General features: G+C 63.5%; 102 protein-coding genes and 2 pseudogenes (1 of these 104 only partly in view). 65 read left to right on the forward strand and 39 right to left on the reverse strand.

Annotation, left to right across the window (positions count from 1 at the left end; genetic code table 11):
* Positions 1–433: 433 nt before the first annotated feature.
* Both F0185_RS08960 and F0185_RS08965 read right to left on the reverse strand, forming a co-directional pair.
* A complete protein-coding gene (locus tag F0185_RS08960) occupies positions 434–2104 on the reverse strand; it encodes a hypothetical protein (RefSeq protein WP_167223592.1) in 1671 nt (556 codons plus the stop codon).
* Between the two features lie 243 nt (positions 2105–2347).
* Positions 2348–2692, reverse strand: coding sequence for an energy transducer TonB (locus F0185_RS08965; RefSeq protein ID WP_167223593.1), 345 nt, complete (start codon positions 2690–2692; stop codon positions 2348–2350).
* 130 nt (positions 2693–2822) lie between these two features.
* Here F0185_RS08965 and F0185_RS08970 point away from each other — a divergent pair, with 130 nt between their 5' ends.
* Together F0185_RS08970 and F0185_RS08975 are read left to right on the forward strand one after the other, a co-directional pair.
* Positions 2823–3674, forward strand: coding sequence for an MOSC domain-containing protein (locus F0185_RS08970; protein ID WP_167223595.1), 852 nt, complete (start codon positions 2823–2825; stop codon positions 3672–3674).
* Positions 3675–3788: 114 nt separating this feature from the next.
* On the forward strand, positions 3789–4919 hold the full coding sequence (locus tag F0185_RS08975) for a GGDEF domain-containing protein (RefSeq protein ID WP_167223597.1): 1131 nt from the start codon (positions 3789–3791) through the stop codon (positions 4917–4919).
* Between the two features lie 69 nt (positions 4920–4988).
* Here the strand turns inward: F0185_RS08975 and F0185_RS08980 are convergent, their stop codons facing one another.
* Positions 4989–6971: a monovalent cation:proton antiporter family protein gene (locus tag F0185_RS08980; RefSeq protein WP_167223599.1), complete on the reverse strand. Its 1983-nt coding sequence runs from the start codon at positions 6969–6971 to the stop codon at positions 4989–4991.
* Between the two features lie 106 nt (positions 6972–7077).
* On the opposite strand from F0185_RS08980, the gene F0185_RS08985 reads away from it, so the two are divergent.
* From F0185_RS08985 to F0185_RS09010, 6 genes are read left to right on the forward strand one after another with little or no spacing between them, the layout of a single operon-like run.
* Positions 7078–8100 carry a KpsF/GutQ family sugar-phosphate isomerase gene (locus F0185_RS08985; RefSeq protein ID WP_167223601.1) on the forward strand — a complete coding sequence of 341 codons (1023 nt, stop codon included), beginning with the start codon at positions 7078–7080 and terminating at the stop codon, positions 8098–8100.
* Between the two features lies 1 nt (position 8101).
* Positions 8102–8644, forward strand: a complete 543-nt coding sequence (locus F0185_RS08990) for a KdsC family phosphatase (RefSeq protein WP_167223603.1) — start codon at positions 8102–8104, stop codon at positions 8642–8644.
* Positions 8645–8665: 21 nt separating this feature from the next.
* Positions 8666–9289 carry an LPS export ABC transporter periplasmic protein LptC gene (gene lptC / locus F0185_RS08995; RefSeq protein WP_167223605.1) on the forward strand — a complete coding sequence of 208 codons (624 nt, stop codon included), beginning with the start codon at positions 8666–8668 and terminating at the stop codon, positions 9287–9289.
* Positions 9286–9915: a lipopolysaccharide transport periplasmic protein LptA gene (gene lptA, locus F0185_RS09000; RefSeq protein WP_167223607.1), complete on the forward strand. Its 630-nt coding sequence runs from the start codon at positions 9286–9288 to the stop codon at positions 9913–9915. Before lptC ends, lptA begins: the two co-directional genes overlap by 4 nt.
* Positions 9912–10670 (forward strand): LPS export ABC transporter ATP-binding protein, encoded by a 759-nt coding sequence (gene lptB, locus F0185_RS09005; protein WP_166889974.1) that lies wholly within the window; start codon positions 9912–9914, stop codon positions 10668–10670. Before lptA ends, lptB begins: the two co-directional genes overlap by 4 nt.
* A gap of 2 nt (positions 10671–10672) precedes the next feature.
* Entirely contained in the window at positions 10673–12145 is a 1473-nt protein-coding gene (locus tag F0185_RS09010) for an RNA polymerase factor sigma-54 (protein WP_167223609.1), read from the forward strand.
* A gap of 25 nt (positions 12146–12170) precedes the next feature.
* On the opposite strand, the gene F0185_RS09015 is transcribed toward F0185_RS09010, so the two are convergent.
* From F0185_RS09015 to F0185_RS09025, 3 genes are all read right to left on the reverse strand, one after another.
* Positions 12171–13490 (reverse strand): tetratricopeptide repeat protein, encoded by a 1320-nt coding sequence (locus tag F0185_RS09015; RefSeq protein ID WP_167223611.1) that lies wholly within the window; start codon positions 13488–13490, stop codon positions 12171–12173.
* A 167-nt stretch (positions 13491–13657) separates the two neighbouring features.
* Positions 13658–15007: a hypothetical protein gene (locus tag F0185_RS09020; RefSeq protein ID WP_167223613.1), complete on the reverse strand. Its 1350-nt coding sequence runs from the start codon at positions 15005–15007 to the stop codon at positions 13658–13660.
* A gap of 172 nt (positions 15008–15179) precedes the next feature.
* On the reverse strand, positions 15180–16517 hold the full coding sequence (locus tag F0185_RS09025; protein ID WP_167223615.1) for a hypothetical protein: 1338 nt from the start codon (positions 16515–16517) through the stop codon (positions 15180–15182).
* 386 nt (positions 16518–16903) lie between these two features.
* On the opposite strand from F0185_RS09025, the gene hpf reads away from it, so the two are divergent.
* The 6 genes from hpf (at position 16904) to F0185_RS09055 (ending at position 22964) form a co-directional block, all read left to right on the forward strand.
* A complete protein-coding gene (gene hpf, locus F0185_RS09030; protein WP_167223617.1) occupies positions 16904–17281 on the forward strand; it encodes a ribosome hibernation-promoting factor, HPF/YfiA family in 378 nt (125 codons plus the stop codon).
* Positions 17282–17379: 98 nt separating this feature from the next.
* Positions 17380–18465, forward strand: coding sequence for an enoyl-CoA hydratase/isomerase family protein (locus F0185_RS09035; protein WP_167223619.1), 1086 nt, complete (start codon positions 17380–17382; stop codon positions 18463–18465).
* A gap of 15 nt (positions 18466–18480) precedes the next feature.
* Entirely contained in the window at positions 18481–18798 is a 318-nt protein-coding gene (locus F0185_RS09040) for a hypothetical protein (protein ID WP_167223622.1), read from the forward strand.
* A 72-nt stretch (positions 18799–18870) separates the two neighbouring features.
* Positions 18871–19248 (forward strand): BlaI/MecI/CopY family transcriptional regulator, encoded by a 378-nt coding sequence (locus tag F0185_RS09045; RefSeq protein ID WP_167223624.1) that lies wholly within the window; start codon positions 18871–18873, stop codon positions 19246–19248.
* Between the two features lie 2 nt (positions 19249–19250).
* Complete coding sequence (locus F0185_RS09050; RefSeq protein ID WP_167223625.1) at positions 19251–20783, forward strand: M23/M56 family metallopeptidase; 1533 nt, start codon at positions 19251–19253, stop codon at positions 20781–20783.
* A gap of 87 nt (positions 20784–20870) precedes the next feature.
* Complete coding sequence (locus F0185_RS09055) at positions 20871–22964, forward strand: TonB-dependent receptor plug domain-containing protein (RefSeq protein ID WP_167223627.1); 2094 nt, start codon at positions 20871–20873, stop codon at positions 22962–22964.
* Positions 22965–22986: 22 nt separating this feature from the next.
* Here the strand turns inward: F0185_RS09055 and rapZ are convergent, their stop codons facing one another.
* From rapZ to ilvA, 5 genes are all read right to left on the reverse strand, one after another.
* Positions 22987–23850, reverse strand: a complete 864-nt coding sequence (gene rapZ, locus F0185_RS09060) for an RNase adapter RapZ (RefSeq protein WP_166870927.1) — start codon at positions 23848–23850, stop codon at positions 22987–22989.
* A gap of 214 nt (positions 23851–24064) precedes the next feature.
* A complete protein-coding gene (gene hprK / locus F0185_RS09065) occupies positions 24065–25000 on the reverse strand; it encodes an HPr(Ser) kinase/phosphatase (protein ID WP_166870929.1) in 936 nt (311 codons plus the stop codon).
* A 51-nt stretch (positions 25001–25051) separates the two neighbouring features.
* Positions 25052–25534, reverse strand: coding sequence for a PTS sugar transporter subunit IIA (locus F0185_RS09070; protein WP_099873918.1), 483 nt, complete (start codon positions 25532–25534; stop codon positions 25052–25054).
* Between the two features lie 438 nt (positions 25535–25972).
* Positions 25973–26803 carry an NADPH-dependent 7-cyano-7-deazaguanine reductase QueF gene (queF, locus tag F0185_RS09075; protein ID WP_166890013.1) on the reverse strand — a complete coding sequence of 277 codons (831 nt, stop codon included), beginning with the start codon at positions 26801–26803 and terminating at the stop codon, positions 25973–25975.
* Positions 26804–26941: 138 nt separating this feature from the next.
* On the reverse strand, positions 26942–28477 hold the full coding sequence (gene ilvA / locus F0185_RS09080; protein WP_167223629.1) for a threonine ammonia-lyase, biosynthetic: 1536 nt from the start codon (positions 28475–28477) through the stop codon (positions 26942–26944).
* A 193-nt stretch (positions 28478–28670) separates the two neighbouring features.
* Between ilvA and F0185_RS09085 the strand changes: the two genes are divergently transcribed.
* Positions 28671–29183 (forward strand): YqaA family protein, encoded by a 513-nt coding sequence (locus F0185_RS09085; protein WP_167223631.1) that lies wholly within the window; start codon positions 28671–28673, stop codon positions 29181–29183.
* A gap of 3 nt (positions 29184–29186) precedes the next feature.
* Here F0185_RS09085 and F0185_RS09090 read toward each other — a convergent pair whose 3' ends face one another.
* On the reverse strand, positions 29187–31316 hold the full coding sequence (locus F0185_RS09090; protein ID WP_167223633.1) for a TonB-dependent receptor plug domain-containing protein: 2130 nt from the start codon (positions 31314–31316) through the stop codon (positions 29187–29189).
* Between the two features lie 86 nt (positions 31317–31402).
* Here F0185_RS09090 and F0185_RS09095 point away from each other — a divergent pair, with 86 nt between their 5' ends.
* The 8 genes and pseudogenes from F0185_RS09095 to F0185_RS09130 all read left to right on the forward strand — a co-directional run.
* Positions 31403–32593, forward strand: a complete 1191-nt coding sequence (locus F0185_RS09095; RefSeq protein ID WP_229476846.1) for a sensor histidine kinase — start codon at positions 31403–31405, stop codon at positions 32591–32593.
* Complete coding sequence (locus tag F0185_RS09100; RefSeq protein ID WP_167223635.1) at positions 32590–33354, forward strand: LytR/AlgR family response regulator transcription factor; 765 nt, start codon at positions 32590–32592, stop codon at positions 33352–33354. Before F0185_RS09095 ends, F0185_RS09100 begins: the two co-directional genes overlap by 4 nt.
* A gap of 231 nt (positions 33355–33585) precedes the next feature.
* The gene (locus F0185_RS09105; protein WP_167223637.1) at positions 33586–37614 is read left to right on the forward strand and encodes a DUF3683 domain-containing protein; all 4029 of its coding nucleotides are present in this window, start codon (positions 33586–33588) and stop codon (positions 37612–37614) included.
* Positions 37611–38033, forward strand: coding sequence for an HIT family protein (locus tag F0185_RS09110; protein ID WP_167223639.1), 423 nt, complete (start codon positions 37611–37613; stop codon positions 38031–38033). Before F0185_RS09105 ends, F0185_RS09110 begins: the two co-directional genes overlap by 4 nt.
* Positions 38030–38446 (forward strand): gamma-butyrobetaine hydroxylase family protein, encoded by a 417-nt coding sequence (locus F0185_RS09115; protein WP_167223641.1) that lies wholly within the window; start codon positions 38030–38032, stop codon positions 38444–38446. The genes F0185_RS09110 and F0185_RS09115 overlap by 4 nt, the downstream gene beginning before the upstream one ends.
* Positions 38447–38570: 124 nt before the next feature.
* Positions 38571–39608: a hypothetical protein gene (locus F0185_RS09120; protein ID WP_167223642.1), complete on the forward strand. Its 1038-nt coding sequence runs from the start codon at positions 38571–38573 to the stop codon at positions 39606–39608.
* Positions 39601–40920: a hypothetical protein gene (locus tag F0185_RS09125; RefSeq protein WP_167223644.1), complete on the forward strand. Its 1320-nt coding sequence runs from the start codon at positions 39601–39603 to the stop codon at positions 40918–40920. The genes F0185_RS09120 and F0185_RS09125 overlap by 8 nt, the downstream gene beginning before the upstream one ends.
* Before the next feature lie 134 nt (positions 40921–41054).
* Positions 41055–41246: pseudogene (locus F0185_RS09130) on the forward strand (hypothetical protein); the annotation flags it as partial.
* On the opposite strand, the gene F0185_RS09135 reads toward F0185_RS09130, so the two are convergent.
* The 3 genes from F0185_RS09135 to F0185_RS09145 form a co-directional block, all read right to left on the reverse strand.
* The gene (locus F0185_RS09135; protein WP_167223646.1) at positions 41243–42313 is read right to left on the reverse strand and encodes a tetratricopeptide repeat protein; all 1071 of its coding nucleotides are present in this window, start codon (positions 42311–42313) and stop codon (positions 41243–41245) included. The pseudogene F0185_RS09130 and the gene F0185_RS09135 overlap by 4 nt on opposite strands.
* The gene (locus F0185_RS09140; RefSeq protein WP_167223648.1) at positions 42313–43377 is read right to left on the reverse strand and encodes a hypothetical protein; all 1065 of its coding nucleotides are present in this window, start codon (positions 43375–43377) and stop codon (positions 42313–42315) included. Before F0185_RS09140 ends, F0185_RS09135 begins: the two co-directional genes overlap by 1 nt.
* Positions 43378–43460: 83 nt before the next feature.
* Positions 43461–44222 carry a DeoR/GlpR family DNA-binding transcription regulator gene (locus F0185_RS09145; RefSeq protein ID WP_167223650.1) on the reverse strand — a complete coding sequence of 254 codons (762 nt, stop codon included), beginning with the start codon at positions 44220–44222 and terminating at the stop codon, positions 43461–43463.
* Positions 44223–44366: 144 nt separating this feature from the next.
* Here F0185_RS09145 and glpD point away from each other — a divergent pair, with 144 nt between their 5' ends.
* The 13 genes from glpD to F0185_RS09210 all read left to right on the forward strand — a co-directional run bounded on the left by glpD (position 44367) and on the right by F0185_RS09210 (position 57882).
* The gene (gene glpD / locus F0185_RS09150) at positions 44367–45893 is read left to right on the forward strand and encodes a glycerol-3-phosphate dehydrogenase (protein ID WP_167223652.1); all 1527 of its coding nucleotides are present in this window, start codon (positions 44367–44369) and stop codon (positions 45891–45893) included.
* A gap of 51 nt (positions 45894–45944) precedes the next feature.
* A complete protein-coding gene (locus F0185_RS09155; protein ID WP_167223654.1) occupies positions 45945–47045 on the forward strand; it encodes an ABC transporter ATP-binding protein in 1101 nt (366 codons plus the stop codon).
* The gene (locus F0185_RS09160; protein WP_167223656.1) at positions 47046–48140 is read left to right on the forward strand and encodes an ABC transporter ATP-binding protein; all 1095 of its coding nucleotides are present in this window, start codon (positions 47046–47048) and stop codon (positions 48138–48140) included.
* Between the two features lies 1 nt (position 48141).
* Positions 48142–49011: a carbohydrate ABC transporter permease gene (locus F0185_RS09165; protein ID WP_166890059.1), complete on the forward strand. Its 870-nt coding sequence runs from the start codon at positions 48142–48144 to the stop codon at positions 49009–49011.
* Positions 49008–49808: a carbohydrate ABC transporter permease gene (locus F0185_RS09170; RefSeq protein ID WP_166890062.1), complete on the forward strand. Its 801-nt coding sequence runs from the start codon at positions 49008–49010 to the stop codon at positions 49806–49808. The genes F0185_RS09165 and F0185_RS09170 overlap by 4 nt, the downstream gene beginning before the upstream one ends.
* Positions 49809–49818: 10 nt before the next feature.
* Positions 49819–50094, forward strand: a complete 276-nt coding sequence (locus tag F0185_RS09175; protein WP_370663997.1) for a DUF2160 domain-containing protein — start codon at positions 49819–49821, stop codon at positions 50092–50094.
* 62 nt (positions 50095–50156) lie between these two features.
* Positions 50157–51881, forward strand: coding sequence for an ABC transporter substrate-binding protein (locus tag F0185_RS09180; protein WP_166890068.1), 1725 nt, complete (start codon positions 50157–50159; stop codon positions 51879–51881).
* Positions 51882–52020: 139 nt separating this feature from the next.
* The gene (gene glpK / locus F0185_RS09185; protein WP_167223658.1) at positions 52021–53505 is read left to right on the forward strand and encodes a glycerol kinase GlpK; all 1485 of its coding nucleotides are present in this window, start codon (positions 52021–52023) and stop codon (positions 53503–53505) included.
* Positions 53506–53571: 66 nt separating this feature from the next.
* Positions 53572–54306, forward strand: a complete 735-nt coding sequence (gene ubiE / locus F0185_RS09190) for a bifunctional demethylmenaquinone methyltransferase/2-methoxy-6-polyprenyl-1,4-benzoquinol methylase UbiE (protein WP_167223660.1) — start codon at positions 53572–53574, stop codon at positions 54304–54306.
* 10 nt (positions 54307–54316) lie between these two features.
* Positions 54317–54925 (forward strand): Tim44 domain-containing protein, encoded by a 609-nt coding sequence (locus F0185_RS09195; RefSeq protein ID WP_167223662.1) that lies wholly within the window; start codon positions 54317–54319, stop codon positions 54923–54925.
* Positions 54926–55029: 104 nt separating this feature from the next.
* Positions 55030–55704 carry a ubiquinone biosynthesis accessory factor UbiJ gene (locus F0185_RS09200; protein ID WP_167223664.1) on the forward strand — a complete coding sequence of 225 codons (675 nt, stop codon included), beginning with the start codon at positions 55030–55032 and terminating at the stop codon, positions 55702–55704.
* Positions 55704–57272 carry a ubiquinone biosynthesis regulatory protein kinase UbiB gene (gene ubiB, locus F0185_RS09205; RefSeq protein ID WP_167223666.1) on the forward strand — a complete coding sequence of 523 codons (1569 nt, stop codon included), beginning with the start codon at positions 55704–55706 and terminating at the stop codon, positions 57270–57272. The genes F0185_RS09200 and ubiB overlap by 1 nt, the downstream gene beginning before the upstream one ends.
* 13 nt (positions 57273–57285) lie before the next feature.
* Positions 57286–57882, forward strand: a complete 597-nt coding sequence (locus F0185_RS09210; protein ID WP_167223668.1) for a methyltransferase domain-containing protein — start codon at positions 57286–57288, stop codon at positions 57880–57882.
* 62 nt (positions 57883–57944) lie between these two features.
* Here the strand turns inward: F0185_RS09210 and F0185_RS09215 are convergent, their stop codons facing one another.
* On the reverse strand, positions 57945–58928 hold the full coding sequence (locus tag F0185_RS09215) for a peptidylprolyl isomerase (RefSeq protein WP_167223669.1): 984 nt from the start codon (positions 58926–58928) through the stop codon (positions 57945–57947).
* Between the two features lie 142 nt (positions 58929–59070).
* Here F0185_RS09215 and F0185_RS09220 point away from each other — a divergent pair, with 142 nt between their 5' ends.
* From F0185_RS09220 to nudB, 4 genes are all read left to right on the forward strand, one after another.
* Complete coding sequence (locus F0185_RS09220; protein ID WP_167223671.1) at positions 59071–59421, forward strand: FmdB family zinc ribbon protein; 351 nt, start codon at positions 59071–59073, stop codon at positions 59419–59421.
* Between the two features lie 41 nt (positions 59422–59462).
* Complete coding sequence (locus F0185_RS09225; RefSeq protein WP_166890091.1) at positions 59463–60098, forward strand: DUF502 domain-containing protein; 636 nt, start codon at positions 59463–59465, stop codon at positions 60096–60098.
* A 30-nt stretch (positions 60099–60128) separates the two neighbouring features.
* Positions 60129–61925 carry an aspartate--tRNA ligase gene (aspS, locus tag F0185_RS09230; protein WP_187362485.1) on the forward strand — a complete coding sequence of 599 codons (1797 nt, stop codon included), beginning with the start codon at positions 60129–60131 and terminating at the stop codon, positions 61923–61925.
* A gap of 67 nt (positions 61926–61992) precedes the next feature.
* Entirely contained in the window at positions 61993–62454 is a 462-nt protein-coding gene (nudB, locus tag F0185_RS09235) for a dihydroneopterin triphosphate diphosphatase (RefSeq protein ID WP_167223675.1), read from the forward strand.
* A gap of 25 nt (positions 62455–62479) precedes the next feature.
* Here the strand turns inward: nudB and F0185_RS09240 are convergent, their stop codons facing one another.
* Positions 62480–64471: a calcium-binding protein gene (locus tag F0185_RS09240; protein WP_167223677.1), complete on the reverse strand. Its 1992-nt coding sequence runs from the start codon at positions 64469–64471 to the stop codon at positions 62480–62482.
* Between the two features lie 254 nt (positions 64472–64725).
* A complete protein-coding gene (locus tag F0185_RS34755) occupies positions 64726–67830 on the reverse strand; it encodes a calcium-binding protein (RefSeq protein WP_167223679.1) in 3105 nt (1034 codons plus the stop codon).
* Between the two features lie 264 nt (positions 67831–68094).
* On the opposite strand from F0185_RS34755, the gene epsC reads away from it, so the two are divergent.
* Positions 68095–69018 carry a serine O-acetyltransferase EpsC gene (epsC, locus tag F0185_RS09250; RefSeq protein ID WP_167223681.1) on the forward strand — a complete coding sequence of 308 codons (924 nt, stop codon included), beginning with the start codon at positions 68095–68097 and terminating at the stop codon, positions 69016–69018.
* A gap of 20 nt (positions 69019–69038) precedes the next feature.
* Here the strand turns inward: epsC and F0185_RS09255 are convergent, their stop codons facing one another.
* From F0185_RS09255 to F0185_RS09290, 8 genes are read right to left on the reverse strand one after another with little or no spacing between them, the layout of a single operon-like run.
* Entirely contained in the window at positions 69039–69773 is a 735-nt protein-coding gene (locus F0185_RS09255; RefSeq protein WP_167223683.1) for an ABC transporter ATP-binding protein, read from the reverse strand.
* The gene (locus F0185_RS09260) at positions 69770–70579 is read right to left on the reverse strand and encodes an ABC transporter permease (RefSeq protein WP_167223685.1); all 810 of its coding nucleotides are present in this window, start codon (positions 70577–70579) and stop codon (positions 69770–69772) included. The genes F0185_RS09255 and F0185_RS09260 overlap by 4 nt, the downstream gene beginning before the upstream one ends.
* Before the next feature lie 3 nt (positions 70580–70582).
* Positions 70583–71551, reverse strand: coding sequence for an aliphatic sulfonate ABC transporter substrate-binding protein (locus F0185_RS09265; RefSeq protein ID WP_167223687.1), 969 nt, complete (start codon positions 71549–71551; stop codon positions 70583–70585).
* Positions 71552–71568: 17 nt separating this feature from the next.
* Positions 71569–72960: an LLM class flavin-dependent oxidoreductase gene (locus F0185_RS09270; protein WP_167223689.1), complete on the reverse strand. Its 1392-nt coding sequence runs from the start codon at positions 72958–72960 to the stop codon at positions 71569–71571.
* 4 nt (positions 72961–72964) lie between these two features.
* Entirely contained in the window at positions 72965–73792 is an 828-nt protein-coding gene (locus F0185_RS09275) for a MetQ/NlpA family ABC transporter substrate-binding protein (RefSeq protein ID WP_167223691.1), read from the reverse strand.
* 26 nt (positions 73793–73818) lie between these two features.
* Positions 73819–74481 (reverse strand): methionine ABC transporter permease, encoded by a 663-nt coding sequence (locus F0185_RS09280; protein ID WP_167223693.1) that lies wholly within the window; start codon positions 74479–74481, stop codon positions 73819–73821.
* Entirely contained in the window at positions 74474–75289 is an 816-nt protein-coding gene (locus tag F0185_RS09285; protein ID WP_167223695.1) for a methionine ABC transporter ATP-binding protein, read from the reverse strand. The genes F0185_RS09280 and F0185_RS09285 overlap by 8 nt, the downstream gene beginning before the upstream one ends.
* A 4-nt stretch (positions 75290–75293) precedes the next feature.
* Positions 75294–76505: an acyl-CoA dehydrogenase family protein gene (locus F0185_RS09290; RefSeq protein WP_167223697.1), complete on the reverse strand. Its 1212-nt coding sequence runs from the start codon at positions 76503–76505 to the stop codon at positions 75294–75296.
* 209 nt (positions 76506–76714) lie between these two features.
* Here F0185_RS09290 and ssuE point away from each other — a divergent pair, with 209 nt between their 5' ends.
* From ssuE to F0185_RS09315, 5 genes are read left to right on the forward strand one after another with little or no spacing between them, the layout of a single operon-like run.
* Positions 76715–77293, forward strand: coding sequence for an NADPH-dependent FMN reductase (gene ssuE / locus F0185_RS09295; RefSeq protein WP_167223699.1), 579 nt, complete (start codon positions 76715–76717; stop codon positions 77291–77293).
* Positions 77294–77316: 23 nt separating this feature from the next.
* Positions 77317–78288, forward strand: a complete 972-nt coding sequence (locus F0185_RS09300; protein ID WP_167223701.1) for a sulfonate ABC transporter substrate-binding protein — start codon at positions 77317–77319, stop codon at positions 78286–78288.
* Positions 78289–78310: 22 nt separating this feature from the next.
* Entirely contained in the window at positions 78311–79453 is a 1143-nt protein-coding gene (gene ssuD, locus F0185_RS09305) for an FMNH2-dependent alkanesulfonate monooxygenase (RefSeq protein WP_187362486.1), read from the forward strand.
* 2 nt (positions 79454–79455) lie between these two features.
* On the forward strand, positions 79456–80262 hold the full coding sequence (gene ssuC, locus F0185_RS09310) for an aliphatic sulfonate ABC transporter permease SsuC (RefSeq protein WP_167223705.1): 807 nt from the start codon (positions 79456–79458) through the stop codon (positions 80260–80262).
* Between the two features lie 30 nt (positions 80263–80292).
* Positions 80293–81051: an ATP-binding cassette domain-containing protein gene (locus tag F0185_RS09315; RefSeq protein ID WP_167223707.1), complete on the forward strand. Its 759-nt coding sequence runs from the start codon at positions 80293–80295 to the stop codon at positions 81049–81051.
* 26 nt (positions 81052–81077) lie between these two features.
* Here the strand turns inward: F0185_RS09315 and F0185_RS09320 are convergent, their stop codons facing one another.
* The 3 genes from F0185_RS09320 to F0185_RS09330 all read right to left on the reverse strand — a co-directional run bounded on the left by F0185_RS09320 (position 81078) and on the right by F0185_RS09330 (position 82739).
* Positions 81078–81602, reverse strand: coding sequence for a hypothetical protein (locus tag F0185_RS09320; protein WP_167223709.1), 525 nt, complete (start codon positions 81600–81602; stop codon positions 81078–81080).
* Positions 81603–81702: 100 nt separating this feature from the next.
* Positions 81703–82275 carry a hypothetical protein gene (locus tag F0185_RS09325; RefSeq protein WP_167223711.1) on the reverse strand — a complete coding sequence of 191 codons (573 nt, stop codon included), beginning with the start codon at positions 82273–82275 and terminating at the stop codon, positions 81703–81705.
* 185 nt (positions 82276–82460) lie between these two features.
* Positions 82461–82739, reverse strand: coding sequence for a DUF2798 domain-containing protein (locus tag F0185_RS09330; protein ID WP_229476848.1), 279 nt, complete (start codon positions 82737–82739; stop codon positions 82461–82463).
* Positions 82740–82796: 57 nt separating this feature from the next.
* Here F0185_RS09330 and F0185_RS09335 point away from each other — a divergent pair, with 57 nt between their 5' ends.
* The 15 genes and pseudogenes from F0185_RS09335 to F0185_RS35315 all read left to right on the forward strand — a co-directional run.
* Positions 82797–83684, forward strand: coding sequence for a LysR family transcriptional regulator (locus F0185_RS09335; protein ID WP_229476850.1), 888 nt, complete (start codon positions 82797–82799; stop codon positions 83682–83684).
* Positions 83685–83752: 68 nt separating this feature from the next.
* Positions 83753–84565 carry an endonuclease/exonuclease/phosphatase family protein gene (locus tag F0185_RS09340; RefSeq protein WP_167223713.1) on the forward strand — a complete coding sequence of 271 codons (813 nt, stop codon included), beginning with the start codon at positions 83753–83755 and terminating at the stop codon, positions 84563–84565.
* 25 nt (positions 84566–84590) lie between these two features.
* A complete protein-coding gene (gene clsB, locus F0185_RS09345) occupies positions 84591–85751 on the forward strand; it encodes a cardiolipin synthase ClsB (RefSeq protein ID WP_167223715.1) in 1161 nt (386 codons plus the stop codon).
* The gene (locus F0185_RS09350) at positions 85751–86125 is read left to right on the forward strand and encodes an RNA-binding S4 domain-containing protein (protein WP_167223717.1); all 375 of its coding nucleotides are present in this window, start codon (positions 85751–85753) and stop codon (positions 86123–86125) included. Before clsB ends, F0185_RS09350 begins: the two co-directional genes overlap by 1 nt.
* Before the next feature lie 258 nt (positions 86126–86383).
* The gene (locus tag F0185_RS09355) at positions 86384–88534 is read left to right on the forward strand and encodes a tellurite resistance TerB family protein (protein WP_167223719.1); all 2151 of its coding nucleotides are present in this window, start codon (positions 86384–86386) and stop codon (positions 88532–88534) included.
* On the forward strand, positions 88531–89832 hold the full coding sequence (locus tag F0185_RS09360) for an ATP-binding protein (RefSeq protein ID WP_167223721.1): 1302 nt from the start codon (positions 88531–88533) through the stop codon (positions 89830–89832). The genes F0185_RS09355 and F0185_RS09360 overlap by 4 nt, the downstream gene beginning before the upstream one ends.
* Positions 89833–89835: 3 nt before the next feature.
* Positions 89836–92040, forward strand: a complete 2205-nt coding sequence (locus F0185_RS09365; protein ID WP_167223723.1) for a DEAD/DEAH box helicase — start codon at positions 89836–89838, stop codon at positions 92038–92040.
* Positions 92041–92239: 199 nt separating this feature from the next.
* A complete protein-coding gene (locus F0185_RS09370; RefSeq protein WP_167223725.1) occupies positions 92240–92848 on the forward strand; it encodes a TetR/AcrR family transcriptional regulator in 609 nt (202 codons plus the stop codon).
* Between the two features lie 228 nt (positions 92849–93076).
* Positions 93077–94867, forward strand: a complete 1791-nt coding sequence (locus tag F0185_RS09375) for an acyl-CoA dehydrogenase C-terminal domain-containing protein (protein WP_167223727.1) — start codon at positions 93077–93079, stop codon at positions 94865–94867.
* Between the two features lie 176 nt (positions 94868–95043).
* Entirely contained in the window at positions 95044–97440 is a 2397-nt protein-coding gene (locus tag F0185_RS09380) for a 3-hydroxyacyl-CoA dehydrogenase/enoyl-CoA hydratase family protein (RefSeq protein ID WP_167223729.1), read from the forward strand.
* Between the two features lie 61 nt (positions 97441–97501).
* Positions 97502–97948, forward strand: coding sequence for a PaaI family thioesterase (locus tag F0185_RS09385; RefSeq protein WP_167223731.1), 447 nt, complete (start codon positions 97502–97504; stop codon positions 97946–97948).
* Positions 97949–97993: 45 nt separating this feature from the next.
* Positions 97994–99190, forward strand: a complete 1197-nt coding sequence (locus F0185_RS09390) for an acetyl-CoA C-acyltransferase (protein WP_166890148.1) — start codon at positions 97994–97996, stop codon at positions 99188–99190.
* Between the two features lie 97 nt (positions 99191–99287).
* Positions 99288–100067, forward strand: coding sequence for an enoyl-CoA hydratase (locus tag F0185_RS09395; protein WP_167223733.1), 780 nt, complete (start codon positions 99288–99290; stop codon positions 100065–100067).
* 292 nt (positions 100068–100359) lie between these two features.
* Positions 100360–100665: a hypothetical protein gene (locus F0185_RS09400; protein ID WP_167223735.1), complete on the forward strand. Its 306-nt coding sequence runs from the start codon at positions 100360–100362 to the stop codon at positions 100663–100665.
* Between the two features lie 112 nt (positions 100666–100777).
* Positions 100778–100874, forward strand: a pseudogene (locus tag F0185_RS35315) (enoyl-CoA hydratase); the annotation flags it as partial.
* An 18-nt stretch (positions 100875–100892) separates the two neighbouring features.
* Here the strand turns inward: F0185_RS35315 and F0185_RS09410 are convergent.
* Both F0185_RS09410 and F0185_RS09415 read right to left on the reverse strand, forming a co-directional pair.
* A complete protein-coding gene (locus F0185_RS09410) occupies positions 100893–101969 on the reverse strand; it encodes a hypothetical protein (protein WP_167223737.1) in 1077 nt (358 codons plus the stop codon).
* A 262-nt stretch (positions 101970–102231) separates the two neighbouring features.
* The gene (locus F0185_RS09415; RefSeq protein ID WP_167223739.1) at positions 102232–102606 is read right to left on the reverse strand and encodes a hypothetical protein; all 375 of its coding nucleotides are present in this window, start codon (positions 102604–102606) and stop codon (positions 102232–102234) included.
* A gap of 379 nt (positions 102607–102985) precedes the next feature.
* On the opposite strand from F0185_RS09415, the gene F0185_RS09420 reads away from it, so the two are divergent.
* Complete coding sequence (locus F0185_RS09420) at positions 102986–103990, forward strand: lipin/Ned1/Smp2 family protein (protein ID WP_167223741.1); 1005 nt, start codon at positions 102986–102988, stop codon at positions 103988–103990.
* 50 nt (positions 103991–104040) lie between these two features.
* On the opposite strand, the gene F0185_RS34280 is transcribed toward F0185_RS09420, so the two are convergent.
* Positions 104041–104808 (reverse strand): FxDxF family PEP-CTERM protein, encoded by a 768-nt coding sequence (locus tag F0185_RS34280; RefSeq protein ID WP_187362478.1) that lies wholly within the window; start codon positions 104806–104808, stop codon positions 104041–104043.
* Positions 104809–105165: 357 nt separating this feature from the next.
* Here F0185_RS34280 and F0185_RS09430 point away from each other — a divergent pair, with 357 nt between their 5' ends.
* Positions 105166–106146 (forward strand): lipin/Ned1/Smp2 family protein, encoded by a 981-nt coding sequence (locus F0185_RS09430; protein WP_223164480.1) that lies wholly within the window; start codon positions 105166–105168, stop codon positions 106144–106146.
* Positions 106147–106153: 7 nt separating this feature from the next.
* Here the strand turns inward: F0185_RS09430 and F0185_RS09435 are convergent, their stop codons facing one another.
* Together F0185_RS09435 and F0185_RS09440 are read right to left on the reverse strand one after the other, a co-directional pair.
* Positions 106154–106387, reverse strand: coding sequence for a hypothetical protein (locus F0185_RS09435; RefSeq protein ID WP_167223743.1), 234 nt, complete (start codon positions 106385–106387; stop codon positions 106154–106156).
* Entirely contained in the window at positions 106371–106553 is a 183-nt protein-coding gene (locus tag F0185_RS09440) for a hypothetical protein (RefSeq protein WP_167223745.1), read from the reverse strand. Before F0185_RS09440 ends, F0185_RS09435 begins: the two co-directional genes overlap by 17 nt.
* A 95-nt stretch (positions 106554–106648) precedes the next feature.
* Here F0185_RS09440 and F0185_RS09445 point away from each other — a divergent pair, with 95 nt between their 5' ends.
* Positions 106649–107047 carry a hypothetical protein gene (locus F0185_RS09445; protein WP_167223747.1) on the forward strand — a complete coding sequence of 133 codons (399 nt, stop codon included), beginning with the start codon at positions 106649–106651 and terminating at the stop codon, positions 107045–107047.
* 28 nt (positions 107048–107075) lie between these two features.
* On the opposite strand, the gene F0185_RS09450 is transcribed toward F0185_RS09445, so the two are convergent.
* The 5 genes from F0185_RS09450 to F0185_RS09470 form a co-directional block, all read right to left on the reverse strand.
* Positions 107076–107618, reverse strand: a complete 543-nt coding sequence (locus tag F0185_RS09450; protein ID WP_167223749.1) for a cytochrome b/b6 domain-containing protein — start codon at positions 107616–107618, stop codon at positions 107076–107078.
* Positions 107605–107877 (reverse strand): PepSY domain-containing protein, encoded by a 273-nt coding sequence (locus tag F0185_RS09455; RefSeq protein WP_166890189.1) that lies wholly within the window; start codon positions 107875–107877, stop codon positions 107605–107607. The genes F0185_RS09450 and F0185_RS09455 overlap by 14 nt, the downstream gene beginning before the upstream one ends.
* Before the next feature lie 38 nt (positions 107878–107915).
* Complete coding sequence (locus F0185_RS09460; protein WP_167223751.1) at positions 107916–108599, reverse strand: Fe2+-dependent dioxygenase; 684 nt, start codon at positions 108597–108599, stop codon at positions 107916–107918.
* Entirely contained in the window at positions 108593–109729 is a 1137-nt protein-coding gene (locus F0185_RS09465; RefSeq protein WP_229476852.1) for an alpha-hydroxy acid oxidase, read from the reverse strand. Before F0185_RS09465 ends, F0185_RS09460 begins: the two co-directional genes overlap by 7 nt.
* 112 nt (positions 109730–109841) lie before the next feature.
* The gene (locus tag F0185_RS09470; RefSeq protein ID WP_229476854.1) at positions 109842–112187 is read right to left on the reverse strand and encodes a TonB-dependent receptor; all 2346 of its coding nucleotides are present in this window, start codon (positions 112185–112187) and stop codon (positions 109842–109844) included.
* Between the two features lie 516 nt (positions 112188–112703).
* On the opposite strand from F0185_RS09470, the gene F0185_RS09475 reads away from it, so the two are divergent.
* Positions 112704–114906 carry the beginning of a DUF6861 domain-containing protein gene (locus tag F0185_RS09475; protein ID WP_167223753.1) on the forward strand. It continues 2258 nt past the right edge of the window, so 2203 of the gene's 4461 nt are visible here — the first part of the coding sequence; its start codon is at positions 112704–112706; the stop codon falls past the right edge of the window.

Here is a 114906-nt window from a genome sequence, read left to right on the forward strand (position 1 = left end):
CGGCTTGCGGCGGCGCCGGATCAGCGCGCCGATGCCGATCACGCCGCCCAGGGCGATCCCGGCAACCGAGGGGTCAGACCCCGGTTTTTCCGTTAGGGGTCTGACCCCGGTGTTAAGTCCCCGGTATTACACGCCCTGGTCAGCGCTGGCGCGCGGCTTGCGGCGGCGCCGGATCAGCGCGCCGATGCCGATCACGCCGCCCAGGGCGATCCCGGCAACCGAGGGGTCAGACCCCGGTTTTTCCGTTAGGGGTCTGACCCCGGTGTTAAGTCCCCGGTATCACACGCCCTGGTCAGCGCTGGCGCGCGGCTTGCGACGGCGCCGGATCAGCGCGCCGATGCCGATCACGCCGCCCAGGGCGATCCCGGCAACCGAGGGGTCAGACCCCGGTTTTTCCGTTAGGGGGTCTGACCCCGGTGTTAAGTCCCCGGTATCACACGCCCTGGTCAGCGCTGGCGCGCGGCTTGCGGCGGCGCCGGATCAGCGCGCCGATGCCGATCACGCCGCCCAGGGCGATCCCGGCAACCGGCAGCGGCACCGGGCTCGATGCCTTCGGCGGCGGCGTATTGGCGTCGCGCAGCGCGTCGGGAAACGGGCGCGCTCCGACCGGGACGATTTTCCAGTCGGCCTGGTTGGGCGGCGTGCGCTGCCTGTATTCGCTGAACGAAAACACCGGGTTCGATCCCATCACGCGGCTCGACGGTATTTGCGGAATGCGCACCAGCACCAGCGCCTCGATATCGCCCTGCAGCTGCTTTTCGTACGCCGTCAGCTTGCGCGCCTTGCCCTTGGTCGCGCCCACCAGTTGCAGCAGGTCGTTGCCGGCCGCCTCGAACGCCACCGCCGGATACAGGCGCACCTGTTCTTCGGTCAGGTAATCGTACATCTTGCGCCCGCTGGCCAGGCTCATGTCCTTGGCCGACAGGTAAGCGTACGCGCCCAGCGCCTTGAGGTTGCTGGTCGGTCCGCGCTGCGGCACGTTCCAGCCCAGCCCCTTGAACACGTCCAGGCTGATGCCGGCGCAGTTGGCCTTCGCATGCTGGTAGGTGAAGTCGTGGCGGTAGAACTGGTTGAACACGCGCTGCACGCCACCCTGGTAGGCGGCCGCCGTGCGCGCGTTGCTCAAGACCGCCACCAGCATGTACGAGGGCCGGTAATACTGCTGGCCGCTGTTGAGGTCCATCAGGTAGTTATCCATCGGGACCGGCGCGGCGATGATGCCTTTTTCGCTGACCGAATCGAGGTTGTAGAAGTTATTGACGATCCAGTCCGACCATTCGCCCTCGCGCCCGAGGTAGCCGGTGGCGACCGCGAAGTGGCCGCCGTAGGCTTCGTCGTCGTCGCCCTGGGCGCCGTTGAGCATCACGCCGATGACCGGCTTGTCCTGCCACTGGCGGGCCTGGCCGGGTTTGCGCTCCCACAGCAGGCGGGTCGAGAACGGGCTCGATGCGCCGCCGCCTTCCGCGCGCACGTAGGTGGCGAAGCTTTCGTCCTTGCCCAGCGGCTGCGCGCGCATCTTGGCCTGGTCGATCGCGAAGTCCTTGGGCCAGACGGTGCGCGCGACGAACGACGACTTGCCGTCCGCTTCGTTGTAGGTGCCGCGCATGCGCACTTCGCGCTGGGAGAAGAAGGCGGTGGTCTTGGGGTCCCAGTACGACAGGTTGCTGGCCAGTTTGGGCGCCAGCGCCAGGCTGGTTACGGCATCGTCGCTGCTGCGCACGTGGGCGCCGTCGGCCAGGATGTGGGCGTCATCGAGAATGTGCGGGGCGCCCAGCCACACCAGGCCGGGGAGCGCCAGCTGGTTGCTGGCGCCGTCCGGCGCCCACTCCTTGGTCCCGCGCACGATATCGCCGCCGCGCTTGAAGCTCGATACCGGCTGCGACGGCAGCGGCACCGCCAGTACTTCGTTCTGGAAATACCACAGGCCTTGCTTGACCGTGACGCAGTCCGGGCAGTTGCCATTGCTGAGCCGAAATTGCATGGCCGGCAGCAGCCCGAGTCGTTCTCCGGCGAGAGCGCTTTTCAGCCCTGCCGGTTCGGTTGCCTGTGTGCCTGCCGACATCAGCAGCACGCCGGCACCGAGTAAAGAACGGGTTTTCAACATAAGTTGTCCTTGAGCGTGAATGAGTAAAACCGCAAGCTTGCAAATCTACACGTGTTGCGTGACATCGCCATGTTCTAAACTGCTTCAGAGCAAGAAAAAGGATGAAAAAGACACATTTTCCGGCGTTTTGTTGTGATCACGGAAACAAGTAGGCAGCTTGTGTATCATTGTCGGCAACACAAGCATCCGCTCGGCGCCCGTTGCACGACGCCCGTTGCACGGCGCCTGTTGCACGACGCCCACTTAGTCGAGCGTCCAGACGTGTCGCATTTTGATAACACCCCGCACCGGCTTGGCGCCGAGGCGCGCCGGAAGGAAGCGGCAGCGAGACAGCGCGACGATGGTGGCCTCATCCCACAGGCGATGGCCGGCGCTTTGCTCGACGCGCGCCGTGAGCACGCGGCCATCGGGCCCGATGACAAACGCAATCCCGACCGGGTCGAGATCGTGGATCCAGACGCGCGTCGTGGGCCATTGCGGCGCCGGGCAGGAACCGGCGACCACCGACGCCGGGATGCGTTCATGGGGTGATCGGGCGTACACCGGCGCGGCCAGCAACAGGCACGCGAAAAGCAGGAGATGGCGCATGAATCGGGCTGGGTCGACAGGGATACGCTTGCGAGGCCGCTAATGTACACCATCCTTGCCCGAATGGCGCCATCGGGCAAAAACTGAGATAGACTTGGCTTTTCCCAACCTTCATGACTATGTAAACACGATGGCGATCCTGTCCGAACTGGTTCTGTACCCGATTAAGTCCTGCGCCGGCATCTCCGTGCGCGAAGCCACGCTGACGCGCTCCGGCCTGTCGGTCGATGCGGTGTACGACCGCGAATGGATGCTCATCGACGAGCACGGCCAGTTCCTCACGCAGCGCGAGCATCCGCGCATGGCGCTGATCGTGCCGCGCCTGTTGTCCGACACGCTCGAGCTGCGCGCGCCGGGCATGCTGCGCCTCGAAATTCCGCTCGGCCTGCCCGACCCCGACCACGAAGTCACGCGCGAAGTGACAGTCTGGGAAGACACCGTGCTGGCCTACGACTGCGACGAAACCACCGCCACCTGGTTTTCAAAAGCGATCGGCGTGCCGTGCCGGCTGGTGCGCTTCCACGCCACCGCCACCCGTTTTTCGAGCACCAAGTGGACCGGTGGATCGGCCGAGCCGACCCTGTTCTCGGACGGCTATCCGATCCTGGTGGTGGGCCAGGCCTCGCTCGACGACCTGAATCAGAAAATGCAGGCGGCCGGGCGCGATGCGCTGCCCATGAACCGCTTCCGCCCGAATATCGTCATCGAAGGCATCGAGGCCTTCGAAGAAGACTACGCCGACCATTTTGCGCTGGGCGAGGCGCGCCTGAAACCGGTCAAGCCCTGTTCGCGCTGCCCGATTCCAGCGGTCGACCAGGCCAGCGGCGAGCCCGGTCCCGATCCGCTCGACATCCTGCGCACCTACCGCAGCAAGCCGGCCATGGACGACAAAATCTGTTTTGGCATGAATGCGATCGTGACCGACGGCGATGGCGAGCGCCTGCAGGTGGGCCAGCCAGTGACCATGACACTGGCGTTCTGAGGCCGCGGGCAGTCCTCCAAATACGACACGGCGCAGTTTTTCGTTTTCAAGGCCGGCCGGATGGCGTAAGGTGGCACAATTGTCGAGGTCGACAGGAAAACAGGTGGGAACCGTATGCATGATCCCGGCGCCGCGGCGCGCGATGTGGAAGCCGAAAACGAGTCCTTGCGCGCGCGCCTGGACTATCTGGTGGAGCAGGCCGAGCGCAATCACGAGATCATGTGCCGGCACCAGGCGTTCGACCTCGAGATCGTCGGTTCCGACAGCTTCCAGGCGCTGATCGGCACCATCTTCCGCAGCCTGCCGGCGATTGCCGGTCTCGATATCGTCACACTGAGCCTGGTCGACGAAGATGCCGACATCCGCACCGTGATGGACAAGCTGGGTGTGGACTTCAACGATTTTCCGCACATGATCTTTGTGGACGCGGTGGCGGCGCTGGGCTTCGTGCCGTCGCGCAGCGAGGTGTTCACCGGCCCGCCCAAGCCGATGCTGGGGCCTTACCATCCGGCCGGGCACCAGCCGATGTTCCCGAACCAGCCGCCCGGCCTGCAAAGCATCGCGCTGGTGCCGCTGCTGCGCAACAAGCGCCTGATCGGCAGCCTGAATCTGGGCAGCCTCGATCCGACCCGCTTTACGCCGGCCATGGCCACCGACTTCATCGAGCACATGGCGTCGATCATCGCGATTTGCCTGGAAAACGTGATCAGCAACGAGATGCTCAAGTATATCGGGCTGACCGATTCGCTGACCGGGGTGTACAACCGGCGCTACATCGACCGTCGCCTGCTGGAAGAAATCGGCCGCGCGCGGCGCCAGGCGTACCGCATTTCGTGCCTGTACATCGACATCGACCATTTCAAGCTGGTCAACGACAGCAGCGGGCACCAGGGCGGCGATGAAGTGCTGCGCGAGGTGGCCGCGCGCATCAAGGCCGAGCTGCGCCTGTCGGATGCGCTGGGGCGCTTCGGGGGCGAGGAATTCGTGGTGCTGCTGATCGATGCGAACCTCGACAGCGCGACCCAGGTGGCGCAGCGGATCTTGCAGAGCATCGCGGGCGCGCCGTTCGTCTTGTCGACTGGGGAAAGCTTGCGTATTTCGGTGTCGATCGGGGCGGCCACGCTCGATGATTTCGAGCGCGATCACGCGATCGAAGGCGTGGCGCAGGAGTTGGTGGCGCATGCCGATTCGGCGCTGTACAAGGCGAAAGAGGGCGGGCGCAATCGGGTGGTGTCGTTTACCTGACCACCAGCCCGTCGTCTCCGGCATTGCCGAAACCGACTCCCCGCCTGCGCGGGGGCGACGGCATAGGGGCTAATGCAGCAAGCGCTCCTCGGCCCGGTTCACCGCATCGGCCGACCCGCGCAGCACCACCACATCGCCCACTTCCAGCTGCGTGAGCGGCGTCACATCGAGCCGCTCCTTGCCGCGCCGGACCGTGGTCACATCGGCTCCCAGCTCGGCCAGCTCCAGCTGGTCGATGCGCTTGCCGACCGACGCCGCATCGTCGCGCAGGGTCACGGAATGGAGCCGCACGAACAAATGCTCCGGATCGTCGCTGGCGTCGCCGCTGCCATGAAAATACCCGCGCAGCGACGCATAGCGCTCATCGCGCGCGCTCTGCACCCGGTGCACCACGCGCCGCAGCGGCACGCCCATCATCACCAGCGCGTGCGAAGCGAGCATCAAACTGCCCTCCAGCGCTTCCGGCACCACTTCCGCCGCCCCCGCCTTTTTCAGCACATCGAGATCGGTATCGTCATAACTGCGCACGATCACCGGCAAGGTCGGCGCCAGCTCGTGCACCAGGTGCAGCACCTTGATCGCCGACGGCGTGCTGGCATACGTGATCACCAGCGCGCTGGCGCGGTAAATCCCGGCCGCCACCAGGCTTTCGCGGCGCGCCGCGTCGCCATACGACACATGCGCGCCGGCCGCCTGCGCTTCCTGCACCCGCTCCGGGTCCAGGTCGAGCGCCTGGTAAGCCACTTTTTCCTCGGTCAGCAAGGTCGCCAGGGTCTGGCCGCTGCGCCCGAAGCCGGCGATGATCACGTGCTTCTGGGTCGACATGGTGCGGCTGGCGATTTGCGTCAGCTGGAGCGACTGCATCATCCACTCGTTGGACGAGACCTTCATCACGATCTGGTCCGACTTGGCGATGATGAACGGCGCCACCAGCATCGACAGCACCATCGACGCCAGCACCAGCTGGATGATGAAGTCGTCGATCAGGCGCGCGCCGGAGGTCAGGTTGAGCAGTACGAAGCCGAATTCCCCCGCCTGCGCCAGCGCCAGGCCGGTGCGTATCGACACGCCATCGGACGCGCCGAACAACTTGGCCAGCACCGCGATCAGGGCGAACTTGAGCAGCACCGGCAGCACCAGCAAGAGCAGCACCAGCCACCAGTTTTCCAGCACCAGGCCGACATTGAGCAGCATGCCGACGGTGATAAAAAACAGCCCGAGCAGCACATCGCGGAACGGCTTGATGTCTTCTTCCACCTGGTGCTTGTACTGGGTCTCGGAGATCAGCATGCCGGCAACGAACGCGCCCAGCGCCAGCGACAGGCCGGCGTGCTCGGTGATCCAGGCCGCGCCCAGGGTAATCAGCAGCAGGTTGAGCATGAACAGCTCCTGCGAGCGGCGCTTGACGACGATGGTGAACCACTTGCGCATGATCTTCTGGCCGATGAACAGCAGCAGCACCAGCACGATCACCGCTTTCACGCCGGCCCAGGCCAGCGTTTCGGCCAGTTCCTCCGGAGGTTTGCCGAGCGAAGGAATCAAGATCAGGAGCGGCACCACCGCCAGATCCTGGAACAGCAGGATGCCGATGATCTTGCGGCCATGCCCGCTTTCGAGTTCGAGCCGCTCGGTCAGCATCTTGACCACGATCGCGGTCGAGGACATGGCCAGCGCGCCGCCCAGCGCGAACGCGGCCTGCCAGGTGATTTTCAGGCCAGGCAGCTGGGTCGCCAGCAGCCAGCCAAACAGCATGGTGGCGACGATGGTGAGCACCACCTGGGCCATCCCCAGGCCGAACACGATGCGCCGCATCGCCATCAGCTGCGAGAGGGAGAATTCGAGCCCGATCGAAAACATCAGGAACACCACGCCGAATTCGGCCAGGGTTTCGGTGGTTTTGCTGTTTTCGGCCAGTCCCAGGGCGTGCGGGCCGATCAGGATGCCGACGGCCAGGTAACCGAGCATCGGCGGCAGGTGCATCATGCGGAAAGCGACCACGCCCAGTACGGCGCTGCCTAACAGAAGGAGGGTGAGTTCTAGTCCTGAAAACATGCGGTGCCGTGTAAAGAAATGGTAAAGGCCCCGAGAAACCACGGGGTAACCACGATTTCTGCGTCTGGCAAGTTTTTTGCTTTCGCAATTCGTTTATACTTCTGCCATGAGTGTAACCCATGAAAAAACAATGCTGAAAGCTTTTGACAAAAACCTCACGCAACGCGCCATGCAACTGGCCCGCGAGACGCTGGAAATCGAAGCGGACGCCATCCGCGCCCTGCACGCGCGCCTGGAGACCGACGACAGCGTCGGCCAGGCCGTCGGCCTGCTGATGGAGTGCGGCGGGCGCGTGGTCGTCTCCGGCATGGGCAAGTCGGGCCATATCGCGCGCAAGATCGCCGCCACCCTGGCCTCGACCGGCACCCCGGCCATGTTCGTCCACCCGGGCGAAGCGGCCCACGGCGACCTTGGCATGGTCACCGCGCAGGATGCCTTCATCGCCATCTCGAATTCCGGCGAGACGGCCGAGCTGATGTCGATCCTGCCGATCATCAAGCGCATGGGCGCGCCGCTGATCGCCATGACCGGCAACCCGCAATCGAGCCTGGCGCTGCTGGCCGACGTGCACCTCGACGTCTCGGTGGCCAAGGAAGCCTGCCCGCTCAACCTGGCGCCGACCGCCAGCACCACCGTCACCCTGGCGCTGGGCGACGCGCTGGCCGTGGCGCTGCTCGACGCCCACGGCTTTAAAGAAGAAGATTTCGCCCGCTCGCATCCGGGCGGCGCGCTGGGACGGCGCCTGCTGACCCACGTGCGCGACGTCATGCGCAGCGGCGACGCGGTGCCGGCCGTGACTGCCGATGTGTCGCTCTCGGTGGCCCTGCTCGAAATCACCCAGAAGGGGATGGGCATGACCGCCATCGTCGATGACGCCGGGCGCCCGGTCGGCGTATTTACCGACGGCGACCTGCGCCGGCTGATCGAGCGCGTGCAGGATTTCACGAAGATCACCATCCGCGACGTGATGCACGCCGACCCGCGCCGGGTCGGTCCCGACCAGCTGGCGGTCGACGCGGTGGCCATCATGGAACAATTCCGCATCAACCAGATGCTGGTGGTCGACGCCGACGGCAAGCTCGTTGGCGCCCTGCATATCCACGACCTGACCCGCGCCAAGGTGATCTGACATGACCGAGCCCGCAAACCAACTGGCCCACATGCAGCGCGCCGCCGCCGTCAAGGTCATGATTTTCGACGTCGACGGCGTCCTCACCGACGGCAGCCTGACCTACGGCCCCGATGGCGAAGCGACCAAGACCTTCAATGTGCTCGACGGCCTGGGCATCCAGCTGCTGCAAAAGAGCGGCGTGGCCACCGCCATCATCAGCGCGCGCCAGTCGCCGATCGTGGTGCGGCGCGCCGCCGACCTGGGCATCATGCACGTCCACCAGGGCATCCACGACAAGCGCGTCGCCTTTGCCAAATTGCTCGCAGCGACCGGCGTCACCGCCGCGCAGTGCGGCTACATCGGCGACGATGTGATCGACCTGCCGCTGCTGCTGCAGGTCGGCTTTGCCGTCACCGTGCCGACCGGGCATCCGGAAGTGCAGTACCGCGCCCATTACGTCACCAAGGCCGGCGGCGGGCGTGGCGCGGTGCGCGAAGTGTGCGACCTGGTCATGCGCGCGCAAGGCACCTACGACGCGGCGCTGGCGCCGTACTTCGCCTGATGCACACCACAGGAGACCACCATGCATAAGCGCACCGCACACCGCTGGCGCCTGACCGCGATCATGGTGGTCGGGACCTTCTTCGCCTTCGGCACCTTCTGGCTGGTCCAGCTGGCGCAAAACGGCGACGCCACGGTCGATCCGAACACCTTCAAGAATGAACCCGACTACATCGTCGAACAATTCAGCTTCGTGCGCATGACGCCCGAGGGCAAGCCGCGCTACCTGGTGTCCGGCGCCAAGCTCACGCACCGCCCGATCGACGATTCGTCCGATGTCGAGCTGCCGGTGCTGCAGGGCGTCGCGCCCGGCCAGCCGTTCACCACCATCACCTCGCAGCGCGCGCGCATCCGCCACCCCCAGAACCAGGCCGACCTGATGGGCGACGTCAAGGTGGTGCGGCCCGAGTCGCCCAACAACCGCGCGATGGAACTCAAGACCGAAGCATTGACCGTCTTTACCGACGAAGACCGCATGACGTCCGACCAGCCGGTCCAGGTCACGCTGGGCAATTCCACCATCAGGGGAACCGGCATGGAAGCGAACAACGCGACGCGCGAGCTCAAGTTCGCCAGCCGCGGGCAGATCGTGTATCCACCGAAAGCGGCGCGCGCAGCGCCAACCATCACAGGTAAACCACAATGAAAAAATTCCTAGCCATCGCCCTGCTCGGCCTGGCCGCGGCCACCGCGTCCGCCGAAAAGGCCGATTCCGCCAAGCAGGCGGTGATCACTTACGATTCCCTCGAGACCAATGAAGTGACCCAGGTGACGATCCTGACCGGGAACGTGGTCGTCACCAAGGGCACGCTGATTCTCAAGTCGGACCGCGCCGTCATCAAGGAGACCCCCGAAGGCGACATGTTCGTGACCCTGACCGCCAGCGCCGGCAAGGCTGCCACCTTCCGCCAGAAGCGCGACGGTGGCCCCGACCTGTGGATCGAAGGCCAGGCCCAGCGCATCGAATACGATGAACGCAACGACATGATGAAGCTGTTCTCGAACGCCAGGATCCGCCAGCTCGAGGGCCAGAAACCGACCAACGAAATCGAAAGCGAATTCATTTCCTACGACAGCCGCAAAGAAGTGTTCGTGGCGCGTAATGACGCCAGCGGCGTCAACAAGCCGGGCCAGGGGCGTGGCACCATGATCATCGCCCCGCGCAAGCCGCGCGCCGCGCCGGCCACGCCGGCGTCCAGCGCGCCGGCGGTGACGCCCGCACCAGCGCCGGCGCCCGCGCCGACCACCACGCCAGCTGCGGGAAATCCATGATCGAACCGAAAAATTGCGGCAGCACGCTGATCGTGCGTGGCCTGCAGAAAAGCTACGGCAAGCGCCTGGTCGTGCGCGACGTCTCGTTGCAGGTCGACTGCGGCGAAGTGGTCGGCCTGCTCGGCCCGAATGGCGCCGGCAAGACCACTTCGTTCTACATGATCGTCGGCCTGGTGCCGTCGGACGCGGGCACGATCGATATCAGCGGGGTCGATATTTCGAGCCTGCCGATTCACCGGCGCGCCGCGCTCGGCCTGTCGTACCTGCCGCAGGAAGCGTCGGTGTTCCGCAAGCTGACCGTGGAAGAAAACATCCGCGCCGTGCTGGAGCTGCAAAAGGTCGATGGCAAGTCGCTCACCAAGGCGCAGATCAACGAACGGTTAGATACCCTGCTGGCCGACCTGCAGATCGAAAAACTGCGCGAAAACCAGGCCATGTCGCTCTCCGGCGGCGAGCGGCGCCGGGTCGAGATCGCGCGCGCGCTGGCGACCAACCCGCGCTTCGTGCTGCTCGACGAACCGTTCGCCGGGGTCGATCCGATCGCCGTCATCGAGATCCAGCGCATCGTGCGCTTCCTCAAGCAGCGCGGCATCGGCGTTTTGATCACCGACCACAACGTGCGCGAAACGCTGGGTATCTGCGACCGCGCCTACATCATCAACCAGGGCGCGGTGCTCGCCTCCGGTCGTCCCGACGATATCATCGCGGATGAATCCGTGCGTCGGGTCTACCTGGGCGAACACTTCCGGATGTAGGCATGAAACAGTCCCTTCAACTACGCACTTCCCAGCACCTCGCGCTCACGCCCCAGTTGCAGCAGTCGATCCGGCTGCTGCAGTTGTCGACCCTGGAACTGCACCAGGAACTGGAACAGCTGTTGAGCGATAATCCGCTGCTCGAACGGCTCGACGATCCGCTCGATCATTCGGTGCGCCTGTTGGGCGATGGCGCCATCAGCAGCACCTCGACGCCGACCGAAGCGACGCCCGAGCCGGGTGCGCAGGATGCGCCGGCGCCGATCGAAGGCGAGAATTTCGAAGGCGGCGAAGCGGACAGCCCGTCCAGCAATGACAACGATGGCGAGTGGGGCGACCTCGGTCGCGCCAAGACGCCCGACGACGAGGATTCGCGCCCGCAGCTCGAAGCGTCAAGCACCACCTTGCGCGAGCACCTGATGGAGCAGATGCGCGTGACCGTGCTCGAAGCGCGCGACCGGGCGCTGGTCGAACTGATCGTCGACGCCATCGACGACAACGGCTACCTGACCGAGTCGCTCGAAGAGATCCACGAGCGCATGCCGCCCGAGCTGGAGATCGAGATCGAGGAACTGCGCACCGTGCTGGCGCTGCTGCAAAGTTTCGATCCGAGCGGGGTAGGCGCGCGCAATGCGTCCGAATGCCTGGCGCTGCAGATCCGGCGCATGCCCGGCGTGCCGATGGTGACGCGGCGCATGGCGCTGACCATCGTCGAAAACCACCTGACCTGGTTCGCCCAGCGCGAATTCAACAAGCTGAAAAAAGCGCTCGATTGCGACGATGAAGACTTGCGCGAGGCGCAGACCGTGATCCGCCAGTGCAATCCGCATCCGGGCGCGGAGTTCGCGTCCGACGTGTCGGATTACGTGGTGCCGGACGTGATCGTGCGCAAGGCGAAGAACGGCTGGTCGGTGATGCTCAATAACGACGTGATGCCGCGCCTGCGCGTCAACAGCATGTACGCCGCGCTGCTCAAGCAGGGCAAGGGCGAAGGGCAGATGGGCGCGCAGCTGCAGGAAGCCAAATGGCTGATCAAGAACATGCGCCAGCGCTTCGACACCATCTTGCGGGTGGCCGAAGCGATCGTCGAACGCCAGCGCAATTTCTTCTCGCACGGCGCGGTGGCGATGCGACCGCTGGTGCTGCGCGAAATCGCCGACACGCTCGGCCTGCACGAGAGCACGATCTCGCGCGTGACCACGCAAAAGTACATGATGACGCCGCACGGCATGTTCGAGCTGAAGTATTTTTTCGGCAGCCACGTGGCCACCGAAGCGGGCGGCGAAGCCTCGTCGACGGCGATCCGGGCGCTGATCGTGCAGCTGACCAGCGCCGAAGATCCGAAGAGCCCTCTGTCGGACAGCAAGATCGCCGACATGCTGGGCGAGCAGGGCATGGTGATTGCGCGCCGCACGGTCGCCAAGTACCGCGAAGCGCTCAAGATTCCGCCGGTCGCCCTGCGCAAGTGCCTGTGAACGGACGAACAGGCTGGCGCAGCGCCTAGAAGAACTCCGGGTAGTCGCGCAAGAGCGACTTTTCCAGTTGGTCGACGTTGCCGAAGAAGTCGAATTCCCCGCCGCTCGAGATGCGCCGTCCCGCATCCCAGCTGCGCCAGGCGCGCTGTGTATCTTCGCTCCTGTAAAGCGCCATTGCCATGCCGCCGTAGGCTGACGCCATTGCCGGATTGGCCTGCAGCGCCTTGGCGTACAAGGCAGCCGCTTCGCGGTACCTACCCAACGCTTTGAGGTTATCGGCTTCAAACAGCATCAGGACGTGTTGCTTGCGCGTGGTGTGCTTGCGCAGGTCCTGCAGCGTGACGTTGGCCGCTTCCAGTTCCGCCGTGGTCTTTTTGTCGTCCATGACGGCATCGAGCCGGATCACCTCCGGGTTGGCCTTCCCCAGCGCGCGTTGCTCTGGCGTGCGCGTGATCGAAGCGCCCCCCGAGAATATCCATTCGTTCAAGCCCAGCACGGCGTCCAGTGGCCGATTATCTGCGTGCGCCTGGGCGATTTCGCGCTCGACCGCCTGCCTGGCCGCAGCCGTCGGCGGGGCCGCGTCGACGGCGGCCTTGTCGAGCACCTTGTCGATCTCGTCGCCCTGCGACGCACGCGGCTTGTAGGCGGCCAGACTGTAAGCGGCCGGCGCGCCTTGCTTGACCGCGCTGACCGTATAGGTGCGCGTTTCACTGTAGCCTTCGATCTGCTTGTGGTACGTGACCAGGATGGCCGGCAGGCGCTGTTGAGCGGAGAGCCGCGTCAGGACGCGCGGGTGGGCGCCGAAATTGCGCAGGACGCGTGCGAACATGGCAGCGTCGGCGGCGCTGACGCTGGTTCCGCCGGCGCCAATACTGGCCATGCGAACGCCGTTCACTGCCAGGACCGTGGCGCCGCCTTCGGTCGACTCGGTCAGCGTACGCGCCTGTTCCTCGAGCGACAGATTGTTTTCCAGCTCGATCACACCGTAGGCCGGCGTGAAGCTGTCCTTCTTTCTGATGGCGAGCAGGCGATAGCCAATGGTGTCGAACATCGAATACCTTACATAGCTGCGGCTTGCCTGGTCGATCTGGTAGCGGCGCCGCGTCACCAGGTCGAGGATCGTGGTTTCCTTCTTGTCTTGCACGGTCAGATAGCGTTCGCCCTGCGTGACCTTGAATGTATGCGTTTCGTTCGGTATGGGGACGCCGCCGCGCGTTGCGCCAGTGTAGTTGACGGCGACGTGCAGGTCATAGGTGATGGCGGCGCACGCCGGCGCGCCAGCGGCGCCCAGGGTGCCCAGCATCGCCAGGCGCAGCAGGGAAGTGGAGGTGTATCGCGTGAACATGGTGGCCCGCTATGGTGGTGATAGACGTGCCATTATAGGACGAAGGACTTGTCGTAACGCTATCTTCTGGCGGTCAGCCGGCGGCTGCGCGCAGGGTAGCGCGGCCCTGTACCGCCGGTATCGGCCTGCCATCCTTCTTGCGGGCCGTCCGACTCCCTCGCGCCGGCTCAAAAATATTCCGGATGCTCGCGCAGCAGCTTTTGCTCGAGCTCATTGACGACGTCGAAGAAACCGCTGTCTTTGCCGTTGACGATGCGCCGGCCCGCGTCCCAGCTGCGCCAGGCGCGTTGTATGTCGTAGCTTTCGTACAGCCCATTTCCCATTTCGGCGTAGGCCATGGCGATGCCCGGATGGGCGCGCAGTACGCTGGCGTACAGCGCGGCTCCTTCGCGCCGCTCGCCCAGCCTGGTTCTGTAACTGGCTTCGTACATCGTCAGCACGTGCTGTTCGCTCTTAATATACTTGCGCATTTCCTGCACCTGGCGCAGCGCCGCTTCGAACTGCGCCTTTGTCGTCGGTGGTTGAAGGAGCGCCGTCAGCTCGCGCATGTGCGGGTCGGCGTTGAGCTGCGCTTTTTGCTCGGCCGAGGTGTCCTGGGCGGGTTCGCCGCTGGAGTAGAACCATGCCAGTTTGCTCAGTAGCCCGTCCAATGGACGCTTCTCGGCGAACGCGCGTTCGGATTCGGCGTAAGCAGCCTGCCTGTCCGCGGCCGTCTTCGGCGCCGCCTCAAGCTGTGCCTTGTCGAGCACCTGGTCGATGTCGTCGCCTTGCGGCGCGCGCGGTTTGTACGGCGCCAGGTCGTAGCTGGCCGGTGCGCTTTGCGTCAGCGCGCCGACCGTATAGGTGCGCGACTCCTGGTAGCCCTTATAGGTGTGATCCATGACGAAGCTGGCCGGTATGCGCTGTCCGGCCTGAAGGCGCGCCAGGATGAGCGGGTGGCCGCCGAGATAATGCATCATGCGCCCGAACAGGGCCGCGTCGTTGGCGCTCACCTTGGCGCCGCCGCCGTTCAGGCGTGCCAGCCGGTGGCCGTCGACGGCCAGCACGACGGCGTCGCCGTCAGCCGATTCGGACAGCTTGCGCGTGCTTGAGGCGACCGACAAATTGTGTTCGTCGTATACCCGGTCGGCGCCCGGATTGCCGGTCCCCGGTGTGTTCGCGTTGCCGCCCAGGCTCGCGCGGTATTTCAGTTCCGCCGTACGAAAGCCGACTTGATCGAACAGCGAATAGTCGACATAGCTGCGTTGCGCCAGGTTGATGCGGTAACGGCGCCGCTTGGCCATGTCGTAGATCAGCGATTCGCTCGGGTTGGTCAACGATATATAGCGTTCGCCCAGCAGGACCTTGAACTGCAGGAGTTCATCGGGCGGGACCTTGGCGCCCGACCCGTCGGGCGTGTTCTTGACGTCGATGCGCAGGTCGAAACTGAGGGCGGCGCACGCCGGCGCGCCGGCGCCGCACAGGGCGCCCAGCAGCGCCAGGCGCAGCAAGGGGGAGGTGGTGAGTCGTGTGAACATGATAGCCCGGCGTGTCTGGTTAAAGAGGGACCATTATATGAGGAAGAGATTGTCGTAACGCTATCTTTTGGTGGTGAGCCGGCGGCTGCGCACAAGGTAGCGCAGCCCTGTACCGCCGGTATCGGAGCGCCATCCTTCTTGCGTGCGGGCCGTCCGACGCGGTCGCGCCGGCTCAAAAATATTCCGGATGCTCGCGCAGCAGGTTCTGCTCGTGCTGGTTCACAGCTTTGAACAAGTCCAGCGCGGGCGCCATGCGCCGTCCCGCGTCCCAGCTGCGCCAGGCGCGCGGCGTTTCGTACATCTTGTAGAGCGCGTCGCCCATATCCTTGTAGGCCCCGGCCAGCGCCGGATTGGTGCGCAGGACGCTGGCGTACAAGGGCAAGGCGCCGCGCACGTCTCCCAACTTGCCGCGCAAATTGGCTTCGAACAGCATCACGATGTGCTGCTTGCGCGTGCTCGACTTGCGCAGTTCCTGCATCTTCGCGACCGCCGCTTCCAGCTCCGCCTTCGACTTGAACCGCATCAAACCCAGATAGGCCTGGGTGGCCGGATCGGCGCGCAGCAGCGCCGTGCGCTGCGCAGTCGGTTTCATCGGCTCGCCGCTGACAAACGACCATTCGGCCATGCCGAGCATGCCGTCGAAGATGCGCTTGTCGGCAAACGCCTGCGCAATTTCGGCCTCGAACGCCTGCTTGACCGCCGCCGTCGGCGGCGCCGCATTCGCCTGCGCCTTGTCGAGCAACTGGTCGATCTCGTTCCCTTGCGCGGTGCGCGCGGTGTACGGCTTGAGGTCGTAGCTGGCCGGGGCGCTGTGCTGGAGCGCGCTGATGGTATAGGTGCGCGCCTCGCTGTAGCCAATCTGCTTGTGATGCATGACGAAGCCGGCCGGCACCCGCTTTTCGCCCGACAGGCGCGCCAGCACCAGCGGATGGCCGCCGAAACGGTAGCGCATCATGCGCTCGAACTGGGCCGCGTCGCTGGCGCTGATGCTGGTGCCGCCGGCCGGGATGCGCGCCAGCGGGTTGCCGTCCACCGCCAGCACGGTGGCGCCGGCCTCGGTCGATTCGGACAGCTTGCGCCCGGCCGCGGTGAGCGAAAAATTATGCTCGTCGAAGACCGGGTCGAACACCGGCCCGACCCCGGCCTTGCGCAGGTTCTCGCCGAGGAAGGCGCGGTTAAGCAGTTCCGACTTGCGAAAGCCGACGCCGTCGAACAGCGAATAGTCGACATAGCTGGCGCTGGCCAGGTCGACCTGATAGCGACGTCGCTGCGCAAAATCGTAGATCGTCGATTCGCCCGCCGCGCTCACCGACAGATAGCGTTCGCCCAGCACCACCTTGTACTGCTTGATGTCGTCCGGCGGCGGGTTGTCGCCATGCGTGGCCACCGTGAATCTGGTGGCCACGCTCATGTCGAAACTGAGAACGGCCAGGGCCGGCGCGGCGGCGGCGCACAGGGCGCCGGCCAGGGCCATGCGCAGCAGGAAAGTGGGGGCGGTTCGCTTGAACATGATCGGCTCGGATAAATGGCGGGGGGACGATTCTAGGCGAAAGCGCCGGCCGCAAAAACGATGATCCGCTTTCTGCTACTTTTCGATCCCGCCGGTATCGCGAGCTTATACCGCACAGAATATATCGGGTATTTTCCCTTGAATCTTTCCCGCTTTGTGCTTACCTTGTGCTATGCCAAATAACTGATACACTTGGTTCTACACGAGAGAAAGTTGCTCGGGTACAAAATGAAGGAGTTGAATCCCATTAAACCCATTAATCGATTGGCAATTTTGCGGACGTAACAGCATCACATCGTCCGTGCGGTAATAAAGCAGTTCCTCTGCGCTGCCAAGCGTACGAACCGACAGTAACAAGAAGTGCCATTATCATTAGGAGTGTGTGTATGAATCTCACAATCAGTGGACATCATCTTGAAGTAACGCCAGCCATCCGTGAATACGTACAGAGCAAGCTTGAGCGCGTAAGGCGCCATTTCGATCAAGTGATCGATATCGCAGTCATCCTCACCGTCGATAATCTGACGGAAAAAGAAAAACGTCAAAAGGCCGAGATCAACCTGCGCCTGTCGGGCAAAACCGTGTATGTGGAAAGCCTGTCGCACGATCTCTACGCCGCCATCGATACCCTGGTCGACAAACTGGATCGCCAGGTCATGAAGTACAAAAACAAGGTCCAGGACCACAATCACCAGGCCATCAAGCACATGCCTGAAGAAATGCCTGAAGAAACGCCTGAAGAAGAGACGCCGTCGGCCGCATAAGCAGGCCCCGTCCCATTCGCCAAGGGGCGCCCGCGTGGCGCCCTTTTTGCATCCATGCGCGATAAAATAGCGCTCCTTTCTTCTTCCGGCCAGCCCCCATGAGCGAATTCGTCCAGACCCGCATTGCCAATCGTACCGGCGTGATTACCCTCGACCGTCCCAAGGCCCTCAATTCGCTGTCGCTGGCGATGGTGCGCGACCTGGCCGGGATCCTGGGCGCATGGCGTAATGACGCCGCCATCGACGCCGTGGTCATTGGCAGCAGCAGCGACAAAGCCCTGTGCGCCGGCGGCGATATCCGCTTTTTCCACGATTGCGGCCATGCCACGCCAATGGGCGGCAGCGCCTTGCTGGAAGATTTTTTTACCGAAGAATACGCGCTCAATCACCTGATCCATTTTTATCCCAAGCCGTATATCGCGCTGATGGATGGCGTGGTCATGGGCGGCGGCATGGGCATTGCCCAGGGCGGGCCGGAATGCCGCATCCGCATCGTTACCGAAAAAACCAAGGTGGCCATGCCCGAGGTGAATATCGGCCTGTTTCCGGATGTGGGCGGCAGTTATTTTCTGTCGCGCGCGCCCGGGCAGCTGGGCCAGTACCTGGGCCTGACCGGGCTGACCATCGGCGCGGCCGACGCCTTGTACGTGGGGTTGGCCGACCTGTTCGTGCCGCAGGCGCGGATGGCCGAGCTCAAGGAGCTGATCGACGCCACCCCGGGCGCCGGCCTGCGCGCGGCCATCGCGGCGTTCGCGGCGCCGTTCGCCCTTGATGCGGGCGCGTCCACCCTGCAGGCGCAGCGCGATGGCATCGACCGCCATTTCGGCGCTGCCTCGGTGGCGGCCATCATGGCCTCGCTCGAAGGCGACGACGGCGAGTTCGCGCAAAAGGCGCTGGCCGCGATGCGCCAGCGTTCCCCGTTGATGATGTGCGTCACGCGCGAACTGCTGCTGCGCGGCGCCGCGCTCGACGTCGCCGACTGCCTGCGCATGGAACGCAGCGTGGTGCGCCACAATTTTGAACACGGCGAAGTGCTCGAAGGCGTGCGCGCGCTGGTGATCGACAAGGACAATGCGCCCAAGTGGAACCCGGCCAGCCTCGATCAGGTCGACGCGCCGATGATCGAGCGCTTTTTTGCGCCGGTGTGGCCGGCGGCGGCGCATCCGCTGCGCCATCTTGACTGAACCGGCGTAGTCGCCATGGCGTATGACCTCGTCGCCGGTCCCGGCAGCGAGCACGGGGAAGCGCCCGATGACGCCACCAGCATCGACTTGCACGACCTGCCGGCCCTGGCTCGCCTTTTGCGGCGCGGCCATTGCGATTTCCTTGAGCGGATTTCGCACCTGGCGCAGGACCAGGCGTTCGACCTGCGCCAGGTCGACGCGGCCCTCGACTGCCTGCTGCCACTGCGGCACGCCAGCCTGCATCCGGACGAACGCGCCTTGCTCCACAAGCTGATCGGCGTACTGTCGTTTGCCAGCCGCACGCAGCAAGGTCTGTACGGCATCTGCGACTGAACCGGATGTGGCTTGACCTTATGCGACAGTTGTCGCATACTTGCCCCATCAGTCACAATGTGGAGCATCATCATGTCAGTCATTCCTTCGGTTTCAGAACTGAGCCTGCTTAAAGTCCTCTGGAAAGACCAGCCACTGAGCGCGCGTGAACTGCACGAGCGCGCCGTGGCGGAACTGGACTGGTCGTTTTCCTCGACCCGCAAGACGCTCGAACGCATGCTCGACAAGCAGATGGTGGCGCAGGACATGCAGCACGGCGTGCAGGTCTACCGCGCCCAGCTCGACAAGGTGAGCACCCTGGCCGCTTTCGCCCACGACTTCGGCCGCCGCGTGATGGAAATCGACGCGCCGCTGCCGGTCAATATGTTCACCGGCAGTAAACTGGTCGACCGGCAGGAGCTGGCCGAACTCGAACAGATGCTGCAAGACTGGCCCGACGCGAAGGACTGAGCATGTTGAACGCGATCGCCTTTTCCTTCCTCAAAGCGAGCATCACCTGCGGCATTGCCGCCGCTGTCATCCTGGCGCTGCTCACGCTAGCCACGCGCGTGTGGCCGGTGCTGGCCGGGCACCGTTCGGTGTGGCTCTGGTCGCAGGCCGCCATCGCCTGCGCTTTCGTGCTGGCGCTGCTGCCGCAAAGCGCCAGCTACAGCGTGGTGCCCGCCATCGAGATCGCGCGTCCCGCACCAGCGGCCACGCAGTCTTTCGTGCAGCCGCAGTCCGATGCGTACGAAGCCGATGGCCTTGACGACGACATCGACCCGCTCGAACTGCTGGCGCAAGCCTGGCTGGCGCTGTACGTGGCCGGCTTGCTGGCCGCCAGCGCGCGCTGGGTGCATGCGCAGCGCGGCCTGCGCGCCTTGCTCCATCATGCCCGTCCGCTCGATACGAAGGCATTGGCGCAGCACGCCGGCTTCGATGGCGAGCCGGTGGCGGCCTTGCTGCGGCGCGGCCTGCGCGTCTGCGAAACCGATGCCTCCATCTCGCCCATGCTGGCCGGCCTGGCGCGTCCGCACCTGCTGCTGCCGCGCCATCTGCGCAGTTTCAGCGACGAGCAACAGCGCCTGATCGTCGCCCACGAACTGACGCATTGGAAGCGCCGTGATCCCCTGTGGCTGCACGCCAGCATGCTGCTGCAAACGCTGTTCTGGTTCAATCCCCTGTTCGCGGTGCTGACCCGGCGCCTGAACTGGGCGCAGGAACTGGGATGCGACCACGCCGTGCTGGCCGGCCGTCCCACGCAGCAGCGCAAGCAGTACGCGGCCGCGCTGGTGGCACAGCTGAAGGTGCAGCAGGACAGACTTGGCGCGGGCATCGCCTTCGGCCACGGAAGTCCCGCCTCGCTGCGCGCCAGGGTCGGCCTGATCCGCGAGCAGGGCTTGCGCGCCCCCGGCTTGCCCGGCAAGGCCGCGGTGGCCGCCGCGCTGGCCTCGGTGCTGGGCGCGAGCCTGTTGCTGCAGCCGGCGTTTGCGTGGCGCGCGGCGGAACCCGGCGTGCCGGCGCCGGCGGCCAGCGTCGCGGCGCCCGCCGCCGGCGCGCCGCAGCAGTGGCAAATGCCGCTCGAGCGTGTGCGCGTGACCAGCTTTTATGGCGCCGCGCGCAAGAAGCTGGACGGCGGCCATCACGGCATCGATTTCGCCGCCCGCACCGGCACCCCGATCCTGGCCGCTGCCGGCGGCACGGTGATTGCATCGACCGCGCAGTACGAGGGCGGGCCGCAGTACGGCGACGTGGTCCTGATCGAACACGCCAACGGCGTGCGCTCGCTGTACGCGCACCTGAGCGTGCGCTCGGTCGAAGCGGGCCAGGTGGTGCGTGCCGGCGAGACGATCGGCCTGGTCGGCGCAACCGGCAAAGTCACCGGCCCGCACCTGCATCTGGAAGCCTTCAGGGATGGTGAGCGCATCGATCCGCAGCAAATGTTCACTGGCCTCGACGCGCTCGCGACCTCCCAGGCGCTGCGCAAGCGTCCCGCCAGGCTCTAAACACCTCCTTGGTCAAGCGCGGTTTTCCGTGCGGCGCAGCAGCGCCGTGCGAGCGCGCTCGTCCCTCCACAGCACTGAAGGAAACCCATGCAGATTCGTCCGTATGCCTGCGCTTGCGCGCTGGCTTTATCGTTACCGGCGCTGGCCGAAGAAGTCATTCCCAAGATCGAAATAGCCGGTGCGCGCTACGACCAGCGCAGCGAGGAAACCGCCGCCAGCCTGGTGGTCGGGCGCGAAGAGCTGATGCGCCACGGCGACCGCTCGCTCGGCGATGCGCTCAAGCGCGTGCCCGGCATTACCATCGGCGACGGTGGCGGGCGCACCAGCGACATCCGCCTGCGCGGCCTGGGCAACGGCTATACGCAAGTGCTGCTCAACGGCGTGGCCGCGCCAGCCGGCTTTTCGCTCGAATCGCTGGCGCCGGAACTGATCGAGCGCATCGAGATCGTGCGCGGCGCGTCGGCGGCGACCAGCATGCAGGCTATCGCCGGCAGCGTGAACATCGTGCTGCGCAAGTCGGCCACGCGCCTGCGTTCCACCATCAAGGCCGGCGTGGACACGCAGCACGGGCGGCGCTCGCCGAGCCTCTCCGGAGAGGTGAGCGGCAAGAGCGATGCGTTTTCTTACTCCGTGCCGGTCAGCCTGTCGTATGCGCCCGTGCCGGCGCCGTCGCGCGAAGAAGAAATGGCACCGGGCCTGCGCCGCAGCACGCTGCTGAACGAAATCAACACCACGCGCCTGGCCAGCCTGTCGCCGCGCGCCAACTGGAAGCTTGCCAACGGTGACACCCTCGGCTTGCAGGCATTTATCAGCAACAGCCGGCGCGCTACCGACGCCTGGGCGCTTGAAACCACCCACATCGGCGCGCCGACCCTGCACCCGCAACGCGCCGCCGTGTTCAATATAGCGGCGATATGGCTGCGGACCGACCTGGAATGGGCGCGCAGCCTGGGCGAGGGCGCGCGCCTCGAAGCCAAGGGCGGCATCCACCGCAGCCGGCGCGAATCCGACTTCGAGTTTGGCGACATGATGAACGGACGGCGCGCGCCGGCGCTCAGCTTTGTCACCTCCGACTTGCGCGAGGGCGGCTACCACCTGGGCGCCACCTGGACGCGGCCTTTCGGCGGCGGCCACGTGCTCAGCGCCGGCTGGGATGGCGCCCACACCACGCGCAGCCAGACCCGCGTGGGCAGCGAGCGCGATACCTTCGACGAGGCGCCGGAGCTGAGCGACAACCGCTATCGCGGCGTCATCGACCGCTTCGGCGCATTCGCGCAGGATGACTGGGAAATCAGTCCGGCGTGGTCGCTCTCGGCCGGCGCGCGCTGGGAAACGCTGCGCACCTCGGTCGCGCAAGCCGGCGTGGCGGCGGTCAGCCAGCGCAGCGCGATTCCCGCGCCGGTGCTGCAGGCGCTCTACAAACCGGCCGCCGGCCACCAGCTGCGCGCGGGGCTGGCGCGCACCTACAAGGCGCCCACCATGGGCAGCCTGATCCCGCGCCGCTACACGGTCGACAACAACAACAGCCCCACCAATCCGCACAGCGAAGGCAACCCCGCGCTGCGGCCCGAAAAAGCCTGGGGCCTGGACATCGGCTACGACCGCCAGGTCGGCAAGGATGGCTTGCTGGCCGCCAGCGCGTACCTGCGCAAGATCGATGACGTGACGGTGACGCGCTTGTTCCAGGATGGGACGCAGTGGGTATCGACGCCGGCCAACCAGGGCAAGGCGAGCGCGCGCGGCATTGCGCTGGAAGCGAAGCTGCCGCTGCCCGGTTTTGCGCAAGCATCGTTAAATGGCAACGTGGCGCGCAACTGGTCGCGCATCGACAAGGTGGCGGGGCCGGATAACCGGCTGGCGGACCAGTCGCCCTTGGCGGCCAGCGTGGGCATCGACGTGCGCACGGCGCTGGCGTTTGGCGCCAGCTTCACCTACGAGCGCGGTGCGCGCACGCGCTACGCGCCCGAATGGAGCGAAGCGAACGGCGGCACGCGCCTGCTCGATATGTATGTCTTGTGGGGAGGGGGCAAGCAGACGCGCTTGCGGGTCGGGCTGACCAATGTGCTGGACCGGCCGCGCGTATCGCAATCGACCTATGGCAGTCGCAGCACCCGGCGCGAACTGATGCCCGGCACGGCGTTGCGCATCACGTTCGAACACGATTTTGAACGGCTCAAATGAGCCGATGAAGTCAGCCTGATACTCAGGACTGTTCGCGGTGCCGCAGCACGACTCTTTCGGTCGGGCTGAAGTAGGCGGCCAGGCGTTCGGCCATGTACACCGAGCGATGCTGGCCGCCCGTGCATCCGAGCGCCACGGTCAGGTAGCTGCGGTTGTCGGTCTTGAACGACGGCAGCCACTTCTCGACGAAGGCGCGGATATCTTCCAGCAGATCGGCGGCGCTGGGCTGGGCGTCCAGAAAAGCGATGACCGGCGCGTCCATGCCGGTGAGCGGGCGCAGGGTCAGGTCGTAATAGGGATTCGGCAGGGCGCGCACGTCGAACACAAAGTCGGCGTCGAGCGGCACGCCGAGCTTGAAGGCGAACGATTCGAAGAACAGTGTCAGTGGCGCGCGCTCGATCTCGACCAGTTCCTTGATCCACGCGCGCAGCTTGTTGGCCGACAGGTCGGACGTGTCGATCACATGGCCAAGCTGCTCGATCGCCGACAGGCGCTCGCGCTCTTCGAGAATGCACTCGATCAGCGTGCGGCGCGAGGCCGGGTTTTCGTCGGGGCGCAGCTGGTGCGACAGCGGATGGCTGCGCCGCGTTTCGGAAAAGCGCGCCACCAGCGAGTGTGTGTTTGAGGTCAGGAACATGACTTTGATGTCGTGTCCCTGGTCTTTCAGCAGGCGGATATTGGCGGGCAGTTCGACCAGCGACTGGGCGCTGCGCGCATCGACCGCGACGGCGGCGCAAGCGGTGCCGTCGGCGATGAGCGCGTCGATCAGGCTCGGTAACAAGGCGGGCGGAAGATTGTCGACGCAGTAGTAGCCTGCGTCTTCGAGGACATTGAGGGCGACCGATTTGCCCGATCCGGAAATACCTGTAATGAGTACGATGCGCATAGGCCCGATGATACCCCATGCGGGTGAGCTTTGCTCAAGCACTATGCATCATTCTCACGAGGCAACAGAGATTTTACAACGGCCGTGGTGCTTACCTGTGCATACAGCTAGGTTCAATCGGAACTCATGGCCTGGTGAAGCAGGGAATTCACGGAGCACCGCTCCGTGCCTGCGCAACGGTGTGCCCTTGCAAGGGCACATCCCGTAAACAGGCCTAGTCGGAACTCATTGCCTGCCGTTGCCGTTCCATGAACTCTTGCAGCGTGTCGATCCCGCGTAGTTGAAGGATCGTATTGCGCACGGCGGCTTCCAGCAGCACCGCGATGTTGCGGCCGGCAGCGACAGGGATGACGACTTTGCGAATCGGCAGTCCCAACACATCCTCGGTCGGGAACAAAAACGGCAAGCGTTCGACTTCTTCTTCCAGCGCGCTGCGGCGCACGAGATGAACGATCAATTTCAGCCGCATCTTGCGCCGCACGGCCGTCTCGCCGAAGATCGCCTTGATATCGAGCAGTCCCAGTCCACGCACTTCCAGCAGGTTTTGCAGCAGCGCCGGACAGCGTCCCTCGATCATGTTCGGCGCAATGCGCGAGAACTCCACCGCGTCGTCGGCCACCAGGCCGTGGCTGCGCGAGATGAGCTCCAGTCCCAGCTCGCTCTTGCCCAGGCCCGAGTCGCCGGTGATCAACACGCCCACGCCCAGCACGTCCATGAACACGCCATGCATGATGATCCGCTGCGCCAGTTTCTTGGACAGGTACACGCGCAAAAAGTCGATCACCTGCGCGGCCGGCAGCGGCGTGGAAAACAATGGAATATTCTGCTCGTCGCAGATGGCCAGGATGTCGGGCGGGGTATCGAGCCCCTGCGCGATGATCAGCGCCGGCGGCCCGCCGGAAATGAGTTCGCCAATCACGTGGCTGCGCGAACCCGATTTGAGGCGGTGGTAGTAAGTCAGCTCCTGATGCCCGAATACCTGGATGCGGCCGGGGTGGATCAGGTTCAGGTGGCCGACCTGGTCGGCGGCCGAGGCCACATCGCCCGAAATGAGGCGTTCGCCGCCCGGAAAGCCGGCGAACCAGCCCAGCTGAAGACTTTCGCGATTGTCGTCGTACAGCCGTTGGATGGTCAGCGGAGTTTGCAGCATGAACGGGTCTTCAGAAAAGTGAGGGCGCCAATGCGCCCGGCACCCGGAAGTTTAACCCAGTGCTTGCAGACTTGGTTGCCAATTGATGATGCGCGAGTGAACCGATTTCGGGTCCGGATCGGTCGCCAGCGCTGTGCGGAATCCGTCGTCCGAAAACATCTCGGCGATCTCGGACAAAATCTCGAGGTGCTGCTGGGTCACGTGGTCGGGAATGAGCAGGAAGAACAGCAGGTTGACCGGCTGGCCGTCGGGCGATTCGAACGGAATCGGTTCGAGCAGGCGTACAAACGCGGCCAGCGGCGACTTGAGGCTCTTGCTGCCCTTGATGCGGCCGTGCGGCACAGCCACGCCATGGCCGAGGCCGGTAGAGCCAAGGCGCTCGCGCGCAAACAGGTTGTCGGAAACGGTCGAGCGGGCGATTCCGCAGTTGTTCTCGAAGATCAGTCCGGCCTGCTCGAAAGCACGCTTTTTGCTGGAGACTTCGAGATCAAGCAACACGTTCTCGAGCGATAAAATTTTGCTAAGGTTTGTCATAACGCTGAGTATTGATGCGAGGCACGAGGGTGCTTGCGAGCCAGAATTATAGGCCTGTTTTCCAGCCGTGTAATCGGAATTTGTCGTCGATTCATGTCAAGTTCGCATTGACATATCGCAAGTGGAATAGCGATTCATGCAAGACGGGAAAACCGCTCCCAAGCCGGGTGTCGAAAATTTGAATTTCCGGCACGAAATTGAGGATTTTGCACACAAATGCTGGTCCTTGATGCAGTTCGCCATTTTTCCTGTGCTTCCTGCCCGTTTTTTCAGCGCTTGGGAAAGAGTCCGCGCCTGTTGTTCAATTATAAAGTTGGTGGCTTTCGCCTGTCGCCCGAAAAGCACACTCGTTCCCTTGCCGACCAAGGTATTCCCGCATGGCAATTCAGTCAAGCGCGCGCGCAGGGGAAAACCGGCCCCCTTGCGCTGCCTCAAACATCACTGGCGCGCGGTGCGCAGATTGGGTGGACGACCCGAGCTGAAGTTGCTGCGCCATGGGTTGATGTCCAGTCCGCCGCGCCGCGTGTAGCGCGCGTACACGGCCAGTTTTTGCGGCGCGCACTGGCGCAGGATGTCGGTAAAAATGCGCTCGACACACTGCTCGTGGAATTCATTGTGCTCGCGAAAGCCGATCAGGTATTTCAGCAAGCCGCCCTGTTCGATTTGCGGGCCGACGTAATGGATTTGTACGCTGGCCCAGTCCGGCTGGCCGGTGACCAGGCAGTTCGACTTGAGCAGGTGCGACACCAGTTTTTCCTCGACCGGCGCGCCGCCGGTGGCGGCGGTGAGCAGGGCGGGCGAGGGCGAGTAATGATCGATCTCGACGTCCAGGCGGTCGAGCAGCATGCCATCGAGTTCGCCCATCTTGACGGTGTCGAAGGCGTGCGGTTCGGTCAGGGTGATGTGGACCGGCGCGCCGAAGCCGCCGGCCAGGTCTTCGCGCAGCAGGGCCAGCAAGGCGTCGCTGCTGGACAGGCGCGTCTGGTTGAACGAATTGAGGTACAGCTTGAAGGATTTCGATTCGACGATGTTGGGCGACTCGGCCGGCACCGTGATCGTGGCGATCGCCACCTGCGGCTTGCCGCGCATGTTCAGCCAGGAGATTTCGTAGGCGTTCCAGATATCGACGCCGAAGAAGGGCAGGGTGCCGGTGAGCTGGAGTTCATCGCGCTTGCCCTGGCGCGGGATCGGGAACAGCAAGTCCGGCGCGTACTGGGTTTGGTAGGCGGAGGTTTTGCCCAGGGGGGATAGGTCGGCGGTGTTGGTCATATATATTCAGTTAAATTCAACCACCGTCGTCCCCGCGCAGGCGGGGACCCAAGTTCGATCCGCAGTTGCAGACGGCTAAACGAACTTGGGCTCCCGCCTGCGCGGGAGCGACGGTGCTTGGGTCAGAGGGCACGTGCATCACCCCAAAAACATCTTATACACCGGATTGGCGCTTTCATCCCAATGCCGGTATCCGAGCGTGGTGAGGAACTGGCGGAATTGTTCCATTTCTTCCGCCGGCACCTGCAAGCCCACCAGAATGCGCCCCACATCACCGCCTTGATTACGGTAATGGAACAGCGAGATATTCCAGTTCGGCGCCATGCTGTCCAGGAAGCGCATCAGCGCGCCCGGACGCTCGGGGAATTCGAAACGATACAGCAGTTCGTCATGGGCCAACGCACTCTTGCCGCCTACCAAATGGCGGATGTGCAGCTTGGCCAGTTCATCATGGGTCAGGTCCAGCGTCTTGAAGTCGTTCTGCTCGAAGGTACGCGCCAGCACGCCCGACTCGCCGCGGCTGGCAGTCTGCACGCCCACGAACACATGCGCCTGCGCCGCATCGCTGATCCGGTAATTGAACTCGGTGACATTGCGCGGCCCGATCAGGGCGCAGAAACGCTTGAAGCTGCCGCGCTGCTCGGGAATGGTCACCGCGAACACCGCCTCGCGCGCTTCGCCCAGCTCCGCGCGCTCGGCCACGAAGCGCAGGCGGTCGAAGTTCATGTTGGCGCCGCAGGCAATCGCCACCAGCGTTTCGCCGCGCACCGGGTTCTTGCTCATCGCCGAACGCTCGATATACGCCTTGGCCCCGGCCACCGCCAGCGCGCCGGACGGCTCCAGGATCGAACGCGTATCCTGGAACACGTCCTTGATCGCCGCGCAGATCGCATCGGTATCGACCAGGATGATCTCGTCCACGTACAACTGCGCCAGGCGGAAGGTTTCTTCGCCCACCAGGCGCACCGCCGTGCCGTCGGCGAACAGGCCCACATCGGGCAGGGTCACGCGCTCGCCGGCTTTCAGGCTGCGCGCCATCGCGTCCGAATCGGTCGACTGCACGCCGATGATCTTGATGTCCGGGCGGATCTGCTTCACATACGCGGCCACGCCGCCGATCAGGCCACCGCCGCCGATGGCGACGAAGATCGCGTGGATCGGTCCCGCATGCTGGCGCAAAATCTCCATGCCCACCGTGCCCTGGCCGGCGATGACGTCCGGGTCGTCGAACGGATGCACAAAGGCGAGATTCTGTTCTTTTTCGAGCGTGAGCGCGAAGTTATAGGCGTCGGTGTACGAGTCGCCGTGCAAAATGACTTCCACGTTGGCGCCGCCGAAGGCCTTGACCGCATCGACCTTCACGCTCGGCGTGGTGGTCGGCATGACGATCACCGCGCGGCAGCCGGTCTTGGCGGCCGACAGGGCCACGCCCTGGGCGTGGTTGCCGGCCGAGGCGCAAATCACGCCGCGCTTGAGCTGCGCCGGCGCCAGGTTGGCCATCTTGTTGTACGCGCCCCGCAGCTTGAAACTGAACACGCTCTGCATGTCTTCACGCTTGAAGTAAATCCGGTTTTCCATGCGCTGCGACAGGATCGGCGCGAATTCGAGCGGCGTTTCGGTGGCGACGTCATAGACGCGGGCGGTCAGGATTTTCTTGAGGTAGTCGATAGTCATAGTCTGCAAACAAAGTGATTCTGGGCCGGAAAATCCGGAACGCGATGCTGTTGACGCTGGACTGTGTTGTCGGCGGATGACCGAGGCTTGCAGTGCGATGCGCGGTTCCGGATGGCGGGCTCGGCGTATCGTGTCGTTGCAATAGTTTTTCCTCATTATAATGGACGGCTTCAGCAGTCCTCAAAGTGCCTCCATGATCGAATCCGCTGTCCTCTGGCTGCTCAAATTGCTGGCCGCTCCCGCGGTCGGGCTCAGCTCGGTCTTCGTGATTGCGTTTATCTCGGCCACCTTGCTGCCGCTCGGGTCGGAGCCGGCGGTGTTCGCCGTGATCAAGGCCAATCCGGGCATGTTCTGGCCGGCCATCCTGGTGGCCACCCTGGGCAATACGCTCGGGGGAGCGCTCGATTACTTCATCGGCTACCGCGCCAAGGTGGCGTTTGCAAAAGAGCGCAAGTCGCGCTGGTTCGCCTGGCTGGCGCGCTACGGCGCCAAGACCATGCTGCTGTCGTGGGTGCCCGGGATCGGCGATCCGCTGTGCACACTGGGTGGCTGGCTGCATCTGCCGTTCTGGCCGAGCCTTGGCTATATGGCGATCGGCAAATTCGCCCGCTACCTGACCATGACCACCGCCCTGTTGTATGTGCCGGACAGCTTCTGGAAGGGACTCGGCGAGTCGCTGTCGAATTTCTGGCACATGCTGTTCTGAGGCCTACAAGCTCGTTTCCAGCACAATCCGCAGTACCGTCACCGACGACGCGCGCACCGCGCGGGTGCTGCTGCCGTCAGCATCGGCGTACTCGCTGCCGCTGGTCCTGTCGCGGTGCAGCGCGTTCGCCATCGACAGGCGCAGCTGGGTTTTCGGGCTGGCCTTCCACACGCCATACAGATCGAGCACGCGTACCGGGCCGGTGTCGCTGCGCAGGTAGCGGCTCATTTGCGTGGCCCCGGTCAATTGCAGGTTCAGGTTCATCCCCGCCGTGTAGCGCGGCCCGATGCGCGCATCGAGGCCCAGATTGGCCGTTATCCGCGCCTGGTCGCCCAGGCGGTTGTCGGGCCCCGGCACCGCGTCCAGGCGCGACCAGTTGCGCGCGCCGTTGGCGCGCAGGTCCATGTCCGGCGCCGCCGGCAGCACGCTGCGCAGCGGGAAGCGGGCATCGAATTCGAGTCCAGCCACCTTGGCCTTGCCGTTGTTGAAGGGCGTGGAGATCCATGCGCCGTTTTCCTGATACAGCGTCTGCACCGTCACCGCATCGATCCGGCGCGCATAGGCCGACACGCTGACCACGCCGCTCTTGCCGAAGTAGGATTCGTAGGCCGTGTCGATCCCCCACGCCAGTTCCGGCTTAAGTGCCGGATTGCCTCGCACGTCCGGATTGGTCGGCCCGTTGGCGTTGTTGACCGTGTAGCGGCGCGGCACCAGGTTGCGGATCGTCGGCGCCTTGTAGGTGCGCGAGAGCGAAAAACGCAGCTGGTCCTTGCCATCGAGCTTCCACAGCAGCTGGGTGATGGGGCTGAGCACCGACGACTTGCTGCTCGTTTCATCGAGCGTGCGGCCACGGGTAGCCGTGCGCAGCCCTTCCCAGCGCAGGCCCAGGTACGCCTGCAGGCGCGGCGAGACGGTCCATTCATCCTGCGCGAACAGGGCCAGGCGGCCGACCACTGCGCGGTAGTCTTCGTCGAGCTGCGACAGATACTCGCCGGTGGCGGTGCTGTCGTCCTGGCGCCGCGATTCGGAGCGCTGGGTGCGACCGCCTTCCCAGCCGATGCCGATGTCGTGGCCGGGAACGAGCGGCGCCAGGTATTTTCCGCTCACGATGGCGCTGTCTTCGCGCGCGTCCGACAGCACCTTGCGCGCCAGCGTGCGCGACGCGCCCGCGCCCTGGAACAAATAATCCGATTCGCGCTTGTTGTGATTGAGGCCCGCCTTGACCGTCAGCTTGCCCTCGGTGCCGACATTGCGCGCCAGGGTGATGTCGCTGCGGGCGGAGACGAAGTTCCCTGTCAGCCGGAAATCGTTGACCGGATAGTCGGTGCTGGTCCCGGCGAACGTGGTTTCGACACTGTTGCCATGGTTGGACGCGCGCGACAGGTCGATGAAGGTCTGCCACGCCACACTGCCCCCCTGCGCCAGGGTCCAGTTCAGACGCGGCGTGAGGTTCAGGCGCGTCGTGCGGAACGAGATCGAATCGCGCAGTTCGCGCCGCGCGGCCGGCGTGCCGTCCGCGCCGGTTACGGTCTCCAGCGTCCGGTCACGGATGTCGGAACCCGTGCGCGCCATCTCGGCCGCCAGCGAATACGCCAGGTCGCCGGCACGCTCGCCCCATTGCATCGACACTGACGGCTCGCCCCGCCCCGCCAGCAGGTTGACCCCTGATTTCACGTCGCGCCGATTGGGCGCGTTACCCTTCTTGAGGATCACGTTGATGGTCCCGGCGATGGCCTGCGAGCCCAGTTCCGCCGTGGCCGTGCGCAAAATGTCGATCCGCTCGATCATCGCCGGGGCGATGCTGTCGATCGAAAACCCGGCCGCCACCGGGTCGCCGTTGACCAGCAGCTGGGTATAGCCGGCGCCCAGCCCGCGCATGCGGATTTCGCCGCCTGTCAGCGACACCCCCGGCTGGCGCTTGAGCACCGCCGACAGCGAGCTGTCGCCATACTGCGCTATCTCGTCGCGCCCCACCACGATGCGCGCGGCGGTGTCGTCGCGCCGTACGTTGGCGCCGGCGCCGTTGATTTCGACCTGGGCGATGGCGCCGCCGGCATCCTGGGCGTGTGCGGCGTGACTGAAGCAAGACAGCAGGGCAAGCGCCTGCGCGGACAAAACGAGAGAGTATTTCATGAACGGTCAAATGGTTGAAAGGGACGTCGATTGTGTCCGCTCGCGCGGTCGCGCAACACCGGAATGTGACGAGTTGCCGGAACTGGATGACGAAGGCCGTAGCATGGCAGAAAATTGGCCAGGTGGCGCTGGTATACTTTGCATCGATGATCACCGCACAGAACCCGCCCCCGCAAACCAGCCTGCCCAAGGCTTTCCTGACGATCGTGTTGATCTGGACGGTGCTGTGTGCGATCGGCGCCGCCGGCAACCACAGCGACGACCTGCAACGCGCCGACGTCAGCAGGTCCTACATGCTTATGTTCTGGCTGTGGTGGCGCGAGCACCTTTTGCTGATGGCGATGAGCTTTGCCTGCTACGCCTTGTTTACCCTGCGCCCGGCGGTGCTGGGCAGCGTGCCGCGCATCCTGGTCGCCTACCTGCTGGCCGCAGCCCTATTTACGCCGTTCGAAATGCTCAATGGCGCCATGCTCACACAATTCGATGGCGGCACGCTGACCGGACTGGCGCCGCTGCTCCAGGCCGCGCTGGCGCGCTCGGGAATCGGCCAGTTCATGGCGCTGGTGTGGGTCACGTTTACGTTCGTGGCCGTGGTGGCTGCCTGCAGCTGGCGCGAGGGGCGCCGGCGCGAACAGGCCTGGATGCGTGCGCAGCGCGATAATCTGAATCTGCGCCTCGAACTCGAGCAGCAACGCTTGCTGGCCCTGCGCGGGCAGCTCGAACCGCATTTTCTCTTCAATGCCCTCAACGCCATCAGCGCGCTGGTGCGCTCCAATGACACGCGGGTGGCGCTGGACGGCATCAACCACTTGAGTGCCCTGCTGCGATATGCGCTCGAGGCCAGCGCGCGCGATCACGTCGGCCTGCGCGAGGAGCGCCAGTTCCTGGACGACTACCTGGCCTTGCAGCGCCTGCGTTACGGCGCGCGCCTGCACGTGCGCATCGACGGCGACAGCGAGGCCGTGCTGGACGCCGACATACCGCCGCTGCTGCTGCAACCGCTGATCGAAAACGCGCTGCGCCATGACCTGGACTGCCACGAGCTCCCGAGCGACATCCGCGTCGTTTTTGCCACCGACACCAAGAGCCTGGCGATCCACGTGTCGAACCCCGCCAGCGCCGCCCGCTCGGCCAATCCCGGCCTCGGACTGGGCCTGCGCCATACGGGCGCGCGCCTGCAACTGGCGTATGGCGACAGCGCCTCGCTGCAAACGGGCGTCAAGGATGGCCGTTTCGTGGTCGATATCCGCATGCCGCTGCACGCGCCGCAAGCATGACAGTACGTGCACTGATCGTCGACGACGAGGAACCGGGCCGCATCAACCTGCGCTACGCCCTGGCCGACCATCCACGCTGGCAGGTCGCCGGCGAGTGCGCCAGCGTGGCCTCGGCCCAGGCGCTAATTAATGCGCGGGATGTCGACGTCGTCTTCCTCGATATCCAGATGCCGGGCGACTCCGGCCTGGTGCTGGCGCGCGCGCTGGCCGCCATGGCCAATCCGCCGCTGGTCATTTTCGTCACCGCGCATAACGCTTTTGCGCTCGAAGCATTCGAGGTGCACGCCCTCGATTACCTGCTCAAACCCGTGCACGACGCCCGCCTGGCCGCCGCCCTGGCGCGCGCCGAAGCGATGCTGGCGCTGCGCCAGCGGCCGGCCTACGGCGCCGCGCTGCGCGCCTGGGTCGACGCCGGCGCGCCGGAGCAGTACTGGCGCCAGGTGAGCGTGCGCTCGGTCGGGCGCATCGAGTGCATCGAACTGGCCGACGTCGACTGGATCGAAACCTGCGGTAATTACGTCAACCTGCACCTGGCCACGCGCAGCGTCATGCACCGGCTGCCCCTGAGCCGCCTGTTGCGCCATCTCGATCCGGCCCGCTTTTTGCGCGTGCACCGCAGCGCCGTGGTGCGCCTCGGCCAGGCCGCCAACCTGGAGGTGGCGGGCGAGGGCGCCTGGCGCCTGACGTTGCGCTGCGGCGCCCATGTCGCCGTCAGCGAGCGCTATGTGGACGCCCTGCGCGTGGCGATGGGCGCACGCTGAGGCGCCGCGCGATTCGGTATTTCGTTCCGGCAATGGCACTAAATGCTGAATTTTGATTGGCAGAGGGTGGCATTAAATCTCAAAACTATTGTCAATTTCTCAAATTGCCATCGTTTTGTTTGTGCGCATTCCCTGCCTCTCCTATGCAAAAGCGATGGTCCTTCCTGCGTGGTGCAGCGCAATACGCTAGAATGAACTCCCTTAGGGTCAGTCCACATAGTCCACCAATACATGAACGCCCCCGCACAAATCCAAGCACTCCTGGCCGAAACGCCAAACGGTCACGCCGCGACCCGCCTGCGCGAAATTCCCTATAACTACACCTCGTTTTCGGACCGCGAAATCGTGATCCGCCTGCTGGGCGAGTCGTCCTGGGAGCTGCTCGACGAATTGCGCGGTTCGCGCCAGACCGGACGCTCGGCGCGCATGCTGTACGAAGTGCTGGGCGATATCTGGGTGGTGCGGCGCAATCCCTACCTCCAGGACGACATGCTGGACAACCCGAAGCGGCGCCAGGAACTGATCGACGCGCTGCATCACCGCCTGGCCGAAGTCGACAAGCGACGCACCAGCGTCGACGTGCCCGATGGCGACGATGCGACCGGCGAAGTGGCGCGCGCGCGCAGCGCCAACGTGGAAAAGCTGCTCAAGGCGGCTTCCAAGGCGGTTGAGGACTTCGGCAACGAATTCCGCCAGACCTGGGACCTGCGCAAGCGCACCACCAAGGTGCTGGGCCGCTACACCGAAAAGCACAACATCTGCTTCGACGGCATGAAGCGCGTCGCCCACGTGACCGACGCCACCGACTGGCGCGTCGAATACCCGTTCGTGGTGCTCACGCCCGATACCGAAGACGAAATGGCGGGCCTGGTCAAGGGCTGCATCGAACTCGGGCTGACCATCATCCCGCGCGGCGGAGGAACCGGCTACACCGGCGGCGCCATTCCGCTCACGCCCATGTCGGCCGTCATCAACACCGAAAAACTGGTCACCCTGGGCGAAGTCGAAATGACCATGCTGCCCGGCGTGGACCACGAATACGCGACCATCCACTCCGGCGCCGGCGTGGTCACCAAGCGCGTCTCCGACGCCGCCGAAAAGGCCGGCTTCGTGTTCGCGGTCGATCCGACGTCGGCGGAAGCATCCTGCATCGGCGGTAACGTCGCCATGAACGCCGGCGGCAAGAAGGCGGTCTTGTGGGGCACGGCGCTCGACAACCTGGCCTCGTGGAAGATGGTCGACCCGAACGGCGACTGGCTGGAAGTGACCCGCATCGGCCACAATCTGTCGAAGATCCACGACGCGCCGACTGCCACCTTCAAGCTCGAATGGACCCACCCGAACGTGCGCGGCGAAGCCAAGGACGCGCCGTTCAAGACCGAGATGCTGGTCATCGAAGGCAAGCGCTTCCGCAAGGAAGGCCTGGGCAAGGACGTCACCGACAAATTCCTGTCCGGCCTGCCGGGCATCCAGAAAGAAGGCTGCGATGGCTTGATCACGTCGGCGCGCTGGATCCTGCACAAGATGCCGAAGTACGCGCGCACCGTCTGCCTCGAATTCTTCGGCCAGGCGCGCGACGCGATTCCGTCGATCGTCGAAATCAAGGATTACCTCGATGGCTTGCCGGCCAAGGGTGGCCCGTCGTTCGCCACCATCCGCCTGGCGGGCCTGGAGCATCTGGACGAGCGCTATCTGCGCGCGGTCGGTTACGCCACCAAATCGAAACGCGGCGTGCTGCCGAAGATGGCGCTGTTCGGCGACATCGTCGGCGACGACGAGAACGCGGTGGCGCAAGCCGCTTCGGAAGTGGTGCGCATCGCCAACACCCGCGTGGGCGAAGGTTTTGTGGCCGTCAGCCCGGAAGCGCGCAAGAAGTTCTGGCTCGACCGCGCCCGCACGGCGGCCATTGCGCGCCACACCAACGCCTTCAAGATCAACGAAGACGTGGTCATTCCGCTTAACCGCATGGGCGAGTACACCGACGGTATCGAGCGCATCAACATCGAACTGTCGATCAAGAACAAGCTGCAGCTGACCGACGAACTGCGCGCGTTTTTCGCCGCCGGCAACCTGCCGGTCGGTAAAAGCGACGACGCCTCGGGCGAATCGATCGGCGACGAAGAGATGCTGGGCGACCGCGTGCAGCAAGCAAGCGAACTGCTCGGCGCCGTGCACGCGCGCTGGACCTGGCTGCTGGCGCAACTCGACCAGCCGCTGGCCGGCGCGCGCGACGCCCTGCGCGCCATCGGCTTGGACCGCCTCGACGTGGTGTTCGACGAGCGCCTGGCGCAGCAGCCCGGCGCCACCCTGTTCGACGTGGTGCAGGATCGCACCGTGCGCGTCTCGTGGAAGCAGGAGATCCGCGCGCAGCTGCGCCAGATCTTCAACGGCGCCGCCTACAAACTGATTCTCGACGAATCGACCGCGATCCACCAGAAGGTGCTGCGTTCGCGCGTGTTCGTGGCGCTGCACATGCACGCCGGCGACGGCAACGTGCACACCAACCTGCCGGTCAATTCCGACGACTACGCCATGCTGCAGGACGCGCACGAAGCCGTGGGCCGCATCATGAAGCTGGCGCGTTCGCTCGATGGCGTGATCTCGGGCGAGCATGGCATCGGCATCACCAAGCTCGAATTCCTGACCGAAGAAGAAATCGGCGAATTCCGCGACTACAAGCTGCGCATCGATCCGGAAGGGCGCTTCAACAAGGGCAAGCTGCTCAACCTGCCCGAGTTCGGGGCCGACCTGCGCAACGCCTACACGCCGTCGTTCGGCCTGATGGGCCACGAATCGCTGATCATGCAGCAAAGCGATATCGGCGAGATCGCCAACAGCATCAAGGATTGCCTGCGTTGCGGTAAATGCAAACCGGTGTGCACCACCCACGTGCCGCGCGCGAACCTGCTGTACTCGCCGCGCGACAAGATCCTGGCGACGTCCTCGCTGATCGAAGCGTTCCTGTACGAAGAGCAGACCCGGCGCGGCGTCTCGATCAAGCACTGGGAAGAATTCGAAGACGTGGCCGATCACTGCACCGTGTGCCACAAGTGCGTCACGCCATGCCCGGTCAACATCGACTTCGGCGACGTGTCGATGAACATGCGTAACCTGCTGCGCAAGATGAACAAGAAGACCTTCCGGCCGGCCAATGCGGCGGCGATGTTCTTCCTCAACGCCACCGACCCGGTGACCATCAACGCCACGCGCCAGGTCATGGCCGGCTGGGGTTTCAAGGCGCAGCGCTTCGGCCACAACGTGCTGAAAAAATTCGCGAAAAAGCAGACCAAGGCCCCGCTGCCGACCACCGGCAAGGCGCCCGTGCGCGAGCAGGTGATCCACTTCATCAACAAGAAAATGCCGGGCAACCTGCCCAAGAAAACCGCGCGCGCGCTGCTCGACATCGAAGACGACAAGATCATCCCGATCATCCGTAACCCGAAGGTGACCACGGCCGATACCGAAGCCGTGTTCTACTTCCCCGGTTGCGGGTCGGAGCGGCTGTTCTCCCAAGTGGGCCTGGCCACGCAGGCCATGTTGTGGGAAGTGGGCGTGCAAACCGTGCTGCCGCCGGGTTACCTGTGCTGCGGCTACCCGCAGCGCGGCGCCGGCCAGTACGACAAGGCCGACAAGATGATGACCGATAACCGGGTGCTGTTCCACCGCATGGCCAACACGCTCAATTATCTCGACATCAAGACCGTGCTGGTCTCGTGCGGTACCTGCTACGACCAGTTGGCCACCTACGAGTTCGACAAGATCTTCCCGGGTTGCCGCATCATGGACATCCACGAGTACCTGCTCGAAAAAGACGTGAAGCTCGAAGGCGTCAGCGGCACGCGCTACATGTACCACGAGCCTTGCCACAATCCGATGAAGCTGCAGGATTCGGTCAAGACCGTCAACGCGCTGGTGTCGACGGTGGACAACGTCAAGATCGAAAAGAACGACCGCTGCTGCGGCGAGTCCGGCACCTTCGGCGTGTCGCGTCCCGACATCGCCACCCAGGTGCGCTTCCGCAAGGAAGACGAGATGGAGAAGGGCGCCGACAAGCTGCGCGCCGACGGCTTTACCGGCGACGTCAAGATCCTGACCAGCTGCCCATCGTGCCTGCAAGGCCTGTCGCGCTACAACGACGATGCCGGCACCACCGCCGACTACATCGTCATCGAAATCGCGCGCCACAAACTGGGCGAAAACTGGTTGCCCGAGTACGTGGCCCGCGCCAACAATGGCGGCATCGAGAGGGTACTGGTATGAGTTGCGAACTGTGCGAACTGGCGGTCGAACCGATCTGGCGCGACGACAAGCTGTCGATCATCCTGGTCGACGACGCCGCCTATCCGGGCTTTTGCCGCGTGATCTGGAACGATCACGTGAAAGAGATGACCGACCTCGCGCCATCGGACCGCCTGCTCCTTACCGACGCTGTGTGGCACGTGGAACTGGCGCTGCGCGATTTGATGAAGCCCGATAAGATCAACGTCGCCAGCCTTGGCAACATGACGCCGCACCTGCACTGGCACGTCATTCCCCGCTACGCCGACGATGCGCACTTCCCCAATCCCGTGTGGACGGTGGCGGTGCGCGCGACCGACGAGACGACCCTGGCGGAGCGCCGCGCGCTGCTGCCGAAACTGGTGGACGACATCGTCCGCCGCATGGAAAAACCAGCATGAACCCGACCGCACTGACCGTCCACCAGAAGTCCCGCGTACTCGATATCGCCTTTGACGACGGCAGCAGTTTTTCGATTCCGTTCGAGCTGCTGCGCGTGTACTCGCCGTCGGCCGAAGTGCGCGGCCACGGCCAGGGGCAGGAAGTGCTCCAGCTGGGCAAGCGCAATGTGGGCGTCACCGCGCTCGAGCCGGTGGGGAACTACGCGGTGCAGCCGACCTTCTCGGATGGCCACAACACCGGCTTGTTCTCGTGGGATTACCTGTACAAGCTCGGTAACGAGCAGGCCGCCTTGTGGGCCGATTACATGGCGCGCCTGCACGCAGCGGGCTTCGACGGCGACGCCGGCCGCGAACCGGGTGCCGAGCTGCCGGGCGCAGACACAGCGCACAAGGGCTGCGGACACAAGCACTAAAAGGCAGACTCGCAACTGGCCGATATCCTTGTTCTTAACGCAATGATAGCTAGATGCGGATACAGTTTGCGAAAAATCCGGCAGCGGCGTAGTGTTGTGCTAACTTTGCTGCGGAGGTAACGATATGGCCGTTAACATCACGTTTCGGACTCAGTTGCTCGGAGGCGTCGCTGAGTTTTGCCATAGTAGCAAATTGCCATTTCTCGCCAATTCCTTGCATCTGGTCGAGCTTGTCGTTCTTCTGGCGCGATATATGGAAGAGGGCGTCAAGCTCGTTCCCAAAGTTTATTTGACCGATGACATGACGCTGTTGAGTGCAATGCTCCCAGGCGGCGAACGCATGAAAATCGGAACCACTACCAGGGATGTCGACGGACTCAAAACCGCAATAAAGAAATGCGCTCCGCTTGCCGCTGGCGGGTGGATGATCTACATCGAGGATTTGGCTGATACGATCGAATACGGCGTTTTCAAGGATTCCGGAAATCCCATTGCGGTGCTGGTTGATCAGGTGCTGATGATCGAGAATAACTCATTCTCGGTTGTGAAGGTTTTTCAAGTTGCTGACGATTGTGTGGAAATTCGTTCGAATCAGGGGGCTTTTCATTATGTGTTCCTGAACCATCGCAAAGAAGACACCGCGCCGCCCTTGCAATTTCTCGACGAACTGGTCCTGGCGATTGTGGCCAGTACGCAGGCCGATGTTCGCGAGGCGGCGCATGGCTATCTCACCCGCTTGTTGTTTGAAGCTCTCCGAAAATCGCACGGTTGTATCATTGCCGTCACGGACCTTGGGGAGCCGCCTGTCTTCCTGGCCGAAGACGGCGTCATTTTCGACGAGCCAATCGATTTCCCTGCATTAATCAACGAATTCAAAAAAGATCCTGCCCAACAGTCAAGACTTGAAAGCAAAGGCTATTTGCTTCAGGGGATGCTCAATTCCGACGGGATTATTTTGTTCGACAGCCGCGGGCGTCTGCTTGGCTATAATTGTTTTGTCAAACTGGAGCCCGAGGCGACAGCCGCTGCCGGCGTTGTTCAAGGAGGAGCGCGTCGACGCGCTTTTCGCAGTCTTAGTGGAAAAGTTGGAAATGACCTTCGTGCAGCATTCATGCAGTCGCAAGACGGATGGTCCGAATTTAAGGGGAGCGAACATGGATAATATGACGGTTTGGCAGCAAGAAAATGGAACGCTTCCGGCAGAGGCGAAATCGCCTGTACAAATTTCGGACTATGCATTGCAGTTGAGTACGAAGGATAAGGCTCAACTCGTTGCGGCGTTCGAAGCGCGGCACTACGAAATGGCCGTCAGTTATCTGTGGGGAAAGACCATTACCGCTTTGAAAAAAGAGCTGGCCACCGTTGGGGTGCGTCTGTTAGGGGAAATGCTCGGAAAACTGGACGTCGATGAAGATGACGACGTGGATGATATCCTGACTGTCAAGGATACGATACGTCTGGCGGAAGAGTTGGGAATTGTTTCCCCTACCGATGGCCTTCGACTCAGGCATACGTACGAATTGATCACGCACTTTTCCCAGATGGATTCTTTGGAAAGCGATGCCGAAGACATCGATGAATCGGAAGCGATATCTTCGCTAAAAGCCTGTGTGAAAGGCGTGTTGGGGCGTCCGAAAATAGAAGTCGCAAAAAAATTCGTGGATTTTCGCAAGGCGCTGGAAGGCGCGACGCTGGTTGATGAGGACCCGTACGTTGTCATGCTGAAGAGTTCTCCGTATTTTTTCTCTAAGCTCACGATCAGTGTGCTCATGAGCGCAGCGAAGAAAAATGCGGGGGGCAATTTGGACCATGCCCTTGCAAATATCAATGTGGTGGTGCCTGCTATCTGGCCAAGCTTGCGCGATACGGAAAAGTGGCAAATCGGACGTACTTACGCTGAAGCGTACGCGGATGGGAAAACCACGGTCGTGAGCGGGCTGAAAAGCGCGCTCCTGAAGGTGAAGGGTTTCGATTTCGTCCCTGAAAATCTCCGCAGCGACGCGTTTGTGAAAGCCGCCGATGCCATCATAAAAGCCCATGAAGGGCTCAATAATTTCTATAACGAAGCGTCACCCGTAAAAAACTTGGCGAAGCTGGGGACCACGATTCCGACTCCTGCGCTCCCTGCTTGCATTACCGCTTTGCTTTGCGTTGTACTGGGCAACTCATACGGCGTTGCCTGGCCCGCTGCGGAGGAAGCGTCCCAGATGCTTAACCGCCTGACCCAGGAGCGTTGGTCCTATTATCTGAACAATGTTTTCCCGGGTGATATCCGCGTGATCGGCAAATTGACGTCTGACAAGCCATTGAAACGATGGATAGATTTCGCCGAGCAGCATGGTTTCCAGGATATAGACTTGAAAGATGCTACGGTGAGTCAACTGGTACGAGCGTCTTCCGAGAAGGACGCGAGTAAGACCGCGCGGATTGCTGCTCGGTTAATGAACGACTATTACGGTCGTACGCCGCCTTGAAGCGCCACGGCATGCAAACCGGTGCAGAACTACACGATGCAGCCGACCTTCGCAGACTGCCAAATCACCGGCTTGTTTTGGTGGGAGCAGATGTACAAGTTCGATAACGCACAGGTGACCCACGGGCTACGGCCGCCGTGGCCGACCGGATGCAGGCGTGGTTCGAGCAGGAAGCGGCCGACGGCTTCAACATCATGCCGCCATCGCTGCCGGCGGGACTGGATGACTTTTCGGCGCTGGTGGTGCCCGAACTGCAACGGCGCGGATTGTCCAGGACCGGGTACCGCCACGCGACCCTGCGCGGCCACCTGGGACTGGGTGCCTAAATGCCGTCGTAGCGCGCGATGAGCATGTCGCAGTGGTGCGCACACATGTGCGGCATCTCCTGCTGCCAGAGCGCCTCCGCTTCGGCAATCCGGCCGCTGGCCTTGAACGACAAGGCCATGTAGGCGCGCAGTTCGCGGCAAGTGAAGTCGATCAGCGGACTGTTATAGCGCCGCAGTTCGGCGTACACCGATTCGAACTGCGCCAGCGCGGCATCGTGCTTGCCGTCGACTTGCAGGAGCAGTGCCCGCACCACGCGCAAGCCGGCGGCATACAAGGCCGAGCAGGCGTTCGGCTCGATGCCGGCGCTCAGGCGCCTGGCGTCGTCGTAGTCGCTTGTATAACGCATCAAGGACCACGCCAGGTCCACGCGCGCCTCGATGCTGTTGCCGCTGACGACGAGCAACTGGCGCTGGATGTCGATCTGTTTGGCGCGCTCGCCTACGGTGTCGTGGATGGCCTGGAGCTGCGTCAGGTAGGCGACAAGATCGGTATCGTTGGCATGCCCCGTGAACAATGCCAGCCCCTCGTCGATCCGCCCAAGGCCCGCCAGCAGCTTGGCTTGTTCGGCGTCGAGCATCATGGCCGAGATGCCCGCCGGTTTCGCCATGCGCAAGATGCCCAGCCACCACAGGCCGCGCGCATACGAGCGGTTGGCCCTGGCCAGCAGCACCTGCTGGTAGGCCGCCGCCGGCAGCGACGCCATGAAGATGAGCACGATGGCGAGCAACAGCAGGGCGGCGCCCGTCCACACCAGGAACGACAGGGCGAACCACAATCCGGCGATGAATGCGAGAAGTCCCGGCAGCCACGTGATCCAGCCGCGCAGCCAGGCTTTGACCATCATGAACGCCAGCGAGCTATATGCCGAATCGATCATCGCGGCGGCGATCTTCGGGTCGTTGCTGCCGCGCAGGTCGGTGTGCAGGAGGTCGTCGTTACGGATGCGGATGTCGGTGTAGCCGCTGCGCGTCAACTGCGCGTGCGCTTCGGCGACGCTGAGCGCGGCCACGGTGGCTTTCGTGACGCGGCCATCAGGGCCGATCGCCTCGTACAGGTATTTTTTCACTATGCCGCCAGCACCTGCGGCGGCACCCCGGCCGACTGCATTGCGCCGGCGCGCGCATAGATGGCGGCCGCCACCGGCGAGCCCAGTTTCACCACGAGGCGACGCCGGTCGGCGGTCGGGAGCTGCTCGTTGAGGCCCTCGAAGATCTCCAGCGGTCCCAATTCCTGGGCCTTGAGCTGCACGCCCAGGGCATCGAGCGAGGGATACTCCGCCAGCGTGGCGAGGACGTCGTCGGGATGCATGCCCGCGTGAATGACGATCAGTTGCGGCTCCAGCCGCGACCAGGTATCGACCGTCAGTTTGAGCTTGCGCCTGGTGTTGTCAAGCAGTGCCGCCTGGACGGACTCGCGCCAGGCCATCTGGTTCATTTCCAGCGCGTGGTCGAGCTGCTGGCCGTGCAAGGTGTCGGCGGCGCCCTGCGCGGCGGCGTGCGATTTGATTTCGGCCAGGGTCGGAGCGGCCTTGAGCTGGTGATCCATGCGCGCCGAATGCACGCGTTCGAACAGCACGATCAGGTTGTTTACGTCGAGCGCGCGTCCTTCCGCGGTGGAGGCAAACGCTTCGACCGCCGCGCGCCACGACGGGTTGGGCTTCGGTTCGACCGTCAGGGTGGCCACGCGCATGGCGCGCGCCGCCGGCGCGCCGCTCAGCACCCCCACCGTGCCGCCGCCGGAAAGCTTGAGGAATTCGACGAACGGGCGCATGCCGCGTTGCAGGCCCACCAGGCCGACGATCTTGTTGTCCGGGTGCTGGCCGATGATGTACACGCGCTGGTTTTCATCCGACGCGAAAGTGCCGATCAGTTTCATGCGGTGGTTGGTCATGCCCGACCAGAGTTTTTTCATCTCGGCGTAGGCGGCGGCATCTTCTTCGCCGATGTATTCACGCCCCAGCGGCTGCACGCGCAGGCGCACGCGCGCCGTTTGCTCCACCAGGTACGGTGCGTACAGCTTGAAATCGCCGGCCAGCCTGCTGACTTGACTGCGCTGCAGGTAGAGGTAAGCAGCCACTCCGGCGCCGGCCACGATCGCAAGCACCGCAATAATCATCAGAAAAGTCAACATGCTCATTCGCTAACAAAACAGGGGGAGACAGGGTAACATCAATCATCCCCCAAAAACCGCCAGCGGCCCAGCGCTCAGGTCGGTTATTGCGCAATTACAACATTAACCTTGGCCTCGCGCAGCACGCGGGCCAGGGCCTCGGGCGGTTTGGCGTCGGTGAACAGCACGTCGATCTGCGAGGCGTGCGCCATGCGCATCAGGGCCTGGCGGCCGAATTTGTCGTGGTCGGCCACCAGCCACACGGCGCGCGACTGTTCGATGATGGCCTGCGCCACCTTGACTTCGCGCGGGTCGAAGTCGCGCAGGGTGCCATCGGGCTCGATGCTCGAAATGCCGATGATGCCGATATCGACCTTGAACTGGCGGATGAAATCGATGGTGGTTTCGCCGACGATGCCGCGATCGCGCCCGCGCACCACGCCGCCGGCCAGGATCACTTCGCAGCCCGGGCTGTCGCACAGGATGGCCGCCACATTGAGGTTGTTGGTGACCACGTGCAGTCCCTGGTGATGCACCAGCGCGCGCGCCACCTCTTCGGTGGTGGTGCCGATATTGATCAACAGCGAACAGTGCGACGGCACTTGCGCCGCCACCGCGCTGGCGATGCGGCGCTTGGCGTCCACGTTGAGCACCTGGCGGTCGCTGTAGTCGATGTTCTGGACCGACGAAGGCAGGCCCACGCCGCCGTGGTAGCGCGCCAGCAGGCCCGCTTCTTCCATCAGCTTGACGTCGCGCCGCACGGTTTGGGGCGTCACTTCGAGCTGCTGCGCGAGCGCTTCGAGCGATACCGTCACCTGCTGGCGCACGGCGTCGAGAATGCGGCGCTGGCGTGGATTGAGCGTCATGTGGGTTCCTGTAAAAGCGCCAAATTTATCACAAACGAACTAAAACGAAAACAAACACATAAATTGTTGTTTCATTTTTTTCGTTCTTGTCGTATTGTTTATCTTTGCAGTGTATCCAGAATCCCCAATTGAAGCGAGAGCGACATGGACAAGGCGGGCAATATCGCGTGTGATGTATTGGTGGTCGGCGGCGGCGTGAATGGCGCCGGCATCGCCCGTGACGCGGCCGGGCGTGGCCTGTCCGTGGTCCTGTGCGAGAAGGACGACCTGGCCTCGCACACCTCGTCGGCGGCCACCAAGCTGATTCACGGCGGCCTGCGCTACCTGGAGCAGTACGAATTCGGCCTGGTGCGCAAGGCGCTGATCGAACGCGAAGTGCTGCTGCGCGCCGCCCCGCACATCATGTGGCCGATGCGTTTCGTCACTCCGGTCGACAAGGGCCAGCGCCCGGCGTGGATGATCCGCGCCGGCCTGTTTTTGTACGATCACCTGGCGCGGCGCGAACTGCTGCCCGGATCTGAAGGCATCGACTTGCGCCGCCATGCGGCCGGCGCGCCGCTCAAGCCCGACTTTACGCGTGGTTTCGTGTATTCCGACGGCTGGGTCGACGATGCGCGCCTGGTGGTGCTCAACGCGATCGACGCCGCCGCCAAAGGCGCGCACGTGTTTACCCGCACCGCCTGCGAGTCGGCGCGGCGCGAGGGCGAGCGCTGGGAAGCGCGCTTGCGCCGTGCCGACGGTTCGGCCATGGATGTCAGCGCGCGCTGCATCGTCAACGCCGCCGGGCCCTGGGCCTCGCGCTTTTTGCAGGGGACCAACCCGGGGCCGGCCGACAAGTCGGTGCGCCTGATCAAGGGCAGCCATATCGTGGTGCGGCGCCTGTTCGACCATCCCTACGCCTATATCTTCCAGCATCCGGACGGGCGCGTGGTGTTCGCCATTCCGTACGAGCAGGACTTTACCCTGATCGGCACCACCGACCTCGAATACCATGGCGACGCCGGCAAGGTCGAAATCGACCAGGCCGAAATCGACTACCTGTGCGCGCTGTCGAGCCGCTACTTCAGTAAACCGATCACGCCGGCCGACGTGGTGTGGAGCTACTCCGGCGTGCGCCCGCTGCTCGACGACGAGTCGAGCGACGCCTCCGACGTCACGCGCGACTACACCTTCGAGCTCGATGACAAGGGCGCACCGATGCTCTCCATCTTTGGCGGCAAGATCACCACCTTCCGCAAACTGGCCGAGCAAGCCGTCGACCTGATCGCACCAAGGCTGGGCAACAGCCACGGAGCCTGGACCGTCAACGCCTGCCTGCCCGGCGGCGACGTGCACGGTCCGCTGCCGGACAACCGCAGCGTGCTCGAATTCGACCGTTTCGTGGCCGACCTGCAGACGCAGTACGCGTGGCTGCCGGCGGCGCTGGTGGCACGCTACGCGCGCGCCTACGGCACCCGCATCCACCTGGTCATCGACCAGCGCAGCAGCATCGCCGCCATGGGCGCGCAGATCGTGCCCGGCCTGTTCGAGGCCGAAGCGGTGTACTGGATCGATCATGAATGGGCCACCACGGCGACCGACATGCTGTGGCGCCGTTCCAAACTGGGCTTGCATCTGCCCGCCGATGCAGCCATCGCAGTCGATGCCTGGATCACCGAATTTCGCAAGTAGAACAAGCAAATCCCGCGACAGGGATGCAGTAGCAAGAAAAGAGGAGATGAAATGCAGCTGGCATTGGAAAACGTGAGCACGAAGTATGGGGCGCAGGATCACCTGTACCCCATGTCGCTCGAACTGGTACCCGGTACCATCAACGTCCTGCTGGGCACTACGCAGGCCGGCAAGACCTCGCTGATGCGGGTCATGGCGGGCCTGGACCGGCCCACGCACGGCAAGGTGATCGCCGGCGGCAAGGACGTGACAGGCCTGCCGGTACGCCAGCGCGACCTGGCGATGGTGTACCAGCAGTTCATCAACTACCCGTCGTTCACGGTGTTCGATAACATCGCCTCGCCGCTGCGCATCAAGCGCGTGCCCGAGGCCGAGATCCGCACCCGCGTGGCGAGCATGGCCGAGCGCCTGCATATCTCGGCGCATCTCGACAAGCTGCCGGCGCAGCTGTCCGGCGGCCAGCAACAGCGCACCGCGCTGGCGCGCGCGCTGATCAAGGAATCGGCCCTGCTGCTGCTCGACGAGCCGCTGGTGAACCTCGATTACAAGCTGCGCGAAGAATTGCGCAAGGAGCTAGGCGCCCTGTTCGCTGAAGGCAAAACCACCGTCGTCTACGCCACCACCGAGCCGCTCGAAGCCTTGCAGCTGGGCGGCCACACGGTGCTGCTGCACGAAGGGCGCCTGTTGCAGCATGGCGCCACGCTCGATGTGTTCAACGCGCCGAACTCGGTCCAGAGCGCGCGCACCTTCAGCGACCCGCCGATCAACCTGATCCCGGCGACCGTCGGCGTCGACGGCATGGCCCGGGTGGCGGGCGAGCTGTCGATTCCCCTGAACGAGGCCCAGCGCCGCCAGGCGTCGCAGCACGGCGAGGTGGTGCTCGGCCTGCGCGCCCACAGCCTGCGCGTCGCGCCCCTGCATGCCGACGATTTTCCGATCCAGGCCCAGGTCGAACTGGCCGAGATCAGCGGTTCCGAAACCTACGTCCACCTGCAGCGCGGCCCGATCGGGCTGGTGGCGCAGCTGACCGGCGTGCATAACCTCGACCTCGGCGTGCCGTGCACCGTGTACCTGCGCCCGGACGACTTGTTCGTGTTCGCACCCGGCGGCGCCTTGCTGTTTGCGCCGCCGCAGATCCAGGAGGCAGTGTAAATGGCCCGCATCGAACTGCCCGACCTGGCGCATGCCTACAAACCGAACCCGCAGAGGCCCGAAGACTACGCGCTGCGCCCGATGAACCTGACCTGGGACGATGGCGGCGCCTATGCGCTGCTCGGCCCATCCGGCTGCGGCAAGACCACGCTGCTTAACATCATCTCTGGCCTGGTGCGTCCCTCGCATGGACGCGTGATTTTCGACGGCAAGGATGTCACCGACCTGCCGCCCGAGGCGCGCAACATCGCGCAGGTATTCCAGTTCCCCGTCATCTACGACACCATGACGGTATTCGACAACCTGGCTTTCCCGCTGCGTAACCGCGGCTGGAAAGAAGCGGAGGTGCGCAAGCGCGTCGAACACATCGCAGGCATGCTGGAACTGTCCGCCGACCTGAAACAGCGCGCCAGCGGCCTGGCGGTCGATGCCAAGCAAAAGATCTCGCTCGGCCGCGGCCTGGTGCGGCCGGACGTGGCGGCGGTGCTGTTCGACGAGCCGCTCACGGTGATCGACCCGCACCTGAAGTGGCTGCTGCGCCGCAAGCTCAAGGAAATCCATCACGAGCTCAAACTCTCGCTGATCTACGTCACCCACGACCAGGTCGAAGCGCTCACCTTCGCCGACAAGGTGGTCGTGATGACCCAGGGCGAAGTGGTGCAGACCGGCAGCGCGCAGGAACTGTTCGAGGAGCCGGCGCATACCTTCGTCGGCTACTTCATCGGCAACCCCGGCATGAACCTGCTGGCTTGCCCGGTGCGCGACGGCCGTGCCTATTTTGGCACTGACGCCGGCGTTGACGGCATTGCGCTGCCGGCCAAGGCACAAAGCGCGCTGGCCGGCGGCGCGGCCGTCACCATCGGCATCCGTCCAGAATTCGTCGAATGCGTCGCCGCCCAGGCAAGCGACACCGTGGCCGCCATGGTGGCCAGCGTGCGCAACATGGGCACGCACTTCATGGCCGATTTTTCCGTGGGCGGCCATACCGTCACGGCCAAGCTGCGCGCTTCGCCGGCGCGCGCCGGCGAAGCGGTGTGGCTGCGCTTTCCGCCCGAGCGCACTCTTTACTACGTCAACGACAAGCGGGTGGCCTGACATGAAAACCTATAACAACCGCGCCTGGCTGCTGGTGCTCCCGGTGATCATCTGCGTGGCCTTTTCGGCCGTGCTGCCCCTGATGACGATCGTGAACTACTCGGTGCAGGACATTCTCAGCCCGACCAACAGTGTTTTTGTGGGCACCGAATGGTTCAAGATGATCATGCGCGACAGCGAACTGCATGGCGCGCTGGTGCGCCAGCTAGGCTTTTCGATGGCGGTGCTGTTGATCCAGCTCCCGCTCGGTATTTTGATCGCGCTGACCATGCCGGCGGCCGGCTGGCGCGCTTCGCTCGCGCTGGTGCTGATCGCCTTGCCGCTCTTGATTCCCTGGAACGTGGTCGGCACCATCTGGCAGATTTTCGGCCGCGACGACATCGGCCTGATGGGCAATACCATCAACCGCATGGGCATCAGCTATAACTACACCGGCAGCGTGGTCGACGCCTGGGTGACGGTATTGGTGATGGATGTGTGGCACTGGACGCCGCTGGTGGTGCTGCTGGCCTACGCCGGCCTGCGCTCGATTCCGGACGCTTACTACCAGGCGGCGCGCATCGACGGCGCTTCGCGCTTTGCGGTGTTCCGTTACATCGAACTGCCCAAGATGCGCAATGTGCTGATGATCGGCGTGCTGCTGCGCTTCATGGACAGCTTCATGATCTACACCGAACCGTTCGTGCTGACCGGGGGCGGGCCTGGCAACGCCACCACCTTCCTGTCGCAGTACCTGACGCAAAAAGCCGTGGGCCAGTTCGACCTGGGTCCGGCCGCCGCGTTCTCCTTGATTTACTTCCTCATCATCCTGCTGTTCTGCTTTGTGCTGTACAGCTGGATGCAACGTCTCGGCACGGGAGAGTCCAAATGAAGCGCATCTCCACACCGCTGCTGGTGTTCTACCTGGTGCTGGCGATGCTGCCTATCTACTGGATGCTGAACATGTCGTTCAAGACCAACGAAGAAATCACCGGGGCGCTCACCTTGTTCCCGCGCGAATTCACGCTGGCGAACTACCGCACCATCTTTACCGATCCGTCGTGGTACAGCGGCTACATCAACTCGATGATCTACGTGATGATGAACATGGTCATGTCGGTGTCGGTGGCGCTGCCGGCCGCGTATGCGTTTTCGCGCTATTCGTTCATCGGCGACAAGCACCTGTTTTTCTGGCTGCTGACCAACCGCATGACGCCACCGGCAGTGTTCCTGCTGCCGTTCTTCCAGCTCTATTCCACGGTCGGCCTGATGGATACCCACCTGGCCGTGGCGCTGGTGCACATGCTGTTCAACGTGCCGCTGGCGGTGTGGATCCTGGAAGGCTTCATGTCCGGCATTCCGAAGGAGATCGACGAGACGGCCTACATCGACGGTTACAGCTTCCCGCGCTTCTTCTTCAAGATCTTCCTGCCGCTGATCAAATCGGGCGTTGGCGTGACCGCCTTCTTCTGCTTCATGTTCAGCTGGGTCGAGTTGCTGCTGGCGCGTACGCTCACTTCGGTGGACGCCAAGCCGATTACCGCCATCATGACGCGCACCGTGTCGGCCGGCGGCATGGACTGGGGCGTGCTGGCGGCGGCCGGGGTACTGACCATCGTGCCGGGCGCGCTGGTGATCTGGTTCGTGCGCAATCATATTGCCAAGGGCTTTGCGATGGGGAGGGTGTGAGATGGAAAACCTGTTTTCATGGATGGCGTGGTCGCCGCCGGTGGCGATTTTCTTCAGCTGCATCGGCCTGATGCTGGCCGGGATGACGATCTGGCAGGTGCGTTCGCCGTCGATCGAACGGCGCGGCTTTTTGCCGATGGCGACCACGCGCGGCGACCGTTTGTTTATTGGCCTCTTGACGGCCGCGTATGTTAACCTCGCATGGGCCGGCCTCTCCGATTTGCATCAGGGCTTTGGCGCGGCGATCGGGTTTGTGGTGTTGTTGATTGTGATGCGCTGGGGCTGACCTGCTACCTGCGCACGGGTGGGGTACTTTCTTAACGATGTACATATAAAAAAGGCGGAGACATGAAACTGAAAATGACACTGATGGCGGCGGCATTGCTGGCCACGGCGAGCGCTTGGGCCGACACCAAGGAAGCCGAAAAATGGATTGGCCAGGAATTCCAGCCTTCCTCGCTGTCGAAGCAGCAGCAGCTCGACGAAATGAAATGGTTCATCGACGCCGCCGCCAAGCTCAAGGCCAAGGGCATCAAGGAAATCAGCGTGGTCTCCGAAACGATCGACACCCATGTCTACGAGTCGAAGGTGCTGGCCAAGGCCTTCGAGGAAATCACCGGCATCAAGGTCAAGCACGACATCATCCAGGAAGGCGACGTGGTCGAGAAGCTGCAAACGTCCATGCAGTCCGGTAAAAGTATTTACGACGGCTGGGTGTCGGACTCGGACCTGATCGGCACCCACTATCGCTACGGCGCGATCATTCCGCTGTCGGACTACATGGCAGGCGAGGGCAAGGCCTTCACCAACCCGGGCCTGGACCTGAAGGACTTCATCGGCGCGAGTTTTACCACCGCGCCGGACGGCAAGCTGTATCAGCTGCCCGACCAGCAGTTCGCCAACCTGTACTGGTTCCGCGCCGACTGGTTTGCGCGCAAGGACCTGAAAGACAAATTCAAGGCCAAGTACGGCTACGAGCTGGGCGTGCCGCAGAACTGGTCGGCATATGAAGACATCGCCGAATTCTTCACCAACGATGTGAAGAACATCGACGGCAAGAAGGTGTTCGGCCATATGGACTACGGCAAAAAGGATCCGTCCCTGGGCTGGCGTTTCACCGATGCCTGGCTGTCGATGGCCGGCGCCGCCGACAAGGGCATTCCGAACGGCTTGCCGGTCGACGAATGGGGCATCCGCGTGGCGGCCGACAAGTGCACGCCGGTCGGTGCGGCGGTCGCGCGCGGCGGGGCCACCAATTCGCCGGCGTCGGTGTTCGCGCTGACCAAGTATGTCGATTGGATGAAGAAGTACGCGCCGCCGCAGGCGGGCGGGATGACGTTCTCGGAGTCCGGCCCGGTGCCGGCGCAGGGCGAAGTGGCGCAGCAGATTTTCTGGTACACGGCGTTCACCGCGTCGATGATGAAACCGGGCCTGCCGGTGGTGCAGGCGGACGGCAAGCCGAAGTGGCGCATGGCGCCGTCGCCGCATGGCCCGTACTGGAAAGAGGGCATGCAGAACGGTTACCAGGACGTCGGCGCGTGGACGTTCTTCAAGTCGACCCCGCCGGACCGGCGCGCGGCGGCGTGGCTGTATGCGCAGTTCGTCACGTCCAAGACGGTGTCGCTCAAGAAGTCGATTACCGGCCTGACGTTCATTCGCGAGTCCGATATCAAGCACGAGTACTTCACCAAAAACGCGGATAAGTACGGCGGCTTGATCGAGTTTTACCGCAGCCCGGCGCGGGTGGCGTGGAGCCCGACCGGGAACAACGTGGCCGATTATCCGAAGATGGCGCAGCTGTGGTGGAAGAACGTGGCCACCGCGGTGAGCGGCGAGAAGACCCCGCAGGCGGCCATGGATAACCTGGCCGAGGAGATGGATGCGGTGATGGCGCGCCTGCAGCGCGCGGGGATGCAGAATTGTCCGCCGAAGCTCAATCCCAAGGTCGATCCGGCCACGTATTTGAGCGACAAGGCCGCGCCGTGGAAGAAGCTGGCCAACGAGAAGCCGAAGGGCGAGACGATTGCGTATGACGTCTTGCTCAAGGCGTGGAAGGAAGGGCGGGCGCGTTAAGTAATAGCGTTTTCGACCCTAGACCCCAAACCGTCGTTCCCGCGAAGGCGGGAACCCAAGTTCGTTGACCCGCCTGTGGCTGCGGAACCAACTTGGGTCCCCGCCTTCGCGGGGACGACGAGCTAACAGCGACCCCAGCATGACCAAATTCATTCTCGCCATCGACCAGGGCACCACCAGTTCGCGCGCGATCCTGTTCGATCGCGCCGGTCACATTCACGGCGCGGCGCAGCAGGAGTTCCGCCAGTTCTTCCCCCAGCCCGGCTGGGTCGAACACGACGCCAACGAAATCTGGCAGTCGCAACGCGCCGTCATCGACGACGTCCTGCGCACCAGCAAGGTGCCGGCCACCGACATCGCCGCCATTGGCATCACCAACCAGCGCGAAACGACCGTCCTCTGGGACCGCGCCACCGGCGAACCCGTCGCCCCCGCCATCGTCTGGCAGGACCGCCGCAGCACGCCCTGCTGCGAAGCCCTGCGCGAGGCCGGCCACGAAGCGCTGTTCCAGCAAAAAACCGGCCTGGTGCTGGACGCCTATTTCTCCGGCCCCAAACTGAAATGGCTGCTCGATAATGTCCCCGGCGCGCGCGCCCGCGCCGAGAAAGGCGAACTGGCCTTCGGCACCGTCGACAGCTGGCTGATCTTCAAAATGAGCGGCAAGCACCTGACCGACCCCAGCAATGCCGCGCGCACCCTGATGTTCAACATCCACACGGCGCAGTGGGATGATGAACTGCTGGCCCTGCTCGACATTCCCGCCGGCCTGTTGCCAGGCGTGGTGGCCAGCAGCGGCGTGGCCGCGCACACCGACGCCAGCCTGTTCGGCGTGGCGCTGCCAATTGCCGGCATCGCCGGCGACCAGCAGGCCGCCACCTTCGGCCAGGCTTGCCACAGCCCCGGCATGGCCAAGAATACCTACGGCACCGGCTGCTTCATGCTGATGCACACCGGGCAGGCGGCCAAGATGTCGCAGAACAAGCTGATCAGCACGATCGGCTGGTCGCTCCCCAACCAGACCGATTACTTGCTTGAAGGCAGCGTCTTCATGGCCGGCGCCGCCATCCAGTGGCTGCGCGACGGCCTCGGCATCATCGCGCACGCCGACCAGGTCGAGGAACTGGCCCTGGCCGTGCCCGACAACGGTGGCGTGCTGTTCGTGCCCGCCTTTGCCGGCCTTGGTGCGCCGCACTGGGATGCCTACGCGCGCGGCACCATGGTCGGCATGACGCGCGGCACCAACAAATCGCACATCGCGCGCGCCACCCTGGAAAGCATCGCCCTGCAAAGCGCCGACGTGCTCGACGCCATGCAGGCCGACGCCGCCATGCCGCTGACCCAGTTGCGCGTCGACGGCGGCTGCGCCCGCAACGACCTGCTGATGCAGTTCCAGGCCGATATCCTCGGCGTGCCGGTGGTGCGTCCGGTGGTCACCGAAACCACGGCGCTGGGCGCGGCCTTCCTGGCCGGGCTGGCGGTGGGTTTCTGGGCCTCGCAGGAAGAAATTGCCGCCCAGTGGCAGATGGAGCGCCGCTTCGAGCCCGCCATGGCGGCCGATGAGCGGGTGCAACGGATGGGCGAATGGCGGCGTGCGGTGGAGCGCTCGCGCGCCTGGAGCCAATAGGAAACGCATCGCGTACCGCTGCCGTTCGTCGCTTGTATAATGCACGCAGACAAACGGCAGCCTACTATGACAAACAGCACACATTTCGGTTACAAAACGGTCTCCGAGGACGACAAGGTCCACGAAGTGGCCAAGGTGTTCCATTCGGTCGCATCGAAGTACGATGTGATGAACGACCTGATGTCGGGCGGCTTGCACCGGCTCTGGAAAACCTTCACCATCGCCAACGCGGGCGTGCGCCCGGGCTTCAAGGTGCTCGATATCGCCGGCGGCACGGGCGACCTGGCCAAGGCCTTTGCCAAACAGGCCGGCAAGACCGGCGAAGTCTGGCTCACCGACATCAACGAATCGATGTTGCGCGTCGGCCGCGACCGCTTGCTCGACAAGGGCCTGATCACGCCGACCTTGCTGTGCGACGCCGAAAAGCTGCCATTCCCCGACAATTACTTCGACCGGGTCAGTGTGGCTTTTGGTTTGCGCAACATGACCCACAAGGACCAGGCGCTGGCCGAAATGCGGCGCGTGCTGAAACCGGGCGGCAAGCTGCTGGTGCTGGAATTTTCCAAGGTCGCCGCGCCCCTGCAAAAGCCGTACGATGTGTATTCGTTCTCGGTACTGCCGTGGCTGGGCCAGAAAATCGCCGGCGACGCCGACAGCTACCGCTACCTGGCCGAGTCGATCCGCATGCATCCGGACCAGGAAACCCTCAAGACCATGATGGAAACGGCCGGCCTGGAGCGGGTCCAGTATTTCAATTTGACGGCCGGGGTGGCGGCGTTGCACACGGGTATCAAATTCTAGGAACGGTACGATGAAAAAATTTGTTGCAAGCACGCTTTTCGCCCTGAGCGCGTTCAGCGGCGCGGCCATGGCCCAGCAGGCTCCGGCTGCCGCGCCCACCTCGGCGCCCACGTCGGAATATCCGCCCACGGTCTACATCGGCGGCGCGGTCATGCTGTTCGGCCTGGCCGGTTTCTTCGGTTACCGCAGCATCCGGCGGCGCGATGCCGCTGCCAGGCCGGCAGCGGCCCCGGCGAGCGCCAAGCCGGCGATTCCGCCCGGCGTCGATACCGGCGCCTTGCTGCGCCAGGCCAAGGCCACCTTCATCCGCATGCAAAAGACCTGGGACAAGGCCGACGCCAACGACCTGCGCCAGTTCACCACGCCGCAGGTGTACGCCGAGCTGCAACCGCAAATGCAGGCGCCCGGCGCCAGCGTGACCGACGTGGTGGCTATCGAGGCCGAACTGCTGGGCGTCGAGACGGTCGGCGAGAGCTACCGCGCCACCGTCCGCTTCAGCGGCCAGATCCGCACCGCGCCCGGCGCCGCGCCCGAGCCGCTGGCCGAGGTGTGGAATATGTCCAAGCCGGTCAAGGGCGGCGGCGACTGGAAGCTGGCCGGCATCGGGCAGCTTTCCTGATTATTCTTTCTCAAAGTAACAGTGCTGCCGGAAAAGTGCCTGCCGAACTGGTAAGATCAAAACCGCCTTGTTCCCCGGCGGTTTTGTTTTTTAAGCGTGCCCACATGTCACCACCGAACTCGTTTAGTCCCCACTCCGCGCTGATGGCGCCCGCCATCGCCGCAATCAATCATTTGCTGGCGCAGGAAGCCTGGGCCAGGGATGCGCTGGCGCCGCACAGCGGCAAAGTCGCCTGCATCGACGCCAGCGGCATTGCGCTGCGCCTGCTGGTCACGCGCGGTGGCATGGTCGAGGTCGTTCCCGCCGCGACGGAAGAGGGCGCCAACGTCACCATCCGGATCAAGCTGGCCGACCTGCCGCTGATCGCCCAGAACCGCGAACGGGCCTTTTCTTACGTCAAGATCGAGGGTGACGCCGAGTTCGCCAATACGATTTCGCAACTGAGCAAGGGCTTGCGCTGGGAAGCCGAGCACGACCTCGAACGGGTGGTCGGCCCGATCGCCGCCAACCGCCTCGCCGGCGGTGCCCGCAGCCTGTTCGACGGCGTGCGCGCCTTGCACGGCAAGGTGACTGAAAACCTGGCTGAGTATTTTCTCGAAGAACAGCCCCTGCTGGTGCGCCCAAGCGCCGTCGAGGAATTCGGCGCCGACGTGAGCCGCCTGCGCGACGATGTCGAACGCACCGCCAAGCGCCTCGCGCGGCTCGAACACAAGCTGGCGCACCCAAGCGCCGCACCGGATGCGCTCAGTGCCGCCGGGCAACAGAAAACGGATCTTTAATGGTATTGAAATTCCTGCGCCTGCTCAAAATTCTCCGGGTCGCGGTCAAGTACGGCCTCGATGAAATCGCCATCTCGGGCCTGAAAGTGCCGCGCACGGCCAAGCTGATCGACAATGTGATTTTCTGGCGCGATATTTCGGCCCCGCGCGGCGTGCGCCTGCGCATGGCGCTGGAAGAACTGGGACCGATTTTCGTCAAGTTCGGCCAGGTGCTCTCGACCCGGCGCGACCTGATGCCCTTCGATATCGCCGACGAGCTGACCCATCTGCAAGACCGGGTGCCGCCGTTCAGTTCCGACCTGGCCATTGCCCAGATCACGCGTTCGCTGCGCGCCCATCCGGACGAACTGTTCGCCAGTTTCGACCGCACGCCGGTGGCGTCGGCCTCGATCGCCCAGGTCCATTTCGCCACCCTGAAAGATGGCAAGGAAGTCGCCGTCAAGGTGCTGCGTCCCGGCATGAAAAAATCGATCGACGAAGACGTGGCGCTGATGCACATCGCCGCCGAGTGGATCGGGCGCATCTGGGCCGACAGCAAGCGCCTCAAGCCGCGCGAAGTGGTCGCCGAGTTCGACAAATACCTGCACGACGAGCTCGACCTGATGCGCGAGGCCGCCAACGCCAGCCAGCTGCGCCGCAACTTCGCCGGCTCGAACCTGCTGATGGTGCCCGAGATGTACTGGGATTACTGCGCCAGCAGCGTGATCGTGATGGAACGCATGCACGGCATTCCGGTGTCGCAGATCGACCGCCTGGCGGCCGAGGGCGTGGACCTGAAAAAGCTCTCCAGCGATGGCGTGGAAATCTTTTTCACCCAGGTGTTCCGCGATGGTTTTTTCCACGCAGACATGCATCCGGGGAATATCCTGGTCTCGGTGGCGCCAGCCACCTTCGGGCGCTATATCGCGCTCGACTTCGGCATCGTCGGCACCCTCAACGATTTCGACAAGGATTACCTGTCGCAAAACTTCCTGGCCTTTTTCCGGCGCGATTACAAGCGCGTGGCCGAAGCGCACATCGAATCGGGCTGGGCCCCGCGCGAAACCCGCGTCGACGAGCTCGAATCGGCCGTGCGCGCCTGCTGCGAGCCGATCTTCGACCGACCGCTGAAGGATATTTCGTTCGGGCAAATCCTGCTGCGCCTGTTCCAGACCTCGCGCCGCTTCAACGTCGAAGTCCAGCCGCAACTGGTGCTGCTGCAAAAGACCTTGCTCAATATCGAAGGCCTGGGGCGCCAGCTCGACCCCGACCTCGACCTGTGGAAGACCGCCAAGCCCTACCTGGAACGCTGGATGGGCGAGCAGGTCGGCGTGCGCGGCATGGTCGAGCGCCTGAAAGCCGAGGCGCCGCGCTACACCCATATCCTGCCGCAATTGCCGCGCCTGGTGCATCGCGCCTTGCAGCAAGCCGCCGAGCCGTCCACCGTCAACCAGGACCTGCTCAAACTGCTGGTGATCGAACAGCAGCGCACCAACCGCCTGCTCTCGCTGGCGCTGGGCGGGGCCGCGCTGATCGTCGCCGGCGCGACGGTGGCGCTGGTGTACGGGCGCTGGGCCCATCTGTTCTGATGGGCCTGCCCGGATGAATGACTTCGCCAGCCGCGATCCGCAAGCGCCCGCCTTCTGGGACGAGCGCTTCGCGCGCGGCGTTACGCCCTGGGACCGGGGCGCGGCGCCGGCCGCGCTGCGCGCCTTTGTCGAGCGCTCCGCGCGCCCGCTGCGCACCCTGATTCCCGGCTGCGGCGCCGCCTACGAACTGGCCTGTCTGTGCGAGGCCGGGTGGGATGCGACCGCCATCGATTTTTCGCCGGTGGCGGTGGCGGCCGCCAAGGCGGCGCTCGGGCCGTGGAGCGCGCGCGTGCGCGAGGCCGATTTTTTTACCCATGCTCCGCCAGACGCGCTGGAATTGATCTACGAGCGGGCGTTCCTGTGCGCCTTGCCGCGCGCCATGTGGCCACGGGTGGCCGCGCGCTGGGCCAGCTTGCTGGCGCCGGGAGCGTTGCTGGCGGGATTTTTCTTTTTTGACGATGCGGCCAAGGGGCCGCCGTTCGGCATCAACCAAGCCGCGCTCGATGCGCTGCTGACGCCGTCATTTCGCTGTGTGGAAGATGCTGCCGTGGAGGATTCGATTGCCGTGTTCGCCGGCAAGGAGCGCTGGCAGGTGTGGCAACGCAAGTGAACCGTTCCCGCTGAGGGGGAACGGGCGTGATGCGCGCGCGGCGCGCATCACGCAGTGCTTGCTTACTTCGATGCGGCCGGGGTTGCCGCTGCCGGCTCCGCAGCGGCCGGGGTTGCCGGTGCCGTCTCCACAGGCGGCGCCGCCGGAGCGTTGCCCGACATGACAGGCGTGGACGAATCAGTCTTGATCTTGATGTCGATCTTGGCGTCCGCCTTGAGCTTGTCCAGGTAGGTTTTCATGTTGGTGCGCTGCTGCTGCTGCTTGATCTGTTCCTTGACCTGCTCAAGCGGCGGCGGTGCGATCGGGCGCGAATCTTCCAGCATGATCACGTGGTAGCCGAACTGCGACTTGACCGGCTCTTCGGTGAACTTGCCTTTTTCCAGCTTGGCCACGGCCGCGCCGAACTCGGGCACCATGCTGGCCGGATTGAACCAGCCCAGGTCGCCGCCGTTGACTTTCGAGCCCGGATCCATCGACTTGTCCTTGGCCAGGCCGGCGAAGGCCTTGGCGTCTTTTTTCAGCTTGGCGATGATGCTTTTCGCGTCAGCTTCTTCCTTGACCAGGATATGGCGCGCCTTGTATTCGGTGCCGCCGGCCGAGGTGACCATCTTGTCGTATTCGGCCTTGACCATCGCGTCGGTCACCGGATTGGCTTTCATCCAGTCCTGGATGAAGGCGTTGGCCGTCATCGACTGCTTGATCAGTTCCAGCTGGCGCGTGACGTCCTCGCTCTTGTCCAGGCCCTTCTTGATGCCTTCGTTGGCCACCAGGGTTTGCATGGTCAGGTTGTCGATGATGGCCTTGCGCAGCTCCGGGGTGTCCGGCTGGCCCTGGGCGGTGCGTTCCTTGACCATCATGTCGACCGTGGCGGTCGAAATCACGGTGCCGTTGACGGTGGCGGCAACGCCGGCAGGCGCGGCGGCCGATGCGGCCGGCGTATTCGCCGCAGGAGCGGGCGCGGCCTTGCTTGCATCTTTTGGACCGCAGGCGGCCAGAGCCAGCGCCGAGGCAGCGCCGATGAGCAGAACACGAGACTTAATCAACATCGTTCAATTTCCTTTTTCAAGTTAGCCCGGCGCATGCCGCGCAGCAGGCACGCATCTTACCATCCCCGTGGCTGGGCATTTATGCTTGCGATCTTGAAAAAGCTTATAATTCAGGGTTTTGACGATTTTTGCGGAGTATTCAATGCCGATTTACGCCTACCGCTGCGATGAATGCGGTTTTGCCAAGGATGTATTGCAGAAGATCTCCGACCCGGTGTTGACGGTCTGTCTGTCCTGTGGCAAGCCTTCTTTCAAGAAGCAATTAACCGCCGCCGGCTTCCAGCTCAAGGGAACCGGCTGGTATGCCACCGACTTCCGCGGCGGCGCCGCGCCTTCGAAAGGGACCGCCAGCGGTCCGGCCGAGGGCGGCGCAGCCGCGTCGGCTACCGCGTCGGCTAGCGCGGGCGCAACCCCGGCCGCCGCACCCGCCGCCGATTCGTCGGCGCCGGCGGCGCCCGCCAAGCCCGCAGCCACCCCCGGCAGCACGACCTGAGCCAAGGGACGCGCCGCGTCCCGTCAATCACCGAGAGCCGAATGCGTAAATATTTCATTACCGGACTGCTGGTCCTGGTCCCGCTGGCGATCACCCTGTGGGTCCTGAACCTGGTCATCAGCACCATGGACCAGTCGCTGCTGCTGGTGCCGGCCCACTGGCGTCCGGCGGCCCTGTTCGGACGCGACATTCCGGGCCTGGGCACGATCCTGACCATCGCCATCGTGTTCCTCACCGGCTTGCTGGCCAATAACCTGGTCGGCAATTACCTGGTGCGCCTGTGGGAACGCCTGCTGCATCGCATTCCCGTGGTCAGCTCGCTCTACGGCAGCGTCAAGCAAGTGTCGGACACCTTGTTTTCCTCGTCCGGCAACGCCTTTCGCAAGGCCGTGCTGCTGCCGTATCCGCATGCCGACAGCTGGACCATCGGTTTCCTGACCGGGGTGCCGGGCGGCGACGTCAAGAATCACCTGGTGGGCGACTTCGTCAGCGTCTACGTGCCGACCACGCCGAACCCGACCTCAGGATTTTTCCTGATGCTCGAACGCAGCAAGGTCATCGAACTCGACATGAGTGTCGACGCGGCCCTCAAATACATCGTCTCGATGGGCGTCGTCGCCCCCGAGCATTTGCCAACCAAAGAGAGTGCGGCGCTTGTTTCCGCGCCCGTTGAATAACCAACCTAGACTGAAAACACTATGTCCTCCATGCGTACAAACTACTGCGGCCTTGTCACTGAAGAACTGCTGGGCCAAACCGTCAGCCTGTGCGGCTGGGTACACCGTCGCCGCGACCACGGGCAACTGATTTTCATCGACCTGCGCGACCGCGAAGGCCTGGTGCAGGTCGTCTGCAATCCGGAGCAGGCGGAGATGTTCAAGGTCGCCGAAGCGGTGCGTAACGAATACTGCCTGCGCGTGACCGGTGTGGTCACCGCGCGTATCGGCAACACGGTCAACAACAACCTCAAGTCGGGCAAGATCGAAATCGTCGCCAGCGCCGTCGAAGTGCTCAACGCCTCGGTGCCGGTGCCGTTCCAGCTGGACGACGACAACCTGTCGGAAACGACCCGCCTGACCCACCGCGTGCTCGACCTGCGCCGTCCGCAGATGCAGAACAACCTGCGCCTGCGCTACAAGGTGACGATGGAAGTGCGCAAGTACCTCGACAACCTCGGCTTCATCGATATCGAAACGCCGATGCTGACCAAGTCGACCCCGGAAGGCGCGCGCGACTACCTGGTGCCGTCGCGCGTGAACGCCGGCAGCTTCTTCGCGCTGCCGCAGTCGCCGCAGCTGTTCAAGCAGTTGCTGATGGTCGCGAACTTCGACCGTTACTACCAGATCACCAAGTGCTTCCGCGACGAAGACTTGCGCGCCGACCGCCAGCCTGAATTTACCCAGATCGACTGCGAAACCTCGTTCCTGACCGAACAGGAAATCCGCGACCTGTTCGAAGCAATGATCCGCATCGTGTTCAAGAACACGCTCGATATCGACCTGCCGAACCCGTTCCCGGTGATGGACTTCGCCACCGCGATGGGCCTGTACGGTTCGGACAAGCCGGACATGCGCGTGAAGATGGAATTCACCGACCTGACCGACGACGTCAAGGATGTTGAATTCAAGATCTTCGCCGGCGCCGCCAACATGGTGGGCGGGCGCATTGTGGGCCTGCGCGTGCCGCAGGGCGGCAGCATGCCGCGTTCCGAGATCGACGCGTACACCCAGTTCGTGGCCATCTATGGCGCCAAGGGTCTGGCTTACATCAAGGTCAACGAGAAGGCCAAGGGCCGTGACGGCTTGCAGTCGCCAATCGTCAAATCGCTGCACGATGCCGCACTGGCCGCGATCCTCGAAAAAACCGGCGCCGAAGACGGCGACCTGATTTTCTTCGGCGCCGACAAGGCCAAGGTCGTTAACGACGCCATCGGCGCGCTGCGCGTCAAAATCGGCCATTCCGACTTCGGCAAGAAAGCCGGTCTGTTCGACGACGCTTGGCGCCCGCTGTGGGTGGTCGACTTCCCGATGTTCGACTACGACGAAGAGTCGGACCGCTGGACCGCGACCCACCATCCGTTCACGGCGCCGAAAGACGGCCACGAAGACATGCTCGAAACGAACCCTGGCGCGTGTATCGCCAAGGCTTACGACATGGTCTTGAACGGCTGGGAACTGGGCGGCGGTTCGATCCGTATCCACCGTGAAGAAGTGCAGAGCAAGGTGTTCCGCGCACTGAAGATCGATGCCGAAGAAGCCCAGCTGAAATTCGGCTTCCTGCTCGACGCGCTGCAATACGGCGCGCCGCCGCACGGTGGCCTGGCCTTCGGCCTGGACCGCATCGTGACGATGATGACCGGCTCGGACTCGATCCGCGACGTGATCGCCTTCCCGAAAACCCAGCGCGCCCAGTGCCTGCTGACCAATGCCCCGTCCGAAGTCGACGAGAAGCAACTGCGCGAACTGCACATCCGCTTGCGCAACGCCGAACCGAAGATCGTTTAAACTGAAAAGCACGGTTCGCCGTGCTTTTTTTTCGTCCCGATCCTGGCCTTGGTTTTTATCACGACTCATGCCCGCTAAAATTCCGGAATCCGTCCTCGTCGTCATCCACACGCCCGCGCTCGAGGTGCTGCTCATCGAGCGCGCCGACAAGCCGGGATTCTGGCAGTCCGTCACCGGTTCGCTCGACGCGCCCGATGAACCGCTGCCGGACACCGCCGCGCGCGAACTGTTCGAGGAAACCGGGATCGTGGCCGATGGCGGCCGCATCGCACTGTGCGACTGGCATTTGTCGAATATTTATGAGATTTACCCGGTCTGGCGGCACCGCTACGCGCCGGGTGTGACGCACAACACCGAACATGTGTTCAGCGTGTGCGTACCGCGCGAGACGCCCATTGTGTTGAGCGCGCGCGAGCATTTGCAGCATGTCTGGCTGCCTCACGTGGAGGCGGCCGACCGCTGTTTTTCATCGTCCAACGCGGAAGCGATTTTGCAACTGCCGCGTCGGCTACCGCGCGGGGTTAGCTGAGCGGCAGGGCAGGGTTGCCGATGCCTTAGGCGATTGGCATCGTGTTGCCAATCAGTGCTATATCGACCTCCGCCGACGGCGTCTCCAGCCACGCCGCGCTGGCCGGGACCGGCGTGGTATCGGCCAGCAGCTCGGCCTTGATGCGTGCCAGATCCCATGTCACGCCATCGGCAAAACTGATTTTCTGCAGTGGATTGTACCAATTCGATGTTTCTTGCCATATGAAGCTCTCCACCCGAATCTGGTCGGTGGTGCCGGCGATCTTGATGAGCAGGGCGTGGCCCGCTGCGCTCAGTTGCAGATCGCTGCCAGCAATGCCGGCCTTGAACTGCAGCGTATTGACCGTGGTGGGGCTTGACTCCGCTTCGCTGGCCTTGACCGTATCCTGGCCGTCGCCCTTGCCGAACACGTAGGTATCGTTGCCCAAGCCGCCCTGAAGCTCATCCACTCCCTTGCCACCATCGAGCGTATCGTTGCCGACCGCGCCATTCAAGATGTCATTCCCACCACGACCAGTTATCTTGTCGTCAGCGTTGGTGCCGCCAATCATGTCATCAATTTCTGTTCCATTGAACAACTTGGCCTCAATTGCCGGGAGATCCCAGCTGGTGCCATCGGGGAAGGTAATCCGTTGCAAGGTATTGTGGGGATTGGCTGTCGTTCCGTCTGTCAGAAAAGTGGGAAAAGAGATCTGTCCACTTCCGTCGAGGAACCTGACCATCAACGTCGTTGCCCCACTCCTCAGTTGAATATCGTCGGGAAGTATGCCCGCTTTGAATTGCAGCGTGTTAAATCCATTTCCTATTGAGCTGCCGACGAAATCGACATCATCGTGCCCGTCTCCATGGCTGTATACATACGTATCGTCGCCCGCGCCGCCTTGGATCATGTCTGCTCCGGCGCCGCCCTCCAGCGTGTCGTTGCCTCCGGCGCCAAAAAGCCGGTCCGCCCCATCCTGGCCGTAGAGTCGGTCGTTGCCCCCTGTGCCATTGAGCGTGTCGTCAGCGCTGGTTCCTGCATACAACTTCGCATTGATGGCCGCCAGGTTCCAGCTACTGCCGTCGGCGAAGAGGAACTGCTGCAGCGGGTTGGTGTAGGTATTGGCAGCCGGTAGGGGCACGTAACCATGTGCCGTCAACTGGTCGGTGCCGCCTTTGATCTTGATGATCAGCGTACTCTCGTTCGCCGTCAGTTCAATGTCGCTGGGCAGCACGCCTGCCTTGAACGAGAGCGTGTCGACCGAGCCCGTTTGCTGGTCAAGGTCGGTAACGATGGTGTCCTGGCCGTCGCCTTTGCCGAACACATACGTGTCGTTGCCGGCGCCACCATACAGGCGATCGTTGCCAGTGCCGCCATCGAGGGTGTCGTTGCCGCCGTCGCCGCTGAGAGAGTCGTTGCCGCTGCCGCCGTCGAGGACATCGTTCCCCGTTTTGCCGCTGAGCGCATCGTCGCCAGCGCGGCCGCTGATGCGATCGTCCAGGTAGGTGCCGTTGCGCGTGTCGGCCAATTCGGTGCCGGCGTACAGGGCCGTGCTGATGGCCGCCAGGTCCCAGGTAGTCCCGTTCGCAAACGCCATTTGCTGGAGTGGATTGGCGGTGTTGGTCATGCTATTGCCGTACAGGAAACCGTCGATCCGCACCTGATCGGTGCTGCCGATGAGATTGATGAGCAAGGAATTACCGCTCATGTCGAATGCGATATCGGCCGGCAGCACGCCAGCCTTGAAGCGCAGGGTGTTGATCTCGCCGAGCGGGCGCACGCCGGCGTCGAATACGATATCGCGCCCGTCGCCGCGCCCGAAGAGGTAGGTATCGTTGCCGCGGCCGCCATCCATGATGTCGTTGCCGGCACCTCCGTCGAGGGTGTCGTTGCCGGCCAGGCCGTACAGCTTATCGGCGCCGGCCAGGCCGTTGAGGACGTCGTCGGTATCGCCGCCGGTAAGGGTGTCGTTGCCCGCAGTGCCGAGATAGGCTGCCGCGGTGACGGAAAGAAGGGCGTCGCGCGTGTTGGTATGCATGTGATTTTCTGGGTTATTGTTGAGCTTGCCGATATGGCTATCTACATTGTCAATTTTGAGAAACTTGACTTTAAGATAATATCACTATGGAAATTAATTCGAAATGAAATCTTAACATTTGAATAATTTGAAGGAAGGCGATCCGACCGGCATGCCGGGCGCCGGCCGGATCGGCGCTCCCGCGACTGCGCGCAGGATGCGCCAGCGGAAACCGGGCGGCAGGGTGCTGGCCAGTTTCCCGCTTTTTGCCAGGCTTACATCACGAGCGGCACGGCGAGGCCGACCAGGCCGATGTCCAGTTCGGGCGCCGCCATGCTGGCGAACGATGGCGATACCGGGGCCGGTGTGCTGTCGGCCACCAGTTCCGCATTGATCCTGGCCAGATCCCAGCTGACGCCATCGGCGAACTTGATCTGTTGCAGCGGATTGGCCGGATTCGGCGTGCTCGTTTGCGACAGGAAGTTGTAGACCGTCAGCTGGTCGGTGCCGCCGGCGATCTTGATCACCAGGCTGGTGCCCGACTTGCCCAGTTGCAGATCGGCGCCGGCGATGCCAGCGTCGAATTGCAGGGTGTCGATCTCGCCCGCTGCCGTGCTGTTGTTCCCGGACAAAATGTCCTGGCCATCGCCCTTGCCGAACAGGTAAGTGTCGTTGCCACTGCCGCCGTTGATCTGGTCGTCGCCGTTGCCGCCACGGATAGTATCGTTGCCGGCCTTGCCGTCGATCGTATCGTTGCCACCCTGACCATTGATGACGTCGGACTTGAAGGTGCCTCTGATCTCCTCGGCGCCGCCGGTGCCGGCGTACAGCACGCTTTCCACCTTTGCCAGGTTCCATACGGTGCCGTCGGCGAAGCGAATTACTTGCAGCGGGTTACCGGCGTTGGCGGTATCGTCCTGGGCCAGGAAACTGCCGACCTGGACCTGATCGCTGCCGCCAGCGATCTTGATGAGCAGATTGTCGTACGACGTTGCCAGCGTGATGTCCGCTGGTGCAATGCCCGCCTTGAACTGCAGCACGTCGACCTTGCCAAGCGAATAATCGTAGGTGGGCATCAAGGTATCGACGCCATCGCCGCGACCGAACAGATAGGTATCGCTGTCGCCGCCGCCTTTGATCGTGTCGTTGCCCAGGCCGCCATCGATGGTATCGTTGCCAGCGTTGCCTTCCAGGAAATCATTCCCGCCCAAACCGAACATGATATTGGCATTCGCGGTGCCGGATACGCGGTCCGCGCCGGCGCTGCCGCCGTACAGCTGCGATTCGATCTTGGCCAGGTTCCAGGCGGTGCCGTCGGCAAAGCGAATCTGCTGCAGTGCATTGATGTCGGTGCTGGTATCGTGATTGGGCATGAATTGCTCGACCGTCACCTGATCGGCGCTGCCCTTGATCTTGACCACCAGGGCGCTGTAGGGCGACGCTTCGAGCAGCACGTCACCCGGCAGCACGCCTTGCTTGAACTGCAGCGTGTCGATGCCGCCGCGGTTGTAGACGGTGATGTTGTCCTGGCCATCGCCTTTGCCGAACAGGAAGGTATCGTTGCCGTCACCGCCGTTGAGGGTGTCGTTGCCGCTACCGCCATCGAGGGTGTCGTTGCCGGCGCGGCCTTCGAGCCTGTCAGCGCCACCGAGCCCATTGATCAGGTCGGCGCCGCTGGTGCCGCTGATGGTGTCGTCGGCGTCGCTGGTGGCGTTCAGTTTGGCGAGAATGGCGGCGGCGTCCCAGCTTGTGCCGTCATCGAAACGGATTTGCTGCAGCGGATTGAAGGAATTGCCGATATCGTCGCCATTGAGGAAGAAACTGACCGTGACCTTGTCGGTGCTGCCCTTGATGCTGACGATCAGGTCCGACAGGTAGCGGCTCAGGATAACGTCGCCAGTGGCGATGCCAGCCTTCAATTGCAGGGTATTGAGCTTGCCTGGCGCAGCATCGTCCACGGCGCGGATATCGTCCTGGCCATCGCCTTTGCCGAACAGATAGGTATCGTTGCCGATGCCGCCATTGATGACATCATTGCCCGCACCGCCATCGATGGTGTCGTCGCCGCCTTTGCCGTCGATCCAGTCGTTGCCGCCCTGGCCGCTGATCAACTCGCCTTTGACCGTGCCTTCGAGGCGGTCGGCATCCTTGGTTCCCGAATACAAGGCAGCTTGCATGGCAGCCAGGTTCCAGGTCGTGCCGTCCGCAAATTTGACTTCCTGCACTGGATTGTAGGGCAGGGCCGGGTCGTTTTGGCTCAGGAAACCCTCGATCGTCACCTGGTCCGAGCTATCCTTGAGCTTGAACACCACGCCGCCATAGCCAACCGGGCCCGGGGTGACGATGACGTCACCCGGCAAGACGCCCTCCTTGAACTGGAGCGTGCCGATGCGGCCAGGTTCAAGGCTCCTGCCTGTCGAGATGGTGTCCTGGCCGTCGCCTTTGCCGAACAGATACACGTCCTTGCCGAAGCCGCCCGTGAGGCTGTCGTTGCCGGCGCCGCCGTCGAGCGTGTCATTGCCATCCTCGCCATACAGATCGTCGTTGCCGCTGTTGCCCAGCAACAGATCGTTATCGCGCCCGCCTTCCAGGCGATCATTGTCCGCGCCGCCATCGAGCGAGTCGCTTCCCGAGGCGCCATACAGCCGGTCATCGCCGGCGCCGCCGTCGAGCTTATCGTCGCCCTCGTCGCCCGACAGGCTGTCGTTGCCGCTTGCGCCGGACAATTCGTCGTTGCCGAGACCGCCGATCAGGGTGTCGGCGTCGGCGCCGCCATCGATGGTGTCGTTGCCAGCTTTGCCGTCGAGCAGGTCATTGCCGCCCAGGCCGGTCATGGCGTCGCCCAGATACGTACCGGCGCGCACGTCGGCACTGGCGGTGCCGGCATACAACTTGGCCTGGATCTCGGGAAGATTCCATGTATTGCCGTCGGCAAAGATAATCTGTTGCAGCGGATTGGCGGTGTTGGTCGTGGAGTTTCCATACAGGAAACCATCGACCCGGAACTGGTCGCTGGTGCCGGCAATGTTGATCAGCAAGGAGCTGCCGCTCATGTCGAAAGCCAGGTCGGACGGCAGCACGCCGTCCTTCAGGCGCAAGGTATTGACTTCGCTCATGGGACGCACATCGGTCATGTAGACGATGTCGCGGCCGTCGCCACGGCCGAACAGGTAGGCATCGTTGCCCAGGCCGCCATTGAGGAAGTCGTTGCCGGCGCCGCCGTCGAGGATGTCGTTGCCGGCCAGGCCGAACAACTGGTCGTTGCCGGCCAGGCCGATCAGGGTGTCATCGGCTGCGCCGCCGTTGAGCGTGTCATTGCCGGCCGTGCCGTTGAGCTGGGTGGTGATTGCAGCGTTGATCGTGGTCGTAGTCAGGGGCATGAATTTCTTTCTGGCGGTGGAGAGGTCGATTAAGTGGAGCGGAATTGCTTGGACAGCATGAGGAAGTCAGCGTGTCGCTTGGCATCTCTTCAATTGTGTACGTGCAGAAAAAATATCATCTGAGCAATGACGTCAAACTTCAAATTTGAGGAAAATAATCAACTGCGACAACACCTGATTTCTTTACAGCAGTGCGAGAAAAACAGATATGCAAGTGCAAAATAATTCGTTCCGTTTCCGGCGCGCCCGCGCTAGGCTCGGATCATGAAAAACGACCTTCCCGAACCTGCCAGCTGCCGCGCGCCGCACTGGAACCTTGGCCCCGTGATCGAGCAACTGCGCGTCTCACGCGAAGCCACGCATAACATCCGCCACCACGGGCGGGTGCGCGAGTTGCCCTCGCGCGAAGCCCTCACCGTCATCGTCAATGGTCTGTCGGCAGCGCTGTTCCCGACCCATTACGGACGCCCCAACCTGACCGACGAAAGCATCGACTACTTTGTCGGCGACACCCTCACCACCACCCTGAACCGGCTGGTCGAACAGGTACGCCGCGGTTTGCTGTTTTCGGCCGCGCCGGATCTCGCCGGCGACGAAGAGCTGGAGCAGCAGGCAGCGGCCATCACGCGCGACTTCGCCGCCGCCCTGCCGGACATCCGCGCGCTGCTGGTGTCGGACGTGCAGGCCGCGCTGGCGGGCGACCCGGCCGCCACCTCGGTGGCCGAGATCATGCTGTGCTACCCCGGCACCATCGCCATCCTGTACTACCGCTTCGCGCACCGCCTGCACCAGCTGGGGGTGCCGTTCCTGGCGCGCCTGGTGTCGGACATCGGCCACTCGCTGACCGGAATCGACATCCATCCGGGCGCGCGCATCGGCCCGAGCTTCTTTATCGATCACGGCACCGGCGTGGTCATTGGCGAGACGGCCATCATCGGCCAGCGCGTGCGCCTGTACCAGGCCGTGACGCTGGGCGCGAAGCGCTTCCCGGCCGACCAGAACGGGGTCCTGATCAAGGGCGTGGCGCGCCATCCGATCGTCGAGGATGACGTGGTGATTTATGCGGGAGCGACCATTTTGGGACGGATTACCATCGGCGCCGGTTCGACCATCGGCGGCAATGTGTGGCTGACCGACAGCGTGGCGCCGGGCAGCACGGTGTCGCAGGCGCAGATGCGCAGCGACTAGCGCGTTACTCCAGTCATTATTCAGATCGCGTGCGCCACTTCCAGGCGGTGGAGTATCGCCACCTTGAGCGGCGTTTGCGCGCTGTCGTTGCGCAGGCGAGGGCGCGCCAGCGGCACCGCAAATTCAGCCGCCACCGGACCGGCGGCGCTATCGAGCAGCAGCACGCGGTCGCTCAGGTGCAGCGCTTCGTCGATGTCGTGCGTGACCAGCAGCAAGGTGAGCGCATGTTCGCGCGCCACGCGCGTGAGCAAATGCTGCAGCTTCATGCGGGTAAACGCATCGACCGCCGAAAACGGTTCGTCCAGCAGCAGCACGCGCGGACGCCCGAACAGGCCGCGCGCGATCGCCACGCGTTGCGCCTGCCCGCCCGAGAGCTGCTTGGGCAGCGCGCCGGCATAACCCTCCAGCCCCACTTCTTCCAGCAGGCGTTCCATCGCACCGTCGTTGCTTGCGGCCGCGCCCTGGCCGAAGGCGATGTTCTGGCCCACCGTCAGCCACGGGAACAGGCGCGGTTCCTGGAAGATCACGCCGATGTCGCGGTGCACGCCCGTCTGCGCCACGCCATCGTGCAGCACCTGGCCTTGATACGCGCGGTCCAGCCCCGCCGCGATCGACAGCAAGGTGCTCTTGCCGCAGCCGCTGGCGCCGATCAGGCTGACGATCTCGCCGGCGTGCAGCCGCAGGTGGGTGTCGCGCAGCACCTGGCGCGCGCCGTGGCGCTTGTCGGCGATGTGGACCTCGAGCAGTGCTGTCATGCGGCGTCCCGCTCGACATGGTTGTCGCGCCAGGCCAGCAGATGCTTTTCAACGAGCTGCATCACGCTGTCGCTGGCTTTGCCCAGCACCGCCAGCAGCACGATGGCGGCGAGGACGATGTCGGCGCGGCTGGTTTCGCGTCCGTCCGAGAGCAGGTAGCCGAGGCCTTTGCTGGCGGCGATCAGTTCGGCCGCCACCATGAACATCCACGCCAGGGAGAGGCCATTGCGCAGGCCCGTCATCAAGGCCGGCAGCGCGGCCGGCAGCAGCACCCGGCGCGCCAGCGCGAACCGGCCTAATTGATACAGCCTTGCCACTTCGACCAGCTTGCGGTCGACACCGCGAATGCCGGAGATGACGCCCATGTAGACCGGGAAGAAGGCGCCGATTGCGATCAGCACCAGTTTGGGCAGCTCGTCGATGCCGAACCACAGCAGCAGCAAGGGCACCCAGGCCAGCGAGGGAATCGAGCGCAGCGCCTGGAAGGTCGGATCGAGCAGCGCTTCGGTGCGCCTGCTCAACGCCACCGCCGCGCCCAGCACCACCGCGAGGCCGGCGCCGGCCGCAAAACCGGCCAGTACGCGCGCACTGCTTGCCGCCACGTGCGCGGCCAGCCCATTCTGCGCCAGGTAGAGCAGGGTGCGCAGGATCTCGCTCGGCGCCGGCAGCAGGTTGGCGGGAATGAGGCCGCTGCGTGCGCCCGCTTCGGCGGCCAGCAACAGGGCGCCCGGCGCCACCAGGCCGAGCGGCACGCGCAGGGCCGGGCCGCGCGCTGGCGCCGGCAAGCCCAGGGAATGGGTCGTCATGGCTTATGCGCGCGCAATGAACGCTTGTGCGAAGCGCGTGTCGACCAGGTCCGCGATGACTTTGTCGAGATCCGTGCCCGGCTTGACCAGCGCTTCGTCGCGCAGGATCGGGGCCGCCAGTTGCAGCGCCTTCACATGTTCGGCCGATGGCTGCGGGTTGCTGAAATCGCTGCGCAGCTTGATCTGTAACAGCGCCACCGGCAGCGATACCTTGGCTTCTTCGGCCAGGATGCGGGCGGCCTCGGTCTGGTTGGCGCCGACCCATTTGCGGGCGCGTTCATAGGCTTTGATGACGCGCGCCGTCTCCTGCGGGCGCGCCGCCAAAAAGTCGTCGCGCACATTCAGGAAACCGTAGGTATTGAAAGCCACGTTGCGGTAGATGAGGCGCGAGCCGCCTTCCAGTTCGCTCGCCGCCATGTGCGGATCGAGCCCGGCCCAGGCATCGACCCGGCCCTGTTCCAGCGCGGCGCGGCCATCGGCGTGCTGCAGGCCGACGTGTTCGATGTCGCTGCGTTTCAGGCCCGCTGTCTTGAGCGCGCGCAGCAGGAACAGGTACGGGTCGGTGCCCTTGGTGGCGGCGACCTTCTTGCCTTTCAGGTCGGCCAGGGTGCGGATCGGCGAGTCCTTGCGCACCACCAGCGCGGTCCACTCGGGGCGCGAGAAGATGTAGGGCGCGCGGATCGGATTGCCGTTGGCCTTGGCCAGCAGGGCGGCCAGGCCGGCGCTCGAACCGATGTCGATGCTGTTGGCGTTCAGGTATTCGAGCGCGCGGTTGCTGCCGGCGCTGTGGACCCACTTGATGGCGGTGCCGTCGGCCTTGAATTCTTCTTCCAGCCAGCCGAAACGGCGCAGTACCAGGCTCGTTGGCGAGTAGTAGGCGTAATCGAGGCGCAGTTCGCGCAGCGGCGCCGCGCTGGCGATAGCGGGAAGGACCGACAGGGCGGCCAGTTGCAGGATGTCGCGGCGTTTCATGGGGTCCTTGAAGTGGGTCAGGAAGCCGACTGAAGCGGCGGATCGATACGGACCTGGCGGCCGTGGTGGCTGGCCGGCAGGCGCGCGCCCTTGCCGGTCAATTGGTGGCGCAGGGTGGCGCCGACGCTGTCGCCGTCGCTGCGGTAGCGGCCACGCCGCTGCAGCTCCGGTACGACCAGTTCGACGACATCGCGCATGGTTTCATGGGAGATGGCAAAGGCGAGGTTGAAGCCATCGACGCCGGTTTGGTCCATCCATGTTTCGAGTTGGTCTGCCACTTCGCCGGGCGAGCCGACCAGGATCGGGCCGCGTCCTCCCAGGCCGATGAAGCGGGCCGCCTCACGCACCGTCCATGTGCGCGACGGGTCGGCGGCGCTGAGCGAGGCGAGGGCGGAGCGGCCGGCTTCGGTCTCGATGTAGTCGATGGTGGCGTCGAGCGGGATGCGGCTGAAGTCGACGCCGGTCCAGCCGGACAGCAAGGCCAGGGCGGCGTCGATATTCACATGGCGCTGGTAGTCCTCGTATTTGGCGTGCGCTTCGTCGGAGGTGGGCGCGGTGACGATCAGCGCCTGCGCGTAGACCAGCAAGGCGTCACCATCGCGGCCGGCGGCGCGCACGGCGGCGCGCGTGTCGTCCACGTAGCGCTTGACCACCTTGACGCTCGGGCCGCTGACAAAGGTCGCTTCCGCGTGGCGCGCCGCGAACGCCATGCCGCGCGGCGAGGCGCCGGCCTGGTACAAAAAGGGCGTGCGCTGCGGCGATGGTTCGCACAGGTGAATGCCGGGCACCTTGTAGTGACGGCCTTCATGGTTGATCGGGTGGACTTTATCCGGATCGGCATACACGCCGCACGCCTTGTCGCGCACCACGGCGTCGTCTTCCCAGCTTTTCTCCCACAGCTTGTAGACCACGTCCAGATACTCGTCGGCCAGGTCGTAGCGTTCGTCGTGGGCCAGCTGCTTTTGCAGGCCCAGGTTGCGCGCCGCGCTGTCGAGATAACCCGTCACGATATTCCAGCCGATGCGCCCTTTCGTCAGATGATCGAGCGTCGAGATGCGGCGCGCAAAGGTGTACGGATGTTCGTACGTCAGGGCGGCCGTGACGCCGATTCCCAGGTGGCGCGTGGCGCCGGCGATGATTGGCGCCAGCGCCAGCGGATCGTTCAGCGGCGCCTGCACCGCATGGCGCAGCGCCGCGTCGGCGCTGCCCTGGTACACGTCGTACACGCCCAGCACATCGGCCAGGAAAATGGCGTCGAAGTGGCCCGCTTCGAGTAGCTGCGCCAGTTCGATCCAGTAGTCGGCGTCGAGGTAGCGGTGGCTGTCGTCGCGCGGGTGGGTCCACAGTCCGGGCGACTGGTGGCCCACGGTGTTCATCTGGAACGCGTTGAAGCGGATCGGTTGGCCCATGATGCTATTTGGCTGCCGCTTGCAGGGCCAGCTGGTAGTCGGTCTTGGCGTAGCCGGCGAAATGCTTGTTGGTCACGGCCAGGAACTCGGGCGAGCGGTAGGCCGCCGCCAGGTCTTTGGCAAACTGCTTCTGCTTGTCGGCGCTGCGCACCGCCACCAGGTTGATGTAGTTCGGCGAGATCTTTTCGGTGATCAGCGCTTCGGTCAGTTTCAGGCCCGATGCCAGTGCATAGTTCCCGTTCACAAAAGAGTAGTCCACGTCTTGCAGCGAGCGCGGAAGCTGGGCCGCTTCCAGCGGCACCAGTTTGATCTTCTTCTGGTAGCTGGCGATGTCTTTTTCCGACGCGCGTACCGGGTCGAATTTGTCGCGCAGCTTGATCCAGCCCAGTTGATCGAGCAGTACCAGCGCGCGTGCCTGGTTGGTCGGGTCGTTCGGCAGCGCCACGGTGCTGCCGTCTTTGACGTCGGCCAGCGATTTGTGCTTCTTGCTGTAGATGGCGATCGGCGCGGTCGGAATGGTCACCAGGTCGGTCAGCGCCAGTTTGTGCTCGGTCGCGAACTTGGTCAGGTAGACGATGTGCTGGAACACGTTGGCGTCGAGCGAGCCTTCGGCCAGCGCAAAGTTGGGCTGGATGTAGTCGTTGAACTCGATCAGCTTGATCTTGTAGCCCTGCTTTTCGAGGATCGGTTTGATCCCCAGCTTGATCTGGTCCGCGTACGGGCCGGCGCTGGTGCCGATGACGATTTCTTTCGGGTCCTTGGCGGCGCTGGCGGAAGTGGCAAAGGCGAAGCCGACGATGGCGGCGAGGATGGTGCGGCGTGCGATGAACATGGTGTCCTCTGTATAAAGTGAGTGAATTAGCGCTGGTCGATGCGGCGCGCGATGCGGGTGCCGGTGAACTGGATTGTCTGCACCAGCACCACCAGGATGGCGACGGTGATGAGCATGATGTCGGTTTCGAAGCGGTAGTAGCCGTAGCGGATCGCCAGGTCACCAATGCCGCCGCCGCCCACCACGCCGGCCACCGCCGAATACGATAAAAAGCTGATCGACAGCACGGTCAGGGCCAGCACCAGGCCGGAGCGCGCTTCCACCAGCAGCACGCGGGTGACGATCTGGAATTCGGAGGCGCCCATGGCGTGCGCGGCTTCGATCACGCCGCGCGGCACATCGCGCAGGTTCTGTTCCACCAGCCGCGCAAAGTAGGGAATGGCCGCGAACGAGAGCGGCACGGCGGCCGCCAGCGGGCCGATCGAGGTGCCGGCGATGAGGCGCGTGAACGGCACCAGCGCCACCAGCAAAATAATGAAGGGGAAGGAGCGCACGGTGTTGACGATCCAGCCGAGCACCAGCGCGAGCGGGCGGTTTTGCATCGACTGGCCGTCGGCCACCAGAAACAGCACGACGCCGAGCGGGCCGCCCAGCACCACGGCGGCGGTGAGGCCGATCGCCAGCATGGTCATGGTCTGGCCGAGCGCCACCCACAGTTCGGGCAGCAGGGTGACGATATTGTCAAACATGTTCAACTCCTTTCCATGCGCTGGCGGCGAAACCTTCGCTGCCGTAGTAGGCCAGCTCGCGCCCCAGTGCGGTGATGCGCGCGCTGTTGGTATCGGCCAGCGCGAATTGTTCGGCCAGGGCGCCGTCTTCGATCACCGCGACCCGGTTGCAGATGGCGCCCAGCACCGACAGCTCGTGGCTGACGATGACGATGGTCACGCCCAGGCGCACATTGATGTCGCGCAGGGTGTCGAGCAGGGCGCGGGTGGTTTCGGCGTCCAGCGCGGATGTCGGCTCGTCGCACAGCAGCACGTCGGGCCGGCTGGCCAGCGCGCGGGCGATGGCGGCGCGCTGTTTCTGGCCGCCGGAAAGCTGGGCCGGATAGTTCTCGGCCTTGTCGGCAAGACCGACCAGCTCCAGGCATTCGAGCACGCGCGCGGCCAGGCGCGGCGCGTTCAGGGTGCCGTGAATGCGCAGCGGGAAGGCGACGTTCTCGTACACGGTGGCGTTTTGCAGCAGGTTGAACTGCTGGAAGATCATGCCGATGTTCTGGCGCGCGTCGCGCAGTTCGCGCTTGCCCAGCGCGGTCAGTTCGCGCCCGGCCACGCTGATGGCGCCGCGGTCGGGACGTTCGAGCAGGTTAATCAGGCGCAGCAAGGTCGACTTGCCGGCGCCGCTTTTGCCGATCAGGCCAAACACGTCGCCCTTGTCGACGGTGAGGCTGACGTTCTTGACGGCGTCGAAAGTGCCGCCGCGCGGCAGGGTGAAGGATTTGCTGGCGCCGTCGATGCGGATCAGCGGTTCGGCGGGAGTGGTGTGCGTGCTCATGGTGTCAGGAATAGGCGGTCGGTTCGGGAACGCTGCCATCGAGGACATAGCGTCCAAGGTCGCGCAGCTTGTAGTCGATCGGGTCGTGCAGGGTGTGCACGCGCACGTTGCGCCAGAAACGGTCGTAGCCGAATTTGGCCGAGGTGGCGCGCGCGCCGGTCAGTTCGAACATCTGGCTGCTGATTTCGATGCCGGCGCGGTGCGACAGGGCTTTCGCTTCGGCCACGGCCACCGCCACTTCGCCGCGTTCGCGTGCGGTGAGCAAGGCGCCCTTGTTAAAGGCGCGTTCCAGTTCATGGGCCGCGTGGTCGGCCAGCACCTGGGCGGGACGCAGCAGCAGCCACAGTTGGCCGTAGCGGTGCTGGATGAGCGGGTCGTCGGCAGCGGCGTCCACGCCAGACGCGAACCACGGGCGCGACTGCTCGCGCGTGTACTCGCGGGCGGCGTCAAAAGCGCCGCTGGCGATGCCCAGGTACAGATTGGCCATGATCAGCTGCGCCACCTGCGAGCGCAGGGTCGCTTGCGCGGTGGGGACCTGGCCGGGCGCTTGCAGCACGTACTGCGCCGGCAGGTGTACCTGGTCGAAGTGGACGTTGCCGCTGTCGGTCTGCTTCTGGCCGAAGGCGTCCCAGTCGGCCTGCACGCGCACGCCCGCCTGCGCGGTCGGCACCACGCCGATCAGCGCTTCGCCGGCGGCGGCGTCCCAGGCCGACACGGTCAGCCAGTCGGAACCGACCGAGCCCGATGAAAAGCTCTTGACGCCATCAAGGGTAAAGCCGTCGGCGCCGCGCAGCGCCGTGGTGCGCTGGTCGAGGGGATTCAAGGCGTTACCCCAGAACAGGCCCTGTTCGACAGTGCTTGTCAACAGGTGGCGCTGCTGCTGCGCGCTGCCGTACAGGCGAATCCCGGCCAGTTGCAGGTGATGGAAGCCGAACACGTGGGCCAGCGCGCTGTCGGCGCGCGCCAGGATGCGGATCGCCTCGTACACGACAGGCCACGGGGCGCCCTGGCCGCCGAATTCGGTGGGGATCGACAAGGTCAGCAAACCCGATGCGCGGATCCATTCGCGTTCTTGGGCCGCGTGGCCGCCGTCGCGGTCGCGCTGCACCGCGCTTGCGGCAAGGCGCTCGGCGAGGGCGGCGGCGACCCCCAGCGGATCGCTGGCGGGAATATCGGCGGAGGTATCGGAAGCGGGGCGGAGCAGGGTGGCTGACATGGTGGAACAAGCCTTGATGGACAGTCGAGGGGGCCAGTATTGCACCGGGGGTGGGGCGGCGTGAACGAAGATATCCACCCTTCCTTATGCGAAAACCGATGGAACGAAAAGCGCATATCGAAGCGCAAAAGCATTCGTTTCGATTTGCGCGCGTGCGCCGTAGCCTGTGTCCATTCGTTTGTTTGACCTCACACCGGATCGGAAACATCATGAGCGTACTTTTGCTGGGCGGGAGCCCGTCGGTATCGTCAAGCGGCGCCAGGTTGCTGCAGCACGTGGGCGACAAGCTCGCCCTGCACGGCCATCGCTGCCACACACTCCAGGTGCGCGATTTGCCGGCGCAGGCGCTGCTGCATGCGAGCTTCGACGATCCTGCCATCGTGCGGGCCACGGCGCTGCTGCAGGGCGTCGACGCCATCGTCGTCGCCACGCCGGTGTACAAGGCGTCTTACACGGGCATCCTGAAAGCCTTCCTCGACCTGCTGCCGCAAGATGGCCTGGACGGCAAGCTGGTGCTGCCGCTGGCCACCGGCGGCAGCCAGTCGCACATGCTGGTGCTCGATTACGCCTTGCGGCCGGTGCTGGCGTCGCTCTCGGCGCGCTTCATCCTGCCGGGGATCTATGCCACCTCCGACCAGCTGCGCTGGAACGCCGCCACTGGCTTGACGCTCGATGCGCCGATTGCGGCGCGCGTGGCGCGCGGTGTCGAGCAGCTCTCGTCCGAGCTGTTCGCGCTGCCGCAGCGCCGTCAGCAAGCGCAGCACGCCCGGCATTCGCTGGCTGCCTGACCATTCAAAAGAGAGAGCGCATCATGACTTCGCATCTGGAACAACGCAGCGCGCGCCGCCGCACCCTGGGAATGCTGTTCGCCGCCGCCGTTGCAGGGGCCTTGCCCGGCGCCGCCAGTGCGCAAAGCGCGAAGGTGGTGCGCATCGGTTACCAGAAATACGGCACGCTCACGCTGCTCAAAGGGCGCGGCACGCTGGAAAAACGGCTGGCCGCCAAAGGCGTGACGGTCAAGTGGACCGAGTTCCCGGCCGGCCCGGTACTGCTCGAAGGGCTCAATGTCGGCAGTATCGACTTCGGCACGGTGGGCGAAGCGCCGCCGATCTTCGCCCAGGCAGCGGGGGCCAACCTGGTCTACGTGGGCAACGAGCCGCCGTCGCCAGGGTCGGAAGCGATCGTGGTGCCCAAGGGTTCGACGATTCGCACCTTGGCCGATTTGAAGGGCAAGAAAATCGCCCTCAACAAAGGCTCGAACGTGCACTACCTGCTGGTGCGGGCGCTGGAAAAGGCCGGCATCGACTACAAGGATGTGCAAACCGTGTTCCTGCCGCCGGCCGACGCGCGCGCCTCGTTCGAGCGCGGCGCGGTGGACGCGTGGGTGATCTGGGACCCGTTCCTGGCCGCCGCCGAAAAGCAGCTCGGCGCGCGCGTGCTGGCCGATGGCACTGGCCTGGTGTCGAACCACCAGTTCTACCTGGCGGCGCGCCCGTACGCCGAGGCGCAGCCGGAGATTGTCCGCATCGTCATCGAGGAACTGGCCAAGGTCGACGAGTGGGGCAGCAAGAATATCAGGGACGTCACCGCCATCCTGGCGGCGCAGACGGGCCTGGAGAGCAGCATCGTGGAGCTGGCGGCGCAACGCTATTCGTATGGCGTCAAGCCGGTCACGCCGGAAGTCATTCGCGAGCAGCAGAAGATCGCCGATGTTTTCGCCAAGCTCAAACTGATTCCGAAACCGATTGTCGTCAAGGATGCGCAGCTGGCGTTCAAGCTCTAAATTCAGGAGTATTACCATGTCGTTGAATGTGTTCTGGTTTATCCCCACCCATGGCGATAGCCGCTATCTTGGTACCAGCAAGGGTGCGCGCAGTGTCGATGCCGACTATCTGCGCCAGGTCGCCGTTGCAGCCGATACCCTCGGCTACGACGGCGTCCTTCTGCCAACCGGGCGTTCCTGCGAGGACGCCTGGGTGGTGGCCTCGTCGCTGATGGCCGTCACGCAGAAGCTCAAGTTCCTGGTGGCGATCCGTCCCGGCCTGTCGACGCCGGGGCTCGCGGTGCGCATGGCCTCGACCTTCGACCGCCTGTCGAACGGGCGCCTGTTGATCAATGTGGTGACCGGGGGCGACCAGGGCGAACTGGAAGCGGACGGCCTGTTTGCGGACCACAGCAAACGTTACGAAATTTCGGATGAATTTTTCCGCATCTGGCGCGCCACCATGGCGGGCGAGGGCGGCGCGGCCGGTTACGATTTCGAGGGCAAGCATTTGCAGGTCAAGGGCGCAAAAACCCTGTACCCGCCGGTGCAAAAGCCGTATCCGCCGCTGTACTTCGGCGGTTCGTCCGAACCCGCGCACGAACTGGCGGCCGAGCAGATGGACGTGTACCTGACCTGGGGCGAGCCGCCGGCCGCCGTGGCCGGGAAGCTGGCCGATATTCGCGCGCGCGCCGCCAAACACGGACGCACCTTGCGCTTCGGGATTCGCCTGCATGTGATCGTGCGCGAAACGAACGAGGCGGCGTGGCGCGCGGCCGACGAATTAATCAGCCATCTCGATGACGACGTCATCGCCAAGGCGCAGGCGGCGTTCGCGAAGATGGATTCGGTCGGCCAGCGCCGCATGGCGGCCCTGCACGGCGGCCGGCGCGACAAGCTGGAGGTGTCGCCCAATCTGTGGGCCGGCGTGGGCCTGGTGCGCGGCGGCGCCGGCACCGCGCTGGTGGGCGACGCCGAAACGGTGGCCGCGCGCATGCGCGAATATGCGGACCTGGGGATCGAGACCTTCATCTTGTCCGGCTATCCGCACCTGGAAGAATCGTACCGCTTCGCCGAACTGGTGTTCCCGCTGCTGGGCAAGGGAAAACAAGCGGGCGAACAGTCGATCACGGGGCCGTTCGGCGAGATGATGGCCAGCGATATCTTGCCGAAGAAGGCGGCCTGACCATGGCCGGCGCTGACGCGGCCTTGGCCTCGGCCTTGGCCTTGCGCGGCCGGCAGCGGCCATCGGCACTGGCGCCGTGGGCGCTGCCGGTGGCGCTGATCCTGGCTTGGCAGGTGGCGGCGCAGGCGGGCTGGCTGTCGAGCCGCATCCTGCCGGAGCCGTGGGCCGTGGCCAAGGCGTTCTGGAGCCTGGCCGTGTCGGGCGAGCTGTGGCAGCACCTGCGCACCAGCTTGTGGCGCGCGGTGAGCGGCTTCGCCATCGGCGCCGGGCTGGGTTTGTTGCTGGGGTTGCTGAACGGCAGCGTCAAGCGGGCTGAAACCTTGCTCGACACCACCTTGCAAATGATCCGCAACATTCCGGCGCTGGCCCTGATTCCCTTGGTCATCCTGTGGTTCGGCATCGACGAGACCGCCAAGCTGTTCCTGCTGGCGATCGGGGTGTTTTTTCCGGTGTACCTGAATACCTTTCACGGCATTCGCTCGGCCGACCAGGGGCTGATCGAGATGGCGCGCAGCTATGGTTTGGCGGGCTGGCCGCTGTACCGCGATGTGATCTTGCCGGCGGCGCTGCCGTCGATCCTGGTGGGCGTGCGCTTTTCGCTGGGGCTGGTGTGGGTGCTGCTGATCGTGGCGGAAACCATTTCGGCCCAGGCCGGTATCGGCTACATGACCATGAATGCGCGCGAATTCCTGCAAACCGATGTCGTGCTGGTTGGCATTTTGCTGTACGCCCTGTTGGGCAAGGCCGCCGATCTGTTGTCGCGCGGATTGGAAAAGCACTTCTTGCGCTGGAATCCGGCGTACCGCTGATCACCATCGGAATAAGCATCGGGATAGAGCATGCAAATCAATCGGATCGAGGAAAGCACGGTCGGCGCCGCCGCCGCGCTGGGGCAGCATGGCGTGGGCGTGTCGCTGCGCGGTGTAACGAAAAGCTACGCCGGACGCGAAGTGCTGGGCGGAATCGACCTGGATCTGGCGCCCGGCGAGTTTGTCGCCGTGATCGGACGCAGCGGTTGCGGAAAGAGCACCTTGCTGCGCACCATCGCTCAGCTCGAAACCCTGGACGCCGGCCAGATCCGCATCGGCGATGGGCGCCGCGCTCCGGACGTGCGCATCATGTTCCAGGAAGCGCGCCTGTTGCCGTGGAAGAGCGTGCTGGAGAACGTGGCGCTGGGTTTGCCAGGCTCGCGCGAACGCGCCGCCGCCGCGCTGGACACGGTCGGCCTGGCGGCCCGCTCTGGCGACTGGCCGACGGAATTATCCGGCGGCCAGCGTCAGCGCGTGGCCCTGGCGCGCGCGCTGGTGCACGAGCCGCAATTGTTGCTGCTCGATGAACCGCTGGGCGCGCTCGACGCCTTGACCCGCATCGAGATGCAACACCTGATCGAATCGCTGTGGCTGGCGCGCGGCTTCACCGCCGTGCTGGTCACGCACGATGTGCAGGAAGCGCTGGCCCTGGCCGACCGCGTGCTGTTGGTCGAGGATGGGCGCATCAGCCTGGACCTGCACGTGGACTTGCCGCGTTCGGGCCGGCGCGGCACGGCGGCGTTTGCCGCGCTGGAGCAGAGCGTACTGGCACGGGTGCTGCGCAAATAGATCAGGTGGCGTTGCCCGCGCTGCTGTTATTCCTTGCCGATGCTGCGGCGCTGTTGTCGGGCGTCCGCCTGGCGCACGCGGTCGAGCAGGGCGTCGAGGGCGACCATGCCATTGTCGTCCGGACTTACATCGCTTGCCTTGACGCCACGGATGCTGCGCAGCTGGCTCGAGTCAATGTAGATTTTCTCATCACGTAGGGTGGCACGCGACCACGACACATTGCCCCCATCTTCGCTGACGACGATAGGCTGGCGCGTGATGCTAAAACTCGGACCCCATTCGCCGATGTGCGATCTGAAAATCCGGACCGGTCCGGCCTCGCCGAGTAGCACTTTGTCGACATTCACTTCCATGATCTGGCAGCCGGGCGAATTATAGATACATACCCTGCCTGTCCCGTCAGGGGCGCAAGGGGAAGTACAATCGTCGGCGCCAAACGGCAGCAAGGTTATTTTCTGCACATGACCGGTGAGAACCACATCCTGTGCCGACGCGTTGAAGAATGCGCAGGGCAGGACGAGGGCGAGAAGGAATGATGTTACCTGGCGCATTGCGGCTCCCTTCCTTGATTGACATTCCGATAAAGTAAATCAGGGTGCCGGATCAGAATTCCATACTGCCGGGCGGCCGATTCATCGTCTGCTATCTGATTCATGCATGGATTCCTGGCCAGCCTGGCAGCGTATCGTCCGGCGTATCGGGGGCCGGGAAATAGAATTCGATATTGAATTTTTCGGCCAGTTGACGTCCTACCATCCTGGCATGTTCGGCTTCCGGCCAGGGAGGAACGGCGCCGTTGAAGAGTCGAATATCGCCGTCAGTCGGGATTGTGCCCAAACAGATGGTTTCCAGCTTGTCGTTTTTCCTGACGATGCAATCGAGTCCAAGGAACCAGCCGTTCGAATCGCCGTCCCAAAGCGCCTGGATGCAGACCGGCGGTGCGTCCATGGCCGCCAGTCTTTCGCACAGGCGTTCGTAGCTGACAGCCTCGCGCGCCGCAAGCAGTTCCAGTCGTGCACTTTCCGCCAACGCGGGACCGACACGCTGACGTTCCGCTTCGCAGTAGGCCAAGTCCCAGGGAACGGCGATGCCGCCTTCAATCAGGCGGCCGATGACGCAGAGATCGAACGCGGTATCGAGAGCAGCGCAGTTCTCGGTGAATTTCCATTTCCATCCACAGGCGAGCAGCCATCGTCCCTTGAACGCGTCGTGCAGCAGGCGCATTGCTTCGCCGTAATCTAGCCCGGGGGATTGCGCAAGCACGGAGCGCAACGCAACGCTGGGCAAGGTACCGGACAAAATGCTGGAAGCGATCGTATCGGATGTGGGAGGCATGGGCATCTTGGGTTGTTTTCTTGTAAAACGTCGGCGTAAGGATTTTTTGATGTCATATGATATTCCACGCCGGATCAGGGCGCTTTGGCCGGTGCAACCATGCGCTGGCAGAAGCGCTGCACCGTGGGTCCGCACAGCATCACGATCGTGAACGCGGCCGGCCATGCCGCCAGGAATGCCCGCATCCAGCGCGCCGTGTAGTCCGGACCAAACCCGAGATTGAGCCACGTTACCCATCCTGTCATGAGAAACGACATCAGTGCCGACATCACGACGCTAAACAGCAGCCGTGTCTTGAATTGATTGGACATGGTGTTCGCCTTGAAGTTCCAGAAGCCGATCAGCGTAATCAATTGCGAATCGCTATACTAGAGCGACAACATCAATCTCTAATTCCAAAAAACGACATCATGATGCTCGATGACCTGTCCCTGTTCGTCGCCATCGTCGAGGCAGGCAGCCTGGCGACGGCGGCCGGCAGCATGCAACTGCCGGCCGCTACGGTGACGCGGCGATTGCAGGCGCTGGAGCGCGCGCTCGGTTACAAATTGCTCAACCGCAGTGCACGCCGCATGCAGCTCACGGCCGAAGGTGCGCAATACTACGAACAGTGCCGCCCGCTGATCCATGCGCTGCGCCAGGCCACCCAGCGCCTCGATGCCACCCTGGGCGCCATTTCCGGCCATATTCGCGTGCTGGCTCCCGTGCATCTGGCGCAGGGCTACTTCCGGCAGGCGTGGTCGGGCTTCCTGCGGTCCTATCCCGAGGTGACGCTGGAGGTGGAGATGTCGAACGAGCTCGTCGACGTGGTCGGCAGCGGCGCCGACCTGGCGATCCGCGTGGGCGAGCAGCAAGATTCCAGCCTGAACCAGAAGCTCCTGGCCAGCACCGACCTGATGCTGGTTGCCTCGCCGGCCTACCTGGAAGCGGCCGGCGTGCCGCGCACGCCAGGCGAGCTGGAGGCGCATGCGCGCATCGTCGGCCGTCCGCTCACACGCTGGAAACTGCGCGATCCGGCCGACAGCCAGGAAGTCGTGGTGCAGGGCGCGCCGCGCTTCCAGGCCAACCAGATGGACCTGGCGCTGTCGATGGCGCTCGACGGCTTGGGCATCATGCTGTGCCCCGGCACCATGGGCCGCCAGCACGTGGCCTCCGGCGCGCTGGTGGTGGTCCTGCCCGGCTGCAGCACCGAGCGGCGTCACATTTATGCGGCCTGGTCGCAGCAGCGCTACCTGCCGGCGCGGGTGCGCGCCTTGCTCGATTATCTGAGCGAATTCTGCGCCGTCCATCCGCTGTGAGCGCGCAGCGCGTGCGCACGATAGAGTTTCTTCTGAAAAACATTCACCGAAGGGGTTAGAATGTTCCCATGAAGATTCGTGTCGCTACCTATAATATCCACAAAGGCGTGTCCTCCATCCGGAGCACACCACGCGTGCTGGCCCTGAAAAAGGCCATTGCCCAATTCGATGCGGACGTCGTGTTCCTGCAGGAAGTCCAGGGCAAGCACGACCGCAACTCGGCCAAGTTTGGCGACGAGAGCCGGGGACACCGCCATTGGCCCGAGCGTGCCCAGCACGAATATTTCGCGGGCGACTCGCATCATTCGGCCTACGGCATGAACGCCGTCTACGATCACGGTCACCACGGCAACGCCTTGCTGTCGGCGTATCCCATCGGCGGCACGCATAACCACGACGTGTCGGACCATGCCTATGAACAGCGCGGCATCCTGCACTGCATCCTCGATACGCCCGAATGCCAGGTGCACTGCTACGTCGTCCACCTGGGCCTGTTCGAATCGGGGCGCGGACGGCAGACGCAGGCGCTGATCGATTGCGTGAAGGCATCCGCGCCGAATGGCGAGCCGGTCATCATCGCGGGCGACTTCAACGACTGGCGCAACAACCTCAGCGACAAGCTGCGCAGTGAGCTGGGCGTGGTCGAAGTGTTCGACGAACTGGGTGCGCGTTCCCGCCTTGGCGACCTGGTGCGCAGCTTTTCGGGGCGCGAAAAGCCGGTCACGCCGGCGCGCACCTTTCCCGCCGCGTTGCCGTTTTTCCGCCTCGACCGCATCTATGTGCGCGGCTTCAAGGTGGACGCGGCCGAGGTCTTGCATGGTACCTTATGGGCGAAATTATCCGATCACGCCCCGATCGTGGCCAACCTCAAGCTGGCCTGAGGCTTTGCAACCAACCTGAAGCACTATGCGCTCGGTCCATTACACCGCCCACAACGATATCACCCTGCTTGAAACCGGACTGGAGTTCTTCCCGGCCTTGATTGCGGCAATCGATGCGGCGCAGTACGACATTTACTTCGAAACCTACATCTTCGCCGACGACGCCACCGGCCGTTCGGTGGCCGACGCCCTGTGCCGCGCTGGCGAGCGCGGCGTGAAGGTGCGCGTGGTCACCGACTGGTGGGGCACCGGGCATGCGCAATCGACCCGCCTGGGCATGGCCTTTGCGGCCGCCAACGTGCGTTTTCGCGCCTTTAATGCCTGGTTCAAGCGCGGCGTGGCCCGCACCCACCGCAAGATCGTCGTGGTCGACCGCGCGGTGGCCTTTGTCGGCGGCATTAACGTCAACGACGACTGGTACTGCGATTACGATCCGGGCAAGCGCCTGCCGGCGCCGCGCTGGGACTTTGCGGTGCAGGTGCGCGGCCCGCTGGTGGCGGCCATCCACCACGAAATGCAGACCCAATGGGCGCGCGTGGGCCATCTGGGGCTGATGAAGCGGATCGGCCTGTTCCGCGAAATGCGCAAGAACCAGGCGCAGGAAGGCGACAAGCCGATGCAGGCGGCCTTCGTGGTGCGCGACAGCCTGCGCAACCGCCACACCATCCAGCGCGCTTACCTGCACGCCATCGGCCACGCCAAGAAAAGCGTTCTGCTGGTCAATCCCTACTTCGCCCCCGGACACAAATTTCGCAAGGCCCTGGCCATCGCGGCCGAGCGCGGCGTCGAGGTCAAGCTGCTGATCGGCGTGGGCGAAATCAAGCTGCAGGACATGGTGGCGCGCTCGTTCTATCCGAAGCTGCTCGACAGCGGGGTCGAAGTGTACGAATACCGCAAGACCCAGCTGCACGCCAAGGTGGCGGTGGTCGACGACGACTGGTCGACGGTCGGGTCGAGCAATTGCGATGGCTTGTCCCTGTTCTTGAACCAGGAAGCCAATGTGGTGGTCAAAGACCACGCATTCGCCCGGACCATGCGCGAACACATCCGGGGTGGGATTGCGGACGGCGTCATGATTTGCCAGGAAGATTTTGAGCACGTGGGATGGGTACGGCGCAGCGGCTACGAGGTGGCGTATTTCTTCTATAAAATGGCGATGCGGATTTTCGCTATAGGATATGCCTGATGGACAATGTACGAATAGACAAATGGTTATGGGCGGCGCGCTTTTTCAAGACGCGTTCGCTGGCGACGGACGCGGTCGATACGGGCAAGGTGCGCCTCGATGGCGAGCGCATCAAGCCGGCGCGCACGGTCAAGCTGGAGGACAAGCTCCTCATCGACAACGGCGCCGATACGTGGGAAGTGCGGGTACTGCGCATTTCGGACGTGCGGGGTGGGGCGCCGGTGGCGCGCACCTTGTATGAAGAAACCGAGGAAAGCGTGAGCAAGCGCGAGAACGATGCCGAGGCGCGCAAGCTGTACCGTGAGCCGGGGACGACCATCAAGGGCCGGCCGACCAAGCGCGACCGGCGGGCGATCAGCAAGGCGGGCGAGTAAGCGCTCGCATTTCTGCCTGCGGCAGCAAAGTTTCGCCCCTGCTCATGGTGGTGATCGACCCATCTTGCATGGTTCGTCGCTTTTTCGAGGCACAATGCATGTGTCGCCCTATTCTGTACTGCCCAAGCAGAAAACAATTTTCCCGGTTGAATATATCGTTGTATGATCAACAGTCGACATAGATGAGTGACTGGGTCTTTTTTATGGTTCGCCAATCCCTCATTCGTCAATGCACTGCTTATAAAGCGAGGAAAGTCTGTGGGCGCATCGAGCAGCGGCGATACCGAAGGGTTGCGAACATTCGTCATCGGGACGCCTGACTCGTCATCCGGCTACGCGATTCCCCCCGCACCGGGCGAACGCGACACCGCAACATGGCTGGCATATGCGCAATCCATCACTATCTCCGGTGTCCGGATCAACAAGGGATTTATCTATTTCGGACCGACGCTGCTGGCGTTTTCCGGACGGCCCGATCCGTCCCTGATCGACCCGCGCAAGATCGTCGCGCCGCAAGGCGACTATGCGCAGCCGCTTCCCGAGGAGTGGCCAAGCTATTCGGATACCACGCCCGCTGCGCGCAGGGCATACCTGAACTGGCTCGGCGACGGGCGCAGCGCACCGGATGCCGACATCGGTTATGTCTTCCTCTATTTTTACGGGCTTGAACGCCGCATCATTCTCGATATTCTGCGTGACGGCATCGGCCGCAGCGACTTTCCGCATCTGTACAAAGAACTCAAGCGCCTGTACGCCCTGTACTCGGATAAATCCCCCACGTTTCGTCGCCACTGCGCGCAGCTGATCGAACTGGTCGAGGTTGAGCTTAGCGAAGGGAAGTTGTACACCCATGATGTCGTGGTCTTTTACGCAGCATGGGGATTTCCTTTCCTGATCCGCCTGGCGCTGGGACAGGCGGTTCAGGACGGCCTGCCGGTTCCAGCCCACCTCGCACTGGCATGGGCCGAGCACGATCCCGGCATTGTTCGTCGCACCGCGTTTACCCGATGTCTTGCCGAATTCCGGCAGCTTTTCATGCTGACCTATGTCGCCATTCACGGTGCGGGCATGATGATCACGCCGAACAGGACCAGGCTGAAACTGAGTTACCAACCGGCGTCGGCTGGTTTCGACGGATGCGGTGGCGTCGATATGGATGTCGGCGACATTCCCGATATCTCGGCCCTGACAGCGCCGGTACGCGCGCTGCAGGAGGTGGTGGATGACTGCGTCTTGCAGCTCGACGCTTTGAGCCGCTATCTGGGACGCAATCCGGATGGCCGTGGCAAGTTCGACGCAATCTGTACGCTTCCGGTGGCGCTATGGCCCACTCCAATCAGGAACTCGCTGGCATTGGCCCCCATGATGGTGCGCGACGGCCCCAGGCTGATGTCGTTCGGCGAACTGCTCGCCTTGTTCGATCTGATAGAAGTTCCTGGGAAGGACCAGCAACAGGTGCTGTTCGGCGCGCTTGAGCTGGAACGGGTAAGCATCGAGCCCGCCATCTCGGCAACAACACGTGCGTTCGTTTCAACCGATCCGCTGGTCCTGTTCGCATCCGGTGATGTCCCTGGCGAGATGCCGGTGGACGGGCCCTATGAGGTGGCGCGCCTCAGTGTCGAGCTTGCGGCCGCGATTGCCCATGCCGACGGCGATTTTTCCGAGCATGAATTCGCACATTTGAATGACAGCATCGGGCGCTGGGAGCATCTTGCCTCAGCGGCGCGGGCGCGTTTGGCGGCCTACGCCTGCCTGTTGCGCGCAAACCCGGTCGCCCTGTCGTCGATGAAGAAGAAAGTCGAGATGCTCGACACGCAGAGCCGCAGCTCCATCGCGGCCTTCGCCGCTACCATGGTGCTGGCCGACGGCGTCGCGTCGACCGACGAGATGCGCCTGCTCGAAAAAGTGTATCAGCAGCTTGGCCTTGAACGCCGCGACCTCTACAGCGACATTCATGCGGCCGATTTGGGCGGTGCTGTACCTGCCCAGGGCATGCACGAGGGTGCTGCAGCCAATCCCGGCACGTTTGCACTGGATGCTGCAAAAATTGCGGCTCTTCAGGCGTCCAGCCGGCAGCTTGCGGAACGCCTGGCGAGTATTTTCGAGGACGACCCGGAACCGGCGCCGGCGCCAGCTACGCCGCCACCGGTAGCATCCCCGGGACCGCAGCAGTCCACCTCGATCATGGGCCTGGACCAGGCGCACAGTACGTTTGCCCGCATTCTCACATCGCGCGCAAGCTGGCAGCGCGCGGAGTTGGTCGACCTGGCGGGCGCCCTTGCCATCATGCTCGACGGCGCGCTTGAACGCCTGAACGAAGCCAGCCTCGATGAACTCGACATCATGTTCAGCGAAGGTGACGACCCAATTGATATCAATCCAGAGATCGTGGAGAAACTGACCCAATGAGCGCACCAACAATTCGTCCCCGCGACCGTGACGCGGTCATTCAATCGCTGCGTGCCGGCGTGGCGCCACGACAGGGCCAGCACCTGATCCAGGTGGGCCGCCATCTGGAAATTGAAGCCTTGATCCAGGACGTCGAACGCATCGCCGATGGCGGTTCGACGATCCGCTTCGTGATTGGCGAGTACGGAGCCGGAAAGACCTTTTTTCTTAATCTGGTGCGCGCGGTCGCAATGGAACACAAGCTCGTTACCGCGAATGCCGATCTGAATCCCGACCGCCGGCTGCATGCTACCGGTGGCCAGGCGCGCTCGCTGTATGCAGAGTTGATGCGCAATCTCTCGACACGCACCAAACAAGATGGCGGAGCGATCAGCGCGATTGTCGAGCGTTTCATTTCGACGGCAAAGAGCGAGGCTGCCGCGGCTGGTTCCACGACCGACGCCGTGATCCGTTCCAGGCTGGCCAATTTGACCGAGATGGTCAACGGCTACGACTTTGCCGATGTCATCGCTTGCTATTGCCGGGGATTTGATGAAGGCAATGAACAGCTTAAAGCCGACGCCGTGCGCTGGCTGCGTGGCGAGTTCACTACCAAAACCGAAGCGCGCCAGGCGCTTGGCGTACGGACCATTATCGACGATGCGAATTTCTATGACCAGCTCAAGCTGTTCGCACGCTTTGTGCGTCTGGCCGGCTATACGGGATTCGTCGTCTGCCTGGATGAACTCGTCAATCTATACAAATTGTCCAATACGCAGGCGCGTAATGCGAATTACGAACAGATCCTGCGCATCCTGAACGATTCGCTGCAGGGCTCCGCCGAAGGACTTGGCTTCATTCTGGGCGGCACGCCGGAATTCTTGATGGATACGCGGCGCGGTCTGTTCAGTTATCCCGCGCTGCAAAGCCGCCTGGCCGAGAACACCTTCGCCAAAGCCGGGCTGGTCGATTTCAGCGGTCCCGTGGTGCGCCTGGCCAGCCTGTCGCCCGAGGACTTCTACGTCATGCTGGAGAAGCTGCGCAACGTCTATGCCTTTGGTGACCCGGAAAAATACCTGTTGCCGGATGAGGCCATCGCCCCCTTCATGCAGCACTGTTCGCGCCGCCTTGGCGATGGCTATTTCCGCACGCCGCGTACCACCATCACCGCGTTTATCAATCTGCTGGCTGTGCTGGAACAAAATCCGGGGCAGGATTGGCGCGTCCTGATCGATGCAGTCCAACTGAGTCCCGATACGGGCGGACTGGCCGACAGCCAGTTCGACACCGATGATGAACTGGCGTCCTTCAAACTGTAGGCCATGGCAACCCTATCGTCCTCGTTCGACTTGCTCGATGAGCGGATTCGCCGCTGGATCTGGTCGGCAGGATGGTCCGAACTGCGCGAGGCGCAGGAGCGTGCGATTCCTGCCATCTTGACGGCGGACCACGATGTGATCGTTGCGGCCGCTACCGCTGCGGGAAAAACGGAAGCGGCCATGCTGCCCGTGCTGACGAATTTGCTCAAGGACGACGACGGGCTGGCACTGACACTGTATATCAGCCCGCTCAAGGCCCTCATTAACGACCAGTTCGGGCGCCTGCTTCCGCTGTGCGAGACGCTCGACATTCCCGTGTGGCCATGGCATGGCGATATTTCGTCCTCGTCCAAAAGCCGTTTCCTGAAGCGTCCGTCCGGCGTGCTCCTGATCACGCCGGAGTCGCTGGAGGCGATTTTATGTAACCGGGGATTTTCGGCCCCGACACTGTTTGCCGGGCTGCGTTACATCGTCGTCGATGAACTGCATGCGTTCATCGGCAGCGAACGCGGCAAGCAGCTGCAATCGCTGATGCAAAGGGTCGAGCTTGCCGCTGGCGCCAGGGTGGCGCGCATCGGATTATCGGCCACGCTCGGCGACATGAGGCTTGCCGCCGACTTTCTCAGGCCGCGTGCTGCCGACGGCGTCGAGACCATCGTCTCGACATCGGAAGGGGGAGACCTCAAGTTGCTCATCAAGGGATATGTCGTGCTCGCGCCCAAGGATCGGGAGGCGGACGATGCCGACGAACATCCCGAAGCCGAGGCGGTGCGTTCGATAGCCGGCCATATGTTCAAGACGCTCAAAGGGTCGAACAATCTGGTTTTCCCGAACAGCCGTGGAAAGGTCGAACAATACACCTACGAGCTGCAAAAACTATGCGCTGCCGAAGGAATGCCAAACGAGTTCTGGCCCCATCACGGCAGTTTGTCGCGCGAGCTTCGGGAGGAGACCGAAGCGGCGCTGAAAAGCAAGGACCGGCACGCAACGGCGGTCTGCACGAATACATTGGAACTCGGGATCGATATCGGTGCCGTCAAGTGCGTCGTCCAGGTTGGCCCGCCACCTTCGGTCGCCAGCTTGCGCCAGCGCCTCGGACGATCCGGGCGGCGGCCCGGAGAATCGTCGATTTTGAGAGGATACGCAATTGAGCAGGAAATCCATTCAGAGTCCGATCTTTCAAGCTTGTTGCGGGAAGACCTGTTTGAATTCGCCGCGATGACCAGTCTGCTGTTGGAAGGATGGGTGGAGCCGCCGCGGCCTCGGGGCATGCACTTGTCCACCCTGGTGCAGCAACTGTTGTCGTTGATTGCTCAACGCGGAGGCATGATGGCGCCTGAGGCCTATCGTATCCTGTGCGAGGCTGGCCCATTCGATGCGGTCGGTAAAGCCGATTTTGTTTCGCTGCTCAGTCATTTGGGGGCAAAGGACATCCTGATGCAGGATGCGTCCGGTGTGCTTTTGCATGGAGCAAAGGGTGCCCCACTGGTGAATCACTACACTTTCTATGCAGCGTTCAGCGCGGAGGAAGAGTTTCGTATCATTTCCGGCACACGTACGCTAGGCTCGGTGCCGGTATCGAGCGCGCTATCCGTCGGCGACTTTATCCTGTTCGCAGCCAGAACATGGCGCGTCGACGAGGTTGACGAAGCGTCAAAATCGATCTACGTCACTCAGCATCAGGCGGGCCGTCCGCCGAGATTCAGCAACGGCGCAGGCATGGTGCACGACAAAGTGCGCGAGCGGATGAAAAAGCTTTACGAGGGCACCGACGATACCGGCTTCCTCGATCCGGCCGCTGTGCGCTTGCTCGCTGAAGGCCGGGACACCTATCGCCGCTATGATATCGGTCGCCGGCCCCTGCTGCATGTTGATGGCCGTGCGCTCATCCTTTCATGGCAAGGCGATGCCCGGAACGCGACAATTGCGATGCTTTTGAGAATGAAGGGGTTTTCTGTCGGGTGTTACGGTGCCATTCTCACGATCGAACAAGCGGGGGCCGAGCTCGCCGAGGTCAGCAAAGCGCTGCAGGCAATCGCATCCATGCCATTGCCACCGATCGAGGACTTGCTGGCTAACGCATTGAACCTCAGGCAGGAAAAATGGGACTCGGCTTTGCCGGAAAATCTGCTTCAACGCTCGTTTGCGAGCCAGAAGTTGGACCTGGCAGGCGCGCATGAATGGATTAAATCCCAGTGGTATACCTGACCTGCCACCCTTATCATTCGGTGTAGAAATTACTTGCGAGGAATCATATTTGCTGCACTGCAGCAATAGACCCCCACCTCTAAGTTCCCGTTTGACATTTGCTTTGTAGTGGATAATAGTACGAGCGTTCGGATTTATATTCAACGGGTCGCATTTTTAACTACCAACGGGACCATCTATTAACACTTCAGTCAAATTCATGCGCAAGGGCGAGCTCACGCGGGCCGCCATCCTGGACGTCGCGCTCGACCTCGCCAGCCGCGATGGTCTCGAAGGGCTGACGATCGGTTTGCTCGCGGACAAAATGAACATGAGCAAGTCTGGCGTGTTCGCGCACTTCGGTTCGCGTGAAGACTTGCAGATGGAAGTGCTCAAGCTCTACCACCACCGTTTCGAGCAGGAAGTGTTTTTCCCGAGCGTCAAGGAGCCGCGCGGCATTTCGCGCCTCAAGGCCATGAATGCCCGCTGGATCAAGCGCGTCAGCGTCGAGATCGCCTCCGGCTGCATCTATATCAGTGGCGCCGTCGAATACGACGACCGTCCCGGCCCGATTCGCGAAGAACTGGTGTCGATGGTGCGTGCGTGGCAGGGAGCACTGCTAAGATGCGTGGAGCAGACCATCGAATGCGGCGACCTCAAGCCCGATACCGACGCCAACCAGATGGTCTACGAGATGTACGGCCTGATCCTGGCGCTGCACCACGATGCGCGATTCCTGCGTCGTCCGGGCAGCGTCGATCGCGCGCGCAGCGGCTTCGAGCGCCTGATCATGAATTACCAGAATCCGTCCAAGAATCAAGCGCAATAAGCGAATCAAATCGCAGTAATCGAATCAAGGGAACCTCGAACAACCTACTGCGCGGCGCAATTTTCGCCCTGCGATGCTCACCGTACCTTCGTACGGCTGCGCTTCTCGGGCGAAACTTGCACCGCTCGCTACGGTTTTTCGAGGTCCCCTCAAGTACCGAGTCATCACCTTGCCGGGTCCAGCAGTCGCTGGCCTGGTCATCAACCATACGTTCGTCAGGAGAAAATCATGGGTCAATACGTCGCGCCAATTCGGGATATGCAGTTCGTGCTGCACGAGTTCCTCAATGTATCCGACGAATTGAAGCAGTTGCCGAAATTCGAAGATGTCGACGCCGACATCATCAACCAGGTGCTGGAAGAGGGTGCCAAGTTCACGCAGGACGTGCTGTTCCCGCTGAACCACTCGGGCGATCGCGAAGGCTGCCACTATGATGCGGCGACCAAGTCGGTGACCACGCCAAAAGGCTTCAAGGAAGCCTACAAGCAGTACGTCGACGGCGGCTGGGCAGCGCTCGCGTGCGACCCGGAATACGGCGGCCAGGGCTTGCCGGTCGTGCTGAACAACTCGTTCTACGAAATGCTCAACTCCTCCAACCAGGCCTGGTCGATGTACCCTGGCCTGTCGCACGGCGCCTACGAGTGCCTGCTGGAGCACGGCACCGACGAACAGAAAAAAACCTACCTGCCGAAACTGGTCTCGGGCGAATGGACCGGCACCATGTGCCTGACCGAATCGCACTGCGGCACCGACCTGGGCATGCTGCGCTCGAAAGCGCTGCCGCAGGACGACGGTTCGTGGCTGATCACCGGTTCGAAGATTTTCATCTCGGCCGGCGAACATGACGTCGCCGAAAACATCCTGCACCTGGTGCTGGCGCGCGTGCCGGACGCACCGGAAGGCTCGAAAGGCATTTCGCTGTTCCTGGTGCCGAAGTTCCTGCCGAACGCGGACGGCACCCTGGGCGAGCGCAATCCGATTTTCTGCGGCGCGATCGAAGAAAAGATGGGCATCCACGGTAACTCGACCTGCCAGATGAACCTGGACGGCGCTAAAGGCTGGATCATCGGCCAGCCGAACAAGGGCCTCAACGCCATGTTCGTGTTCATGAACGCGGCCCGCCTGGGCGTGGGCATGCAGTCGCTCGGCCTGACCGAAGTGGCGTACCAGAACGCGCTGGTGTATGCCAAAGACCGCATCCAGATGCGCAGCCTGTCGGGCGTCAAGGCACCTGACAAACAAGCCGACCCGATCATCGTGCACGCCGACGTGCGCCGCATGCTGCTCACCGCCAAGGCCTACGCCGAAGGCGCGCGCGCATTCACGTCCTACGCCGCGCTGCAGATCGACCGCGAACTGCATCACCCCGACGAAGAAGTGCGCAAGGATGCCGCCGACGAAGTCGCGCTGCTCACGCCAGTCATCAAGGCCTTCATTACCGACAACGGCTGGATCGCTACGTCGGAAGCGATGCAGGTCTACGGCGGCCACGGTTACATTTCCGAGTGGGGCATGGAGCAGTACGTGCGCGACGCGCGCATCAACCTGATTTACGAAGGCACCAATACGATCCAGTCGCTCGACCTGCTGGGCCGCAAGGTCCTGATGGACAACGGCGCCAAGCTGCGCAAGTTCGGCGAGAAGATCAAGAACTTCGTTGAAGAAAACGGCACCGATGAAGCGCTGTCGGAGTTCATCACGCCGCTGGGCGACCTGGGCGACAAGGTCACCAAGCTGACCATGGAAATCGGCATGAAGGCATTCCAGAATCCCGATGAAGTGGGCGCGGCGGCGGTTCCTTACCTGCGCGTTGTCGGTCACCTGATCTACAGCTACTTCTTCGCGCAGATGGCGAAGATCGCGCTGGCCAAGGAAGACTCGGGCGACAACTTCTACAAAGCCAAGCTGGCCACGGCGCGCTTCTACTTCGCGCGCCTGCAGCCTGAAACGGCCATGCTGATCCGCCAGGCGCGTTCCGGCTCGGCCAACCTGATGGCGCTCGACGCCGACTTGTTCTAATTAGCCAAGTGCTCCCTGTAGCAACCGGCGCCTCATCGTCGTTCCCGCGCAGGCGGGAACCCAAGTTCGCAGCGTATCGACGAACTTGGACCCCCGCCTGCGCGGGGGCGACGGATGCAGGCGGCGTGAGGTGACGGGAATGACGAAGCAGCAAACCTGAAAAACAAAGGAAAGCCATGACCAATTTCATCGTTAAAAAAGTCGCCGTGCTCGGCGCCGGCGTGATGGGTGCGCAAATTGCCGCCCACTGCGTCAACGCCAAAGTACCGGTCGTCCTGTTCGACCTGCCTGCCAAAGACGGCAACAAGAACGGCATCGTGCAGCGCGCCATCGACAACCTGAAAAAACTCAGCCCTGCGCCACTCGGCAACAAGGATGACGCCGCGCTGATCGAAATCGCCAACTACGAAGATAACCTCGAGCTGCTGGCCGGCTGCGACCTGATTATCGAAGCCATCGCCGAGCGCATGGACTGGAAACACGACCTGTATAAAAAGGTCGCTCCGCACATCGCGCCGAACGCGATCTTCGCGTCGAACACCTCCGGCCTGTCGATCACCACCCTGGCCGACGGTTTCGACGCCGAACTCAAAGCGCGCTTCTGCGGCGTTCACTTCTTCAACCCGCCGCGCTACATGCACCTGGTCGAAATCATCCCGACCGAGTCCACCAAGCCGGAAATCGTCGACCAGCTCGAAGGCTTCCTGACCACCACCCTGGGCAAGGGCGTCGTGCGCGCCAAGGACACCCCTAACTTCATCGCCAACCGCGTCGGTATCTTCGGCATGCTGGCGATCATCCACGAAGCCGAAAAATTCGGCCTGACCGTGGACGTGGTCGACGACCTGACCGGCGCCAAGCTCGGTCGCGCCAAGTCGGGCACCTTCCGTACCGCCGACGTGGTCGGGCTGGACACGATGGGCCATGTGATCAAGACCATGCAGGACAACCTGGCCGACGATCCCTTCTTCGCCGTCTACAAAACCCCGGACGTGCTGGCCAAGCTGGTCGCCGCCGGTGCGCTCGGCCAGAAAGCCGGCGCCGGTTTCTACAAAAAGGTCGGCAAGGATATCCAGCGCCTCGATTTTGCCACCGGTGACTACGTCGCCGGCGGCGGCAAGGCTGCCGACATCGTCGCCCGCATCCTGAAAGAAAAGGATCCGGTCAAGAAGATGAAAGCGCTGCGCGAATCGACCAACCCGCAAGGCCAGTTCCTGTGGGCGATCTTCCGCGACGCCTTCCACTACATCGCCGTCCATCTGGGCTCGATCGCCGACAACGCGCGCGACGTCGATTTCGCGATGCGCTGGGGCTTCGGCTGGAACGTCGGTCCTTTCGAAACCTGGCAGGCATCGGGCTGGACCCAGATCGCCAACTGGGTCAAGGAAGACATCGACGCCGGCAACGCACTGTGCTCGGCGCCGCTGCCGGCATGGGTGTTCGAAGGCCAGGTCGCCGAGAAAGGCGTGCACACGCCTGAAGGTTCGTTCTCCGCGTCGAAAAACGCCTACGTGCCGCGTTCCACCCTGGCCGTGTACGAGCGCCAGCCGTTCCGCGCACCGGTGCTGGGCGCCGGCGCTGTCGACGGCAAGACCGCCGGCGTGACCTTCCACGAAGACGACTCGGTGCGCATCTGGCACCAGAACGACGACGTGCTGATCATCTCGCTCAAGACCAAGATGCACGTCATCGGCGAAGGCGTGATCAACGGCCTGAAAATGGCGCAGCTTGAGGCTGAAAAGAACTTCAAGGGCCTGGTCATCTGGAATGCCGACGCAGCCGAAGGCGGCGCCTTCTCGGCCGGCGCCGACCTGCAAGCCGCACTGCCGCTGTTCATGCAAGGCGGCGCCAAGGCCATGGAGCCGGGTATCGCGCTGCTGCAAGATACCTTCATGGCGATGAAATATTCGAGCATTCCGGTGGTCGCTGCGGTGGCGGGCCTGGCACTGGGCGGCGGCTGCGAAATGGCGCTGCACGCGTCCAAGCGCGTCGCTTCGATCGAGTCGTACATCGGCCTCGTTGAAGTCGGCGTGGGCCTGATTCCAGCTGGCGGCGGCCTGAAAGAAGCGGCTGCACGCGCTTCCGGCGAAGCCAAGGGTTCGGACATCCTGCACTTCCTGAAAACCGGCTTTACCAACGCGGCAACGGCCAACGTGTCGAAATCGGCGCTGGAAGCGAAAGCGATGGGTTACCTGAAAGAAGACGACGTCATTGTCTTCAACCCGTACGAACTGCTGCACGTGGCAAAAGTCGAAGCGCGCGCCATGTTCGACGCCGGCTATCGTCCTCCGATGAAGAAGACGATCACCGCGACCGGCCGCTATGGCTGGGCGACCATCCGTGCGCAACTGGTCAACATGCGCGACGGCGGTTTCATCTCCGCGCACGACTACAAGCTGGGCGACATGATCGCCGAGATCGTGAGCGGTGGCGACATCGACCAGGGCAGCCAGTTGAGCGAGCAGTGGTTCCTCGACATGGAGCGCAAGGCCTTCCTCGAACTGCTGAACCATCCGAAATCCCAGGAACGGATCATGGGCATGATGCAGACCGGTAAACCGGTACGCAACTGATCGACCCGCAATGTCGATCCTGAGCTTAGCGTTCAAATTTCTACTGCGAGTGAGGCCAAGCATGGTGTATGACCGTATCAAGCAGCAAATGATGGACACGCTGCCGTTTGTGCAGCTGCTGGGAATCCGGATCGACGCGATCGGCAACGGCACCTCCGAGGTGTCGATGCCGGCCGACCCGAAACTGAACAACCACCTTGGCACGCAGCACGCCGGGGCGCTCTTCACGCTGGCCGAAACGGCCTCCGGCGCGGCCATGGCGGGCGCGTTCGCCGACCTGATTCTCGGTCTGCGGCCGGTGGCCAAGGAGTCGCGCATCCAGTACCAGAAAGTGGCCAAGGGCGCGACGCGCGCCAGCGGCCGCGTTCCGGGCGATGTGGCGGCGCTCAAGGCCACGCTCAAGGCGGACGGCAAGGTGGCGTTTCCGGTGGAAGTCGATATCTTCGACGAACACGGAACGCTGGCGGCGCAGGTGCAGGTCGACTGGTATTTGTCCGAAAAACGGTAATCAGTTCATCCCCATTTCGAACCACAGAATTTTTGAGAGAACACTATGAGCAAACAACTTCAAGACGCCTACATCGTCTCCGCAACCCGCACCCCGATCGGCAAGGCGCCGCGCGGCATGTTCAAGTCCATGCGCCCGGACGACCTGCTGGTGCGCGCGATCCAGTCCGCGATGGCGCAGGCGCCCGGCCTCGATCCGGCGCTGATCAACGACGCCATCATCGGCTGCTCGTTCCCGGAAGCCGAACAAGGCTTTAACATCGCCCGCATGTCGGTGCTGCTGGCCGGCCTGCCGAAAACCGTTGGCGGCGTGACGGTCAACCGTTACTGCGCGTCGGGCATCACCGCCATTGCCATGGCGGCCGACCGCATCCGCGTCGGCGAAGCCGATGTGATGATCGCCGGCGGCGTCGAATCGATGTCGATGGTGCCGATGATGGGCCACCACCCATCGATGAACATGAATATGTTCACCGACGAAAACGTCGGCATGGCCTACGGCATGGGCCTGACCGCGGAAAACGTGGCCAAGCAGTGGAAAGTGACGCGCGAGCAGCAGGACGCGTTCTCGGTCGAGTCGCACCGCCGCGCCATCGCCGCGCAGCAGGCCGGCTTCTTCAAGGACGAGACCACCCCGGTCGAGATCATCACCCGCACGCCGAACCTGGCCACCGGCCAGGTCGACATCACGACCCGCACGGTCGATACCGATGAAGGCGCGCGCGCCGATTCGACCATCGAGTCGCTCGGCAAGCTCAAGCCGGTGTTCGCGGCCAAGGGCACCGTCACCGCCGCCAACAGCTCGCAGATGTCCGATGGCGCCGGTGCGCTCCTGATCGTCAGCGAAAAAATCCTGCGCGAGCATAACCTGACCCCACTGGCCAAGTTCTCCTCGTTCGCGGTGCGCGGCGTGCCGCCTGAAATCATGGGCATCGGCCCGAAGGTGGCCATTCCGGCAGCGCTGGCCGCCGCCGGCATCACCCAGGACCAGCTCGACTGGATCGAACTGAACGAAGCGTTCGCCGCGCAGGCGCTGGCGGTGATCGGCGACCTGGGCCTGGACCCGGCCAAGGTCAACCCGATGGGCGGCGCGATTGCGCTGGGCCACCCGCTGGGCGCGACCGGTGCGATCCGCGCCGCGACCGTGATCCACGCGCTGCGCCGCAATAACCTCAAGTACGGCATGGTCACGATGTGCGTCGGTACCGGCATGGGCGCGGCAGGCATTTTCGAACGCGTATAAGCATCGGTTAAACTGCAGGGGACCCTATAGGGAACCCTATAGTCATCAAGGGCGCTGTGGCTTATCCCCGGCGCCCTTTTCACTTTTTGGAGAGCACATGGATATTTTGACGAGCAAGGCCGACGGCATCCTGACAATCGAATTCAACCGCGTCGAGCGCAAGAACGCGATCACCGGCGTGATGTACCAGGCCATGGCCGACGCGCTGGTCGACGCCGAGAGCGACGATGCGGTACGTGCGATCCTCATCGTCGGCAAGCCGGAGATTTTCACGGCCGGGAACGACCTGGACGACTTCATGAAAAATTCGGCGCCGGTCGAAGGCGTGCCGGCCGAGATGCGCCCGGTATTCCAGTTCATGCGCGCGCTCTCGGGCAGCAGCAAGCCGGTGGTGGCGGCGGTGTCGGGTGCGGCGGTGGGCATCGGCACTACCTTGCTGATGCACTGCGACCTGGTCTACGCGGCCGACAACGCCAAGTTTTCGATGCCGTTCTCGCAGCTCGGATTGTGCCCCGAATTCGCATCGAGCCTGCTGCTGCCGCAGCTGGCCGGTTTTCCGCGCGCGGCCGAAAAGCTGCTGCTCGGCGAAGCGTTCCTGGCGCAGGAAGCCTACGACATGGGGCTGGTGTCGAAGGTGCTGCCTTTGGCGGAACTGCGTCCGTACGCGGCGCGCCAGGCGGCCAAGCTGGTGGCGCTGCCGGCCGCCTCGATCCGCGCAACCAAGTCGCTGATGAAGCGCTCGCGCAATGCGGCCATCACCGAGACCATGGGCGCCGAAAACGCCTTGTTCGGCGCGATGCTGCTGGCGCCCGAAGCGAAGGAAGCATTCACCGCGTTCTTTGAAAAGCGCAAGCCGGATTTTTCGCAGTTCGCATAATTGAGCAAGATCTGCGACATGTGTGGTGCCGGCTCGCCAGCCGGCGCGCCATGCTGCAGCGGTTGCGGCATGCAGTTTGGTGCTGATGATGCCTGGGACGGGGTGCCCGCGCTGCCCGCAATAGTTTATGGACCGCTGGCGGCGTTGAGATCGTCGTCGTTAGCGATGGCGCAATCGGCAGTCTCGTGTATCCGCCCGTGTTGACGGGACGCGCCGGCAAGCGATTCGGTGACAAACTGCCCGCGCAGACCGAAACGCGATCATCCCGACTGGTCCGACACAGGATTTAAACATGAAAAATACACTATTTGTTTTTCTGCTGGCGGTATCGACGGTTTGCCATGCGCATGAGACGGCGCGCCTTCCCAAAGACGTCGTTAAATTCATGGAGCGGCGCGATGCGTGCGATCATTTCAGGGGCGAGGTCACGAATGTGGACGATAGAAAGCGGCTGGAACAAATCATCAGGAAAGCCAACAGCCTCTGTCGCGGCAGCGATAGGCAGTTGGCAAAACTGCGTAGGAAATATGCGGAAAATGAAGCAGTAATCAGCGGGTTGAAGGAGTACGAAGATACCATCAACGCTCCGGCCCAATAACCGTGGGCCTGGCGCGATCATACTGCGATGCGGATCGCCCTGACGGGTCTCCCGCACAAGCAACAATATAGTGGTAGCGAGCTGGTTGTGCCGATCCATGGGCGCCGAAAACGCCTTGTTCGGGGCGATGCTGCCGGCGCCCGAAGCGAAGGAAGCCTTTTACCGCCTACTTTGAAAAGCGCAAGCCGGATTTTTCGCAGTTCGCCTGACCCCGGCCGCGCGAACGCCTAGCCCGGCTGCGCGTCGAACAGGAATTCCTTGACTTTCGGATTGCCCTGGCGCCACAGGACGTTGTCGATCAGGTAATGATGCACATTGATGAAAATCCATGCGCAGGCAAGCGACAGGGCGACGCCCTGGCCTGGCATTTGCCCGGTGCGCGCATAATCGACCACCCAAGGCAGTATCCAGAAGCCCAGGCCGCCCAGCACCGCGCCGGTGACCACGAAGCCGGCCAGGCGCGCGCCGCTCCACTGGCGCGCGCGCGCCTGGTTGGACGTGTATTTCGACACGACGGTCAGGTATTGCAGGGAATGGAAAAAGGGTATCACGAGCAGGAAAGCCGGTTCCGTCCAGACCAGTCCCAACCAGACATACAAGGTGATGAAATAGGCAAGCAGTCCGGCGGCAGGCCATTGTTTCCAGGTGAGCTGTTGCGCGCGCCACTGGCCCACGCAGCGGAACACCGCGAGGCCGCACCAGATGGTGGTCAGGCTGGCCACGCCGCAGGCGAGAATCGTCAAGGCGGGCGGCATGGCGTAATTCACGCCGAATACGCCCCAGAGCTGTCGCGCCAGGGTTCCGCCGCTGCCCAGCGTCCATGCGGCGCCCCAGCAGGCATACGCGTTGATCAGCAAGGCTTTGCGGGTCTCGGCGGGCCAGTAGCGCTTCTTGAGCGCAGCATCCATCATGGCCATGCCGAAGCCTTGTTTGACGTAGTGCCAGCCGACCAGCAGGCCCATCGCTGTCAGGCTCAGTGCCAGTAGCAGGCTCTGGCCGTGCACCGATAACAGCGCGCCCGTGACCAGGCAGGCGGCCAGCGCGACAGGAGCGATCACGCCGGCGATCATCCAGCGGCGCCGCAAGTCCGGCGGCCAGCGGCCTTCCTTGACGTCGCTCCAGGAGCCATAAAACATTTGATATGAAAAAGCAAAGTGCGGGTGGTTGACGAGGTTCGCCAGCCCCAGCATGATCACGCCCAGCGTGGCCAGGCCTTCCTTTTCCAAGTGCATCATCTGCAGCACGAGCAAGGCGAACAGCGATCCGCCGCCCAGCAACATGACATCGGCCCATGGACTGAACAAGCCGCGCGCGGGTTGGGGGGGCTGGCCAGTGGCGGTGATATCCATCGAAAGGGCGGTAAAGGTGGGCAAGTCGGTCAGGTTAGCACTAATATTGCACGCTATCAACAAACAGGGCCGCGTGGGCGTCTGCAAACAACACAGTGTTGTTTTTTATGTAATTTGATGCGGCGCGCGGCCGGAATCGGCCGTCTTCAATCTGATTCATCCGGGCACGGTCAGGAACGCCATCGTGACCTGGCGTCCTTCCCGCACCGGCGCCACCTCAGGGCCAGGCAATCGTCGGCCCGTTCTGGATCGAGCGCACCAGGATCGGCGCCACGTGCTGGATGTTGTCCCAGTTGAAGTGATAGCGGTCCATGGTCGCTGGCGAGGCGATGTGGCGCTTGACCCCGTTGTCGATCAGGTACACCGCCGCGTCTCCCTGCGCCTGGGCCAGCACCGCGCCGTGGCTGAGCGCAACGCCGGTATCGATATTGTTCAGGTGCGGGTCTTGCACGATGCCGTTCCAGCTGCGGAACAGGTTGTTGTACGTGGCCGGATCGGGAATGTGCCGCTTGCGGCCCTGGTCGATGAGGTAGACTTCCGGCGCGCCGGGCAATTGCATCCGCAGACCGTTAAGATCGTTTCTGATAGCCATGATGTTCCCCTGAAGGGTTGCGCCGCAAGCGCGTTGCCAGCTCCCCGCTGAAAACCGCGCCGTTGCGGCAAGGCGGCCGGAATCGTTCTGGCGAGGAAGATCCAGGCGCCGCGCTGGCATGGTCAGTCTGCAGGCACGCCGGCACGCCGGCGGCCGCGACGGGCGCTGCGCCTGTTCGGCCAGCGTACAAGTACAGCGCTTGCCGACGCTTGTGTCCGCTCAAGCGCGGGCTTGCTCCGGCACGATCAGGGCGGGCTTTTTCCCGCTGCGGCAAGACGTGGCTCGCTCCGGACAGCGCCCGGCAAAAGTTGACGGGTTACAATCTGCCGCTGTGGCATTCTCGCCATCCCATGACGCTGTTCACCCAGAGGAAACCTGCATGCCGACCTTCGTTGCGCGCTGCCTGGCGATTGCCTGCGCTGTTACCGCCTTGCCCGCCGTTGGCGCCTGTCCCGACTACATCACCGCCGCCCATCCGCCGGCGCTGGCCGGACCCGTCAAAAAGCCCTTTGCCAGCGTCGTCAACCATGTCCTGGCCGCCAGGTACCAGCCCTGGCACATGGCGCACGACGCCATCGTCAAGGCCGGAACGGCGGCGACCATCCGCGCCAAGTTCGATTACGATCCGGTGCTGCACAAGGACCTGGAAGCCGAGCGCGTTCACGTGTATTTGTATGGAACCGGCATGGCCCGCTGGCAGTACGTGGGCAATTACCTGACCGACAGCGACGGCAAGATCGACGTGCCGCTGGGCACGCAGCCGGTGGGGGAGTATGTCGTGCGCTTCGTGGTGGAAGGGGACTTGAGCAGCACCAGCGGCTACCTGAGCGTGGTCGAGCCCGGGCGCGACACGATCGTTTTCGATATCGACGGCACCCTCACCACCAGCGACTTCGAAGCCTATGCCGATTATGCGGGGGTGAAGACCGCCACGCCGTACCGGTACGCGCCGGAGATGGTCAACGCCTGGCGCGACAAGGGCTACCAGTTGATTTTCCTCAGTGCGCGGCCGTACTGGGTGACCAGGGATGGACGCGCATGGCTCGGCGTCCAGGGCATCGCCCCCTGGCATTACCACAGCAATCCTTACAGCGGCGGCCCGGTGCCGCCCGATACCCAGAAATTCAAAGGCGATTACGTGCGCCATTTGCGCGATGCGGTCGGCCTCAATCTCGTGCGCGTGTACGGCAATGCCCTCACCGATATCGGGGCCTACGCGGACGCCGGGATGGCCAAGGCCGATACCTATATCATCGGGCCGCATGCCGGCGTCGCCGGCACCCGGCCGGTTCACGGCGAGTATGGGGAGCACTATCGCCTCTTGGTCGAACCGGCGCCGCTGGCGCGCTGCCGGGCCGATGCGACCCTTCCCGCGCCATCCTGACCGTGGCGCCCCTTGGACGGGGCGCCACGGTCGGACCACCTTGCAGCCTGTTACCTGGCGGCTTTGCGGCGGCGGGCGCACCAGCCCACCATCGCCAGGCCGGCCAGCAGCATGGCGTAGGTTTCCGGCTCAGGCACTGCCGAAATGACCCCTGCTACGTTGTTGGTCTCAAACTCGAGATGGCCATAGCCATCGGTTCTACCTGACTCCAGATAGGCGGAAATAGTGTACGTTTTCGTGCCGGTCAAGCGCGCGTAATAGGACTGGTAGAACGTCATTTCTTCACCGGGAGTCTGGCCTTCCTGGTCACCCAGCCTGCCCTTCAGGCTGAAATACGCCCATCCCCGCGAGTCGATGGCCGGATTGGATACGTCGTTGCTGACGGTGCCGAGCGCGGAAATGATCATCCCCGTGTTCGGGCTCAGCCTGAATCTTTCGAGGTGGCTGGTGCTGGCCTGCATGGTGCCCCTGGTCGGCGCCGTGGCGTTGGCTAACGTTGTCGAACCCCAGTTGCTTGCATCCGTACTGGTGCTCGCGGTGCCGCCAGCGTGGCTCGCCGAGGTGCTACCCAGGGTGCCGATGCTCTGGTAAGTGAGTTTCCCGGTTTGCGCGTCGGTGAAGCTGCTGGAGCTGCTATCGGTCCGTTCCGTAAAAAAAATGCTCGGGGAGATGTTGTCGCTCAGGTCCAGGTCGACCAGTTGGTAGGAGAACTGCGAAATGGAGGCGGACGTGCTGATCGATTGCGCATGGGCGGAGCCCGTTGCGATCGCCGCAGCGGCGAGGACGCAATAAGCGAACTTGGAAGAGGTGTTGGACATGGACGTGCTTTCGCTAGATGGCTGCCGGATATCGGCTGGCTCGCCTCAGTATAAACCTGTCAATCATGGCATATTATCAATAACGTATATGCATAGTGAATTTTGTTGTTTTTTTGTTCAATAAGATCGTTGCCGAGCGTTTATTCGGGAACATGTATTACCGGGCGCATGGCGCCGGCGCCGCAAGCGGGGGCATCCGTCCACGCGCTACAACACTCATCCTTGTTTTTTGAACATCGCCGGCAAAAAAGTGACAATGTCATTTTGGAAATGCTCACGGCAGGGTAATGTTGGCAGGTCACAAACGACAAGTTTGCGTCGTCATCTGATTATTCCAATCATCCTGCGGAGACCTCCATGTTGAAACCCGTTGCGCGTTGTATTGCGATTGTCTGTGCCTGTTCCGCCCTGCCTGCCGTAGCCGCCTGTCCCGATTACACCACCGCGGCCCATCCGCCGGCCTTTTCCGGGCCGGCGAAGAAAACGTTTTCGAAGTTCGGCAACACCATCCTGGCCGGCTTGTACAAGCCCTGGCACATGGCGCATGACACCATCGTCAAGGCGGGAACGGCGGCGAGCATGACGGCCAAGTTCGATTACGACGCCGTGCTGCACAAGGACCTGGAAGGCGAGCGCGTACACGCGTACCTGTACGGGACCGGCATGAGCGGCTGGCAGTATGTCGGCAATTACCGGACCGACAGCGATGGCAAGATCAACGTGCCGCTGGGCGTGCGCCCGGTGGGCGACTATGTGGTGCGCTTCGTCGTGGAGGGCGACTTGAGCGGCACCACGGGCTACCTGAGCGTGGTCGATGCCGGGCGCGACGCGGTGGTGTTCGATATCGACGGCACCCTCACCATCAACGATTTCGAAGCCTACGCCGATTACGTGGGCGTCAAGACCGCCACCGCGTATTACTATGCGCCGCAAGTGGTCAACGCCTACCGCGAGAAGGGTTACCAGGTGATTTTTTTGACCGCGCGGCCGTACTGGGTCACCAAGGATGGCCTGGAGTGGCTCGATATACAGAAGGTCGGGCGCTGGCACTATCATTCCAACCCGTACGGCGGCGGTCCGATTCCGCCCGATACGCAAAAATTCAAGACCGATTACGTGCGCCATCTGCGCGACGTGGTGGGCCTGAACATCGTGCGCGCCTACGGCAATGCGACCACCGATATCGCGGCGTATGCCGACGGCGGCATCGCCAAGGCCAATACCTACATCATCGGGCCGAACGCGGGCGCCTCGGGCACCCAGCCGATCCATGGCGAGTACGGGTCGCACTTTTCGTTCGTGGTGACGCCGACCCCGGTGGCGAGCTGCAAACGCTGATGCGGCGTCAGTCGGCAGGGGCGTAATTGTCCCTGTCGTGCCACATACCGTCGTCCCACCAGTGTTCGGCCAGGATGATGGCGACATCGTAAGCGTCGTCGTCATGGCGATAGATAGCAATGCCCAGAGAGGCGGCCATCGCCTCGTCGAAGGCGTGAAACGCGCGCAGCAGCGCCGGGCCGGCGTTCGGCGGATAGACCGAAAAGCTGACCAGGCGTTCGCGTTCATCGATCGCCAGCACCCGGCCCGTCGCGCTGCGGATACAGCGCGACGGGCAACTCGTCCAGCGCCATGCGGCGCAGGACCGGCGACTCTGCGGCAGCGGCAGGGTCGGCCTCGACGACCCACGCGGACAAGCCGCCGGCGCTGCGTATCAGCGTGAGTAATACTGACTCTTCGATTAACATTGCATCAAATATATCACGCGTGGCATACTGGTACTCATTGGAAGTTATTCCTTGGCATGGAAAGGCAGGACAGCGTGATCACACCGAAGACACTATTGAAGAAACCCCTGGCTTGCGCGAGCGTGGCGCTGGCCTGTCTGGCAGGCTTGTGCGCCATGCCTGCAGCGCACGCCGCCGACAATACCGGCCACGCCGCCACCCTGGTCAGCGGAAACACGATGTCGGTGACCAACCGCTACGGTCCGAGCGCAATTTACTTCGACCCTTCCGGACGGGCTCGCCACACTGCCGGCGACACCGTATCGCACGGGTCCTGGCGTGCCGACAAAAACCTGGTTTGCAGCACCGCCGATCCCACGCCCGAGCGGGTGACGCCCGAATATTGCCTCGATCTGGCAGGAAAAGAGCTGGGCAAGGCATGGACCGGCACCGATCCGAAAAACGGCAATCTGGTGTTCCTGCTGACGCCAGGGGACAAGAACGCAAGCCGTTAAACCGATGTCAAGGTGAGCGCCGGCCTCGTCAGTCCTGGTCGCCTTCCGCAGCAGGCTTCTTCTTGCCGGTAATCATGGCCAGCACCAGGTTTTCGCGGTGCTGCCAGCTGGTGAAGATTACGCCGGACACATGCAGCACCACCAGTCCCACCAGGGTCCAGGCGATGGCCACGTGCACCTGCACCGGCCAGGCATAGCCCCACAGCAGGTCGGTGCCCAGGGCCCAGCCGCTCAGGGCCAGCAGGGCGACGCAGGCGAGCAGGGCCAAAACCATGGCCCCACCGAGCGGATTGTGGCCCAGGTGGCGCGCGGCGCGGCCCTGTACTACCGCGCGCAGGTAGCGCACCGTGGGACCCGGCGCGCGCACGAACTGCGAGAAACGCGCGTAGCGGCTGCCGCCAAAGCCCCACAACAGGCGCGCCGCGACGATCGACGCCGCGCCATAGCCAAGATAGATGTGCGCCACGCCGGTCTGGTCGCTGGTCCACCACGCCGCCGCGATGGCCGCGACAAGCGACCAGTGCAGCAGGCGCACCGGGACATCCCAGACGGCTAGTTTACTTTTCTTCAACGCGGGCGAAGGTCACCGGGTCGAAAAACGCTTCGATGCGCTTGCCCTGCGGGTCCTTGGCATACACTTCGTAGCAGCTCGCGGTCGCTTCCATGCGGCGCACGACCCAGCCTTCCTTGGTCAGTTTTTCGTGCAGCTCGGTGTGCGGCTTCCATTCCGCTTTCGGACGGGTGGTGCATTTCACGTCGCCGTGAGCCCAGGCGCCGTTCACGGCAAAGGCGAGCACGAGTGGTACCAGTTTGGCGAAGGTCGAGGTCATATTGTTTCCTTGTTCAGATTGAAAATGCGGGTGAAACATCAGGTCGCCGCCCAGCGGCGCAGCAGGTTGTGGTAAATCCCGGTCAGCTTGAGCAGGTTGCGGTCATCCGCCGCCAGCCCCGGAGTCAGGTTCTGGATCGTCTGGTCCAGGTCGAACAGCAAGGTGCGCTCGGCCTCGTCGCCGACCAGGCTTTCTATCCAAAAAAACGAGGCCACCCGCGCCCCGCGCGTGACCGGCGTTACCCGGTGCAGGCTGGAAGCCGGATACAGCACCATGTCGCCCGCGCCCAGCTTGACGGCCTGGACGCCGAATTCGGTGTCGATTTCCAGCTCGCCGCCGTCGTACTCGTCCGGCTCGGCCAAAAACAGGGTGGCGGCCAGGTCGCTGCGCAGGCTCAAGTGGGTGCCGGGAATCTGCATCACAGCGCTATCAACGTGCGTGCCATAGGTTTCGCCGACACCGTAGCGATTAAATTTTGGCGGATAGATCTTGCGCGGCAGCGCGGCGGCAATGAACAGCGGTGTATTGCCGAGCGTGCGCAGGATATGGTTGCCCAGGCTGACGGCCACTTCGGCGCCATCGTCGATCTGGGCATTGTTCTTGGCCGAGCGCGCCAGGGTGCCGGCGGTGGCCGCGCCATCGCGCCAGTCGGCCTGGTCGAGGTAGGCGCGGAACTGGCGCACCTCATCCTTGCTGAGGATGGCGTCGAGGACGGTCAGCATGGCACGTCCTGGCGCCGCAGCAGGGCGCCGCTGTCGATCTCGCCGACGGTGGCGCAGCCGGCCAGCGCCATGCACACTTCGAGTTCTTCGCGCAGCAGCTTGAGCATGTGCGCCACGCCGAGCGCGCCGGCCACGCTGAGCGCGTAGATCTGCAAGCGCCCGACCAGCACCGCGTCGGCGCCCAGGGCCAGCGCCTTGAACACGTCGGCCCCGGAGCGGATGCCGCCATCGAACAGCAGCGGGAAAGCCGGTCCGACGGCGGCGCGGATGGCCGGCAACACGTCCAGGCTGGCGGGGGCGCCGTCGAGGGTGCGCCCGCCGTGGTTCGACACCACCAGCCCGGCCACGCCGATGGCGCGCAGGGCGATGGCGTCGTCGGGATGGAGCACGCCCTTGACCAGCACCGGCAAGGTGGTTTGAGCGAGCAGCCAGCGCAGGTCGTCCCAGCTCGGGGCGCTGCTCATGATGCCCTGGAAGATGCGGCTCTGTTCGGGCCCGAGGGCGGGCGTCGCGGCCGGGGCGTAGCCGCGCAGGTTGGCGGCCACGCAGTCGGCCGGCATGCGAAAGCCGGCGCGCAGGGCGCGGTTGCTGGGCACCTGGATCGGGGCGTCGAGCGTGACCACGATGGCCGTGTAGCCGGCCTGCACGGCGCGCTTCAACAGGTCTTGCGTGTCTTCCCGGCGCAGCTGGAAGTACAACTGGAACCAGCGCTGCGGACCGGCGCCGCGCGCCACGTCTTCCAGGGTGCAGGACGAGAGCGTGCTACTGATCATGCAACTGTCGACCGCGTGCGCCGCGCGCGCGCTTTGCAGTTCGCCGGCGCTGTGCGCCAGGTTCTGGAAGGCCACCGGCGCCAGAAAGATCGGATGGGCGAACTGCTGCCCGGCCACGGCCACGCCGGTGTGGCCGGCGCCGACGTCGCGCAGCAGGCGCGGATAGATGTCCCAGCGCGCGAACGCGGCCAGGTTGGCGGCCACGGTCAGGTCGCGCCCGCTGCCGCCGGCCACGTAGTCGTAGCTGGGCGCGGCCATGAAGCGCTGGGCCAGCACTTCATAGTCGGCGGCGCAGCCGATGTCGGCGGGGATCTTGCCCAGAGGCGGCTGGGGGCCGGGGAGAGGTGGTGTCATCATTCAATGAAAAATGCCGGGGGTTACCCGGCATTGTAGCGAACTTGCGCGCCACTCAAGACAGTTGAAGCGGACACTTGAAGCGGACACTTGAAGCGGCGCGCGCTTGCCGTTCTTACAGTTCGTAGTTCAGCGCCACGCGAACAGCGCGCGCGTCACCCTTGTACAGGAAGGCGCCCGAGCGGTACACGGCCGTGAAGTAGTCCTTGTTGCCGACGTTGAGCACGTTCACGCGCAGGTCCAGCTTCTTCGAGAAGCGGTAAGCGGCGAACGCGTCATACACGGTGAACGACGGCACCGGCTGCGCGCACTGGTTGTCGGCGGTGTAGCCGGCGGCGGTGTCGGGCTGGCCGCCGCAACGGCCGCTCTCGTAACGGGCCACGGCGCCGAACGAGAAGGCGTCGGTCAGCTGGTACTTGGCCTGGGCCGAGAACGATTTTTCGGCAAAGTTGGCCAGTTCGCGGCCGATGCCCACTGGGCTGGCCGAGCCGGTCACTTTCGACTTCATGATGGTCGCGCCGACCTGGGTCGAGAGGGCTTCGGTGACGTTGCCGGTCAGGCCGAATTCGATCCCCTGCACCTTGTTCTTGCCGGTGTTGAAGGTGCCGAGGGTGTCGTAGTTAGCCCCTTCCATCACATCCTTCTTCTTGGTCTGGAAGATGGCGGCGGTGGCCAGCAGCTTGTCGTCAAGCAGGTTCCACTTGGTGCCCAGTTCCAGGTTGATCGAGGTTTCCGGCTTGGCGCCGGCGATCTTGTTCTGGTACAGCACCGCGCCGCCGTAGCCGCTGTTGGTGCCCGAATCGGCTTCGCCGCCGTTGATGTCCTGCGAGCTGGCCGCGCTGCCGTAGACGATCAGTTTCGGCATGACCTTGAAGCTCACGCCGGCGTGGCCGTTGACCAGGGTGTCGGTATAGCTGTACTCGCCGGTGACCAGGTTGGTGGCCGGGGTGCGGCGCGCCAGCGACAGGTCGAAGCGGTCGGCACGGATGCCGGCGAACGCCGTGACGCGGTCGGTCAGGTCGACCGTGTCCATTGCGGTCAGCGAGAAGGTCTTCACTTGCCAGTCCTGGTTCCAGCTGTTGCGGGTGCTGCTGCGGCCCGCCAGGTTGGTCAGGTCGGCCACCGGCACGCCATTGACGTCGTTGAAGCAACGCGCATTGTTCGGGCCGACGGCAACCGCGCTGCGGCAGTTGAAGGCGCCGCTGTTGGCGACCGTGAAGTTGCCCGAGACGACTTGATGGTCGGTGTATTCGGCGCCGAAGATGAATTCGTGCTTCATGCCCATCAGTTGCTTGTCCCAGCGCAGATTGCTCTGGTGCGCAAAGTACTCGACATCCTGCCAGCCGGTGTGGCCGCCGTCGAGCGCGGCGCTCACGAACGACTTGGTATTGGCGGCGGTGTCGCCGACATAGCGGGTGCCGCTCGAGGCGCCGGTGGTGACGTAGGCATTGTTCGACTGGCCATAGCGGGTCAGGCTGGTCAGGGTCAGGTCGGGCGCCAGTTTCCAGTTCACGCGCGCGGTCATGGTGTCCACGTCCGAGCCGAGGAAGTCGTTCGACTGGGCGTACACCGGCACGTTGGTGGCCGGTATGCGGTTCGGCACGGCGCCGACCAGGAAGTGACCCAGGTCGGGCAGCTTGTCGTCGGTGCGCAGGGCGTAGTAATCGAGCGTGACGGCCAGGTCCTTGTTCACTTCCCACAGGCCGGAGACGGCCACGCCCTTGCGGGTGCGGCTCGATGGCTTGCGGTCAGGCACGTCTTCGTCGCCGTACAGGACGTTGGCGCGCAGGGCGAAGTTGTCGCCGAAGCCCTTGTTGAAGTCGGCGGTGACGCGTTTGTGGCTGTCGGTGCCCACGCCCACGGTGACGCGCTGGAAGTCTTTGTCCAGTGTCGCTTGCTTGGTGATCGCGTTGATCGCGCCGCCGGCGGTGCCGCGGCCGGCGAAGCTCGAGTTCGGGCCTTTGGAGATTTCGAGCTGCTCGATGGCGAAGCTTTCGCGGGTGGTCATGCCGGGGTCGCGCAAGCCGTCGACGAAGACGTCGCTGCGCGCTTCCTGGCCGCGGATGATGTAGCGGTCGCCGAAGGCATTGCCGTTTTCGCCGGTGCCGAGGGTGATGCCCGGCTGGGCGCTGAGAATTTGTTTGAGTTCGGTCATGCCCGAATCGTCGATCGCGGCCTTGGTGATCACCGAGATGGTCTGCGGCGTTTCAGCCAGCGGACGGGTGTGGCGCGAATCGCCCGAGGTCTTGGCCTTGTACGGCGCGCCGACTTCGGCGTTCGGGTTCGGGTCGAGGTACTTGCCGTAGACGACGACGTCCGGCAGGGTCTTGTTGTCTTTTTCCGATGGCGCGGCCGGCGCGGCGTTTGGACCCGTCTGGGCGCTGACGCCGAACGGCATCATCAACAAGGCACTGGAAATGCCCATGGCAATACTGGTTTTCTTCATGGTATTGAACGTCATGTCGCTCTTGCTACGAAGGCTTTTTGGCTGTTGCGATTGTTGGTGCGTCAAGATGAACTCCTCAGATAGATTCGCAGGATTATAGCCAAATCTCACAGGAGCGTAAACGTTAATCAATCTCATTTGCATTCAGAGTATTGACGTTGCTGTTGCGAAAATGATGCAGTGAGCATGGGAAAGGGCGGTGGCGGCGTGGTAGCGCCGGTGGCGTCGGTGGTCCTTTCGTCGTGCAAATAACAAAAGATTGCTGATATACCACTAAATAATTGCCAATATTCAATTTGCATGTGCGGCTTGCCTGCGTATGTACCTTAGCTGTTCAGCCAATACCACACACTCTTCAGCATGCCTAACCACGATCACAAAGACAGTTTTTCCAGCGTAGAACGCATCCTCGGAACCTTCCGCCGCCAATACGAAAATGCCAATCCGCAGGCACGCATTGACATGGAAAAACGATTGGCGCGATGGTCGCAGCGGGTCGGCGCTTCGGCAAATGCACTTGAGAAACTGGCCATGACGACCAAGACCGGTCGCTCGGCCCGGGCGGTAACCCACGCCGTTGGCAAGGCCGAGCAGCGATTTTCTGTCTTACTCGCCACCAAGTTGGCCGGTCTGGATTTCTCGATGGTCTGGGACGTGCTGTGGTCGGTCGTGAAAGAGATCGTCATGTACGTGGGCGGCGGCGCCATCTTTTTCGGTGCTGTCGGCGGGATCGGCGGGGCGTTTTTTGCTGGTGCCGGCGCGGTGCCCGGTGCCATCGGTGGCGCCCTGTTCGGCAGCAAGGTTGGCGCCGAAATCATGATGTGGATGGGTCTCGGCAGCCTGGTCAAATGTATCGGCACGGCCATTCCCGAGATGTGCAGCCATCTGGCCGAAGGATTCGCCACTGCCTGGGCCGCCGGCCAGTTGCCCGACAATGCGCGCGGCGAGTACCCGGGCATGATCGAACGCGCCAGTATCTCCTTCGCGCAAGGCAAGTTGTTGCTGGTCGTGGCACTGCTTAGCGCGATCGTGGTCTATTTTACGAAAGGTCAGCTCAGCCGGTCGATGCTGCTGGCGGAAATCAGCGCCAGCAAGCTCGGACCAAAGTTCGCGACGTGGGTCGCTGCCAACGAGGCCAAGCTGATGGCCATGCCTGCCCTGCGCAGCAAACTTCCGGCGGCGGCGGACCAAGCCGGTGCGAAGGCGGGGGCTGGCGTCAAACCCGGAGCTGCGCCCGAGCCGGTCGCGGCCAAACCGGCCAAACCGGCCGAGGCGCCACCGAAAAATGGCAAGGGCGAGAAGGTCTGTCCGGTGTGCCCGAACATCCTGGTTGGCCCGCCGGTGCATCCGATTTTCGGCAGCAAGATCTTGCTGGGTGAGAGCGACCTGGATTTCTCGCTGCCCGCGCCGCTACCGCTGCCGTGGCAGCGCACCTACAGTTCCGACGCAGCGCGCGTCGGCTGGCTGGGGCAAGGCTGGTCGACACCGATTTCGGAAGCGTTGCTGGTCAGCGCGGATGAAGTCATGGTCCTCGACGCCTATGAGCGCGCCGTGACGTTTTCACTGCCGGAGATAGGCGAATCGATCTACTCGCCCTACGAATCGGTCACCTTAAGCCGTACCGGTCCGCGCACGTTCGAGCTGGTCGATGAGAATTTGCTGCGCCGCCAGTTCGCGCTTCCCGCCAACGGCAGGGACATCGCCAACCTGGTCGGCCTGGTCGATGCCAACGGCAATACGATCAGCATCCTGCACAACCGCGCGCAGCTTCCGGAACGCATCAACGACAGCGCCGGCCGCGTGTTCACGCTGGTATTTGGCGAGCACCAGGGCCAACCGCGCCTGCGCTCGGTGGCGCTGGTGCGCGAGAGCGGGGATGGCGACAGCGGCATGCTGGCCACCCAGAGCGACGTGCTGGTCTATTACGATTACGACGAGGCCGGCGACCTGGCGCAGGTGCGCAACGGCGCCGGCCAGCTCAAGCGCCAGTTCCTGTACCGCCAGCACATGCTGGTGCAGCATGGCGAACCGGACGGGCTGGTGTCATGCTATGAATACGACCAGGACGCTCCGAGCGGCAAGGTGCTGCACAACTGGACCAACGGCGGCCATGCCTGGCGGTTCGACTACCGCCAGCATGAGACGATAGTCACCGACAACCTGGGACGGCGCCAGCACTATCGGTTCGACCACGAGCGGCGTCTCATCGGCCTGGTTGATGCCGCTGGCGGCGTCACCTTGCGCACGTTGGACCGTTTCGGCAACCTGCTGGCGCTGACAGACCCTGCCGGCCGCGTGACCCGTTACCGCTACGACGAACGCAGCCGCGTGGTGCGGATCGAGGGTGGCGGCAGCGCCAGCGGCATCGTCTACGACACCCGCTTCGACAAGCCGGCCTTGATCACCGATGCGCTGGGCGTGACGACCGCGTTGCGTTACGACGATCATGGCAACCTGACCAGCATCACCGACGGCTTGGGCCAGCGTACTTCGTACCAGTACAACAACGACGGTTTGCCGGTGCGCATCACCGACGCCGCCGGCGGCGTGAAAAAACTGAGCTACAACGCGGCCGGGCAGCCGATCAGCCAGACCGATTGCGCCGGCAAGCTGACCCGCTTCGACTACGACGACAGCGGCAAGCTGCGGCAGGTGACCGACGCCAACGACAATGTCAGCGCGTATGACTACGACGATGGTGGACGCCTGCTGGCCACCCGCCAGGCCGATGGCA

Origin of the sequence: Massilia rubra, assembly GCF_011682065.1 — a bacterium.
GTDB classification, from domain to species: Bacteria; Pseudomonadota; Gammaproteobacteria; order Burkholderiales; family Burkholderiaceae_D; genus Telluria_A; species Telluria_A rubra.

Excerpts from the sequence above, each read along its gene's own strand:
- F0185_RS09145 (WP_167223650.1), bottom strand. The coding sequence starts at position 44,222 with ATGACGCTCAATCCACGCCAGCGCCGCATTCTCGACGCCGTGCGCCAG.
- F0185_RS09370 (WP_167223725.1), top strand. The coding sequence starts at position 92,240 with ATGCGCAAGGGCGAGCTCACGCGGGCCGCCATCCTGGACGTCGCGCTC.
- epsC (WP_167223681.1), top strand. The coding sequence starts at position 68,095 with ATGAAAAACGACCTTCCCGAACCTGCCAGCTGCCGCGCGCCGCACTGG.
- F0185_RS09200 (WP_167223664.1), top strand. The coding sequence starts at position 55,030 with ATGTCACCACCGAACTCGTTTAGTCCCCACTCCGCGCTGATGGCGCCC.
- F0185_RS09260 (WP_167223685.1), bottom strand. The coding sequence starts at position 70,579 with ATGACGACCCATTCCCTGGGCTTGCCGGCGCCAGCGCGCGGCCCGGCC.
- F0185_RS09460 (WP_167223751.1), bottom strand. The coding sequence starts at position 108,599 with ATGCTGACCGTCCTCGACGCCATCCTCAGCAAGGATGAGGTGCGCCAG.
- nudB (WP_167223675.1), top strand. The coding sequence starts at position 61,993 with ATGCCCGCTAAAATTCCGGAATCCGTCCTCGTCGTCATCCACACGCCC.
- F0185_RS09350 (WP_167223717.1), top strand. The coding sequence starts at position 85,751 with ATGGACAATGTACGAATAGACAAATGGTTATGGGCGGCGCGCTTTTTC.
- F0185_RS08965 (WP_167223593.1), bottom strand. The coding sequence starts at position 2,692 with ATGCGCCATCTCCTGCTTTTCGCGTGCCTGTTGCTGGCCGCGCCGGTG.
- F0185_RS09430 (WP_223164480.1), top strand. The coding sequence starts at position 105,166 with ATGTTGAAACCCGTTGCGCGTTGTATTGCGATTGTCTGTGCCTGTTCC.
- F0185_RS09265 (WP_167223687.1), bottom strand. The coding sequence starts at position 71,551 with ATGAAACGCCGCGACATCCTGCAACTGGCCGCCCTGTCGGTCCTTCCC.
- ssuE (WP_167223699.1), top strand. The coding sequence starts at position 76,715 with ATGAGCGTACTTTTGCTGGGCGGGAGCCCGTCGGTATCGTCAAGCGGC.
- F0185_RS09390 (WP_166890148.1), top strand. The coding sequence starts at position 97,994 with ATGAGCAAACAACTTCAAGACGCCTACATCGTCTCCGCAACCCGCACC.
- F0185_RS09040 (WP_167223622.1), top strand. The coding sequence starts at position 18,481 with ATGGCGTATGACCTCGTCGCCGGTCCCGGCAGCGAGCACGGGGAAGCG.
- F0185_RS09020 (WP_167223613.1), bottom strand. The coding sequence starts at position 15,007 with ATGTTCACACGACTCACCACCTCCCCCTTGCTGCGCCTGGCGCTGCTG.
- F0185_RS08970 (WP_167223595.1), top strand. The coding sequence starts at position 2,823 with ATGGCGATCCTGTCCGAACTGGTTCTGTACCCGATTAAGTCCTGCGCC.
- F0185_RS09140 (WP_167223648.1), bottom strand. The coding sequence starts at position 43,377 with ATGTTGACTTTTCTGATGATTATTGCGGTGCTTGCGATCGTGGCCGGC.
- F0185_RS09340 (WP_167223713.1), top strand. The coding sequence starts at position 83,753 with ATGAAGATTCGTGTCGCTACCTATAATATCCACAAAGGCGTGTCCTCC.
- F0185_RS09455 (WP_166890189.1), bottom strand. The coding sequence starts at position 107,877 with ATGACCTCGACCTTCGCCAAACTGGTACCACTCGTGCTCGCCTTTGCC.
- lptC (WP_167223605.1), top strand. The coding sequence starts at position 8,666 with ATGCATAAGCGCACCGCACACCGCTGGCGCCTGACCGCGATCATGGTG.
- F0185_RS09070 (WP_099873918.1), bottom strand. The coding sequence starts at position 25,534 with ATGACAAACCTTAGCAAAATTTTATCGCTCGAGAACGTGTTGCTTGAT.
- F0185_RS09270 (WP_167223689.1), bottom strand. The coding sequence starts at position 72,960 with ATGGGCCAACCGATCCGCTTCAACGCGTTCCAGATGAACACCGTGGGC.
- F0185_RS34280 (WP_187362478.1), bottom strand. The coding sequence starts at position 104,808 with ATGTCCAACACCTCTTCCAAGTTCGCTTATTGCGTCCTCGCCGCTGCG.
- F0185_RS09285 (WP_167223695.1), bottom strand. The coding sequence starts at position 75,289 with ATGAGCACGCACACCACTCCCGCCGAACCGCTGATCCGCATCGACGGC.
- F0185_RS09360 (WP_167223721.1), top strand. The coding sequence starts at position 88,531 with ATGAGCGCACCAACAATTCGTCCCCGCGACCGTGACGCGGTCATTCAA.
- hpf (WP_167223617.1), top strand. The coding sequence starts at position 16,904 with ATGAATCTCACAATCAGTGGACATCATCTTGAAGTAACGCCAGCCATC.
- ubiB (WP_167223666.1), top strand. The coding sequence starts at position 55,704 with ATGGTATTGAAATTCCTGCGCCTGCTCAAAATTCTCCGGGTCGCGGTC.
- F0185_RS09090 (WP_167223633.1), bottom strand. The coding sequence starts at position 31,316 with ATGAAATACTCTCTCGTTTTGTCCGCGCAGGCGCTTGCCCTGCTGTCT.
- F0185_RS09395 (WP_167223733.1), top strand. The coding sequence starts at position 99,288 with ATGGATATTTTGACGAGCAAGGCCGACGGCATCCTGACAATCGAATTC.
- F0185_RS09385 (WP_167223731.1), top strand. The coding sequence starts at position 97,502 with ATGGTGTATGACCGTATCAAGCAGCAAATGATGGACACGCTGCCGTTT.
- aspS (WP_187362485.1), top strand. The coding sequence starts at position 60,129 with ATGCGTACAAACTACTGCGGCCTTGTCACTGAAGAACTGCTGGGCCAA.
- F0185_RS09195 (WP_167223662.1), top strand. The coding sequence starts at position 54,317 with ATGAAAAAATTTGTTGCAAGCACGCTTTTCGCCCTGAGCGCGTTCAGC.
- F0185_RS09055 (WP_167223627.1), top strand. The coding sequence starts at position 20,871 with ATGCAGATTCGTCCGTATGCCTGCGCTTGCGCGCTGGCTTTATCGTTA.
- F0185_RS09255 (WP_167223683.1), bottom strand. The coding sequence starts at position 69,773 with ATGACAGCACTGCTCGAGGTCCACATCGCCGACAAGCGCCACGGCGCG.
- F0185_RS09125 (WP_167223644.1), top strand. The coding sequence starts at position 39,601 with ATGGATAATATGACGGTTTGGCAGCAAGAAAATGGAACGCTTCCGGCA.
- F0185_RS09105 (WP_167223637.1), top strand. The coding sequence starts at position 33,586 with ATGAACGCCCCCGCACAAATCCAAGCACTCCTGGCCGAAACGCCAAAC.
- F0185_RS09290 (WP_167223697.1), bottom strand. The coding sequence starts at position 76,505 with ATGTCAGCCACCCTGCTCCGCCCCGCTTCCGATACCTCCGCCGATATT.
- F0185_RS09465 (WP_229476852.1), bottom strand. The coding sequence starts at position 109,729 with ATGATGACACCACCTCTCCCCGGCCCCCAGCCGCCTCTGGGCAAGATC.
- F0185_RS09275 (WP_167223691.1), bottom strand. The coding sequence starts at position 73,792 with ATGTTCATCGCACGCCGCACCATCCTCGCCGCCATCGTCGGCTTCGCC.
- F0185_RS09335 (WP_229476850.1), top strand. The coding sequence starts at position 82,797 with ATGATGCTCGATGACCTGTCCCTGTTCGTCGCCATCGTCGAGGCAGGC.
- glpD (WP_167223652.1), top strand. The coding sequence starts at position 44,367 with ATGGACAAGGCGGGCAATATCGCGTGTGATGTATTGGTGGTCGGCGGC.
- F0185_RS34755 (WP_167223679.1), bottom strand. The coding sequence starts at position 67,830 with ATGCCCCTGACTACGACCACGATCAACGCTGCAATCACCACCCAGCTC.
- F0185_RS09170 (WP_166890062.1), top strand. The coding sequence starts at position 49,008 with ATGAAGCGCATCTCCACACCGCTGCTGGTGTTCTACCTGGTGCTGGCG.
- F0185_RS09400 (WP_167223735.1), top strand. The coding sequence starts at position 100,360 with ATGAAAAATACACTATTTGTTTTTCTGCTGGCGGTATCGACGGTTTGC.
- F0185_RS08975 (WP_167223597.1), top strand. The coding sequence starts at position 3,789 with ATGCATGATCCCGGCGCCGCGGCGCGCGATGTGGAAGCCGAAAACGAG.
- F0185_RS09225 (WP_166890091.1), top strand. The coding sequence starts at position 59,463 with ATGCGTAAATATTTCATTACCGGACTGCTGGTCCTGGTCCCGCTGGCG.
- F0185_RS09375 (WP_167223727.1), top strand. The coding sequence starts at position 93,077 with ATGGGTCAATACGTCGCGCCAATTCGGGATATGCAGTTCGTGCTGCAC.
- F0185_RS09215 (WP_167223669.1), bottom strand. The coding sequence starts at position 58,928 with ATGTTGATTAAGTCTCGTGTTCTGCTCATCGGCGCTGCCTCGGCGCTG.
- F0185_RS09220 (WP_167223671.1), top strand. The coding sequence starts at position 59,071 with ATGCCGATTTACGCCTACCGCTGCGATGAATGCGGTTTTGCCAAGGAT.
- F0185_RS09240 (WP_167223677.1), bottom strand. The coding sequence starts at position 64,471 with ATGCATACCAACACGCGCGACGCCCTTCTTTCCGTCACCGCGGCAGCC.
- F0185_RS09280 (WP_167223693.1), bottom strand. The coding sequence starts at position 74,481 with ATGTTTGACAATATCGTCACCCTGCTGCCCGAACTGTGGGTGGCGCTC.
- F0185_RS09115 (WP_167223641.1), top strand. The coding sequence starts at position 38,030 with ATGAACCCGACCGCACTGACCGTCCACCAGAAGTCCCGCGTACTCGAT.
- F0185_RS09415 (WP_167223739.1), bottom strand. The coding sequence starts at position 102,606 with ATGGCTATCAGAAACGATCTTAACGGTCTGCGGATGCAATTGCCCGGC.
- F0185_RS09300 (WP_167223701.1), top strand. The coding sequence starts at position 77,317 with ATGACTTCGCATCTGGAACAACGCAGCGCGCGCCGCCGCACCCTGGGA.
- F0185_RS09095 (WP_229476846.1), top strand. The coding sequence starts at position 31,403 with ATGACGAAGGCCGTAGCATGGCAGAAAATTGGCCAGGTGGCGCTGGTA.
- F0185_RS09100 (WP_167223635.1), top strand. The coding sequence starts at position 32,590 with ATGACAGTACGTGCACTGATCGTCGACGACGAGGAACCGGGCCGCATC.
- F0185_RS09365 (WP_167223723.1), top strand. The coding sequence starts at position 89,836 with ATGGCAACCCTATCGTCCTCGTTCGACTTGCTCGATGAGCGGATTCGC.
- F0185_RS09470 (WP_229476854.1), bottom strand. The coding sequence starts at position 112,187 with ATGACGTTCAATACCATGAAGAAAACCAGTATTGCCATGGGCATTTCC.
- F0185_RS09155 (WP_167223654.1), top strand. The coding sequence starts at position 45,945 with ATGCAGCTGGCATTGGAAAACGTGAGCACGAAGTATGGGGCGCAGGAT.
- F0185_RS09010 (WP_167223609.1), top strand. The coding sequence starts at position 10,673 with ATGAAACAGTCCCTTCAACTACGCACTTCCCAGCACCTCGCGCTCACG.
- F0185_RS08960 (WP_167223592.1), bottom strand. The coding sequence starts at position 2,104 with ATGTTGAAAACCCGTTCTTTACTCGGTGCCGGCGTGCTGCTGATGTCG.
- F0185_RS09025 (WP_167223615.1), bottom strand. The coding sequence starts at position 16,517 with ATGTTCAAGCGAACCGCCCCCACTTTCCTGCTGCGCATGGCCCTGGCC.
- F0185_RS09160 (WP_167223656.1), top strand. The coding sequence starts at position 47,046 with ATGGCCCGCATCGAACTGCCCGACCTGGCGCATGCCTACAAACCGAAC.
- F0185_RS09035 (WP_167223619.1), top strand. The coding sequence starts at position 17,380 with ATGAGCGAATTCGTCCAGACCCGCATTGCCAATCGTACCGGCGTGATT.
- F0185_RS09110 (WP_167223639.1), top strand. The coding sequence starts at position 37,611 with ATGAGTTGCGAACTGTGCGAACTGGCGGTCGAACCGATCTGGCGCGAC.
- F0185_RS09120 (WP_167223642.1), top strand. The coding sequence starts at position 38,571 with ATGGCCGTTAACATCACGTTTCGGACTCAGTTGCTCGGAGGCGTCGCT.
- F0185_RS09420 (WP_167223741.1), top strand. The coding sequence starts at position 102,986 with ATGCCGACCTTCGTTGCGCGCTGCCTGGCGATTGCCTGCGCTGTTACC.
- queF (WP_166890013.1), bottom strand. The coding sequence starts at position 26,803 with ATGACCAACACCGCCGACCTATCCCCCCTGGGCAAAACCTCCGCCTAC.
- F0185_RS08980 (WP_167223599.1), bottom strand. The coding sequence starts at position 6,971 with ATGTTTTCAGGACTAGAACTCACCCTCCTTCTGTTAGGCAGCGCCGTA.
- rapZ (WP_166870927.1), bottom strand. The coding sequence starts at position 23,850 with ATGCGCATCGTACTCATTACAGGTATTTCCGGATCGGGCAAATCGGTC.
- F0185_RS09180 (WP_166890068.1), top strand. The coding sequence starts at position 50,157 with ATGAAACTGAAAATGACACTGATGGCGGCGGCATTGCTGGCCACGGCG.
- glpK (WP_167223658.1), top strand. The coding sequence starts at position 52,021 with ATGACCAAATTCATTCTCGCCATCGACCAGGGCACCACCAGTTCGCGC.
- F0185_RS08990 (WP_167223603.1), top strand. The coding sequence starts at position 8,102 with ATGACCGAGCCCGCAAACCAACTGGCCCACATGCAGCGCGCCGCCGCC.
- lptB (WP_166889974.1), top strand. The coding sequence starts at position 9,912 with ATGATCGAACCGAAAAATTGCGGCAGCACGCTGATCGTGCGTGGCCTG.
- F0185_RS09165 (WP_166890059.1), top strand. The coding sequence starts at position 48,142 with ATGAAAACCTATAACAACCGCGCCTGGCTGCTGGTGCTCCCGGTGATC.
- F0185_RS09320 (WP_167223709.1), bottom strand. The coding sequence starts at position 81,602 with ATGCGCCAGGTAACATCATTCCTTCTCGCCCTCGTCCTGCCCTGCGCA.
- F0185_RS09015 (WP_167223611.1), bottom strand. The coding sequence starts at position 13,490 with ATGTTCACGCGATACACCTCCACTTCCCTGCTGCGCCTGGCGATGCTG.
- ilvA (WP_167223629.1), bottom strand. The coding sequence starts at position 28,477 with ATGACTATCGACTACCTCAAGAAAATCCTGACCGCCCGCGTCTATGAC.
- F0185_RS09325 (WP_167223711.1), bottom strand. The coding sequence starts at position 82,275 with ATGCGCCTGCTGCACGACGCGTTCAAGGGACGATGGCTGCTCGCCTGT.
- F0185_RS08985 (WP_167223601.1), top strand. The coding sequence starts at position 7,078 with ATGAGTGTAACCCATGAAAAAACAATGCTGAAAGCTTTTGACAAAAAC.
- F0185_RS09085 (WP_167223631.1), top strand. The coding sequence starts at position 28,671 with ATGATCGAATCCGCTGTCCTCTGGCTGCTCAAATTGCTGGCCGCTCCC.
- F0185_RS09050 (WP_167223625.1), top strand. The coding sequence starts at position 19,251 with ATGTTGAACGCGATCGCCTTTTCCTTCCTCAAAGCGAGCATCACCTGC.
- F0185_RS09440 (WP_167223745.1), bottom strand. The coding sequence starts at position 106,553 with ATGTTAATCGAAGAGTCAGTATTACTCACGCTGATACGCAGCGCCGGC.
- F0185_RS09315 (WP_167223707.1), top strand. The coding sequence starts at position 80,293 with ATGCAAATCAATCGGATCGAGGAAAGCACGGTCGGCGCCGCCGCCGCG.
- hprK (WP_166870929.1), bottom strand. The coding sequence starts at position 25,000 with ATGCTGCAAACTCCGCTGACCATCCAACGGCTGTACGACGACAATCGC.
- clsB (WP_167223715.1), top strand. The coding sequence starts at position 84,591 with ATGCGCTCGGTCCATTACACCGCCCACAACGATATCACCCTGCTTGAA.
- lptA (WP_167223607.1), top strand. The coding sequence starts at position 9,286 with ATGAAAAAATTCCTAGCCATCGCCCTGCTCGGCCTGGCCGCGGCCACC.
- ubiE (WP_167223660.1), top strand. The coding sequence starts at position 53,572 with ATGACAAACAGCACACATTTCGGTTACAAAACGGTCTCCGAGGACGAC.
- F0185_RS09045 (WP_167223624.1), top strand. The coding sequence starts at position 18,871 with ATGTCAGTCATTCCTTCGGTTTCAGAACTGAGCCTGCTTAAAGTCCTC.
- ssuC (WP_167223705.1), top strand. The coding sequence starts at position 79,456 with ATGGCCGGCGCTGACGCGGCCTTGGCCTCGGCCTTGGCCTTGCGCGGC.
- F0185_RS09210 (WP_167223668.1), top strand. The coding sequence starts at position 57,286 with ATGAATGACTTCGCCAGCCGCGATCCGCAAGCGCCCGCCTTCTGGGAC.
- F0185_RS09380 (WP_167223729.1), top strand. The coding sequence starts at position 95,044 with ATGACCAATTTCATCGTTAAAAAAGTCGCCGTGCTCGGCGCCGGCGTG.